Source organism: Polyangium sp. y55x31, assembly GCF_029946505.1.
Taxonomy (GTDB): Bacteria; Myxococcota_A; Polyangia; order Polyangiales; family Polyangiaceae; genus Polyangium.
This window is the reverse complement of sequence record NZ_JARZHG010000017.1, coordinates 1-115343: the sequence shown is the minus strand read 5'-3', so window position 1 is coordinate 115343 and position 115343 is coordinate 1. Positions and strand designations below refer to the sequence as shown.

The 115343-nt window shown below is 68.7% G+C and carries 87 protein-coding genes (1 of these 87 running past the window's edge); 41 read left to right on the top strand and 46 right to left on the bottom strand.

Features of this window, described 5'->3' with window-relative positions; all coding sequences use genetic code 11:
* Together QHF84_RS27275 and QHF84_RS27270 are read left to right on the top strand one after the other, a co-directional pair.
* Positions 1–439: the 3' portion of a TOMM system kinase/cyclase fusion protein gene (locus QHF84_RS27275; RefSeq protein WP_281316365.1), read on the top strand. The gene continues 3665 nt to the left of window position 1, outside the view; the window shows 439 of its 4104 coding nt (coding positions 3666–4104); its start codon lies beyond the left edge, outside the window; its stop codon occupies positions 437–439.
* Between the two features lie 161 nt (positions 440–600).
* The gene (locus QHF84_RS27270) at positions 601–1203 is read left to right on the top strand and encodes a hypothetical protein (RefSeq protein ID WP_281316364.1); all 603 of its coding nucleotides are present in this window, start codon (positions 601–603) and stop codon (positions 1201–1203) included.
* 3 nt (positions 1204–1206) lie between these two features.
* Here QHF84_RS27270 and QHF84_RS27265 read toward each other — a convergent pair whose 3' ends face one another.
* The 3 genes from QHF84_RS27265 to QHF84_RS27255 form a co-directional block, all read right to left on the bottom strand.
* The gene (locus QHF84_RS27265) at positions 1207–2298 is read right to left on the bottom strand and encodes an amidohydrolase family protein (RefSeq protein WP_281316363.1); all 1092 of its coding nucleotides are present in this window, start codon (positions 2296–2298) and stop codon (positions 1207–1209) included.
* A gap of 9 nt (positions 2299–2307) precedes the next feature.
* Positions 2308–4500: a TOMM precursor leader peptide-binding protein gene (locus QHF84_RS27260; RefSeq protein WP_281316362.1), complete on the bottom strand. Its 2193-nt coding sequence runs from the start codon at positions 4498–4500 to the stop codon at positions 2308–2310.
* A gap of 249 nt (positions 4501–4749) precedes the next feature.
* Positions 4750–6291 (bottom strand): protein kinase, encoded by a 1542-nt coding sequence (locus QHF84_RS27255; RefSeq protein ID WP_281316361.1) that lies wholly within the window; start codon positions 6289–6291, stop codon positions 4750–4752.
* Positions 6292–6713: 422 nt separating this feature from the next.
* On the opposite strand from QHF84_RS27255, the gene QHF84_RS27250 reads away from it, so the two are divergent.
* Positions 6714–7445 (top strand): hypothetical protein, encoded by a 732-nt coding sequence (locus QHF84_RS27250; RefSeq protein ID WP_281316360.1) that lies wholly within the window; start codon positions 6714–6716, stop codon positions 7443–7445.
* 50 nt (positions 7446–7495) lie between these two features.
* On the opposite strand, the gene QHF84_RS27245 is transcribed toward QHF84_RS27250, so the two are convergent.
* Positions 7496–7873, bottom strand: coding sequence for a hypothetical protein (locus QHF84_RS27245; RefSeq protein ID WP_281316359.1), 378 nt, complete (start codon positions 7871–7873; stop codon positions 7496–7498).
* A 248-nt stretch (positions 7874–8121) separates the two neighbouring features.
* Between QHF84_RS27245 and QHF84_RS27240 the strand changes: the two genes are divergently transcribed.
* Together QHF84_RS27240 and QHF84_RS27235 are read left to right on the top strand one after the other, a co-directional pair.
* Positions 8122–8598, top strand: coding sequence for a hypothetical protein (locus QHF84_RS27240; RefSeq protein WP_281316358.1), 477 nt, complete (start codon positions 8122–8124; stop codon positions 8596–8598).
* Between the two features lie 34 nt (positions 8599–8632).
* Positions 8633–9835 carry an FIST N-terminal domain-containing protein gene (locus QHF84_RS27235; protein WP_281316357.1) on the top strand — a complete coding sequence of 401 codons (1203 nt, stop codon included), beginning with the start codon at positions 8633–8635 and terminating at the stop codon, positions 9833–9835.
* 297 nt (positions 9836–10132) lie between these two features.
* Here the strand turns inward: QHF84_RS27235 and QHF84_RS27230 are convergent, their stop codons facing one another.
* From QHF84_RS27230 to QHF84_RS27205, 6 genes are all read right to left on the bottom strand, one after another.
* On the bottom strand, positions 10133–10795 hold the full coding sequence (locus tag QHF84_RS27230) for a lysoplasmalogenase (protein WP_281316356.1): 663 nt from the start codon (positions 10793–10795) through the stop codon (positions 10133–10135).
* 160 nt (positions 10796–10955) lie between these two features.
* Positions 10956–11888, bottom strand: a complete 933-nt coding sequence (locus QHF84_RS27225; RefSeq protein ID WP_281316355.1) for an aldo/keto reductase — start codon at positions 11886–11888, stop codon at positions 10956–10958.
* The gene (locus QHF84_RS27220) at positions 11885–12802 is read right to left on the bottom strand and encodes an AraC family transcriptional regulator (RefSeq protein ID WP_281316354.1); all 918 of its coding nucleotides are present in this window, start codon (positions 12800–12802) and stop codon (positions 11885–11887) included. Before QHF84_RS27220 ends, QHF84_RS27225 begins: the two co-directional genes overlap by 4 nt.
* 125 nt (positions 12803–12927) lie before the next feature.
* Positions 12928–13761: a hypothetical protein gene (locus QHF84_RS27215; RefSeq protein WP_281316353.1), complete on the bottom strand. Its 834-nt coding sequence runs from the start codon at positions 13759–13761 to the stop codon at positions 12928–12930.
* Between the two features lie 100 nt (positions 13762–13861).
* Positions 13862–15307, bottom strand: a complete 1446-nt coding sequence (locus QHF84_RS27210) for a hypothetical protein (RefSeq protein ID WP_281316352.1) — start codon at positions 15305–15307, stop codon at positions 13862–13864.
* 86 nt (positions 15308–15393) lie between these two features.
* The gene (locus QHF84_RS27205) at positions 15394–16365 is read right to left on the bottom strand and encodes a ferritin-like protein (protein WP_281316351.1); all 972 of its coding nucleotides are present in this window, start codon (positions 16363–16365) and stop codon (positions 15394–15396) included.
* Positions 16366–16765: 400 nt separating this feature from the next.
* Between QHF84_RS27205 and QHF84_RS27200 the strand changes: the two genes are divergently transcribed.
* On the top strand, positions 16766–18286 hold the full coding sequence (locus QHF84_RS27200; RefSeq protein WP_281316350.1) for a hypothetical protein: 1521 nt from the start codon (positions 16766–16768) through the stop codon (positions 18284–18286).
* Positions 18287–18306: 20 nt separating this feature from the next.
* On the opposite strand, the gene QHF84_RS27195 is transcribed toward QHF84_RS27200, so the two are convergent.
* The 5 genes from QHF84_RS27195 to QHF84_RS27175 all read right to left on the bottom strand — a co-directional run bounded on the left by QHF84_RS27195 (position 18307) and on the right by QHF84_RS27175 (position 26930).
* Positions 18307–19698: a hypothetical protein gene (locus QHF84_RS27195; protein WP_281316349.1), complete on the bottom strand. Its 1392-nt coding sequence runs from the start codon at positions 19696–19698 to the stop codon at positions 18307–18309.
* Between the two features lie 28 nt (positions 19699–19726).
* Positions 19727–20800: a hypothetical protein gene (locus tag QHF84_RS27190; RefSeq protein ID WP_281316348.1), complete on the bottom strand. Its 1074-nt coding sequence runs from the start codon at positions 20798–20800 to the stop codon at positions 19727–19729.
* A gap of 57 nt (positions 20801–20857) precedes the next feature.
* Positions 20858–21133: a hypothetical protein gene (locus tag QHF84_RS27185; protein ID WP_281316347.1), complete on the bottom strand. Its 276-nt coding sequence runs from the start codon at positions 21131–21133 to the stop codon at positions 20858–20860.
* A 10-nt stretch (positions 21134–21143) separates the two neighbouring features.
* Entirely contained in the window at positions 21144–25148 is a 4005-nt protein-coding gene (locus QHF84_RS27180) for a TOMM system kinase/cyclase fusion protein (protein ID WP_281316346.1), read from the bottom strand.
* An 87-nt stretch (positions 25149–25235) separates the two neighbouring features.
* Positions 25236–26930, bottom strand: coding sequence for a sigma 54-interacting transcriptional regulator (locus QHF84_RS27175; RefSeq protein ID WP_281316345.1), 1695 nt, complete (start codon positions 26928–26930; stop codon positions 25236–25238).
* 582 nt (positions 26931–27512) lie between these two features.
* Here QHF84_RS27175 and QHF84_RS27170 point away from each other — a divergent pair.
* Positions 27513–29216, top strand: coding sequence for an MYXO-CTERM sorting domain-containing protein (locus tag QHF84_RS27170; protein WP_281316344.1), 1704 nt, complete (start codon positions 27513–27515; stop codon positions 29214–29216).
* 55 nt (positions 29217–29271) lie between these two features.
* Here QHF84_RS27170 and QHF84_RS27165 read toward each other — a convergent pair whose 3' ends face one another.
* A complete protein-coding gene (locus QHF84_RS27165; RefSeq protein ID WP_281316343.1) occupies positions 29272–29871 on the bottom strand; it encodes a class I SAM-dependent methyltransferase in 600 nt (199 codons plus the stop codon).
* Between the two features lie 68 nt (positions 29872–29939).
* The gene (locus tag QHF84_RS27160; protein ID WP_281316342.1) at positions 29940–30506 is read right to left on the bottom strand and encodes a DUF488 domain-containing protein; all 567 of its coding nucleotides are present in this window, start codon (positions 30504–30506) and stop codon (positions 29940–29942) included.
* Between the two features lie 421 nt (positions 30507–30927).
* Between QHF84_RS27160 and QHF84_RS27155 the strand changes: the two genes are divergently transcribed.
* A complete protein-coding gene (locus QHF84_RS27155; protein ID WP_281316341.1) occupies positions 30928–31521 on the top strand; it encodes a hypothetical protein in 594 nt (197 codons plus the stop codon).
* A 549-nt stretch (positions 31522–32070) separates the two neighbouring features.
* On the opposite strand, the gene QHF84_RS27150 is transcribed toward QHF84_RS27155, so the two are convergent.
* Entirely contained in the window at positions 32071–33015 is a 945-nt protein-coding gene (locus tag QHF84_RS27150; RefSeq protein WP_281316340.1) for a LysR family transcriptional regulator, read from the bottom strand.
* Between the two features lie 226 nt (positions 33016–33241).
* Here QHF84_RS27150 and QHF84_RS27145 point away from each other — a divergent pair, with 226 nt between their 5' ends.
* The 6 genes from QHF84_RS27145 (at position 33242) to QHF84_RS27120 (ending at position 37683) form a co-directional block, all read left to right on the top strand.
* Positions 33242–33931 carry a type 1 glutamine amidotransferase domain-containing protein gene (locus QHF84_RS27145; protein ID WP_281316339.1) on the top strand — a complete coding sequence of 230 codons (690 nt, stop codon included), beginning with the start codon at positions 33242–33244 and terminating at the stop codon, positions 33929–33931.
* 94 nt (positions 33932–34025) lie between these two features.
* On the top strand, positions 34026–34691 hold the full coding sequence (locus QHF84_RS27140; RefSeq protein ID WP_281316338.1) for a glutathione S-transferase family protein: 666 nt from the start codon (positions 34026–34028) through the stop codon (positions 34689–34691).
* Positions 34692–34864: 173 nt separating this feature from the next.
* Positions 34865–35176 carry a helix-turn-helix transcriptional regulator gene (locus QHF84_RS27135; RefSeq protein ID WP_281316430.1) on the top strand — a complete coding sequence of 104 codons (312 nt, stop codon included), beginning with the start codon at positions 34865–34867 and terminating at the stop codon, positions 35174–35176.
* A gap of 139 nt (positions 35177–35315) precedes the next feature.
* Entirely contained in the window at positions 35316–36008 is a 693-nt protein-coding gene (locus QHF84_RS27130) for a TetR/AcrR family transcriptional regulator (RefSeq protein WP_281316337.1), read from the top strand.
* Positions 36009–36049: 41 nt separating this feature from the next.
* On the top strand, positions 36050–37237 hold the full coding sequence (locus QHF84_RS27125; RefSeq protein ID WP_281316336.1) for a cytochrome P450: 1188 nt from the start codon (positions 36050–36052) through the stop codon (positions 37235–37237).
* A 92-nt stretch (positions 37238–37329) separates the two neighbouring features.
* Positions 37330–37683, top strand: coding sequence for a hypothetical protein (locus QHF84_RS27120; protein WP_281316335.1), 354 nt, complete (start codon positions 37330–37332; stop codon positions 37681–37683).
* Positions 37684–37689: 6 nt separating this feature from the next.
* On the opposite strand, the gene QHF84_RS27115 is transcribed toward QHF84_RS27120, so the two are convergent.
* Positions 37690–38355 (bottom strand): hypothetical protein, encoded by a 666-nt coding sequence (locus tag QHF84_RS27115; protein WP_281316334.1) that lies wholly within the window; start codon positions 38353–38355, stop codon positions 37690–37692.
* Positions 38356–38575: 220 nt separating this feature from the next.
* Complete coding sequence (locus QHF84_RS27110) at positions 38576–39484, bottom strand: sigma-70 family RNA polymerase sigma factor (protein ID WP_281316333.1); 909 nt, start codon at positions 39482–39484, stop codon at positions 38576–38578.
* Positions 39485–39607: 123 nt separating this feature from the next.
* Here QHF84_RS27110 and QHF84_RS27105 point away from each other — a divergent pair, with 123 nt between their 5' ends.
* Positions 39608–42511 (top strand): tetratricopeptide repeat protein, encoded by a 2904-nt coding sequence (locus QHF84_RS27105; RefSeq protein ID WP_281316332.1) that lies wholly within the window; start codon positions 39608–39610, stop codon positions 42509–42511.
* Between the two features lie 5 nt (positions 42512–42516).
* Here the strand turns inward: QHF84_RS27105 and QHF84_RS27100 are convergent, their stop codons facing one another.
* A complete protein-coding gene (locus QHF84_RS27100) occupies positions 42517–43119 on the bottom strand; it encodes a TetR/AcrR family transcriptional regulator (protein WP_281316331.1) in 603 nt (200 codons plus the stop codon).
* Positions 43120–43191: 72 nt separating this feature from the next.
* On the opposite strand from QHF84_RS27100, the gene QHF84_RS27095 reads away from it, so the two are divergent.
* The 6 genes from QHF84_RS27095 to QHF84_RS27070 all read left to right on the top strand — a co-directional run bounded on the left by QHF84_RS27095 (position 43192) and on the right by QHF84_RS27070 (position 56451).
* Positions 43192–45645, top strand: a complete 2454-nt coding sequence (locus tag QHF84_RS27095; RefSeq protein WP_281316330.1) for a PEP/pyruvate-binding domain-containing protein — start codon at positions 43192–43194, stop codon at positions 45643–45645.
* Positions 45638–47020 (top strand): MFS transporter, encoded by a 1383-nt coding sequence (locus QHF84_RS27090; RefSeq protein WP_281316329.1) that lies wholly within the window; start codon positions 45638–45640, stop codon positions 47018–47020. The genes QHF84_RS27095 and QHF84_RS27090 overlap by 8 nt, the downstream gene beginning before the upstream one ends.
* A gap of 95 nt (positions 47021–47115) precedes the next feature.
* A complete protein-coding gene (locus tag QHF84_RS27085; protein WP_281316328.1) occupies positions 47116–48519 on the top strand; it encodes an FAD-binding oxidoreductase in 1404 nt (467 codons plus the stop codon).
* Positions 48520–48565: 46 nt separating this feature from the next.
* Positions 48566–49132 carry a hypothetical protein gene (locus QHF84_RS27080; RefSeq protein WP_281316327.1) on the top strand — a complete coding sequence of 189 codons (567 nt, stop codon included), beginning with the start codon at positions 48566–48568 and terminating at the stop codon, positions 49130–49132.
* Positions 49129–50580, top strand: coding sequence for an amidohydrolase family protein (locus QHF84_RS27075; RefSeq protein WP_281316326.1), 1452 nt, complete (start codon positions 49129–49131; stop codon positions 50578–50580). Before QHF84_RS27080 ends, QHF84_RS27075 begins: the two co-directional genes overlap by 4 nt.
* 234 nt (positions 50581–50814) lie before the next feature.
* Positions 50815–56451: an AAA family ATPase gene (locus QHF84_RS27070; protein ID WP_281316325.1), complete on the top strand. Its 5637-nt coding sequence runs from the start codon at positions 50815–50817 to the stop codon at positions 56449–56451.
* A 7-nt stretch (positions 56452–56458) separates the two neighbouring features.
* On the opposite strand, the gene QHF84_RS27065 is transcribed toward QHF84_RS27070, so the two are convergent.
* From QHF84_RS27065 to QHF84_RS27055, 3 genes are read right to left on the bottom strand one after another with little or no spacing between them, the layout of a single operon-like run.
* Positions 56459–57199 (bottom strand): sterol desaturase family protein, encoded by a 741-nt coding sequence (locus QHF84_RS27065; RefSeq protein WP_281316324.1) that lies wholly within the window; start codon positions 57197–57199, stop codon positions 56459–56461.
* 59 nt (positions 57200–57258) lie between these two features.
* Positions 57259–58317 (bottom strand): hypothetical protein, encoded by a 1059-nt coding sequence (locus QHF84_RS27060; RefSeq protein WP_281316323.1) that lies wholly within the window; start codon positions 58315–58317, stop codon positions 57259–57261.
* Positions 58318–58330: 13 nt separating this feature from the next.
* The gene (locus tag QHF84_RS27055) at positions 58331–59308 is read right to left on the bottom strand and encodes an NAD(P)H-binding protein (protein WP_281316322.1); all 978 of its coding nucleotides are present in this window, start codon (positions 59306–59308) and stop codon (positions 58331–58333) included.
* A gap of 89 nt (positions 59309–59397) precedes the next feature.
* Here QHF84_RS27055 and QHF84_RS27050 point away from each other — a divergent pair, with 89 nt between their 5' ends.
* Complete coding sequence (locus tag QHF84_RS27050) at positions 59398–60303, top strand: LysR family transcriptional regulator (protein ID WP_281316321.1); 906 nt, start codon at positions 59398–59400, stop codon at positions 60301–60303.
* 429 nt (positions 60304–60732) lie between these two features.
* Here the strand turns inward: QHF84_RS27050 and QHF84_RS27045 are convergent, their stop codons facing one another.
* Positions 60733–61419 (bottom strand): hypothetical protein, encoded by a 687-nt coding sequence (locus tag QHF84_RS27045; RefSeq protein ID WP_281316320.1) that lies wholly within the window; start codon positions 61417–61419, stop codon positions 60733–60735.
* Between the two features lie 246 nt (positions 61420–61665).
* Here QHF84_RS27045 and QHF84_RS27040 point away from each other — a divergent pair, with 246 nt between their 5' ends.
* Positions 61666–62115, top strand: coding sequence for a hypothetical protein (locus QHF84_RS27040; protein WP_281316319.1), 450 nt, complete (start codon positions 61666–61668; stop codon positions 62113–62115).
* Between the two features lie 148 nt (positions 62116–62263).
* On the opposite strand, the gene QHF84_RS27035 is transcribed toward QHF84_RS27040, so the two are convergent.
* Complete coding sequence (locus QHF84_RS27035) at positions 62264–66820, bottom strand: hypothetical protein (protein ID WP_281316318.1); 4557 nt, start codon at positions 66818–66820, stop codon at positions 62264–62266.
* Positions 66821–66912: 92 nt separating this feature from the next.
* Here QHF84_RS27035 and QHF84_RS27030 point away from each other — a divergent pair, with 92 nt between their 5' ends.
* Positions 66913–67689, top strand: coding sequence for a DUF72 domain-containing protein (locus QHF84_RS27030; protein WP_281316317.1), 777 nt, complete (start codon positions 66913–66915; stop codon positions 67687–67689).
* Between the two features lie 103 nt (positions 67690–67792).
* On the top strand, positions 67793–68806 hold the full coding sequence (locus QHF84_RS27025) for a zinc-binding alcohol dehydrogenase family protein (protein ID WP_281316316.1): 1014 nt from the start codon (positions 67793–67795) through the stop codon (positions 68804–68806).
* 2 nt (positions 68807–68808) lie between these two features.
* Here the strand turns inward: QHF84_RS27025 and QHF84_RS27020 are convergent, their stop codons facing one another.
* Positions 68809–69690 (bottom strand): LysR family transcriptional regulator, encoded by an 882-nt coding sequence (locus QHF84_RS27020; protein ID WP_281316315.1) that lies wholly within the window; start codon positions 69688–69690, stop codon positions 68809–68811.
* A gap of 33 nt (positions 69691–69723) precedes the next feature.
* On the opposite strand from QHF84_RS27020, the gene QHF84_RS27015 reads away from it, so the two are divergent.
* A complete protein-coding gene (locus QHF84_RS27015) occupies positions 69724–70203 on the top strand; it encodes a cupin domain-containing protein (RefSeq protein WP_281316314.1) in 480 nt (159 codons plus the stop codon).
* 27 nt (positions 70204–70230) lie between these two features.
* On the opposite strand, the gene QHF84_RS27010 is transcribed toward QHF84_RS27015, so the two are convergent.
* Positions 70231–73302, bottom strand: a complete 3072-nt coding sequence (locus QHF84_RS27010; RefSeq protein ID WP_281316313.1) for a PEP/pyruvate-binding domain-containing protein — start codon at positions 73300–73302, stop codon at positions 70231–70233.
* A gap of 221 nt (positions 73303–73523) precedes the next feature.
* On the opposite strand from QHF84_RS27010, the gene QHF84_RS27005 reads away from it, so the two are divergent.
* Positions 73524–74231 (top strand): hemerythrin domain-containing protein, encoded by a 708-nt coding sequence (locus tag QHF84_RS27005; RefSeq protein ID WP_281316312.1) that lies wholly within the window; start codon positions 73524–73526, stop codon positions 74229–74231.
* A 70-nt stretch (positions 74232–74301) separates the two neighbouring features.
* Here QHF84_RS27005 and QHF84_RS27000 read toward each other — a convergent pair whose 3' ends face one another.
* Genes QHF84_RS27000 through QHF84_RS26985 form a run of 4 tightly spaced genes read right to left on the bottom strand, consistent with a single transcriptional unit; the run spans position 74302 to position 80737 of the window.
* Entirely contained in the window at positions 74302–75063 is a 762-nt protein-coding gene (locus QHF84_RS27000) for a hypothetical protein (RefSeq protein ID WP_281316311.1), read from the bottom strand.
* A gap of 36 nt (positions 75064–75099) precedes the next feature.
* Positions 75100–78165 (bottom strand): efflux RND transporter permease subunit, encoded by a 3066-nt coding sequence (locus tag QHF84_RS26995; protein WP_281316310.1) that lies wholly within the window; start codon positions 78163–78165, stop codon positions 75100–75102.
* Positions 78162–79424 (bottom strand): efflux RND transporter periplasmic adaptor subunit, encoded by a 1263-nt coding sequence (locus QHF84_RS26990; protein WP_281316309.1) that lies wholly within the window; start codon positions 79422–79424, stop codon positions 78162–78164. Before QHF84_RS26990 ends, QHF84_RS26995 begins: the two co-directional genes overlap by 4 nt.
* Positions 79421–80737, bottom strand: coding sequence for a TolC family protein (locus QHF84_RS26985; RefSeq protein WP_281316308.1), 1317 nt, complete (start codon positions 80735–80737; stop codon positions 79421–79423). The genes QHF84_RS26990 and QHF84_RS26985 overlap by 4 nt, the downstream gene beginning before the upstream one ends.
* A 170-nt stretch (positions 80738–80907) precedes the next feature.
* Here QHF84_RS26985 and QHF84_RS26980 point away from each other — a divergent pair, with 170 nt between their 5' ends.
* A complete protein-coding gene (locus tag QHF84_RS26980) occupies positions 80908–82245 on the top strand; it encodes an ATP-binding protein (protein ID WP_281316307.1) in 1338 nt (445 codons plus the stop codon).
* A complete protein-coding gene (locus QHF84_RS26975; protein WP_281316306.1) occupies positions 82242–83507 on the top strand; it encodes a sigma-54 dependent transcriptional regulator in 1266 nt (421 codons plus the stop codon). The genes QHF84_RS26980 and QHF84_RS26975 overlap by 4 nt, the downstream gene beginning before the upstream one ends.
* Positions 83508–83513: 6 nt before the next feature.
* Here QHF84_RS26975 and QHF84_RS26970 read toward each other — a convergent pair whose 3' ends face one another.
* Positions 83514–84428, bottom strand: a complete 915-nt coding sequence (locus QHF84_RS26970) for an EamA family transporter (protein ID WP_281316305.1) — start codon at positions 84426–84428, stop codon at positions 83514–83516.
* A gap of 155 nt (positions 84429–84583) precedes the next feature.
* Here QHF84_RS26970 and QHF84_RS26965 point away from each other — a divergent pair, with 155 nt between their 5' ends.
* Positions 84584–85456 carry a radical SAM protein gene (locus QHF84_RS26965; RefSeq protein WP_281316304.1) on the top strand — a complete coding sequence of 291 codons (873 nt, stop codon included), beginning with the start codon at positions 84584–84586 and terminating at the stop codon, positions 85454–85456.
* A 5-nt stretch (positions 85457–85461) separates the two neighbouring features.
* Here the strand turns inward: QHF84_RS26965 and QHF84_RS26960 are convergent, their stop codons facing one another.
* Together QHF84_RS26960 and QHF84_RS26955 are read right to left on the bottom strand one after the other, a co-directional pair.
* On the bottom strand, positions 85462–85656 hold the full coding sequence (locus tag QHF84_RS26960) for a hypothetical protein (protein WP_281316303.1): 195 nt from the start codon (positions 85654–85656) through the stop codon (positions 85462–85464).
* A complete protein-coding gene (locus QHF84_RS26955; RefSeq protein ID WP_281316302.1) occupies positions 85653–86054 on the bottom strand; it encodes a hypothetical protein in 402 nt (133 codons plus the stop codon). The genes QHF84_RS26960 and QHF84_RS26955 overlap by 4 nt, the downstream gene beginning before the upstream one ends.
* A gap of 265 nt (positions 86055–86319) precedes the next feature.
* Between QHF84_RS26955 and QHF84_RS26950 the strand changes: the two genes are divergently transcribed.
* On the top strand, positions 86320–87108 hold the full coding sequence (locus tag QHF84_RS26950) for an endonuclease/exonuclease/phosphatase family protein (RefSeq protein ID WP_281316301.1): 789 nt from the start codon (positions 86320–86322) through the stop codon (positions 87106–87108).
* 25 nt (positions 87109–87133) lie between these two features.
* Here the strand turns inward: QHF84_RS26950 and QHF84_RS26945 are convergent, their stop codons facing one another.
* Positions 87134–88228, bottom strand: a complete 1095-nt coding sequence (locus tag QHF84_RS26945) for a LysM domain-containing protein (RefSeq protein WP_281316300.1) — start codon at positions 88226–88228, stop codon at positions 87134–87136.
* An 82-nt stretch (positions 88229–88310) separates the two neighbouring features.
* Here QHF84_RS26945 and QHF84_RS26940 point away from each other — a divergent pair, with 82 nt between their 5' ends.
* Positions 88311–88796, top strand: coding sequence for a hypothetical protein (locus QHF84_RS26940; protein WP_281316299.1), 486 nt, complete (start codon positions 88311–88313; stop codon positions 88794–88796).
* A 3-nt stretch (positions 88797–88799) separates the two neighbouring features.
* Here the strand turns inward: QHF84_RS26940 and QHF84_RS26935 are convergent, their stop codons facing one another.
* The 3 genes from QHF84_RS26935 to QHF84_RS26925 all read right to left on the bottom strand — a co-directional run bounded on the left by QHF84_RS26935 (position 88800) and on the right by QHF84_RS26925 (position 91070).
* The gene (locus QHF84_RS26935) at positions 88800–90002 is read right to left on the bottom strand and encodes an FAD-dependent oxidoreductase (RefSeq protein WP_281316298.1); all 1203 of its coding nucleotides are present in this window, start codon (positions 90000–90002) and stop codon (positions 88800–88802) included.
* A complete protein-coding gene (locus QHF84_RS26930) occupies positions 89999–90196 on the bottom strand; it encodes a ferredoxin (RefSeq protein WP_281316297.1) in 198 nt (65 codons plus the stop codon). Before QHF84_RS26930 ends, QHF84_RS26935 begins: the two co-directional genes overlap by 4 nt.
* A gap of 343 nt (positions 90197–90539) precedes the next feature.
* Positions 90540–91070 carry a hypothetical protein gene (locus QHF84_RS26925; protein ID WP_281316296.1) on the bottom strand — a complete coding sequence of 177 codons (531 nt, stop codon included), beginning with the start codon at positions 91068–91070 and terminating at the stop codon, positions 90540–90542.
* Between the two features lie 159 nt (positions 91071–91229).
* On the opposite strand from QHF84_RS26925, the gene QHF84_RS26920 reads away from it, so the two are divergent.
* From QHF84_RS26920 to QHF84_RS26900, 5 genes are all read left to right on the top strand, one after another.
* Positions 91230–92984, top strand: coding sequence for a thiamine pyrophosphate-dependent enzyme (locus tag QHF84_RS26920; RefSeq protein ID WP_281316295.1), 1755 nt, complete (start codon positions 91230–91232; stop codon positions 92982–92984).
* Positions 92985–92996: 12 nt separating this feature from the next.
* A complete protein-coding gene (locus QHF84_RS26915; RefSeq protein ID WP_281316294.1) occupies positions 92997–96059 on the top strand; it encodes an FAD-binding and (Fe-S)-binding domain-containing protein in 3063 nt (1020 codons plus the stop codon).
* 20 nt (positions 96060–96079) lie between these two features.
* Positions 96080–97189: an enolase C-terminal domain-like protein gene (locus QHF84_RS26910; protein WP_281316293.1), complete on the top strand. Its 1110-nt coding sequence runs from the start codon at positions 96080–96082 to the stop codon at positions 97187–97189.
* A 179-nt stretch (positions 97190–97368) separates the two neighbouring features.
* On the top strand, positions 97369–99702 hold the full coding sequence (locus tag QHF84_RS26905) for a glycogen debranching N-terminal domain-containing protein (protein WP_281316292.1): 2334 nt from the start codon (positions 97369–97371) through the stop codon (positions 99700–99702).
* A 124-nt stretch (positions 99703–99826) separates the two neighbouring features.
* Positions 99827–100864: an SDR family oxidoreductase gene (locus tag QHF84_RS26900; RefSeq protein ID WP_281316291.1), complete on the top strand. Its 1038-nt coding sequence runs from the start codon at positions 99827–99829 to the stop codon at positions 100862–100864.
* 40 nt (positions 100865–100904) lie between these two features.
* Here the strand turns inward: QHF84_RS26900 and QHF84_RS26895 are convergent, their stop codons facing one another.
* From QHF84_RS26895 to QHF84_RS26885, 3 genes are all read right to left on the bottom strand, one after another.
* Entirely contained in the window at positions 100905–101198 is a 294-nt protein-coding gene (locus QHF84_RS26895; RefSeq protein ID WP_281316290.1) for a hypothetical protein, read from the bottom strand.
* A gap of 280 nt (positions 101199–101478) precedes the next feature.
* The gene (locus QHF84_RS26890) at positions 101479–102537 is read right to left on the bottom strand and encodes a hypothetical protein (protein WP_281316289.1); all 1059 of its coding nucleotides are present in this window, start codon (positions 102535–102537) and stop codon (positions 101479–101481) included.
* A 41-nt stretch (positions 102538–102578) separates the two neighbouring features.
* Entirely contained in the window at positions 102579–104831 is a 2253-nt protein-coding gene (locus QHF84_RS26885; RefSeq protein ID WP_281316288.1) for a glycoside hydrolase family 3 N-terminal domain-containing protein, read from the bottom strand.
* 158 nt (positions 104832–104989) lie between these two features.
* Here QHF84_RS26885 and QHF84_RS26880 point away from each other — a divergent pair, with 158 nt between their 5' ends.
* Positions 104990–106279, top strand: coding sequence for a hypothetical protein (locus QHF84_RS26880; protein ID WP_281316287.1), 1290 nt, complete (start codon positions 104990–104992; stop codon positions 106277–106279).
* Positions 106276–109125 carry a PQQ-binding-like beta-propeller repeat protein gene (locus QHF84_RS26875; protein ID WP_281316286.1) on the top strand — a complete coding sequence of 950 codons (2850 nt, stop codon included), beginning with the start codon at positions 106276–106278 and terminating at the stop codon, positions 109123–109125. Before QHF84_RS26880 ends, QHF84_RS26875 begins: the two co-directional genes overlap by 4 nt.
* Before the next feature lie 14 nt (positions 109126–109139).
* Here the strand turns inward: QHF84_RS26875 and QHF84_RS26870 are convergent, their stop codons facing one another.
* A complete protein-coding gene (locus tag QHF84_RS26870; RefSeq protein ID WP_281316285.1) occupies positions 109140–109325 on the bottom strand; it encodes a hypothetical protein in 186 nt (61 codons plus the stop codon).
* Here QHF84_RS26870 and QHF84_RS26865 point away from each other — a divergent pair.
* Both QHF84_RS26865 and QHF84_RS26860 read left to right on the top strand, forming a co-directional pair.
* Positions 109300–109959 (top strand): hypothetical protein, encoded by a 660-nt coding sequence (locus tag QHF84_RS26865; protein WP_281316284.1) that lies wholly within the window; start codon positions 109300–109302, stop codon positions 109957–109959. The genes QHF84_RS26870 and QHF84_RS26865 overlap by 26 nt on opposite strands.
* Positions 109960–110022: 63 nt before the next feature.
* On the top strand, positions 110023–110691 hold the full coding sequence (locus QHF84_RS26860) for a hypothetical protein (RefSeq protein ID WP_281316283.1): 669 nt from the start codon (positions 110023–110025) through the stop codon (positions 110689–110691).
* Positions 110692–110722: 31 nt separating this feature from the next.
* Here QHF84_RS26860 and QHF84_RS26855 read toward each other — a convergent pair whose 3' ends face one another.
* The 3 genes from QHF84_RS26855 to QHF84_RS26845 form a co-directional block, all read right to left on the bottom strand.
* A complete protein-coding gene (locus tag QHF84_RS26855; protein WP_281316282.1) occupies positions 110723–111946 on the bottom strand; it encodes a hypothetical protein in 1224 nt (407 codons plus the stop codon).
* Positions 111943–114357: a DUF1566 domain-containing protein gene (locus QHF84_RS26850; RefSeq protein WP_281316281.1), complete on the bottom strand. Its 2415-nt coding sequence runs from the start codon at positions 114355–114357 to the stop codon at positions 111943–111945. Before QHF84_RS26850 ends, QHF84_RS26855 begins: the two co-directional genes overlap by 4 nt.
* Positions 114358–114602: 245 nt before the next feature.
* A complete protein-coding gene (locus tag QHF84_RS26845) occupies positions 114603–115106 on the bottom strand; it encodes a hypothetical protein (protein ID WP_281316280.1) in 504 nt (167 codons plus the stop codon).
* Between the last annotated feature and the right edge of the window lie 237 nt (positions 115107–115343).

Below are 115343 nucleotides of genomic sequence, written 5' to 3'. Positions count from 1 at the left end.
GCAGACGGCGCTGCCCTACTGGATCTCGCTCGTCGCGGAGTCCGAGGCCGCGCAGGGGCGGCTCGGAGACGCGATCGCGCGCCTGCGGCAGGACCTGGCGCTCGCGGCGGAGCTGCGCGAGCTCTACTACGTGGCCGAGCTGCATCGGCTCTTGGGCACGTATCTGCTCGCGCAGGGTGAGAGCGCAATGGGCGAGGCGGAGTATCATTTCCGCGAGGCGGTCGATGTCGCCCGCCGGCAGGACGCGCGGATGCCGGAGCTCCGCGCCACGATTTCGCTGTGCCGCATCCTGCGGGCCCGGGGCCGGATCGACGAGGCGCGGAGGATGCTGGAGGGGGTTTTTGGGTGGTTCACGGAGGGCTTCGAGACGCCGGAGCTGAAGGACGCCCAATCGCTCCTCGCGGAGCTCGGCAGCTCGTTCGGGGCCACCAGGGATTGAGCATCGCCCCTTTTTGATTCCTTTCGAGGTGCGAGGCGCGCCTCCCGGTCGCGCTTGACCGGTCGAGAAGCCGTCCAAGGTTCGCGCCTAGGCACACGGGCGGGGACACCGGGCGCTTCCGCGCGTGGCCGTGCGTGGGACGGAAAAAAGGAGAGCAAGTCATGAGGATGAAGAGTGAGCTCCTGGCGCTCGTGGCGGCGGCGTTCGCGATTTCCTGCGCTGGCTACGCGTCGGGGACGGATAAGGAAGGGGGACCGGTCACGGAGAGTGAGCTGAACATGAACAACAGCTTCTCCGAGTTATGGGTTCGCGTGGTCGTCAAGACGTGGGTCGACGAGCAATTCAAGCAGGAGCTGCTCGCAGACCCTGCGAAGGCGCTCGAGGAGCACTTCGACTACAAGGTTCCACCCGGCGAGAGACTGGAGATCGTGGAGGGACGACCGGAGGCGCCCGCCGAATACAAGTTCACGCTCCCGACGATGCATGACATCGCCGAGGCCAGGAGGGATTGGCTGGCATCGGACGTCTCCGATCCCTGGTTTCGCGTGACCGTCAAGGCGTGGACCGACGAGAAGTTCAAGCAGGAGCTGCTCACGACCCCCGCGAAGGCGCTCAAGGAGCACTTCGAATACGAGGTTCCACCGAATGTGCGTCTGCTGGTCGAGGAGCGAAAACCAGACCGGCCCGCAGAATACAAGCTCACGCTCCCGAAGAGGGGCGAAGAGATCCTTGGCCTGGACGGTGCGTTGGGCCTCTTCTGCTAGCCCCTACAGCCCGTAGAGCCGCGCCGGATTGTCCCACAGAATCTTCCCGAGCACGCCTCCGGGGAGCTCTCGCTCGAGCGGTGCGAGCTTTCCCGTGATATCGCTGTCGTGGTCGAGGTGCGGAAAGTCCGTCCCGAAGAGCAGGTTGTCCTCGCCGATGTGGCGAATCAGCTCCGGCAGGTAGGGCTCGTCGGGCTCGATGGCGACGAAGCACTGCCGCCGGAAATACTCGGAAGGTTTTCTCCGAACATTCTCCGCGACCTCGCCCGAGAGGTGACGGTATTCGACCTCGTCGAGCCGCCACAACCAATACGGCAGCCACCCGCAGCCGGCCTCCAGGAACGCGACGCGCAGCCCTGGATGGCGCTCCAGCACGCCCCCTTCCACCAGCGCGAGGAACGCCATCATTTGCTCCATCGGATGCGAGCAGGCGTGCAAGGCGAAGCGGGTCTCGAATCGATCCGCCCCCGCGGTGGGGACGCGCGCGTGCGCGCCCTCGTGGAGGGCGACCGCGACGCCGAGCCGCTCGCACGCGTCCCAGAAAGGCTCATGGGCGGGATCACTCAAAAGCCGCCCCTTCACCGGGTTCGGCCGCAGCACGACCGCCTTCCACCCCCACGCCGCGACGCGCTCGAGATCGTCGACCATGGCGGCCGGGTCGTGGACGTTCACCACCCCGACGCCCCGGAGCCGCGCCGGGTCGTACGCACAGAAATCGTGCAGCCATCGATTGTACGCCCGGGTGATGGCTCCGGCGAGCGCGGGATCGATCGTGTCGATCCCCAGCAGAAACAGCGTGTTCGTCGGATAAAGGAGGGCGATGTCGATGCGGGATCGATCCATCGCCCGAATTTGCAAGGCGGGGTCCCTGCCCGCCCAGAGCTCGTCGCCTCGCCGGGCTCCGACGGCGGCGAGCTCGCGCACGGCGCGCTCCGAGATCTTGTGAAAGACGGGCTCCCCATTCAGCATCAGCCTAGGCGTCTGCCGGCCCCCGACGCACGCGTAGTATGGCGCGTGCTCACGGAATGGCTCCTCCAGGTACTGCTTCCATAACTCGATCGGCTCGACGACGTGACGATCCGCGTCGATCAGCATGCTCCCTCCTCAAGTCAAGAATGGTACTGGATTGAGCTCCGCCTCGTCGAGAGCGCGGTCCCGAAAGCCCATGTGTACCGGCACATCATACAGGCGCCCTGGCCCGAAGCGAGGCCAGAAATGCCGCAGCCCCGGCACGGTCACCTTGACGACGCACAGGCCGAGGTCGGGCCGGGTCTGGTCGAGCACGAGCGTCTCGAGCCCCGCGCGGGCCGAAAGCTCCACGCAAGCCCGCACGTCCCCGGCGAGGTCGTCCCCCTCGGGGCGACGCGGGGCATCGACGACCGTCCGAGGGGACGCGTCCTCGGCGGGGGTCAAGAAGCTCCGGTCTTCGAGCTTTCGTACGTCCAGGAGCGGCGGCAAGCGGCCCGCGGGATCGTAGGCCTGGTTCAGCTCCGTGAGCGCGCGCTGGGCGGCCAGATGGCCGTCGAGATGACAGCCGAAGCCAGCATGGAACCGTCCTTCTTCCCGCGCCGCCGCCAGCGCGACGACGACCGGAATTCCGAGGTCACTCGTGATATCGAGGAGCCAGAGCGGCCGGCCCGACGAACGGTATGCGGCCTCGATCTCCTCGAAGAAGGGATCGCCGAAGCTCGAAACATCGAGCCCGGGTCGACGCAGCCGATTGTACCACCAGATGGCCACGGCGTCGCGCTCGACGAGCTCGAGGAAGCCGTGCAGGATGGCCTCCTCGAGGCAGTTGCCGGCGGCGTGACCATTGGAGCTGTACACGCAGAAGCGCTCTGCGGGGGCGACCGGGACCTGATCGTAACAATACGCTGCCGGCAGGTATCGTCGCCGCTGCGTCGTGAGGGACCAGACGGGCGTCCAGTCGATCTCGCGCCGCTCGTCGAAGCGCAGCGGGACATGCCATTTGCGGTTGCACGCGACGGTGTTCCAGGCGTCGCGCGTCCGGTACTGGGATTCGCTGAAGCACAGGAGATCATGCGGGTGGACGCCTTCGTCGCCGAGATCGGCCAGGCGGGCGCGGAGCGTGGGCTCGTCCCCCTGGAAAATGGCGCTCACCCGCTCGATCCCTTCGCACAGCGCGCTCGTCCGGGCCTGCGCGGCGCTGCGCCCCTTGCCGCCCGCCAGGGCATGGAAGTCTCGTGGATCCCGCGCGTCGGCCGCCGGCGCCACGGAATAACGCGCCCTGTGGACGAACCACGGCGGGCCATCACGCCCGGCGACGGGCTCCACGCTGGAAAGGATACCGGTCACGGGGCTGATCAAATGTCGATGTCGCGCGAACGTCTCCTCCGCGGAGATCACGCGGCTGCCCCCATCCTGGGTGGCCAAACGCACGCGGCGCTCGAGCGTCGGCGGCTGCGCGGCGCGCCGCTTCACGAGGCCCGGGTCTCCGCAGGTCGGGCATTGCGGGCGCCGCTGCACGGCGTGTTTTTCGAGCGTGATGCGCCCCAAATCGAGGACGCAGAGGTGATCCTCGATCTCGGCCCACGCGCCGCCGGCGATCCACCTGGCGATCACGAGTGCCGCGAGCCCGTGGGCCGCGGCCACAGCGGCGGGGTTCGTCGGGCGCGGGAGGGACGATGCGTCGAGCGCGCCGCCGCGCCGCAGGAACGTTTGGACGGGGCGATTGGCGCGGAGCCGGGAGGCAAGACACTCCCAGCAGGGGCCACCTGGGTGAAACATCGGCCCCATCCAGGGCGCTGTCCCGGACGGCTTCACGGGCATCCAGCAAGAGTTCTCGGCGAGGGCCTGCCGATTCATCTCCGCCAGCTCGGGCGCGAGGTAATCCCCGGTGAGGATGATCCGCAGCCGAGCCCCGGGCTCGACCCTCACCCCGGTCGCCCGCAGCGATTCACAGAATGACGGCGAATCCACGCCCGCGAGCGCCTCGACCGTCACGGGCGTCCCCGAGAGGCGCTCTGCCGCGGCATCCCCGGCGACTCCGAGCGCGTGCCAGAAGGTGTCCTCGTCGGGAGGCTTTAGCGAGGCAGGGGTGAGGTCGCCGCTCTGCTCGAGCAGCGCGATCGTATAATGGACCTCGGGCGCAGTGGCTTTCCCGCGGAGGGCCGCGACGATCTCCGCATTCGTGCGGATGCCGTCCACGAGGGGCGCGACGAGCGCGTAAAGGCGCCCCCGCAGGATCCGTTCGTCGTGCTCCCCGAGGAGCGCGAGGCAATCCGGGCCCAGAAGCTCCGGGCGAACGTGTGGCGCGAATCGCAACACTTTGTTCATGGCGCACATCCATCGCAGATGGCTGCTGACCAAAGGAAGTGGCCGGGGCGCACGGAGGCGCCCCGCGATCGGAATCGGGAGGCGCGGGAGCTTAACAGAAATCGGGGCCCCCGCGAGGGCGGGGCGCGTGTCCCTCGCAGAGAATGACCTTTCCTGTTCCGGACAGCCGGCCATCGTACGCGACGATCGACGCGTGGGCGTCCGGGCTGCCCATTCAGGGGCTTTACCGTGCGTCAGCGTTGCATGTACCTAGCTGGTCACCTGCTCGCCTCGCAGGAGGAATACTTCGACGGGGCGGTCGAGCCCCTCGACGGGCAACGTCCCGCCGTGCACGAGCGCGAAATGGGCTTCCAGGAGCCGGGAGGTCGTGCTGCTGAGGACGATGGTGTCGGGGGCCGCGAGCGCGCTCAGGCGCGCGGCAACCCCGGGCGTGGTCCCGAGCGCATACGCCGGGCCGCGCATGTCGCGGTTCCCCACGAGACCGGTATGCAGGCCGATTCGAACCTCGAGGCGGATCCCTTGCTCCGCCTGCAGCCGGGCGCTTCGGCTGCGCACCCTCGCCAGGATCTCCCACGCGGCGCGGCCTGCGTGCAGGGCGCTCTGCTCCGGTGGAGCCTCGCAGCCGAAGTAACTCAACACCTCCTCGCCGAGCGCACCGGCGAAGCGCCCGTGGTGGCGGCGCACGAGGTCCGCGCAGCTTGCCTGCTCTTCGCTGAGCAATTCCTCGACCTCCTCGACATCGATGGCCTCGGGGCCCGGGCCGAGCGCCGTCAGGCCATAACAGAGGGCGGTGAGCTGCCGCCGCTGGGCCTCGGGGGAGCGCCTCGACGGGACGAGCGCGAGGCCCGCCCGGGTCCGCAGCGGGCGCGTCGAATACGTCCGCTGCGCGCGCCCGGCAGCGGGCGTGAGGAACGACTCCCGCATTTCGTGGAGGTCGCAGGCCTGGAGCTTCCGGAAGAGCCCCTCAGCGTCGACGTTGCGCTTGCGGACGTCCTTCTCGAGCGCCTCCCGGAGGAGGTCGCCGAGGGGGAGACCCCGGAGCGGTCTGGGAATCGGGACCGGCGCGCTGCTCATCTGCTTGTAGAGGACCTCTTGCAAGGAGGCGGCGGTCATCACCGGCTTGCCCGTGAGGCATTCCAGGAACACGAGCCCCCAGGCATAGAGGTCGGAGCGAGCGGTGGGGCGCATCCCCTGGATCTGCTCGGGAGGGGCGTATCCGGGGGTGCACACGACCTCGTGCGTGGCGGCCGTCCTGTTCGGGATCGAGGCGGTGATCGCGTCGACGAGCGCGCCAATGCCGAAGTCGAGCACCATGGCGTTCCGCCGCGCGCCGGTCGGGACCACCATGATGTTCGCCGGCTTGATGTCCCGATGAACGACCCCTCGTGCGTGGGCGCAGCTCAGCGCATCCAGAACCTGGAGCATGAGGTGCTTGGCCTCGCGTGGAGGGAGCGGACCCTCCGTGGCGAGCAGATCGGCGAGATTCTCCCCCGGGACGAACTCGAAGACGGTGTAAAGCAGCCGCTCGGCCGTCCGGCCCGAATCGATGAGCCGGACGATGTTGGGATGGTGGAGCTCTGCGCAGAGCCGTATCTCGCGCAGGAAGCGCGCGACGCGCCGGTCCGGCGCGCCCGTCATGCCCGAGCCTCCCGGGCGCATGACCTTGATGGCGACGAGCTGACCGGTCGCAACCTGGCGCGCCTCGTAAACGGCCCCGCACCCTCCCTCGCCGAGCTTCGATACGATCTCGTACCCACCCTGGAACAGCGAGCCGGCCCCGAGTTCCGACACGGGGGCGCGCTCGAACGACGTGAGCGGTCGATGCGGGTACTCGACCTCGATCCGGCTAGCGCTTCCCCGCTTTGCATTCACATCCAAAGTATATGCCGCCGACGCGCGTGACGGAACGGGCCCACCGAAGGTGAGGCTGGTCCTCGCCTGGGGGGAAGCTGATTCGCCGTGAGCATACGGAGGGTCGAAGCGGGCCGCTCGCTCCAGGACCGCTTGCCGTCCAACGTCACGGCTCATCAGCTCGCTTCAGAGCTGGACGCACGCGTTCGACACGCCATCAGCTTCTCTGGGCGCCTGCTCGTCGCGAAGTGCGCGACGCGCAAGGGATGCGTGGCCACGCACCGATTGCATCACACGCCGCGAGGCGCGTCCCGCTTCCCCGTGCTTCATCGGGAGGAATGCGCCTTGCTATCCCTGCACGCATGCATCTCGCCAGCGCCACCGATACGCGCCGCGCGTTCGTCGCCACGTGGGTCGTCCGTAATGGCCTCGCCGAGCTTGGCGGCATCGCCCTCGCCGCGGCCGCCGCCATCGGCCTCGCGCGGGCCTTCGGCGAGCCCGATACGCTCGGCGAGCGGCTCCTCTCTTATGCGGCGATGCTCGCGGCCGGCGCGGTCGAAGGGTTGCTCCTCGGGCTCGCGCAGTCGACCCTCCTCCGGCGCCGCCTCCCCGGGCTCTCCGTCCGCCGCTTCACGCTGGCCACCGTCGCCGTGGCGACCCTCGCCTGGGCCGTGGGCATGGCGGCGCCCACCTTCGGCCCCGCCTCCGCGCCTTCCGCGGCCCCGCCGGAGGAGCCCTCCTTCCTCCTCGTGGCCGCAGTCAGCGCCGGCGGCGGCGCCCTCGGCGGGCTGCTCTTCGCCCTCGCCCAGCGGGTCGAGCTCCGCCGGCACGTCGCCTCGACCCGCGCGTGGATCGGCGCGAGCGTCCTCGGCTGGGCGCTCGCCCTTCCCCTCGACATGGTGGGCGCCACGTTGCCCGACGCGACCTCCAGCGCCGAGACCATCCTGCTCTCCGCCGCGCTCTTCGGTCTGCTGGCCGGCGCCGCCTACGCCCTGCCCACCGCCTTCGTCGCCTTCCGCATGGGCGCGCCCCAAAAGGCGCACGACACGACAGCCCTCGCGCATGACGAGCCGGAGGTCGGGGCGTTCGTGTAGTGCGCCGATGGCTCGCACGTTTCCCGACCGTGGAACCAGGTGTCCGCCCATCAGTCGGCTACGTTGCTGCCCTGGGCGACCGTCTGCCCATCGGACGCGACGAGGACCTCGAAGCTTCGCCCACCCTTGCTGATATGAGCCTCGAAGAAGACGCGACCGCCCGGCAGCGTATACATCTCGAGCTTGTCGAGCTTGCCGCCCGCCGCCCACCGCGAGATGGTGTCGCGCGCCTCCGGCGAGGCCGATCCGAGCGTGACTTCCCACTCCTTGCCTTGCGCGAGGAAATCCGCGAGCGACCTGCCGCCCGTATCCAGGGGCGACGGCGTCATCTTCGCGTCCTCTGGGCCCTGCGCGTGGGCCACGGCCGGCAAACCGACCAGAGCGAGCACGAACGAAGCGAAGAAGGCCCATCCTTTCTGCCCAGTCATGGCTCAATCCCTCCTTCCGGTGCACAGCATCGCCGGATCGCGCCGATGCGCATGCGAACGGGATGCCGCGCTGTCCGACGAACCACGCACGCCCAGCGGAAACGTGGCGCCGCGGTCTCCGAGGGCCCGGGCAGCGAGCGCCCGTTTTTCCGGCAGCCAGACGATTGGCGCACAGCGGCTGACGCGCAGAGAGGCACGATTGCAGTTCGTTGTGGACGTCGCACGCGATTTTGCGCGAGAGTATCTCCGTGACGAGCCCGCAACGCCCCTTGGATCGCGCCCCGTGGAACCAGGAGGCGGTTCCCGAGGGACCTCGCTCGGTTCGCCCCGGCCCGCCCACGCCGTCCGCGCCGTCCGCGCCCGTGAGCGCGTTCATGCCGAGCTTCGAGACCTCGCCGCCCCCGGCGCCCCTCGAGCGCATCCCGCCGCAAAGCGTCATCAACGCGGTGTACTCCCCCTCGTCTCCCCCCGGGGGCCCCGCCTCCTCCGGAGCCCCACGGCGCTCGCTCGGGGCCATCGCCGCGGTGGTGCGGCAGATCGACCGGAAGCACGGCGCCTTTTTCATCTCGCGTCTCATCCTGATGACGGGCATCAACCTGCGCACCTACGACGCCGCGACGCCCGACGATCCACACGCGGTCGCGAAGCTCGCCAGGGCGCTGCGCTCCCTCGTGCCCGCGACCGAGCTCGACGGGCTCTTGCAGCTCTTGCCAATCCAACGATAAAACGCTCCCAACGAAGGAAACAGGGAGGAGGACCATGAGCGATCTCGTCATGGGCGCTGGACACAGCGCCGCCCCGGATACCCGCGCCGCCGTGCGCGAGGCCGCATCCATCGCGCGCCGCGCGCTCGGGAGCCAGGAGCCGCGTCTCGCCATCGTGGCTGCCACGGTCGATCACGACGCGAGCGTGGTGCACGCAGCATTCCGCGAGGCCTTGCCCGGCGTGCCCCTCCACGGCGCGACCACGTCCCTCGGCGTGCTCACGGGCAGCGGCGTGGTCATGGGCACAAATGGCGGCGTGGGCGTGCTCCTCCTCGGAGCCGGCCAGGATGCGTCGTTCGCCGTGGGCAGCTCCGATCTCGCCGAGGGCGCGCGAGAGGCAGGCCGCAAGGCCGCGCAGGCGCTCGCATCGAGCGGCCCCGCGGGCGAGCCCCCGCGGCTCGTGTTCATCGCCGTCACGCCCGGCCGCGAGGAGGAAATCCTCGCCGGCATCGCCGATGTCCTGCCCGGCGTGCCCGTCTTCGGCGGCAGCGCCGCCGATCACACGATCGAGGGCATCTGGAGCATCTTCACGGACCGGACCGTGCTGCGCGAGGGCGTCACCCTCGCAGGGCTCTGGGGCGCATCGGTACGTATCGGCGCAGTCATCGAGGGCCCCTACGAGCCCACCGACAAGCGCGCGGTGATCACCGCATCGAACGGCCGCGCCATCGAGACGCTCGACGGCCGCCCGGCAACCGAGGTCCTCCACGGCTGGATCGGCGACTCGATCGCCGCCGAGGTGCGCGAAGGCGGCAACCTGCTCATGCAGACCGCAGTGACCCCGGTGGGCATCGCGCGCGGCGACGACGCGACGCAGCCGTTCTACCTGCTGCTCCACCCGGCGCACGCGCACCCCGAGGGCCGCATCGACGTCTTCGCCGAGGCGCCGCAAGGCGCCACGGTATGCCTGATGTCCGGCAGCGCGGATTCGCTGGTGGGCATCGTCGACCGTCTCGTCGACCGCTGTCTCGCCGTAGCGAACATCGAGCCGCGGGACGCGCGCGGCGCATTCTTGATTTACTGCGCAGGCTGCGCAGGCGCGGTGGGCGGGCGTATCGAGGAGGTGCTCTCGCGCCTCCAAGGTCGTCTCGGCGACATCCCGATCCTCGGCTTTTGCACCTTCGGCGAGCAAGGCCACGTCCCCGGCGTGGGCAACGTCCACTCGAATTTGTCGGTTTCGCTCGTTGTTGCAGGCTGAGAGGGGATGCGCGGGGCTTTGCCCCGCACCCCAGCAGGGGGCTGTCCGCCCCCTGCACCCCGGACCAGCGCAAGCGCTGGACTCGGGGTCGATGAACTGCGCGATGCGCAGTTCATCGAACGGGACAGGGTCGCCAGCCAAGACCGCAGCGCTGACGGTTCATCTGACCGCTGTCTTGCCACCGGCTGCTGGAAAAACTGCGCGCAGCGCAGTTTTTCCACCTGAGGTCCAGCGCTTGCGCTGGTCCGGGTCCAGGGGCGGACAGCCCCTGGTCGGGCCCGGGGTGAAACCCCGGCGCTACGCTGCCGAACGCGCAGATCCTCTAAAAATCAAGAATTGGCCCAGCCAATACGTCGAGAGGATCCAGACTGCCGCGAGAGGGAGAGGAAACAGCCAGCGGTTCACCCCGATGAGCGAGTCCGATATCACGAAGAAGACCGCGCCTGCGCAGAAGATGCGGGCGGCGTGGTCCTTCGGTTCGACGAGGGCTCGGCCGAGCGCCCGGCCGAGCATCGACGAGATGACGATTGCGTATGCCGTGATCGGCGCGTGCAGGGCCTCCGGCGCGCGGCCGGATCCGACGAGGATTCCCCACATGAGCCCGCCGAAGGCGAGTGCCGGCAGCATCGGGAGCCAGTCGGCCGCGCGTTTTGGCAAACCCATTCCGGCGAGATAAAAGAGGTGCGCGACCAGAAATACCCCGAGCCCGGCGACGAAGACGCTATCGATGACGACGTCGGCGACGAGCGATGCGAAGAGCCCGAGCCCGACGAGCTTCGCGAGCCGCCCTTGCCTCTCGCGCAGACGAGCGGCGCAAAGCAACAAAAGCGGGACGACCTTGACCAGGCGATAGGCGATCGAGCCCGGCGCGAGCACGACGAGCGAACACGAGGCCGCCGCGCTGGCGAGGTACGCCGCGAAAAAGGTCGCTTCGCGGCGCTGGAAGGAAGCTCGATCCATGGGGCGAGAGCTTACCACGATGCTACCGCCGGGCGCCCAGCGCGCTTTTCGACGAGGTCGCGGTGGTCGTCCACGAAGTCGCCGGCCGTTGTCGACGATCATGCCCGACGCGACATCGGTTCCACGGCCGCGGAACTTCCTTGCGCCCTGGGGCCGCCGTTCAACCGCCCGCCCGCGCCTCGCGTGCCATGGCCTCCACCTCGTCCCGCGTCAGCGCGATCTTGCGCGCTGCCCAGTTCTCCTCCAGGTGCGCGATCGAGCTGGTCCCCGGGATCGGCAGCATCACCGGCGAGCGCGCGAGCAGCCAGGCGAGCGCGATCTGCGCGGGCGTTGCGCCATGCCGCGCCGCCGCCCCGTCGAGCGCTGGATGCGCCTTGCCGAGGTTGCCGATCGCCAGCGGGAAGAACGGCAGGTATGCGATGCCGCGCGCCTCGCAAGCTTCGAGCACCGCGTCCGGCGACTCGACCTCCGCGTGTGTCGCGCGGGCCAGAGATCCGAGCCCGCCCGCCACGTTGTAGAGGTTTTGCACCGCCACGATCGGCGTCCGCTCGAGCGCATCCAGTAGCTCCGCCGTGCCCACGTTGCTCAGCGCGAGGTGCCGGATCTTGCCCTCCTTCTGCAGCTCGATCATCGCGTCGAGCGACTCGCGGAAAGGCACGCCCGTGCCGAGCATGTAGCGGAAATGCGTCACGTCGCATCGCTCCAGCCGCAGCGTGCGCAGGTCCTCCTCGCAGCCCTGCCGCAGCTCCTCGGGCCGCGCGAAGGGCGCCCAGGACTTGTCCGGCAAGCGTTTGCCGCCGAGCTTCGTGGCAATGACGAGATCCTTCGGATACGGATACAGCGCCTCGGAGATGAGTCGGTTGGCCACGTGCGGGCCGTAAAACCAGGAGGTATCGATGAGATTGATGCCCAGCTCGATCACCCGCCGCAGCACGCCGAGCGCGCGATGGGGATCCTCGGGCTCGCCCCAGACGTCCTTGCCGGGCAAGCGCATGGCGCCGTAGCCGAGGCGAAAGACCTCGAGATCGCCGAGGCGGATGGTGGCGGGCGAGGTGGCGAAATCGTGAGTTTTCTTCGAGAGGTCGTCGCTCATGCCCGGCAAGCTAGCCGCGACGCGGAGGCGCCACTTGGGCGATCTTGGCGCCGCATTGCGCGCGCGAACTTGCCGGGCGTCGTGCCGAGGATGCGGCGGAAATGGCGGTGGAGCTGACTCTCGTCGAAGAGGCCCACCGCGTGCGCGGCCTCGGCGCCCGTCATTCCAGCCGCGAGCAGCTCGGCCGCGCGCGCCACGCGCAGGTGTGTCAGGTATTCGTACGGCGGGATGCCGAGCTCGGCGCGGAAGGCGCGTATGAGGTGGAACTTGTCGGCGCCCGCGTGGGCGGCGAGCGCGTCGAGGGTGATGGGCTCGGAGACGTTCGCGCGCAGGTAATCGCGCGCCAGACGCACCGCCCGCGGGGCCCTCGCGTGCACGCGCACCTCGCCGCGCTCCGTGCACGTGGCGAGCACCTCTGTGAGCGTCTCGGTCACCAGCGCCGTGAGCTCCAGCGTGGCAGGCCCGCGCGCCGCGAGCGCCTCGTGCATGGCCATGGCGAGCGCCGTGGCCCGGGGCGCGCGCCCAGGCTCGACGGGCACGAAGCGCACCGGGCGAGGGATACCGAGCGTGCGCGCGGCCTCCTCCACCATGTCCGACGCGAACGCGGCGCCCTGGAGCGTGAAGGGTGCGTGCACGCGTACTTCGCGGTGCACTTCGCCGGGTTCCTTGAGCTTGAGACTGCCAGCCGTGAGCGTGCGAACGGCGCCTCGGTACCAGCCGTCGAATGCGCCCTCCAGGACCACCGCGACGCCGTAATGCTCCGCGTACGAGGAAAGCGGGCGCGAGACCCCCTCGACGCGGAACATGCTGAGCCCGTCGATGCCCTCGGGGCGCCAGCGCTCGATCCGCGGCCCGTCATCCCGCGAGCGCCGCCGCGCCTTCCCTTCGAGAGCCTGGGCAGAGCCATGTCCCATGGGCTCACCATAGCCGATATCGGGCCGGTCGACTTGGGCGATGTTGGCGAAAGGCGGAGAGGCCCGGCCGGCTCGCCGAGGGCCCCCCGGCCCCTTGCGCGCGCCGGGTTCGCCCCGCCGATCATTCAGCCGATCGAGAATCGCTTCCGAACGGGGCGCAGCTCACCCTCGGGGCTCTCCTCCATCACGTGCGTCATTCCCGGCTCCAGGGGATCCCCGATACCCGCGACCTGCCGATTCTGCTCGAGCGTCTCGTGAAACGCCTCGGCCTCCTCACGCGCGCCCGGCTCGATCAACGTCGCGACATCACCGTCCGGCGCGAGCTCGATCGTCACCGACATCGGCGAGAGCCCGTCCTCCCCTCCCCCCGTGGGTACGATTCCTGCGATGCGGATACGCCCGTGTCGACCTCGATCGATGGACTCGATATGCGACAGCGACAATCCGAATCGCTGCTCCAGCCGAAGGTTGAGGGCGGGCAGGAGCGACCGAGCATCGTGGCCCCCTTCAAGCTCGCGCAGGACGAGGAGCGGAAGAGCTTCCCATTCGTCGAATTGGCCACCAGGGCCGAACCGGAGGACGTGGATGCCGAGCGCGCGCGCTTGTTTCGCCATTTCCTCGCGGGCCGTGACGAGGACGATTGCCCCCCCTTCGGCGTCGGTGCCGACCCACGACCGGGCATCCTGGAAGACGTGACGACCCGGAATGGGCTCGGCATGGACGAGGACATGTTGCGCAGCCGGCTCGAAAAACCGCGACAAACCGAGCGCGCGCAGGCTCTCGGTGACCGGGAGGAGGGCATCCCTGCCCTGCGCGTCCTCCGCGCGCGCGAGCAGTCCGATGTGCACGTGCTCCGTGAGCACCACGAGCGCCTCGGATACGCCGGACCGCAGGCGACCTGCATGCATGACTGCGTCGCCGAGCTCGATCAGAAGCACACAGGGATGGAGATTCGCCATGGGGACTGTTCCTCGAGCGTAATGCTTGGCGTGGGAGCGAGCAGCGGGCGGCACGCCCGAGCCGCTCGCTCCCCGACTCTACCGCAACGAGCACGAACCGCTATCGGCGAACGTGCACGCAATCGAAGAAAGCCCGGCGCAGGAAGACGTCGCCCCCGACCTTCTCGAGGTAATGCGTCTTTGGCGCCGTCTGGGGGGCGATGCCGCGCTGCGGGGGAGCGAACTCTCGTCCGTCCAGGCAATCGCTGTGAATGAGGTCTGCCACGAACACGCTCTCTTCGCCGTCGTCGTCCAGCGCAGCCTCGGCCGCCTTGTACATGGCCCCGAAGCTCAGCGCTCGGAACTGCGACGTCTCCGCCGCCGCTTGCACCTTGATCTTGGGGACACTGAATCCGTAATCACTGAGGTCGACCTCCTTCAACGCCGGCTGGGGAGCCGCCACCGCTGCGGCGAAGGCCGCGCGCTTTTGCGGCCCCGCCGTGATCGCGAAGGCGCTCGCCGCCGAGAGGATGCCGCGCCGGCTCATCGCTCGCTGGATCGCCGCGCCGTAGGACTCGTTCTCCTCCATTGCGAGCGCCACGAGCTGCGCGGCGACCTGCGCGAAATAACGTGCGGTGATGGGGGCCGAGCGCACGGCCTCGACGAGCAGCTTCCCGAGGGTGACGCTCACCGCCCGCAGCGTCTCCTCGTTGCGGTTCCGCTCGGTCGCGAACATGCCCGCGAGTGCGTCCAGGAATGCGCCCGTGAACAGGCGCGAGTGCGAGTGCACCTCGCGCGACAACATGGAAGCGGGCCCGGACGCCGGCAACTGCAATGGCGGGATGTACGTGAATGCGTTGGCAGCGTTGCGCAGGCTGTCGGCGTCGACCGAATGGGGAGAGCGCTGGCGGATGGCCCACCCGAGCTGCTCGGCGAGCCGGGACAGCCGCGAATTGGCGTTCAGCCGTCCGTCGGTCTCGTGGAGGACCGTCATCCGCATTTCGGGCAGCCCGAGCGCCGTGAGGATGGCGCTCATGTCCCCGAACGACTCGTGGAAGGCGCTCGGCTCGTAGCTGGCCGTGCTCCAGAGCTGCGGGCGGATGGCGTCGAGCACCGCGTGACCGAATTCATGACAAACGATGTCGGGGCTCTCGGCCGAATACACGGTGCGCCCCTGCACGGTGTCCTTGAAGAACGAGAGCGTCCTCCGATTGTAATATGCATTCAGATCGACACCCTCCTCGAGGACGACGTTCAGCGTAGGGCCGACGTTCGTTTGCCACGTCCCGTTGGGGAGGATCTCGCCCCAGAAATCGGACGCACGACGCAGCGCGCTGGCCGCGACCCAGTAGCGAAACTCGGCGGAGCCGCGATCGTAACGCTTGGCGATCGGCGGCTTCCCCTGGATCTTCGTGGGGAACGGCCCCTTCTCGGTGTTCGGCGTCGGACGCGTGACGAGAGCCCCACCCACCGGATTGGCGCCGGCCCCGGGGTCGTCTTGCCAGGCGTCCACTTCGGCCACGGAAGCGTTACGGAACTCGGTAACCTGATCGTTCGGGATGGACATGGGCATTTTCCTTTCTCGCGCGGGATCGCGCCGTGGCCGCGCGCCACGTGACGTGCATGAACGAATGGGATATCGTCGCCCTCCGCTCAGGAGGGCCGGAAGCGGAAGCAAGGCCCGTAGGTACGGCTCGGGTTGGAAGGCAAAGGCGTCCTCATGAGGTCCAGCGCGAGGCTGGGCAGCTCGTGCATCAAGCCGACGGCGGGGCCGATGCTGCCCCCTTCTCGCTTCCACGCATTCTCGAGGGCCAGGAGCATCTTCGTGTAAAGCTCGTCGAATTGCCTCGCCGTGGGCAGGTCGTAGCCGCCCGGGGGCACGGTCGCCATGGGATGGACGTCCGGGAAGGGAATCGGCGCCCCCTTGAACACCCACTCTCCTCGCTCGTTTTTCTCGAGCTTGTTGCCGATGAGGATCTCCTTGAACGCGTAATAGTGCGCGAGCTTGCGGGGGTTCGTCGGGTCGGTATAAGGGGAATCGCTGGTCCCCTCGCCCTGGCGCTTGATCAGATCGATCGCGCGCCTGGCGTCGTCGTGGTTTTTGATCGCGAAGACGAAGCGGTCGATCTGCCGCTGCCCGGTGATCTGGCTGGGAGCGAGCTTGTCGAAGGCGGCCTGGATCGCGTCGTAGAATTTGCCGATCGTCGGGTACGTCTCGGCCAGTGCGAGTGGCCGCTCGGGCATCTCGATCTCCATGTAGACCTTCTCGATCTGAGGCCTGGAGAGCCCTGCGAGGGTGACCTCGAGGCCCGGTCGCACCCCGCCCGGCAATGGCCCTGGATACGTCGGGACGAAGCCCTCTTCATGAATGCGCGGCGTGCCGCCGAGGGTGGTGAGCAGGTTGCACGCGAGACCCATGTGACGCATCTCGTCCATCACGATGCCGCGAAGGATCGAATAGGAGGGATCGGTCTCGTCCTTGATCGACCACAGCGCGCACAGATACGGCGGCAACGTGGCGTGCTCGAGCTTGATGGCCGCCTGGAGGGCGCGCTCGAGCCACGGCAGATCGTGCTCGGTCTCGCGCATCAGCGAAAGGATCGCTTTGTCTTCGGACGTCTTCATGGTCCATCCTCGCGTCATGGGTCGATGGCGTATGCCCGACACCGCGCGACTCCGCGGCGTCGTCCGTCTTCGGCGCTAAAACAATGGGCGTGCCAGCCGACGATATGTGGCGCCCGCTACGCGAATGAGGCTTGGGCCCCACGCGCACCGGCTCCGCCGTACGCCCGCGGTGTCCCGCAGCGACGCACGCGCGTCCTCACGGGACACGGGCGGGCGCCGCGAGCCCGCGCGGAGCGTCGCGCCGCGTGCTCCCGCGCTGGCATGAGCATTGCCATCCGTCCACAGAATCGATGCTGGCCATCGAGCGAGGACGCCGCGCTGCGAGCGCCACGCTCTCCACCCATCGTCGCGCGCGGACCTCACGGGCGGTCCGCGCATCCCCTCGCCCCGGAGGTATCCAATGAAAGTATCGCCTCAACAAGATGCCGGCGTTCCGAAGATCCTGGTGCTCGTCGATGGCCCCATCTCGTATTCCATGGACGCCAACGCGCGATTCTCGGTGCACACGGCGCTCGAAGCGCTGGAGACCGACCTCACGGCGCCGGTGAAGATCACGCGCGCGCACCGCCAGACGGACCCCTATGCGGATCGTCGGGACCCGCCGCCGATCGCGAGATTCCGCTTCGACGATCCCGGCTTCGACATCGACGCGTACGATCAGGTGTGGTTCTTCGGGTTCCTCCGTCAGGCCGATGGTCCCCAGGCCAGCCTCTCCGACGCCGAGATCGAGATCCTGTTCGCGTGGATGGAGCGAGGCGGCGGCGTCCTGGCCATGGGCGACCACGAGAATCTGGGAGAGGCCCTTTGCGGCCGGATCCCGCGCGTGCGCAGCATGCGCAAATGGAAGTTCGACCCGGGCTCGGTTTCACCGGACAACGCCCCTCCGATCGATGGTCCGAATCGCCATGACACGCTGGTGAAGGGCAATTCATACATCGATGGCCGGGGGCGTGATCAAGGGCGGCTCTACACCTTCGACGACGAGTCCGACGACCAGCCGATGAAGCTCGAAGTGCCCGAGCCCCACCCGCTGCTCACGACGCGCGACGGGGGGACGATCGACCGGTTCCCGGATCACCCTCACGAGGGCGAGGTCGTCGTCCCGAAGGACCTGACGCAGCGGGCGGGGTTTGGCGGGAAAAGTTTGGAGTACCCCGAGCGAGATGGCGAGCGCGTGGCGCCCGTCATCGTCGCATGGGCGAGGGTGCTGGACGATCACACCGACGAGAGCGACATCAACAAGTATCGAGCCAATCCGAAGTCGTTCGGCGCGGTCGGGGCGTACGACGGCCACCTCGCGGGCGTGGGGCGCGTCGTGGTGGACTCGACGTGGCACCACTGGTTCGACATCAACCTCGTCGGCCTGCCCCGCAACCTCCCGCTCACCAGCGGAGACAAGCGCAAGCACAATGGGTTTCTCGACACCGAGAGCGGACGCGAACACCTCGACCGCATCAAGCAATATTTCCTCAACGTGGCGCATTGGCTCTCGCCCCCGAGGAAGCAGGCCGCGATGTCGGCGCGTGCCCTCTGGACCGCGCTCCGGAGTTATCCCCTCGTCGAGGAGCTCTCTCCGCGCATGACGGCCGAGGAAATGGGCCGGGCCACGCTCGCGGCGATGCCGTATCTGCCTGGTCGCTCGGGGGCAACCCGGTGGCTCACGGGCCTGATTCCGGAGCTGAAGATCTCAGCGCTGAAGGCGGCGCCGGGCCTGGACGACGAGGCCGCGCTCGTGGGCGCCGTCGTCAAGCAGATGCTGGGCGAGAGCCCCGAGCGCCGGTTTTCACGTGATGTACCGTCCGACGACCGACTTGCGGCGCTCGTCGCCGAAGGCGCCACGGCCGGCAGCGACGTCCTCGAAACGAAGAGCGCGAGCGGGCTCGCCGCCGCGGTGAAGGCCTGTCTCCCTCGGAAGAGCTGACATCGAACGGGCGCTGCGGCTCACTCGCAGAGGATGCCGAGGTTCTTGCAGCGCTCGTCGCCGATCCACCGGTTCCGCTTGTCTTTGCAGTTGCAAAGCGAGTTCTCGGTCATGAAAATGAAATCCTGCGCGCGAACGTGGCAGCCCATGCAGCTCGAATACCCCGGCTGAGGGCTCGGGCCACACGAGGGCCGTGAGGCATCGCCGGGGGGCGCGCTCGATCCCACCAGATAGGTCTCGATGACCGGGTTTCGCAGCGTCTTCGGCTCGGGATTCTCCCCTGCATAAGGCGTGTACTGCACGCCGATGAGCTGATAGAACTGGAGCACGGTGCCGTTTTCGGCCAACCACGTTCGGACGTCCGCGTTCAGCTTCTGTACGTCCTCAGGTATGGGATCGAGCCGCGTGATCTGCGTCCTGCACAGGTTGGAGCGGGGTTCTCGTTCGCTCGCGTTGGCGCGGCACATCGACGCGTCACAGGTGGGATCGTGGAACGAGGGCGCCCGCGCGCCATCGGGCGACGCGAGGTTGTCCACGTGCTCGAACGTGGCCCAGGTCCAGTCGGAATAGTGGTTCGACTTCTGTGCGATGTGAAGTCCGACCAGGCCGAGGGTGACTTCTGCGGTACCTGCGCCGTGCAACGAGGCGCTCCTCTGGAGGAATCGACCGCTCTTGCTCTCGGCGACGGAGAGCGTCTTCCATGCGAGCTTGATCGAGATGGCGCCGCCCTGATCGTAGCTGTCGCCGCTGGCTGGACCGCGGCGGCGGCACTGGCCATGTGTGAAATCGAAGGTGGTATCGAACTCCTTGTTTTCCGACTGGATCAAGTCGCGGAGCGTATCGTGAAAGCTCTCGTCGACCCTGGTTTCATAACGCAGGGCTCGGCCATTCTGATCGTAGACCACGTGCTTCGTGGCGTCCGCAGACCCCTGCGCGAAGCCTTGCCCCTCGAGCGTGAGCATCAGACAGCCGCCATCGCACCTCCAGACCGGTCGTTCGACGTCTTCGGCGACGGCCAGGTCGCCATTTTCGCGGAACTTTTGGTACAACTGCTCCGGCGTGTACCAGGTATTCCAGCGAGGGAACGTCGCGGGCGCGTTCAGCTCTTTGAGCTCGTCATCGGCTTTCCACTTGCCTCTCGTGTACTTGCCGGGCCAGTTGATCGCGATGAACAGGCGCCAGGCGAACGTCTCCATTCCTCGACGCTCCGGGCCGGACTCGGCGCTCCATGGGGAGACGCAGTACCATGTCGTCGGCAACGTGAACAACTCGTAGCCAGTCGCCCCGCCCCTCGAGCGCAAGGCTGAGGCATTCGTGGTGGGCTTCGTGGCGCCTTGGCACCCGCTCACCGTCAGGCAAGCACCCCCGGCGAGCACGGCGCAGATGGAAATCACGACCGCGTTCGTGCGCACGAAAAACTCCTTCTCTGCGAACGTTCCATCAGAAAAGGGAAAGGATCGGCGCAAAGCCAAGATATCCCTTGGCGCCCACGCCTTGCTCCGAGTGGATGGTTATCTTCGCGTCGAACCAGCGAGCGATACGGGCCTGGACCGAGGTCGAAGGGCGTGACTCGCGAGCGCTCCCAGGCCATGTGAGGAGCGCTTCCCGTTTCTCCGCGGTGCAGAGGCCATGCTCCTCGAGCAACCCGAGGAGCGCGTCCCGGCCGGGGGCCGAGCGTGCGGGCTCGCCGAGCTGGAGCTGGGAGAAGGCGATCGCCGCATACGGCAGCAGGGAATGGTGGAGCGCGAGGTCGAAGTAGACGGTGTCATCGGCTGTCTCGGGGGTATAGAAGGTTCTCTCGACCTGCTTCAAAAGCTCGAGTGGACCCGGCCACGCGAGATCTTTCAGGTACCCTTCGAGATGAGCCCTGGGAATGGCGCCGTAGATCTTGATGGCCACCGGTTCCCTGGCCAGCATGAGGGATGCGTGGATGATGCGCCCGCCGGGGGGGAGACGCTGAAAGCAAGCCGCCATGGCGCGCCGACCATGCCCGGAGAGCAGCCCTTCGACGGCAGGAGGGACGGCAGGCATGATGAAATCCAGGAAGACCTCGTAGGCATTTCGGGGATCCCAGGATGCCGAGGGAATGTGCGCGTTCGGGTATCCGGGGTCCACGCCGACCCAGATGGAGGGCGACGGCCACGCGGTCGAGCGCGTGTTCATGTGGTCGAACTCGAGCCATAAACAGGGAATCCTGCTGGGCCAGTCGTGATCGGGGCTCGCCCAGCGGTGCATGACGTCCCAAGCGAATCGCCAGGCCGGCGTATCGCCCGGGGGGCGCTCGGACGCGGCGTACATCTTGCGCCGATGCCGTTCGTCGCGAGGCATCGACATGCACGCGAGAAAGTCGACCTGCTCCTGCTCTGCCGAGAGGCGACACTCGAGGTAATACGAAGAGAACACGTCGGGGAGCTGCGCCGAAAGCTCCCCGACGTGCGAGATGACGGCGGACCCGACGCACGCGCTCGGGATCCTGGGCGCGATCAGCTCGACAATGTCATGGCTGGGCCACATGACGATCCGGGTCGGGTTTGCGGGGATGCGGGGATGCGGGGCGACGTCGCGAGATCGTCACCAGAAATCACGGCCTTCCTCCATGAGCTCCTGCACCAGATGTTTTTCGCAGAGCTCGATGAGCAGAGGCCGGACCTTCTCCGGTTCGCTGTGTTCCCTGCTGATCTTCAGCATCTGCTTGGCGACGTAACTGTCGGGAGGAATGCCGAAATGGTCCCGCATCGTGACGGTCATGTTCTTGTGAAATGCAGCGTTGAAGTCCTCGCTGTTCTTCACCCAGTACAGCAGCGAGAGCAGGCCATGCGGCACCTTGGGGAGTTTGGTGGTTGCCATGAAAATCTCCTTACGACCGAATCGCGTTGACCCGGACGGGAAGCTCTCGGGAGAGCTCGTCGAGCATCGCTTTTGCCGACTTCAGATGGGGGGCGCCAAACCCCTCCGTGAACCATGCGTACGTGTCGTGCAAGAGCCCGCGTGACGCCGTGCGCTTGGATTCGTGGCATCGCTCATGCCATAACCGTGCCAAGCTCGTCGCGGCCCGCAGCTCCCACGATCGGGCGCCATCACGCCGGGCGGCCTCGAGGGCCTTGCGCAAAGACGCTTCGGCGCGCTCCGCGCCGGCGTCGCTCGGATCGTGTTTTCGGTGCAGCTCGCCGCGGAGCCGGTGGAGCTCGGCTTCGTGAAGACGCCCCCCCGTCACCGCGACGGCCTCGAGCGCTTTCGTGACGACCTCCAGCGCTTCTTCGATCTCGCCGAGCTCTCCGAGGGCCTCGGCCAGACCGATCATGAATTCCGGATAGATGATCTCGGCGCCCGTCTCCAGCGTTCGCCGGAGCCCCTCGCGGATGTCCTCGATCCCGCGAGCCGTCTGCCCTTCCAGGCAAAGCGCCCGACCTCGGAGGTAAATGCCCGCGGAATGCCAGACCGGAAACCCCTTGTCTTCGGCGACCGCGAGGAGCTCCGTGATCGCTTCGAGCGCGACCCCGCCTTCGCCGCGCAGCAGGATGACCTGGATGGCGCGGACGAGGCTATGAACGAAGCTGTGCGCGTGCCCGGCCGCGCGCGTCTGGGCGACCGCCGCGCGCGCCTTTTCGATCGCCTGATCCGGATGACCCAGAAACCAGAGGGCCATCGCGAGGTACGAGAGGCACGCCGTCCCCGGATCGTACGAATAAAGCGCGGCGAGGGGGCCGTGCATGGCGGCGTCGTAGAAGGACAGGCCGCGCTCGAGGTGCTCCCGCGCGCTCTGGAGTTCACCCAGCCACAGGTGGCTTCCTCCGTGCAGCAAATGGGCCGGCACGAGCAGGGCGGCATCGTTCTCCCGCTCGGCGATGACCTGCGCGCGCATCGAGAGCTGGAACGCAGTGTCGAGCTGCGCCCGCACCACGTGAAACGCGCCGAGGCCCCAGATCGGCAAGAAGAGTTGCTTGGAGTCGCCGAGCCGATCGCAGAGGTTTCGCGCCCGCTCGTAGGCGTCGCCCACCGCCGGCGCCGAATAACCCTGGACCCCGATGAGCCCGACCGACAACGAGAGCTGCAAAATGAGCTCCTGGGCCGCACGCGCCGGCAGGTCCGGCTGCGTCGCGAGCAGATCGAGCGCTCGCTGGAAGTGTTGCGTCGCCTCCAGGCTGGCGGATTGCCCGAGCGCCCGCTGCCCTGCCTGTTGCCAGTAAGGAATGGCTCGCTCGGCCATGGCGGCTTCGGTGTAATGGTGCGCGAGCAGGTCCGGCCGCGCCTCGACGATGGCCATGAACCGCTCCTCGAGTGTCGCCGCGATGCGCGCATGCACGTTCCTCCGCGCCTCGCTTGCCAGCGACTCGTACGCCGCGTCCCGCACGAGGGCGTGCTTGAACACGCCCCCCGGCTCCTTCGCGCGCCGCTTGCGGAACACGAGCCCCGCGCTCGACAATCGGTCGAGGTCCTCTTGCAGATCCGCCGCATCCAGCGGGCTCACGGCGGCGAGCACGTCGACGCGGAACGCGCGCCCCAGCGCCGCCGCGAGCTGCGCCGTCTCCTTCGCGCGCCCGAGCCGATCGAGGCGCGCCGTGAGCAGCGCCCGCAGCGTGATCGGGATCTCCAGGTCCGACAGCGCGCCGGCCAGATCGTACCGATCCTCTCGCTCCACGAGCGCCCCGGACTCCACCATCATGCGGAGCAGCTCTTCCACGAAGAGCGGAATACCGTCCGTGCGCTCGGCGATTCGTTCGAGCACCGCCGAAGGCAGCGCTTTTTTGCCCATCAGGCCGCCGACCATGGATTCGATCTCCGGCCGCTCCAGCCGGTTCAACTGGAGCTGGAGCACGCCGGTCGTCGAAAACGCGGGCGAGAAATCGGCCCGGGCCGTCAAGAGCAGGCATATCGGGGCCGAGGGCGCCTCGCGCACGAGCTGTCCGAGCAGCTCGAGCGTCGTCGGATCGGCCCAATGCAGATCCTCGAACACGAGGAGCAGCGGCCGCGCCTCGGCCATCGCGAAGAGCAACGCGAGGATGGCGGCATGCGTCAGCTCTTTCTGCTTTTGCGGCGAGACGTCGAGCGGCGTCCAAGGCGCGCCGATGGGCAGCGAAAAAAGCGGCAGGAAGAGCGGCATCACGTCCGCCGGCGCGAGCCCATGCCGGGTCAGCTCCGCCCCGAGCCGCTGCGCCTTGCCCGCGGGCAAAGGCTCGGCGTCGAGGCCAAGCGCCCGAGCGAGCAGGTCGACGACCGGATGAAGCGCGTTGCTCCTCGTGTCGAGCGAGCAGCGTCCTTCGACGAAGGTATACGTTTCGTTCCCCAGCCGCGCGCGAAATTCGCGCAAGAGGCGGCTCTTGCCGATGCCAGGCTCGCCAGTCACCAGGCTCGACTGGCCCCCTCCGGCGCGCGCGCGCTGCCACCGGTCGAGCAGGAGGTCGATCTCTCGATCACGCCCCACGAGCGGCGCCGGGTCGCCTTCCGGAGCCTGCCTCGTCGCGGGAGCCACGCCGAGGAGGCGGTAGACCTCGATGGCGCCGCCCGTGGTGTCGAGCGGCCGTGCGCCCTCGGCCGCGAGCGCGAACGAGCCTCGAAGGAGCTTGTACGCCTCGGCCGTGGCCAGCGCGGCGCCGGGGGGCGCGCTCCGCGCGAGCCGTGACGCGAGGCGTGGCGTGATGCCCGCTGCGAAACCGTGCTCGTCCGCGACCACGAGGCCCGTGTGCACGCCGACGCGCGCCTCCGTTCCATCGCCCCTGGTCTTCAGGGCGCCGAGCATCGCGAGCGCTGCGCGGGCGGCCCGGGCCGCGTCGTCCTCCCCCGCGCGTGGAAAACCGAAATACACGAGCAGTTCGTCCCCGAACATCGCCGCGACATGCCCGCCGTGGCGGCGCGCGACCTCGGCCGAGCCTGCGAGGGCCGCGCGGAGCCCTTCGTCGTCGACGGCTGTCGCGTGCGTGTCCACGGTGCAACACACGGCCGTCACCTGTCGACGTTCGCCCGCGCCGGGCGCTGCAATCGAGCGCGCAGCGCGCGTCGCGGTCGAGGCACGCTCGCGCGGCTCGCGCACCCCACGCGCCAGATCGCTCATGTCACAGGCTTCGAGCGCCGCGAAGAGGCCGGCGGCGGTCACATCGCGCGCAGACACGTCCTTGCGGGTGGCGGCGCGCAGGATCGCGCCGAGCGGGTGGTGCTCGAGCAAGGGAGGCAGCGGGACGGGTTCGGCGCTCAACGATTGCTGGATGATCTCTCCCGTCGAGCTCCCGCGAATTACCGGCTCGCCCGTGAGGCACTCGAGGAAGACGAGCCCCCACGCGAAGAGGTCCGCGCGCGGCGTGGGTTCGAGGCCGCGGAGCTGCTCGGGCGCGGCGTATCCCGGCGTGCCGAGAATCTCGCCGGCCTCGGCTTCGGCCTCGCCCACGAGCGCGCCCACGCCGAAGTCGAGGACGAGCGCGTTTCGCCGCGCGCCCGTGGGGATCACCATGATGTTCTTCGGCTTGAGATCGCGGTGCACCACACCCGCGGCGTGCGCGCACGCGAGCGCGTCGAGCACCTCCAGCATCAGATGCCTCGCCTCGAGCGGTTCGAGCGCGCCCTCCCGGGCGATCAGGTCGGCGAGGTCGTGGCCTGGGGCGAAAGAAAAGACCGTGTAAAACCCGCCGTCCGAGGTTTGTCCCGCGTCGACGAGCTGCACGATGTTGGGGTGATGCAGCCCGGCGGAGAGCTGTGCTTCCCGCAAAAAACGCGCGATGCGCTGCTGCCGCGGCGCCGCGTCGTCGTTCGCCGGCGGGCGCATGACCTTGAGCGCCACCACCTGGCCCGTGGCGCGCTGTCGGGCCTTGTAGACGGCGCCGAAGCCCCCCTTACCGAGATCCCCCAATATCTCGTAACGCCCCTCGAACATGACCCCTGCTTCGGATGGAGAAGAGACCAGTATTGTTCGGAGATGAACAGACATGTCGCACACATGTCAAGTGCGTCGTGGCCAGGCTCATGTTTTTTCGTCCATCTCTTCGAGCGAATCGAGCAGCGCGAGCAGATCCTGGTCGGCCTCGCCGCCGATGGCGCGCACCAGCTCACGCGCGCGCTCGAGCTCGCGCCGGAGCGCGCGGTGGTGGTTTCGATTCTTGACGAGATGATGCTGGCCGAGCAGCGCGAAGGCCTCATCACGGCCCCCTCGCCTGCGCACGGCAGCGCCGAGCACCATCCCGCGGAATGCGTCGCACGCGTCGAGCGACAGCGGGGCGCCGCGCTGCGCGCATCGCTCGGCCTCTTCCACGAACCCCTGCGCCACGCGCCACATCTCCCGCACGAGCGATTGGCTCTCGGCGGTGCCCTCGTAGGCGAGCGCGCGCTCGACGTGGCGCGGCTCGATCACGAGCGGGCCCGCGCCGCGATCGACGAGCGCCAGCGCGTAGGCACGGCGGACGATGTTATCGAGCTGCCGGAGGTTGCCCGGCCACGGGGTCGACGCGAGCAGCTCGACCGCGCCAGGGGCGAGGCGCGCCGTATCGTCCCCGCCGTGGCGCCGACGCAACATGTACTCGGCCCACGCAGGCAGCTCATCGAGCCGCTCGGCGAGCGGAGGCAGCCGGACGGGCAAGACGTTGATCCGGTAATAGAGATCCTCGCGAAAACGGCCTGCGCGCATGGCGGCGCGAAGGTCGGCGTTGGTGCCGACGATGAAGCGCACGTCGGCACGCTGCTCGCGCGACTCGTCGCCGAGCGGGCGGAAGCGGCGCTCTTCGAGGACGCGGAGCATCCCGGATTGCGCCTTGAGCGAGAGTTTGTCGATCTCGTCGATGAAGAGCGTGCCCCCTGCGGCGCGGGAGATCGCGCCGGCCGCGTCCTTGACGGCGCCGGTGAACGCGCCGCGCTTCCAGCCGAACAACTCGGCCATTTGCAGGTCCTCCGGCACGCTCAAGAGATCCACCGTCTCGAACGGCTGCTCGTTTCGCGGAGACCTCGCGTGGCACCAGCGCGCGAGCCGCGATTTCCCCGCGCCCGTGGGGCCGCGGATCAATATCGTTTCTTCTTGCTGGGCGAAGACGCGGAGCATGTCGATGAGGCTCGCGGTCGACGCCCCGACCACGGGGAGCAGCTCGTCGGTGGGCGCGCGCATCGGGCGGGGCGGTAATACGGTGAGGTAGGCGGCCGCGACGCCGGCGAGGAGCCCGAGCGATTCGTGGGCCTCGTCCCATACGAACTCGAGGCCCGTCGCGGCTTTGCAGCTCACCTCGAGCGCGATCATGCCCTCGACCTCGCCGCCCGGCGCCAGCAGCGGCACGACGTGCACGTGCGTGGCGTCCCTGACGAGCATGCGCTCTCGCGTCGCGTCGCCGGGCACGCCGTCCGGCTCCGTCGGCTCTCGCCGCAAGACGGGGCCTGCCGGGAGCCAGGGCTGGATGGTGCCGGCCTGGACGTCGATGGACACGGAGCAGCGATGCTCCATGACCCAGCGCCACACGCTCGCCGAGGTGAGGTGGCCGGTCCCCGTGACGCGCGCGCCGCTCGGGTGTTCGATGCCGAAGAGGCGCTGGTAGCCGCCTTCCGGCCGGAGATGAACGACGCCGCGCACGAGCCGCGCGGAAGCGGCGTATTCGCTGTCGGAGAGGAGGGCCTGGGTGTGCCCGAGCATGGCGGAGAGCACCGCCGTGGCGGCGTCCTCGAAGCAAGTCGCAGCCATGAGGCGGGGGACCATCGAGGCGAGTGCGTCGTCGCGAAACATGGATCGCAGCGAGCGAACATACACCGATTGTGTCGGAACATGGCCACAGATCGGCGTGTGAGCGGTTGGTCGGAGCCGGCCGCGCGAAGGAGGTCGGCGTCGACGTGCCGGTGCGGAAGGTTCTCTCGGACCGATCTCGGGTGGTTCGGGGCGGCGGCGCAGCCCCGGCAGTTGCCGTCCGTCTTTGGGAGCATCAGCCTGAGGGAATGCGTTCCGTATGCCTGGGCCACGCGGTCGCTCGCGTTGTGAGGGTGGCCGAGGCATTGCCCCGATTGTCGCTCACCAGATAAGCTTCTGCCGAAGGCACGATGATTTCCGCTGGGCTCGGTCGTTCCTGGCGGGAAGATGCCACTCCTTGCGCGACGAACGTGATTGGAATGACGATCCCCCCGCCCCCGCCTCCCTGATCCGCGCCGCGCGCTCCGGTGCCATCCGAGGCCCATCCCCGGGCGCTCCCGTGGTACCATGCACGGAGCATTCTTCGCCTTGGCTGCGGTGGCCGCGCCGGAAAGGATCTCCATGCTCGGATCGAGCTCTCCCATGTTTCCCGTCGTCGTCTCCTCTTTGATCGGCGCCGCGTTCCTCTGCACGAGCGGGGCGGCGTTTGCGGTCGTCACGCAGCCGAACGGCACCGTCATCCCCGTCGGAGGGGGCGCTGCTTTGAGCGGCTACCTCAACGGATCGGCCAACAACGACAACATCAACGAGGGGATCGACGTCGTGCAGAGCGCCGCCGTGGAGCCCCAGATTTTTTCGCCGCTGTGTGACTTCAGCGGCAAGTACATCGCCAAGGGCGGCGGCGCCAATTTCGCCGTCGGCTGGTACAACGTCGACGACAACATCCCGAGCAACAACCCGCCCAAGTACGTCCCCGTGGACCTCGGGGCGAACCTCAACATCGCGGCGCCGAACAGCGACATCCAGATCCTGTTCCCCTTCTCGGGCGCCCTGCCGCCTGCCGATCAGCTCAACCTGACCGCCGTCTCGATCCGCGAGAACCCGGCCTACAAGGGGGGCTACATCGGCTTCGTGTTGATCCCCAACCCGAACGGCACCGGCAACGGGAACGCGACGCAGTATCACTACACCGAGCACCGGTTCAACGTCGCGTGCACGCTGTGCTCGACCCCGGGACCCTGGTACTCGGATCTCCTCTACAAATCGAACATGCTCGCCAACACGTTCTACCTCGGCTTCGAGGATCTCGACTTCAAGGACGCACCGGGCTCCGACGGCGTCAACGGGAACGACCTCGACTACGAGGACTTCCTCTTCCGTTTCACCGGTGTCGCCTGTCCCGGCGCCGGCCAGCCCTGCGACGTACCCAATGCGGAGGGGGCGTGCGCCAAAGGCATCTCCGACTGCGATGCGCAGGGAACGCTCATCTGCAAGCCTGTCCTCCAGCCCGGTATCCAGGCCGAGGCGTGTGACGCCATCGACAACGACTGCGACGGCCTGATCGACGACGACGCGACGTGCCCGCCGGACATGGTGTGCAGCAGCGGCACCTGCGTCGCATCCTGCGAGTCGGGCGAGTTTCCCTGCCTCCCGTCGTTCGTGTGCAAAGGGAGCGTGTGCGTCGAGGAGGCCTGCGCGAACGTGGCGTGCCCGGTGGGCGAGGTTTGTCACGGCGGCGAGTGCCGCGCTCCCTGCGCCGGTGTCGTTTGTCCCGCGGGCCAGGTTTGCAGCGGTGATCACTGCGTGGATCCGTGCGTGGGCGTCACCTGCGGAGAAGGCCAGGTGTGCGTGAGCGGCGTCTGCATCCCCGGGTGCGCCTGCCGGACGTGCGCCTCGGGCGAGAGCTGCCATGTCGACAGCGGCCAGTGCGTCGAGACCGCGTGCCTCGGTGTGTCGTGCCAAGCCGGCACCCATTGCAAGGCCGGGAACTGCGTCGACCTCTGTGATGGCGTCACGTGCCCGCCGGGCGAGGCTTGCGAGGGCGGTCAGTGCGCCGCGGTCGTGCCCTCCGCGACGAGCTCGTCGTCCACCGGCAACTTCGTCGGGTCCGGCGGCGCGGGCGAAGGCGGCGCGGGCGGCATGGGCGGCATGGGCGGCGCCATGGCCGGCGGCGCGGGCGGCGTGGGCGGCGCGCCGTCCGGGAGCGGCGAATCCGGGAGCTGCGGCTGCCGCATCGAGTCCGCGACGTCGTCCGCCGGCGGCACGGGCCTCACCGCGCTGCTCGCGGCTCTCCTCCTCGCTCGCCGCCGCTCGGGCGGTCGCGAACGCGGACCGCGCGCGCGCTGAGCGAGCCCCCCATCGACGGCCGCGCGGCGGTCGGGCCGTAAGCTGACGAGCCGCGCTATTCTCGGCTCGCGCCCTGCATGTGGCCCCCGCCGTCGGCCGATCGTCGCGCCAAACACCTCGCCTCGTGCCGACCTTGTTCGGTCCACCCTTCTTCGTAGCGGACCATCGAGAGCCCCGCGCAGAGGGACGGCAGCTCGCCGTCGTCGAGCAAGTATGCAGCCCCCGGTTTGGCATGGCGTAACAGGTTCGACCGCGTCGGATGCTCCACCACGAGGAGCCCGTTCGGCGCGAGCAGGCGCGGATATTGCCGAAAAAGCGGGCGTTCGAGGTAATGGCTTTGCAGGATCACGTCCCATGGGCCCTCGGGCAAGGGCTCCTCGTCGAGATCGCGCCGGAGCGTCTCGATCGTGACGCCCGCCTCCCGCGCGCGCCTCTCCGCGACCAAAAGGCCCACGGGCGAGACGTCCACGAGCGTCACCCGCAGACCCCGCTTGGCCAGCCAAACCGCGTTTCGCCCCGCCCCACCCGCGACGTCGAGCGCGCGCCCTTCCCGAGGCAAATGCCCGTCGAGCGACGTGAGCCACGCGGAGGGCTCCTCCGGCGCCCCCTCGGCCGCATACCGCGCATCCCATTTCCGTCGATCCGTGTCTGCCACGTGCTCCCTCCGCCGCGCATTCGATCCGATTCGCGTCGCCGCGTCAATCCTTCGCCGTTCCACGGGGCTCACCGGGAAAATAGCTCCGCCGTTTGGCCCACGTCGTACACCGGCCTCCCGTGCTCGTCCGCGCGCACCCCGTGCGTGAGGCGGTGAGGCTCGCGGCGCGTCGGCGAGAGCAGATGCTCGACATGGACGCCGCGCAGGACGAGCGCGTCCGCGATGAGGCGCCGGTGGCAATGTTGCCAGGCCGTCTCTGCGCACATCACGGCGAGCGGCCCGCCACGCTGCGCCTCGCCCACGAGGCGCTCGAGCGCGTCCTCGAATGCGGGTTCGTCCATGTAATCGGCGTACGCCCGGAACCCCTCGTCCTCGAGCGCCGGGTGTCGGGAGGGCCGCTTCGGCCGCCGCCGGCCGCCGAGCTCCTCGCCCCGGAAAACGTATTCGACGCCGAGGCGGGGCAGCGACGCCGCGAGGGCGTCCCGGCCAAACTGCGGGTTGCGGCGTGAGCCGGGGTATCGACGGACATCGAACAAACGGGCGACCGAGGCGCCGCCGAGCGTCTCGACGAGCTCCTCCAGGCTGCGCGTGCCGTGGCCGATCGTGTAGATGGTGGGGCTCGTCGTGGGGGGCACCTCGGAAGCATGGCGTGGAGGGGCCCCGTGTCAATGCCGCGATCATCGAGGATGATCGCGGAAGTGCCCGGGCACACTCCAGTACGTTTTGCAATTCATGCCACCCGACCAAGGAACGGCGCTCCACGAACGTAAATCGTCCTGCGGCACCACGGCCCGCACCTCGCAGAGGCCAGTATCACACACGGACGCGAAGCGTTGCCTTTCGATCACGAAGATCGCCCCGAAGAGCGACAGGTAATGGCAGCGGCTGCGACATCGTGAAGGCTGTGAAGGACGAGCGGTTCAAGGAGGTCAAGGCAGGAGGACACAACAAGAGGTGCGAACAGGACAGGGCACGCTCTACGTTCGTTCGTCCTTCGGTTTTATCCGGGCCCGTCAGGGTCCGTACTTGCATGGCAATATCTTGCCCCGGGAGCCCATGGCCGTGTACATCCGGGAAATGGCATCTCGTCGTGTTCACGGGCTCGGCTTGCGGCTGCTGCTCGTTTGCGGATTGGCGGCATCTTGCACGGCCAACGCTGCGCCGCCCGCTTCGCCGGCCCCCTCCGGCAAGCATGCGGATGCCGACGACGAGCATCGGCTCGCGGCCGCCGCGGCCCTGCTCGAGCACGAGGCCATTGGGGGCGTGCGCATGGGCATGACCCAGGCGGACGTCGTCGCGCTGCTCGGCGAGCCTTCGTGGCAGGGAAAACGCAACGCGGAATCGAGTGGCGGCTTCTCGTTGGAGTGGTACTGGAAGCACCTGGAGACCGCGATTCTGTTCTTCGGCGCCGATGCAATGGCACCGATGACCGTGCGCGGCGTCAAGGTCGTCGGCCCGTCGCCACTCGAGACCGCAAAGGGCGTGGGCATCGGCAGCAGCAGGCGCGAGGTCGAAGCTGCTTATGCGGCGGGACACGCGCGAGGGCGGGAGGATTACGTGGTCGGCGGGGACGAAGGATTGACCTTCAGCTTCACGCTCGACACCGGCACCGTAGACGCCATCTACTGGGGTCTGGACTTCGGTTCGTAGGACGAGTCGCCGCGACTTCACCGCTGTCCGCATTGCCTTCGCGTGTGCCCTGCTCGCACCGCCGCATCATCTCCCGCTCGACGTTCAGCGAGCTCTGCGGGCGGCATCGGCCGTGTTGAGCGTAAAACTTGTGCCTCGCTCGAGGGCCGTGATGAAGTGCATGCCGGAGTTCACACGCTCTAGAAAGCAGTACTCATGTCAATTCTTCGTGTTGTTCCCGCGTACATCATTGCAGTATCGATGGCTGCCACGGCTTGCACGTCCGTATCACCGGACGGCACAGATTGGGTGCCCACTCCCGAAGACGACACCGCGGAAGCGTCTCAAAACCTCACGGGTGCACACAAGATGTGTAGCGCCTTCGATCCCGGCAGGTTCCGCGATACCATCATCGTCGACGACGGCTGGAGCCCCACCACGTGCCAGGGATGGGCCGCAAGCGTCAGTACGCCTGCGTGGCAAATGGGATGTCTGACCAACAACGGCTTTTCATGGGGTACAGCCAACGGTGGGCTGCCATCCCCGAACTGTGGCTGGTGATGTAATTGATTATGCCGTGATCGACGCTCGAGACGCGCGCGGCGCTTGCCGCTCCCGAGCATCGGACAGGACGAACTCCCGAAGAGCGCGCGCGGCCGGGGACAGAACGGTCCCTCGCGGGTAAATCAACGAAAAGGGCCGGCTCGCCCCGCGGAATGGCGCGAGGACCTCGACCAGGCTCCCGCGCGCCACGTCGTCTTCCACCAGGAAATCGTAGATCTGCACGAGGCCGACGCCCGCGCGCGCGAGCCCGATCACGCCGAGCACGTCGTCCGAGCACGTGTACGGCGCATCCGGAACGAAGCTACGCGGCGCAGGTTGGAAGGTCCACGGCAAGACCCGGCCCGAGCTCGGCATCAGGAACGCGACGCAGGTGTATTGCGACAAGTCCTCGGGCGAGCGGGGCGCGCCGTGCCGCGAGAGGTACGACGGGCTCGCATAGACGCCGAGCGGGAAATCGCCGAGCTTGCGCGCGACGAGCGTCTTGTCCTGAATCGTGCCCATTCGAATGGCGAGGTCGTGGCCGTCTCGCACGAAGTCGACGTTGCGGTTCGTGACGTTGACCTCGACGCGGACGCCAGGATATTGGTCGCGAAATGCCCCGAGGATCGGCAGGAGGCGATGATGCCCGTACGTCGTGGGGGCGCTGATGCGCACGCGCCCCTCGACGAGCGCGCGTCCGCTCGCGAGGTCCCGCTCGCCGGCCGCGAGCAGGGAGAGGGCTTGCACGCATAACGCGTAATATCGGCGCCCGTGCTCGGTCGGGGCGAGGCTGCGCGTGGTGCGGCGAAAGAGGGTGACGCCGAGGGCGCGCTCGAGGCGGGCGACGCTGCGGCTCGTGGCTTGTGGCGTGACGGCGAGGGCGCGGGCCGCGGCGGTGAAGCTCCCGGCCTCGTACGTGCGACAAAACGCTTCGATGCTGGGCAAGCTGCCGGCGAGCGTGGGGGCGATCATTTGAAACACGGTAGCACAAATGCTTGCACATTCCGTCCTCTACCGGACGGCCGCTCTCGCGGCTAACCTCCAGGCCATGACGAACCGAACTTCCGGCGCAGGCACGGCGACAGGGCGTCGCGTCCTGCTGCTCACGCTGCTCGCCGGAGCGGGGCTCATCGCTTGCGGCGGTGCCCCGTCGACCCATCATCCAGACGTCTCCACATCCAAGAGGGAGGAGAAAACCATGACGAAGCGTGTCCTCATCGCGATGACCAGCCACGACAAAAAAGGCGACACGGGCGAGAGCACCGGCGCTTACCTGCCCGAGATTGCGCACCCGTATGCGGTCTTCAAGCAGGCGGGGTATACGATTGATTTCGCCTCGGTGAAGGGGGGCCAGGTGCCGCTCGACGGCGTGGACCGCAAGGACCCGGTGCAGGCGGCGTTCCTCGACGACGCCGCGGTCGTCGCTCGGCTGCACGCGAGCGCGCCTGCCGAGAAGGTCGATCCCACGGCGTACGACGCCATCTTCTTCGCGGGCGGTCACGGCGCGATGTGGGATTTGCCGGACAACGTGGCCTTCGCGAGCGCCTCGGCGAAGATCTACGAGCGAGGCGGCGTGGTGGCGGCGGTTTGTCATGGCCCGGCCGCGCTCGTGAACATCCGGCTCTCGACGGGGGAATACCTCGTGGCAGGCAAGCAGGTCAGCGGATTCACGAACGAGGAGGAGCGCGCGGTCAAGCTCGAGAAGGTGGTGCCGTTCCTGCTGGAGGACAAACTCGTGGAGCGCGGGGCGCGATTCGTGCCGGCGCCGAACTGGAAAAAACAGGTGGTCGTGAGCGAGCGGCTCGTGACCGGGCAGAACCCGGCGTCGGCGGCGGGCGTGGCCGAGGCGATTGTGGGGGTGTTGCAGGGGGCGTCTCCCTCGAAATAGGGGGAGGTTCGTCCGAGGGGCTCGCACGGCTGTTTGTCCTGGGCACGAGGCCACATGCTGCTATGCTGCGCCAGCAGACCAGCAGGAGAGAGCCATGCCCCTGACGCTCTATTACCATCCCTTCGCCTCCTTCTGTCAGAAGGTGCTGATTGCCCTTTACGAGAACGGGACGCCGTTCGAGCCTCGGCGGATCGACCTTGGTGATCCCGCCTCGCGCGCAGAGCTCGCGGCGGTGTGGCCGCTGGCGAAGTTCCCGGTGCTGCGGGACGCGGAGCGCAACGTCGTCATTCCAGAATCCAGCCTCATCATCGACTATCTCGGGCGCCATTACCCGGGGCCCCACGCGCTGATCCCCGCGGATCCAGAGGAGGCGATGCGGGTGCACCTCTGGGATCGCCTGTTCGACAACTATGTCGCGCCCCACGTCACCAAGATCGTGACGGACCATTTCCGTCCAGAAGGACGGCACGACCCGGAAGGCGTGGAGCAGGCGAAGGCGCTGATTGCCCAGACCTATGCGCTGATCGAGCGGGACCTGCCCCCGGGGGGCTGGGCATGCGGCGATACGTTCACCCTGGCGGACTGCGCGGCGGCGCCCGCGCTTTTTTACGCCAACATCGCCGTTCCCTTCGCACAGCATCCCAAGATCACGGCTTATTACGAGCGGCTTTGTGCACGCCCGTCTTTTGCCCGCGTGATCGACGAAGCACGGCCTTACCGTCGCAACTTTCCGCTGGCGTGGCCTGCCTCCTACGCCTGAACGCCGAAGATCGCGAGATACCTCGCCACGCCCCACGCGAACATTCGAATCGCCGGTGCGCGGCGTCGCGCAGCGCAGCGCGGTTTTCCTAGCGGTAGACCCCTGACGGCGTCGCCGGTTTTCCGTGCAGCCGCGAGACGTGCGCGCGTTCGAGCCGCGCGCGGCGATCGTGGCTGCGCGCGTGCGCGCGAGCCTGCCCGAGGGCGCGGGGGGTCGAGGCGGTCGCCGGCGCGCTTCGCATGAGCCCTCGCACGCTCCAGCGGCGGCTCGATGCGGAGGGCGTGCGCTTCTCCGAGCTGCTCGACGGCGCGCGCGAAGAGATGGCGCGGCGATGGGTCACGGAGCCTTCCACGACCCTCGCGGACGTCGCCGCGCGGCTCGGCTTCTCGGACGTGGCCACGTTCGGGCGCGCGTTCAAGCGGTGGACGGGGATGCCGCCGGGCACCTATCGCAAGCTCACGCTCGCGCGTGGCGACGGCGCCTAGAGCAGACGAACCAGAGCCCCCAGCGCGAAGCGTCATGCGTTTTCCCTTGCCGCCGAGGCGGGGGCTGCTACCTTCGCGCTGACCCGTTGACCATTTTTCGAATCTGGTCATCAGGTCAGATGGTAAGCAAGGAGCGCACGTGTCCCAACGCCCGCAACAGGCCAGCAGCCGCGCCGACCGGATCCTCGACGCCGCGGGCACGCTGCTGCTTCGCATGGGCTACCGGAAGGTGACCATCGAGGACATCGCCAAGCAGGCGGACATCGGCAAGGGCACGGTGTACCTGCACTGGCGGTCCAAGGAACAACTGTTCCAGGCGCTCCTGCGGCGCGAATCCATCGTCCTCGTCGAGCAGATGCTGAGCTGGTTGCGGGAGGACCCGGCCGAGATCCGGCCCCACCGCTTCATCCGGAGCTCGTTTCTCGCCACCCATCAAAGGCCGCTCACGATGGCGCTGGTGGCGGGAAACGTCGAATTGCTCGGCAAGCTGAGGGAGGGCGCGGTCGGAAGCAAGGAGCAGCTCGTCACAGGCCGGTTCTTCGAGGTGCTGACCCGCCATGGCCTGCTTCGCGCGGACGTACCGAACGTCATCTATGCGATGCGGGCCACGTCGGCCGGGTTTTACCTGCTCGGCACCGTGGATGCCGCGCCCACCGGCCTCGACGTGGAGGCCAGGGCCGACGCCCTCGCCCACACCATCCGGCATGCCTTCGAGCCGGCCGGCGAACCACGAAAGGAGGACATCGCGCAAGCCGCCGCCGAGCTCAGCGCCGTCTTCGAAGATCTCATCACCTGCTACCGCAATTGGATCTACGCCGCCGAGCCCGGCTGATCCCGGACCCGGAGAGCGCGCTGAAAGAAAGGGGAACCGCCATGACGAACCTGGCAGACACCTGGGGAATTCACAAAGCGCAGTTCTGGCTACGCGGACAAGTCCCGGACGACCCCGTCCGATTCGCTCCCGAGCTCGGGATGTGGAACGTCTACGGATACCCGGAGACGCTGCGGATCCTCGGCGATCCCGGCATTTTCTCGTCCAACACCCTCCGCCTGGTCCCGGAGATCCAGCAAAACACCGAAGGCAATCTGGTGCAGATGGATCCGCCGGAACACAAAAAACTCCGGAGTCTCGTCAGCCACGCCTTCACGCCGAAGGTCGTCGCGGACCTCGAGCCGCGAATCGCGCGTCTGACCCACGAGCTGCTCGACGTGGTGAGCGGGCGGGAAAGGCTCGAGCTCGTGGCCGATCTCGCGTATCCGCTCCCGGTCATCGTGATCGCCGAGCTTCTCGGGGTGCCCAGCAGCGACCGCGACATGTTCAAGCAATGGGTCGACAAGATGCTGGAGAGCTCCACACAGTTCTCCCTCGTCAATCGCACCGAGGAGCAGGATCGCCAGGTGAAGGTGGCGCTCGAGCAGAGCAAGCTCCTACTCGACTACCTCGGTAAACACGCCGCCGAGCGCAGGCGGAAACCACGCGAGGACCTGCTCACCAAGCTCGTCGAGGCCGAAGTGGACGGAGATCGCCTCACCGAGACCGAGGTCGCCAATTTCGCGAACATCCTCTTGATCGCGGGGCACATCACCACGACCATGCTGCTCGGCAATACGGTGCTCTGCCTGGACGCGTACGCGGAAGAGGGGGCGAAGGTGCGCGCGGACCGGTCGCTGGTGCCCACGGCAATCGAGGAATCGCTACGCTTCTTCAGCCCGTTCGCGGCCGTCGCCCGGTCCACGACGAGCGCGGTCGAGCTCGGCGGCAAGACGATCCCTGCGGACCAATTGATCATGGTGTGGATCGCGGCGGCCAACCGAGATCCGAGGCAGTTCACGAATCCAAACGAGTTCGACGCGTCCCGTGATCCGAACCCGCACGTCGCCTTCGGACGAGGCATCCATTTCTGCCTCGGCGCTCCGCTGGCACGGCTGGAAGGTCGGATCGCGTTGAACATCCTGATGGATCGGTTCCCGCATCTGCGCACGGATCCCGCGGCGCCGCCGGAGTTCATCGCCAGCCCGAACATGACCGGGGTGCGCAAGCTGCCGCTGCAGGTCCGCTGAACGTTCCCGGCGCGGCCCGAGGCTTGGCAGGGCGAGGGCCCCATGCGATAGAGGCAGTCATGCCACGCGAGCGGAGCGGTGGGGTCCTACTCGTGGTCGCTCTTGCGATCGTCTCGGTCGGCCTTTCGGGCTGCCCCTGGGCCAGCGACGACGCTCTGCTCGCCCGAGCGCCGAGTGATCTCTCGTGCCCAAAAGAGAACCTGACGAGGCGCGTCACGACCGATTCGCTCGGTCATGGCAAGACCGTGGTCGTGGAAGGCTGTGGTCGTCGCCAGACCTACGTGTCGGTATGCAACGGGAGTGATATCGGGTCGACGTGCACGTGGCTACGCGATGGCGCGATGACGAACGTGTCCGATGCGCCGGCCGCGGGTGGAAGCGCGCAGCCCGCCGCGAGCCCGAGCCCGCCGCCCAGCGGGACGAACAGCACCCCTCCTGGCGGGTGAGCGCCTTCAGTTCTTCGTCTTCGGACGTCGCTGCCGGACCTTCTTGTCCGGAGCACGAGTGCTGCGTACCGCAGGCCGAACGTGGAGAGGATACGCGCGGGTGAAGCCAGGGGGCACGCCGACCGAAACCTCGAAGCGCCACGCAATGCCGCGTTTGTGAGACGTACACGGGGCCTCGCCGGGCAGCTCGATCGAGGCGTCGTACCGGACGGTTTCTCCGGCCCCCACGTTTCGTCCGTGATCGAGAACGTATTCGGCGGAGAAGACCGGCGGCTTCCTCCCTCCGGCCTCTTCCGCGACGAACCGCACGAGGAGCGGGTCGAGGGCGAGCGTGTTTCTCGGATTCAGCACGACCCGAAGGGAAAAGGTGCGACCCAAGGTCACCGACAGCCCCTCGTCGTCGTGCTCGTCGATGCGGACGACCGTAGGCACCATGACGCGTGGATTCGCCCACGACCAGAATGCGTAGGCGAGCAGGGCGACGGCGCCAGCGCCGAGCGCAACGCTCGCCAGGTCCGCGTACCCCTGGAAGATGCGCTGCGCGAGAGGTATGCCCCAGCGCAGCAGAACCAGAGCCGTGATGACCATGCCGGCGACGCGGCTGCGCTCGCGAGATTGCAGGCGAGCAAGGGAACGTCGATCCTCCGGCGCAGGTTCGCCCCGCTCGCCCATCGGCTCGGGTCGGGGAGATCCCTCCGGCGGTATCCGATACGCGGTCGCTGTGTGATCAGCCGGAGTCCCCTTCACAACCATGGGGCGCGTATCTCACGAGTCGCGGCCGTTCGCAAGGCTGACATCGTGAGGCCGAAAACAGGGAGCACGACGGCTCCTTGCGTCGCTGCTCGCCATTTCGACGGGCCGTCCGGCGTCGGCGCAGCGTTCGCAGCCGGGATTATCCCCCCGGCTTCTGCCGGCGGCCTTCGAGCAGGTTGGTGGAGAGCTCGAACTGGCTCTGGATCAAGCGGACGAGGCTGTCGACCTCCTCGCCGGTGAGGCGCATGCGCAGCATGAGGGTGACGCGGACGCGGCCGAAGAGCGTGGCGCGCGTCTTGGCGAGGCTCCGGCTGATGGTGGACGGGACGACGCGGTAGAGGGCGCCGAGCTCTTCCAGGCTGTTGCCATCGATGTGGTACTGGAGGAGCAAGCTGCGCTCGCGATCCGGCAGGGCATTCAAGGCGTCACGGAAAGCCGCCTTGAATTCGGCGCGCGAGGTGTCCTTGAGGTGCGCGATCTCGGGGTGATCACCGCCGAGCTCGATGGCGTCGAGGAGGGCTTCCTCGGTGGGCGTCTCTTTTTCGGAGCGGAGCGCGTCGATGCCGGAGCGGACGGCGACGGCGTGCACCCATCGGCGGAGGTCGCCTCGGCCGGCGTAATCGGCGATCTTCGGAGGGCGGCCGGGCTCGGCCACGAGGAGCTTCTGCCGCAAGATCTGTTTGATGTCGTCGGGCGAGACGCCCCCCCGGGTCATGCGCTGGAGCGCGCGATCGAGGGTGGCGATGTAACGAGTGTCGAATGCGGCGAGCGCTGCGCGGTGGCCCTCTGCGCAAGCGCACGCGAGGTAGAGATCGGCGATGTGGAGCGAGGCGAGCGCGTCGGCGGGCGCGGCCGCGGTTTGCAGGCGGGCGGCGATCTGCGGGACGAAGACGGCGTCGGGGAGATCGATCCCGGGCCACGCGTCCTTCGCGGCGCGGAGGCGCTCTTCGAGGAGGGGCTCGATGGCCGCGGGGGAACCGAGTTTTTCGCGAGCGGGCGGCGCGAGGTGATGCCAGAGGAGAGCCGCGGGTCGGCGCGCGTCGTTCACGGAGCCACTTTGCCTCAAGACGGGCGGTCGTGGGTAGCACGGCGGCGGCAGGAACGAGGGCGATGCCCTGGACAATCGCGCCCGCGCGGTGCTCTAGTCTCGCGCGCGGAGCCTCACGCGCCGATGTCCTGCCTCAACGAAAACACGGTGCTCGCGTTCGTGGAAGGGCTCCTCGCGCCGGAGGCCGCCCGTCGGCTGGAGGCGCACGCCGCGTCGTGCCCCGCGTGCAGGAGGCTGCTCTCCGAGCTCGCGAAGGGCCTCTCGCGGGTCGATCCGGAGCTCTTCGGAGATACGTCGTCGCTCGGTCGTGAGGCATCCGGCGACGACGGCGAGGCGCAGGAGGAGCTCACGCGCGGAGCGCTCGTGGGGCGCTACATCGTGCTCGAGACGCTGGGTTCGGGCGGGATGGGGGTGGTGTACGCGGCCTACGATCCGGAGCTCGATCGGAAGGTGGCGCTGAAGCTCTTGCGACCCGAGCTCATCGGGCGATCGCAGGATCTACGGTCGCGGATGATGCGGGAAGCGCAGGCGCTCGCGCGGCTCTCGCACCCGAACGTGGTCGCGGTGCACGACGCGGGGACGTTCCGCGAGAGCGTGTTCCTCGCGATGGAGTTCATCGACGGAGTGACGCTGGGGCGGTGGCTCTCGCAGCGGGCGCGGCCATGGCGCGAGGTGGTGGAGACGTTCGCGAAGGCGGGGCGAGGGCTCGCGGCGGCGCACGCGGCCGGCTTCGTTCACCGGGATTTCAAGCCTGCGAACGTGCTCGTGAGTGAAGATGGGCGGGTGCGCGTCGTGGACTTCGGCCTCGTGCGCGCGGGTTCGTCGGAGAAGGAAGGTGATCCGGGGGCGCTCGCGGCGGGCGGCGAAGGCGCAAGTCGCGCGAGCGGAGCGGCGCACGCGCTGACGCAGACGGGGGCGGTGCTCGGGACGCCCGCGTACATGGCGCCGGAGCAGTTCGAGCGCGAGACGGTGGACGCGCGCGCGGATCAGTGGAGCTTTTGCGCCGCGTTGTTCGAGGCGCTCTACGGGCAACGACCGTTCACCGCAAACACACGCGAGACGGTGCTGGAAGAGGCTCCCAAAGGGAAGCTCGCGCTGCCGCCGCGCGCGCCTGCGGCGCCGGCGTTCCTGCTGCGGGCGCTCGAGCGTGGGTTACGGCTGTCGCCGGAGGATCGGTTTCCCTCGATGGAAGCGCTGCTCGCGGCGCTCACGATGGATCCGCAGCGCGTGTGGCAGAACCGGGCGCTCGTCGCGGCCGGGGCGCTCGTGGTGGGGCTCGGGGTCTTCGGGGCGACGCGGCTCCGCCCTCCTCCAGCGCCGCCTCTTTGCCAGGGCGCGCCGGCGAAGCTCGCGGAGGCGTGGAGTGAGGAGAAGAAGCAGGCGCTCCGCGATCGGTTCGCCGCGACGGGACTCGCGTTTGCCGAGGACACGTGGGTCGAAGCGTCACGCGCGCTCGACGCGTACGGGCGCGGCTGGGTCGCGATGCACACGGAGGCCTGCGAGGCGACGCGGGTGCGAGGGGAGCAATCGGACGAGGTGCTCTCGCTGCGGATGCTCTGTCTGGATCGGCGGCTCGCGGAGCTCCGCGCGATGACGGACGTCCTTTCGTCGGCCGACGCGAAGGGCGTGACGAAGGCGGTCGAGGCGACGGCCGGTTTGACGAGCCTCTCCAACTGCGCGGACGTGGAAGCGCTCCGCAGGCCGGTGCGCGCGCCCGAGGGGAAGGAGGAAGCGGCGGCGGCGCGCGAGATCGAGGAGGCGCTCGCGCAGGCGCGCGCGCGTTCGCAGCTCGGGCAGTACCCGGAGGCGCTCGAGATCGCGTCGAAGGCGGCGGAGCGCGCGAGCACGCTGCGGCACCTTCCGACGGAGGCGGAGGCGCAGGAGATGCTCGGGTCGGTGCGGCTCTCGGCGGTGGATCCCAAGGCGGCGGAGCAGTCGCTGCGGGCGGCGTTCGCGGCGGCGGTGGCGGGGCGGCACGATCGGATCGCGGCGCGGGCGTCGATCGAGCTCGTCTTCGTGGTGGGATCGCAGCTCTTCCGCTTCGAGGACGCGGGCGAGTGGGCGTATCACGCCGAGGCGGCGCTGCGGCGCGCGGGCGGGGATCCCGAGCTCGACGCGCAGCTCCACGCGAACGTCGGGAGCTTGCTCTACAACAAGGGCGATTTCGCGGGCGCGAGGCGTGAATTCGAGCAGTCGCTCGCGACGCGGGAGAAGGTGTACGGGCCGGAGCACAGGCAGGTGGTGCAATCGCTCGACCTCGTCGCGATGACGGCCACCGCGCTGGGGGATTTCGCCGAGTCGGGGCGGCTCACGCGCCGATCGGTCGAGCTGTCGAGGAAGCTCTTCGGGACGCGGCACCCGGCCTATGGCGAGAGCCTGAGCCGGATGGGCAAAGGGCTGCTCCAGCAGGGCCGCGACGCCGAGGCGCTGACCGTGCTGGAAGAGGCGCTCTCGGTGATCGAGGCGGCGCGCGGGCCCGATCATCCGCACGTGGGGACGGTGCTGGTGCCGCTCGGGGACGTGAAGCAAAAGCTCCGGCGATATGCGGAGGCGCTCGCGGCCTTCAAGAGAGCGCGTGTGATCTTCGAGGCCGTCGACTCGGCCCGCCCGTTCGTGGCGGACTGCGCGGCCGGGATGGGCGACACGCAGAAGGAAATGGGGAAGCTCGAGGAAGCGCTCGTGCTGCACCAGGAGGCGCTCGCGATCCGGGAGGAAGTGTTCGGCGCGGAGCACGAGCAGGTGGCGGCCTCGCTTTCGAGCATCGGGGAGGTGCTCTTGCTGCGGGGCCAGGCGAAAGAGGCGCTCTCGCGGTTCACGCGGGCCCTCGAGCTGTGGGAGAAGGCGAACGGGCCCGATTTCATCGACAACGCGGGCGCGCTCGTCGGGATGGGCGAGGCACTGCTCTCGCTTCACGAGGGAAAAAAGGCCATCGTGCACCTCGAGCGCGCGGTGGCCTTGCTCCAGAAGCACGCGGGGAACCGCGAGCTGCTCGCGCGGGCCCAGAACGCGCTCGCCCGCGCGCGGTAAACGCGTCAGGCCAGTTCTGGTGTCGGCGCGAGCGTTCGGCAGATCACGTCGACAGCGAAGGCGACGTAGGCGCGGTTTTCGGACCGGTCGAAGCCCTGGTTCGAAAGGTGCTGGTGGAAGGGCCGGAACTGCAGCGAGCCGAGGAACAGGTCGGCCGCGTGTTCGGGGGGGACCGGGCGCAGGAGACCTCGCGCGATCGCCCGCGAAAACCAGGCCGCGATCTCGCGGCGCGCGCGGACGGGCGGCAGATCCTCCCGCCGCTCGGCCGCGGACTCCGCGTGCATGCCGGCCGAGCGGAGCACCGCGAGGCACGGCACGATGCGCTCGAGGTACACGAAAATTTCCTCGGCGAGCTCGTGGAGCTGCGTCCGCGCGTCGCGATCGTCCGGGCCCGAACGCACCTGGTCGAGCCACGGCGGCTCCGGCGGCGGTAGCAGCGCGGCGCGCAGGAGCTGCTCCTTCGTGCGGAAGCGCTGGAACAGCACCCCGTGCGAGATGCCGAGCCGCTCCGCGATGAGGGTCGTCGGGACGCTGGCGCCGTGCTCCAGAAAACACGCGCGCGCCTCTTCGAGGATCTGTGTGTCGGTGATGTTGCGCGGTCGTGCCATTTCTGTGACTATCTATCTTGTCACTTATTAATCGGGTGGGGCAAGTCCAGGACGTTAGGAAGGCAACGCACCATGACGATCCATCGCTTGAACGAGTTGTCGCGAGCGCATCTCCCCACGGCCGGCGGCAAAGGCGCGAACCTCGGAGAACTCACGCGGCTCGGGCTCTCCGTGCCGCCCGGGTTCGTGGTGAGCGCCGACGCGTATGGCGAGCATGCGCGCGCGTGGGGGCTCGCCGAGCGCCTCGCGCCGCACCTCGCCGCGGAGAGCTGGGACGCGGCGGCCGCGGAGGCGGCCGAGCTCTTCGAGAAGGGCGCGCTCCTGCCCGGGCTCGTGCACGCGGTTCGCGAGGCGCATCGTGAGCTCGGCGCGCCGCTCGTCGCGGTTCGATCGTCGGCCACGGCGGAAGACCTCGCCGACGCCTCGTTCGCGGGGCAACACGAGACCTACCTGAACGTCGCGGGCGAAGACGAGCTGCTCTCCGCGCTGCGGCGATGCTGGGCGTCGCTCTGGAGCGCGCGCGCCCTCCGCTACCGGGCGGCGCGTGGCGTGGATCACCTCGGGGTCCACATCGCGGTCGTGGTGCAGCGCATGGTGTCGGCCGATTTCGCCGGCGTCCTGTTCACGGTCGACCCGGTGGCCCAGCGCGCCGACCGCATGCTCGTGGAAGTCGCGCCGGGGCTCGGCGAGGCCGTGGTCTCGGGACACACGACCGGCGACATCTACCGCCTGCAGCGCGAGCCCCTGGCGATCGCCGAACGGGAGCAACGCGTGGCCGGCCGCCCGACGCCGAGCGACACCCTGGTGCTCCAGCTCGGCCGCCTCGCGCTCGACCTGGAGGCCCATTTCGGTTGCCCGCAGGACGTGGAGTTCGCCTTCGAAGGGGGCTCCGTCCACCTCCTCCAGTCGCGCCCCATCACCACGCTCGGCGCGGCCGAGATCGAGCCGCTCCCGCCGCCCGCGGAGCTCACGCGCATCCAGCGGAAGATGCTCGAAGCGAACGACAACGACCGATTCCCGGTCGCCCCGAAGCCGCTCGATCAATGGAGCTTCCGGATGGTGATCCCCGCGCTCGCCAACGCGGTGCGCGTCCTCGGGCTCGACATCGACGACGCTGCCGTGCACGCGACGATGGCCGAGGTGTGGCGGGAGTTCATCGTCCTGCCGGCGCCGCGACCCACCTTCCGCCTGCTGGGTTTGCCCCAGAGGGTCGCGGCGGCCCTGCGCCACGACTGGATGGCGTGGTGGGAGGCCGAGGCGTTCGTGCGGATCGTGGAGGTCTGCGCGCCGGTGGACCTCCGCGCCCTCGACGACGCCGCGCTCTTCCGCCGCGCCGATCGGATCGAGGAGACCACGCGCGAAATCCTGTTCAAGCGGTTCGAGGGGATCCTCAGCCAGATGGCCGTGGTCGCCCTGCGACTGCCGGTCACCGTCGCCGTGGGGCGGAAGCGGGCCGATACCGTCCTCGGCGACCTCGTCTCGGGCCTGCACACGCGGACCTCGGAGGTCAACCTCGCGCTCTACCACCTCGCGCGCAAAGCCGTGAGCGCGGGGCCGGAGGTATTTCTCGCGATTCGCGAGGGGCGCCCCGAGGACCTGCGTGCGTCGGAGGTGGGCCGGGCCTTCCTCGCCGAGGTCGAAGCCTTCCTCGACGAGCACGGGCATCGGGAGACCACGGGCTTGTACCTCTCGGCGCCGACCTGGCGGCAGGATCCCGCGCCCATGTGGGGGCTTTTGCGTGGCCTGCTCGACGCGACCGAGCCGCCGTCCGAGGAGGCCGGGTACAAGCGTTACGAAGCGGCGGTCGAGGAGGTCACCCGCGCCATTCGTTTCGTGCCGGGGCTGTCCGACACGTTCCGCAGCACCCTCGAGCGGCTGCGGAAGGCGATCGTCTTCCGGGAGCGCTCACATTACGACCTCGCCCGCGTGTTCTCGGCGATGCAGGCGATCGTGGCCGAAATCGCGCGCCGCCTGCACGAGCGCGGGCAGCTCCCGAGCCCCGACGACATTTTCTACCTGACGGAGGCCGAGATCCGGGCGTGGATCCACGAGGGCGTGCCGCCGCTCGGCGAGGTGAAAAAGCTCGTGCAGCGCAGGCGCGCGACGTACGGGGTGGTCAACGGGAAATGGCAGAAGCGGGCGTTCGGCGCGGGCGCAGAGGGCGCCGCGGGCGGCGACGAGCTACGCGGCACGGGCGCGTCGTCCGGCGTGGTCCGCGGCAGGGCGCGCGTCATCCGCGACGAACGTGAATTCGGGCGCCTCTTGCCCGGCGAGATCCTCGTCTGCCGGTACACGAACCCCGCGTGGACGCCGCTCTTCACGCTCGCCGCGGGCGTCGTGACGGACACCGGCGGCGCGGCCTCGCACGCGGCCATCGTCGCGCGCGAGTACGGGATCCCCGCGGTGCTCGGGGCTTCTGGCGCGACGACGCGCATCACGGATGGCCAGGAGATCCTCGTCGACGGGACGGAAGGCCGCGTGCTGCTGTTGCGCCTCGGCGTCACGGGCGAGGTCGCCTATGCCTGAGCCTTCGTCCCGCGTGCCGGTGCGGCTCCTCGTCGCCATCGCCTTGTCGGCGGCGCTCGCGCCGCTCAACTCCACGATGGTCGCCGTGGCGCTGCCGGAGATGGCGCGCACCCTGCCGGCCGACTCCGCCACGCTCCGGCAGGCGCTCGTGACGAGTTATCTCCTCACGAACATCGTCCTGCAAAGCCCCGGCGGAAAGCTCGGGGATCGCCTCGGCCACCGGCGCGCGCTCGGGCTCGGTCAGCTCCTCCTGGCCGTCGGCGCCGCGCTCGCCTACGTCTGGCCCGTGCTCCCGGTGCTCGCGGTCTCACGCATCGTGATGGCCGCGGGCGGCGCGATCCTGGTCCCGAGCTCGACGGCCCTGCTGCGCACGGAGCTTCCGCCCGAGGTACGTGGACGCGCCTTTGGCGCGTTCGGCGCGGTGATGGGGCTCTCGGCGGGCACCGGCCCGATGGTCGGGGCGCTGCTCGTCGGGCGCTTCGGGTGGACCTCGATTTTCCTCGCGAACGTCCCGGTGCTGCTCCTCTCCGCGGCGCTCGCGCACCTCGGCGCGCCGGCGCGCCCTCGGGCCACGACGCCTGCCGCGCCACGCCCGCGTTTCGACATCCTGGGCTCTGTGCTGCTCGGGGCCTCGCTCGTGGGGCTCGTCCTCGGCCTCGAATCCGCCCACCTCCGCTGGGCGGCCGTGCTCGGAGCGCTCGGCCTCGTGCCTTTCGTGTTCTGGGAGCGTCGCGCCGCGGACCCCATCATCGACTTCTCTCTGTTCAAATGCCGCGCTTTCGTGGGGGGCAGCCTGATCATCGCCGTCCAGAACTTTGCCATGTACGCGACGATCTTCGAATTGCCGCAGGTGGCGGGGAGGCTTTTCGGCATCGCGCCGCGTGACGTCGGGCATACGCTACTCGGCATGATGGGGACGATGGTGGTCGTCGCGCCGTTCGCGGGGCGCAGCTCGGATCGGTTCGGGGCGCGCGTGGTGGCGCTCGCCGGCTGCTTGCTCGGCATTGCCGGCATGTTTTTCCTCGCGGTTCGGCCCTTGGGCGCGATCACGGACGCGATCCCGGGCCTCGTGATCCTCGGCGCCGGCCTCGGCCTCTCGTCCGCGCCGTCGCAGTCCGCGGCGATGAGCGACGTCCCTCGGGAAAAAAGCGGCATGGCCGCGGGCCTCACCTCGACGATGCGTTATCTCGGGGGCATCGCGGGCCTCACCGTGCTCGGCCTCGTGCTCACGGATCGCCCGGATTTCGAGGTGGTGAGGCACGAGCACACCACGGCCATATCCATCTACTGCGCGTCGCTGCTCGTGACGATCGGCTGCGCCTTCCTCCTCCCCGGCCGCGCCGCTGCGCCCGTGCCCGCCGCCGGCGCGCGGTAGCCCAGCCAGAATCGAGCCTTCCTGGTAGACGCCGTCCCCTCGGTCGTCGAACATCCCCCGGCCGATCCCCCACGGTATCCCGGAGGCCCTTCACGATGGCTCGAGACCGCGCCCGCTTCCCCCAAGCTGCCCTCGACTCGCTCCGCTCGAATTTCCGCGGCGAGCTCATCGATCCCGACCACGCCCGGTACGACGCGGCCCGCGTCGTCTGGAATGCCCGCGTCGACAAGAGGCCTGCGCTCATCACGCGTTGCGCCGGGGTCGCGGACGTCCTCGCCGCCGTGCGGTTCGCCCGGGAGCAAGACGCCCGCGTCGCGGTGCGCGGCGGCGGGCACGACATCGCGGGCAACGGCGTATGCGACAGCGGGATCGTGATCGACCTGTCTCCCATGAAGGGCGTCCGCGTCGATCCTGCGCGGCGCACCGTGCGCGCCCAGGCGGGGCTCACCTGGCGCGAGCTCGATCACGAGACGCAGGCGTTTGGCCTGGCCACGACCGGCGGCCAGTGCTCCGCCACCGGGATCGCCGGGGTCACGCTCGGCGGAGGCATCGGCTGGCTCATGCGGCAACATGGCCTCACCATCGACAACCTCCTCTCGGTGGATCTCGTGACCGCCGACGGCCGGCTCGTCACGGCGAGCGCCGACGAAAACGCCGAGCTCTTCTGGGGGCTCCGCGGCGGCGGCGGCAATTTCGGGATCGTCACCGAGCTCGAATTGCGCCTCCACCCCGTCGAGCAGGTCATGGTCGCGATGCTGTTCCACCCGGCCGAGCGATTCGCGGATGCGCTGCGTTTCTACCAGACGTTTGCCCGGACCGAGCCGGAGCGCATGAGCAGCACGCTGATCCATATCGAGCTCCCGCCGATGCCTGAGCTCCCGGAGCGAATGCATGGCACGCCCGGGCTGATCCTCGCGGCCTGTTACAACGGCCCGAGCGTGGATGCGGAGGCGGCCTTCGCGCCGCTCCGCGCGTTCGGCCCCCCGTCCGCGGAGATCGTGAGCCCGATGCCTTATACCGTCCTGCAAAGCATGTTCGATGCAGCGCCGGCGGGAGCTTACGGCTACGGCCAATGCATTCGCGGGCATTATGCCTCCACGCTCGGCGACGACGGCATCGAGGCCATCGCCGCAGAGCTTCGCGCGGCTCCGTCTGCGGGATGCCTCTTCGAGATCGCCCACCTGGAGGGCGCGATCGCGCGGGTCGACGAGGACGAGACCGCGTTCCCGAGGCGCAAGTCTCCCTTCTTTTCGATGTTCCAATCGACCTGGAAGGACCCGGCCGACGCCGAGCGCCACATCCGCTGGACGCAGGACGCCTGGAAAGCCATGAAGCCGTTCGCCGCCGAGGGCGTCTATTTGAACTTCATCGACGCCGACGAACCCGCCGGGCGGGTGCAGGAGACCTACGGTGAGGCCAAGATGAAGCGCCTCGCGGCCCTCAAGCGCGCCTACGACCCGACGAACTTCTTCCGGTTGAACAAGAACATCACGCCGTAAAGCGCTGCGACGCCCCTCCGTCCTCGCGCGTGGTACGGTGCCCTCGATGAACGCCAACGTCGCCCTCGGAATCCTCGCGCTTCTGGCGGGCGCCCTCTGGCGCCTGGAGGTCGAGTGGCGCGGCTGGGAGGGGCTCGCCTGGACGGGCTACTTCCACCTCGCGGTGCCGGCCGCCGTCGCCTCGTTCCTCGTCTGGACCTGGCTCTTCCTCGACGCTCCCTCGCCCCGACGGCGTGCCGCCATCGTCGCCGTGCTCGCGCTCTTCGCGGCGCTCGCGGTGCCTCTCACCGAGGGCTCCCTCCGCACCGCATTCAGCCGTTTCTTTTTCGCGAGCAGCCTGCCCTGGCCCCTGCTCTTCTGGTGGCTCCTCACCCCTTCCCTCGTCGTCGGCATTCTCCGGGCGTTCCGCGTCCCCGTGGAGGCTCGGCGCTGGGTCCTCGGTCAGGCCCTCTTCGTGGCGGCCTGGCCCCTGGCCGCCACCGTCATCCAGGTCTTTCCCCAGCACGGGCACACCGACGCGATACACGCATTCAAGAGCGGCCTCGTCGTGCCCTTTTTCGTGATCGCGCTCGGCATCACCATTCCCACACGAAACGACCGACGAAACGCATGAAAACCGCTGGTGCCATCGGGGCCTTGCTCCCTGCAATCATGTTCCTCTCGGGCTGCGGCGGCGCGGCCGAGACGGTCCCCAGCGCGCCGCCACGCGCCTCCACGGCGAACAGCGCCCCTCCAGCGGCGAGCGCTACCGCTTCGGCAGCGTCGATTCCCGCGCCGGGAAGCACGGGGCCGGCTTCCCTCCCCGCTCCCCTCCCCCTCCCCGCGCCCACGTTCACGGGGACAGCGGGAAAAGGCCTCTTCCTGCTCAAGCCGGCGCGTGTCTTCGACGGCGATACCGCGCGACCACACGAGGGATGGGTGGTCCTCGTGCGTGGCAATCGTATCGAGGCGGCGGGGCCCGAAGCGAAGGTGCAGACGCCGGGCGACGTGGTGATCGTCGAGCTGCCGAACACCACGCTCCTGCCCGGGCTCATCGAGGGGCATTCGCATTTTCTATTGCACCCGTACGACGAAGCCTCCTGGGACGCGCAGGTGGCCCGCGAGCCGCTCGCCCTCCGCGTCGCCCGCGCGACGAATCACGCGCGCAGCACCCTCCTCGCCGGCTTCACCACGGCCCGTGATCTCGGGACGGAGGGCGCGGGATATGCCGACGTCGGGCTCAAGCAAGCCATCGACCAGGGGATCATTCCTGGCCCGCGGATGATCGTCACGACGCGCGCCATCGTCGCCACGGGCAGTTATGGTCCGAAGGGCTTCGATCCCGGCTTCCACGTGCCACAAGGCGCCGAAGAGGCCGACGGGCACGATGCGCTCCTGCGCGTCGTGCGTGACCAGATCGGGCACGGCGCCGATTGGATCAAGGTCTACGCGGACTACTACTGGGGCCCCGGCGGCGACGTGCGGCCGACGTTTTCGGTCGAGGAGCTCCGGCTCATCGTGGAGACGGCGCATTCGAGCGGCCGGAGCGTCGCGGCGCACGCCTCGTCGGCCGAAGGAATGCAGCGCGCGGCCCTCGCCGGTGTCGACACCATCGAGCATGGAGATGGGGGGACGCCGGAGGTCTTCCGGCTCATGGCCAAAAATCACGTCGCGTTTTGCCCGACGCTCGCGGCGAGTGAGGCCATCGCGCGGTATCGGGGCTGGAAGAAGGGCAGCACGCCCGAGCCCGAGAGCCTCACGAAGAAGCGCAAGGCCTTCAAGGCGGCCCTCGAGGCGGGGGTGAGCCTCGTGAACGGCAGCGACGCCGGCGTGTTCGCGCACGGAGACAACGTCCGCGAAATCGAGCTGCTCGTGGACTACGGCACGAGCCCGGTCGATGCGCTGCGCGCGGCGACCTCCGGCGGGGCGAAGGTGCTGCACCTCGAAGCGGCGATCGGCGCGGTCGCGGCCGGCAAGCTGGCCGATCTGATCGCGGTCGAAGGGGATCCCACGCGGGAGATCGCGGCGCTCCGGAACGTCCGGTTCGTCATGAAGGGAGGGGCCGTCTACAAGCGCCCGTGATGGCCACCCGCCGTGGCCGCGCGCGGGCGCTCGCAAAGCCGCGCGCCCGCTTCTCCGAACGAACGATCCCGACCCCGAAACACGTGGGAATGCGGCGGTAGCGGAAGTGGAGGCGGAGGCCTATGGATTCGGCCGCGGGCGCTCTCGCCCTTTTCCCACCGGGCGCGTCGGTTGGTGGCGTCGATAAAGAGAAAGTTGGAGAGGGGCCCGGAGGACGAGGAGCCGGTGCCTTTCATGTACACGCTGACAGAGACGCTCTCCGAACATGACGGAGTCGCCGTTTATCGTGGACGCAGGGACGCCGATCAACGTCCGGTGGTCATCAAAAAGCTCGATCCGCGGCGGTGCCGGCCCAGGGATCTCGAGCGCCTGAAGAACGAGTACGAGATCGGCAGGACGCTCGACACCTCCGCGGTCGCGAAGCCGCTCGCGCTCGAGTCGCTGGAGGGGTCGCCGGCCCTGGTCACCGAGGACGCGGGCAGCGTCTCGCTTCTCCACCTTCTCGGGGCGCCGATGGGCCTTTCCAGGTTTCTCCCTCTCGCGGTGGCCATCGCCCAGGCCGTCGCGGAGATTCACGCCGAGAGCGTCATCCACAAGGACCTCAAGCCGGCGAACATCCTCGTCCATCCCGCGACCGGCGCCGTCCAGATCGCCGATCTGGGGATCGCCACCCGGCTCCCCCGCGAGCTGCGCGCCGCGCAGCCCCTTCGCCTCATCGAAGGCTCCTTGCCGTACCTGTCGCCGGAGCAGACGGGGCGGATGAACCGCGCCATCGACAATCGCTCCGATCTCTATTCCCTCGGCGTCACGTTCTACGAAATGTTGACGGGCCGGCTGCCCTTCCAGGCGACGGATTCCCTGGAGTGGGTGCATTGCCACATCGCTCGGTCGCCCACCGCACCCGCGGACCTCGTGCCGGACGTGCCGGACGTGCTCTCTCGCATCGTCGTCAAGCTGCTCGCCAAGGGAGCGGAGGAGCGATACCAGAGCGCTGCCGGTCTCCGGCACGACCTCGCGCGTTGCCTCGCGTCGTGGCAATCGACGCGCCGGCTCGATCCCTTTCCCTTGGGCGAGCGAGACGTCGCGGATCGATTTCAGGTCCCCGAGAAGCTTTATGGTCGTGACGAGGAGCTCGCCGCGCTCCTCGGGGCGTTCAGGCGGGTCGTCGCCCAAGGGACCCCCGAGCTCGTGCTCGTCTCCGGCTACTCCGGCGTCGGCAAATCATCGCTGGTGCACGAGCTCTGCAAGCCGATCTTCCGGGAGCAGGGCCTGCTCGTCTCGGGGAAATTCGAGCAATACAAGCGCGACATCCCCTACGCCACGATCGCGCAGGCCTTCCGCAACCTCGTGAGCGAGCTCTTCGCCCAGACCGACGAGCGGATCGAGGCCTTTCGGCAGCGGCTCCGGGCCGCGCTCGGGGTGAATGCGCAGCTCATCGTCGATGTGATCCCCCAGATCGAGCTCGTGATCGGCCGGCAGCCGCCCGTCCCGGAGCTGCCCCTCGCCGAGGCGCAGAACCGCTTCCACATGGTGTTCCGGCAGCTCGTCTCCGTGTTCGCGCGCGCCGAGCACCCCGTGGTGGTCTTTCTGGACGATCTCCAGTGGGCGGACTCCGCCAGCCTCGACCTCCTCGCGCACCTCGTCACGCACCCCGACACGAGGCATTTTTTTCTGATTGGCGCGTACCGCGACAACGAGGTCGACCCGTCGCACCCGCTCCTGCGCATGCGCGACGAGGTGCAGAAGTGCATCGTGGTCCGTGACATCGTCCTCGCGCCCCTCTCGCCCGCGCACGTGGCCGAGCTCGTCTCCGACATCGTCCACCGCCGCCCCGAGGAGGTCGCCTCGCTCGCGCGGCTCGTGCACGACAAGACCGCCGGCAATCCCTTTTTCGCCATACAGTTTCTCACGATGCTGCACCAGGAGCACCTGATCACGTTCGATCCGCGATCGGCGTCCTGGTGCTGGGACATCGACAAAATCCAGGCGAAGAATTTCTCCGACCACGTCGTCGACTTGATGGTGGGAAAATTGAGGCGCCTCGCGGCGACCACGCAGGACGCCTTGAAGCTCGCCGCCTGCGTCGGGAACATCGCGGAGACCCGTGTCCTTTCGATGATCGACGGCCGCTCCGAAAGCGAACTCCACGGCGCGCTCTGGGAGGCGGTCCACGAGGGGCTCGTCCTGCGCCGCGACGACACGTACGAGTTCCTTCACGACCGGGTGCAGGAGGCGGCGTATTCGCTCATCCCCGAGGAAGAGCGGCCTCTCGTGCACCTCCGGATCGGAAAGCTGCTCGTCGCGCACGTATCGAAAGAGGAGCTCGAAGAGCGCATCTTCGACATCGCCAACCAGTTGAACCTCGGCGCGTCCCTGCTCGCGTCCCGCGACGAAAAAGAACGGGTCGCGGAGCTCAATCTGATCGCTGGAAGGAAGGCGAAGGCCTCCACGGCCTACCTCTCGGCCATCAAATACTTCTCGGCGGGCATGGCGCTGCTCGCGCCCGATGGCTGGGAACACCACTACGACCTCACCTTCCATCTGCACCTCGAGCGTGCCGAGAGCGAGTTCGTGAGCGGCGGGTACGCCGCGGCGGAGGGCTTGCTCTCGGGCATCCTCCGCCACGCCAGGACGAACGTGGACCGCGCGCGGGCGACGTCCGTCAAGGTGTACCTGCACGCGATCCAGGATCAGTACGACCAGGCCGTGGCGGCGGCGATCGCCGGCCTCGCCCCGTTCGGAATCGTCCTTTCGCCGCATCCCAGCCGGGACGAGGTCGATCGGGCGTACGCGAGGATCTGGCGAATGCTCGGCGAACGGCGCATCGAGGACCTCATCGATCTGCCACCCATGACCGACCCCGACGGGAAGGCGGCCCTCGACATCCTGGTGGCCATCAATTCGCCGGCGCTCTACACCGACAACAACCTCGTCTGCTTGACGACGTGCCACAGCGTGAACTTGAGCCTCCAGCACGGCAACGCCGCGGGTTCGAGCTTCGCTTATGTGTTCTTCGGCATGCTCCTCGGGCCCGAGTTCGGCCAGTATCGCCTCGGCTTTCGTTTCGGGAAGCTCGGTTATGATCTGGTCGAGAAGCGCGGCTTTTCCGGCTACAAGGCGAAGGTCTTCCTCGAATTTTTTCTCCTCTCGCACTGGGCGCGGCCGGCCTCGAGCCGCCGGGCCCTCTGCGACAGCGCCTTCGCCGCGGCGCTGGAGGTCGGTGACCAGACGTTCGCCTGTTATGCCGGCAATAACCTCGTCACGTACCTCATCGTCAAGGGCGAGCGATTGGACGAGGTCCAGCGCGAATCCGAGCGGGCGCTCTCGTTCGCGCGCAAGGCGAAGTTCGGCATGTTCGAGAGCGTCATTGTCGTCCAGCAGCGCCTCATCCAGAACCTCCGCGGCCTCACGGCGCATTTCGGATCGTTCGACGGCGCGGGCTTCGACGAGGCGGAGCACGAGGCCTTCCTGGCCGAGCGCCAGGCGAGCATGGCGATCGCCGTCTGCTGGTACTACGTCTGGAAGACCCAGGCGCGCTTCATGTCCGGCAAGTACGAGGAGGCCGTCTCCGCGGCGCGCAAGGCTCGTTCCCTCCTCTGGTCGTGCCCCTCGTTCGACGAGGTCTCGGAGTGCCATTACTACGGCGCGCTCTCCCTCGCGGCCCGCCATTCCAAGGCGCCGCCCGAGGAGCAGGCGGACGCCATGGCGCCCCTTCGCGCCGACCAGGAGCAATTCCGCGTGTGGGCGGACAACTGCCCCGAGAGCTTCTTCAACAAGTATGCGCTCCTCTCGGCCGAGATCGCCCGCATCGAGGGCCGTGATCAAGACGCCATGCGGCTCTACGAGCAGGCCATCCGCTCGGCGCGCGAAAACGATTTCGTTCAGAACGAGGGGATCTCGTGGGAGCTCGCTGCCCGGTTCTATCGTGACCGTGGATTCGTCGTGATCGCCGACACCTACCTCCGCGAAGCCCGCGCGTGTTACGTCCGCTGGGGGGCCGAGGGGAAGGTGCGAAGCCTCGACCGATCGTATCCGCACCTGCTCGAAGAGAGGTCCGCCGCGCCGACGGCCACATGGGCCATGCCGGCCGAGCAGCTCGACCTCCTCGCGGTGGTCAAGGCATCGCAGACCATCTCGGGCGAGATCGTGCAGGAAAAGCTCATCCACACGCTGCTCCGGGTCGTCCTCGAGCTCGGCGGGGCAGAGAAGGCATACCTGCTCATCGCCCGAGGCGGCGCCTTGTGGATCGAGGCGGACGCCACGCTCGACGCCGAAGGTTCACGCGCGAGGATGTCATCCCCCCTCCTCGCCGAATCCTCGGGGCTCGTCCCCGCTTCCATCGTGCATTACGTGCGTCGCACGAAGGAGCGCCGGATCTTCGACGACGCCAGCGCCGAGGCGGGCAGGTTCTCCTCGGACGAATACATCGTGCGGCGCGCGCCGAGGTCGGTCCTGTGTTTGCCCATTCTCCGGGGGGCCGAGGTGTTCGGCCTGCTCTATCTCGAGAACAACCTCGTCCCGGGGGCCTTCACGGCGGAGCGGCTCTGCGCCCTCGAGCTCGTCGCTGCGCAGGCCACCATCTCCCTGGAAAACGCCCGGTTGCTCTCCAGCGAGCAAGCCGCGCGGCAAGCGGCCGAGCAACACGAGCGCCGCTCGGCCTTCCTGGCGGAGGCGAGCGAGAGCCTCGGCGATTCGCTCGAGTACGAGCAGGTCCTCCGCTGCCTCGCGGAGCTCTGCGTCCACGGCCTCGCCGATTGGTGCGTGATCGACGTCGTCGAGAACGGACGAATGCGACGTGTCTCGGGCGTCCACCGAGATCCGGCGAAGCAGCCGCTGCTCGACGAGCTTCAGCGGCGCTACCCGCCATCTCCTGGTTCGCCGCACCCCGCGGCGCGGGTGATACAAAGCGGCTCGCCGCTCCTCATGCCAGAGATCACCGAGGAGATCTTAGGCGCGACCTCCGTGGATGCGGAGCATTGCAGGATCCTCCGCGAGCTCGGGTCCACGACGGCAATGTACGTGCCGCTCATGGCGAGGGGGCAGATCTCCGGCGCCGTGACCCTCGTCTCTGCCGATCTCGTCCCGCCCTACGGGCCCGCGGATCTCGACGTGGCCGAGGAGCTTTCCCACCGTGCCGCGATCGCCATGGACAACGCGCGGCTCTACCGCGCGACGCAGGAGGCCGTTCGTATGCGCGACGAGTTCATCGCGGTCGCCTCCCACGAGCTACGCACGCCCATGACGTCGCTCGGGCTCTCCCTCCAATCCCTCCTCCGGGCGAGCCGGTCGCAGCCGCCCACCGCTCACAAGCCAAACGAGGACATCATCCGGCGCGCCTGTCGCCAGAGCGATCGGATGAACAGGCTCATCGACGAGCTCCTCGACGTCTCGCGGTTCGATTCCGGGCACATCGCGCTCGAGACCACGGACGTCGATCTCTGCGCCCTCGTCCACGAGGTCGTCGCGCGGTTCGATCTCGATCTGAAGCGCTCCCGATGTCCGGTCCGAATCCACGGCGAGGCGCCCGTCATCGGCGTCTGGGATCGGTCGCGCCTCGAGCAGGTCGTCACGAACCTCCTCGGCAATGCCATCAAGTTCGGAGGCGGCAAACCCATCACGATCGCCGTCCGCAAGGAGGCGGGCAGCGCGAGGCTCGTGGTCTCGGACGAGGGGATCGGGATCGCGCCGGACCAGCAAGCCCGTATCTTCGAGCGCTTCGGGCGCGCCGTCTCGGTGCGCCATTATGGAGGGCTCGGCCTCGGCCTGTACATCTGCCGCAGGATCGCCGAGGCGCACGGCGGCTCGATCCGGGTCGAGAGCGGACAGGGCATCGGAGCCACGTTCGAGGTCGAGCTCCCCGGTGCCACGTAGCTAGCCCTCAGGCAGGGTCGTGATAAACGTCCCGGAAGACGAGCATCTCGCCGAGCTTGCGCTCGTTGTCGCGAGGAAAGCCGCACGCCGGGGCGAACTCGTCCGCGTCCTTGTACGTGCCGAAGAGCCGGTCCCACAGCGGCAGATCCGAGAAGTTGTACCGGTGCACGTCGAGCTGATGGTGCACCGAATGTAGCTCGGGCGTCTGGATGAACCATTTCAGCCAGCGCGGGCTCTTGAAATTGCCGTGGTAGAAATACTCCCCGGTCGCGGCGAAGAAGTTGAACCAGAACGCGCCTTCGAGCGAGATGCCGAGCAGGAGATACGCGATCGCCGCGCTGAGCAGCGCGTCGGAGAACATCTCGACGGGGTGCTTGTAGAAGGACGTGAGGATCTCGATGCGCGCGGGCGAGTGGTGGATCTGGTGGAAGATGCGCCAGAAGCCGTCAGCGTGGCGTAGGCGGTGCCACCAGTAATAGAAGAACGTGCCCACGAACCACGCCACGAGCCCCTCGAGCCACGGGCGTTCGAGCGCGGAGAGCGTGAAGAGCGAGGCGCCCTCGAACAGCCTCGCCCAGACGCGATTGAGCGCGAGCGTGATGCCGAGCTGCGCGAGGTTCAAGAAGAGCGCGCGCACGTGCCAGCCGGTGACGTGCGGGAGCGCGCGGCCTGGCCGCACACGTTCGAGCACGAGGAACGCGAGCGTCGAACCGATGGTGAAGAGCGTGGGGAGCGTGAGATGGGGCATGCGTCGCGCCGCGGAACATACCAGCAGAACGAGCGGCGGCGAAAGCGGGCACGACGTCCTCAGTCCACCTCGACGACCGTCTGCGCGACGACCTCGCCGACGCGCGCTTCCACGCGGCAGGTGCCACGCGAGGCCGCGCGAAGCTCCCACGCCGACCGCTGATATCCACGCGAATGCGGGAGGTGGAAGTCGAGGACCTCGAGCGCGCGCTCCGGCACCGGCGCGGGCGCGAGGGTGCAGACCTCCGGCGTCGTCGAGCGCGGCGCCTCGATGATCCCGGCCATCGCACGGCCGTCGGCGGCACGCAGCCGCACGAACAGGAAATGCCGCGCGCCTTGGTGCAGGTAGCTCACTGGCTGGTCGAAGCGCGGCGCCGGGGGAATGCAGCCGTATCCCACGTTGGTGTCGTCCGCCTGGAGGTCGAGGTCGATCGACACGACCACGCTCGGCTCGACCGACTCCGTCCGGATCGCCGCGCCGAGCAGCGAAAGTCGACCCTCGCCGGCGCGCTCGGCGCGCACACGTAGCCCTGTCTCCGTGCCCGGCAGCAACGTCACCGCCCCCTCGGCGCGCGTGGCCTCGAGGGCCCGATCGCCGACCACCTCCCGCCCCTGCGCGTCGCGGACGCGAACCGGCAGCCGCACGTCGGCGCCGACCAGAAACAAGACGGGTTCTTCCGCGGTCGCACCGGCAAGGGGAGGCACGAACTCTGCGCGGACCGCGGGCGCGACGACCACGGAGACACGTGCGTGCTCGCCGTGGCCATCGAGGAGCAGCGCCGTCGAGCCGGGCGCATGGCCGCGCACCACGAGCCGACCGGGGCGCTGCTCGACGACTTCGAGCGTCGTGGGATCTTCGCTCCGCACCTGCAGCGGGAAGTACGCGCTGGAGCTCAACGAACCGTCGCAGCCGAGGCGGCGCAGCCCCTGCAGATGCAGCTCGGTGGTCGCCCCGGGCGCGATCGCGGGGCTCGGAACACCTGCCGCCGTGTGCTGCACCTCGAGCAGCGTGTCGTGACACACCTGGGGACCACAACCCGAAAGCGTCCCGACGAGCGTGGACACGAGGAACACGTACGACGGCACGCTCGGGCCGTGCCTCTCCGCGTTGCGCGCCATGGTGCGGAGCCTATCACACGCCGATGCACCCAAGCCCCATCAACGTCGCCCTCACCGCCTCCTCCAGCGGCGTATACGGCTCGCTGCCGAGCACTGCGACGAGCTTCCGGTTCTCCATGCGAATCGGCGCCTGCCACAGATAACGCATCTCCTTTAGCTCGCGAAACAGCGGCACGAACGGCGAGGCGATCCCGAGCGCCCACCACGGAAACGCTCGCACCTTCGGCTCCGCGCCGCCCGTCGCTCCGGCCACCACGCGGCGGATCGCATTCACCATCCGCGTGCCGTCCTCGTCCCAGTGGCCGGCCATGTGGAATGCGGCGAAGTCCGGGAGCGCCTCTTCGCGCTCGATGAGCTTTACCATCGTCGTTGCCACGTCGGGCAAATACGACCATTGATGGCCGACGCCGGGGCGGCCGGGATTGCTGATCGTCCGGACGGGCTGCCCGGGTTTGACGAGGCCCTGCGAGAACCAGTTGTTGCCTGCGCGCGGGCCGAAGTAATCGCCGGCGCGCACAACCAGGCTGCGCACGCCGGAGGAGGCGGCGGCGGCGCGCAGCCGGCGCTCCAGCTCGACGCGGATCGAGCCTTTGCGCGAGAGCGGATTCTGGGGCGAATCCTCGTGCAGCACCGGGAAGGCATCCGGCCCGTAGTTGTAGACGGTGCCTGGCAGCACGATCCGCGCGCCGGCGGCGCGGGCCGCGGCGATGCTGTTTTCCACCATCGGCAGCACGAGCTTCCCCCAGTTCCGGTAGCCCGGCGGGTTGACCGCGTGCACGAGGATCGACGCGCCCTCTGCCGCCCTCCGCACGTCATCGCCGTTCATCGCGTCGCCTTGCACCCAGGAGAAACCATCGTTCTGCGCCGTCACGCGGCCCGCATCCCGATGCAGCGCCCGCACCAGAAAGCCCGCGTCGCGCAGTTGCCGCGCCACTTCGCCGCCGATGCCGCCCGTCGCGCCCAGAACGAGGACCGTCTTCTTGCTCGCCATCACCTTGCTCCTTGCTCGTGGCAGGAGTGTGGGCTCGGCCTGGTAGAATTGAAATTGCACAAGAAATTGCACCCGCTATACGGTTCTGTATGGCGGACGCGGAACCCGGCTGGGAGCTCTATCGCTCGTTTCTCGGCGTCTTGAAGGAAGGCAGCTTGTCCGGCGCGGCGCGCGCGCTCGGGCTGACGCAGCCGACGGTGGGCCGGCACGTGGAGGCGCTGGAGCAGGCGCTCGGCCTCTCCTTGTTCACGCGCTCGCAGCTCGGCCTCGCGCCCACCGAGGCTGCGCTCGCGCTCGCGCCTTACGCCGAGACCCTGGCCGCGACGGCGGCCGCCCTGCTCCGCGTGGCCGAGAGCCAGGGCGACGGGGTGCGCGGCACGGTGCGCATCACGGCCAGCGAGGTGATCGGCGTCGAGGTGCTGCCGCCCATCCTGGCCGCGCTGCGCGAGCAGCATCCCGCGCTGAAAATCGAGCTCGGGCTGACGAACCGGGTGGAGGACCTCCTGAAGCGCGAGGCCGACATCGCGGTGCGCATGGTGCGCCCGAGCCAGGACGTGCTCTGGGCCCGGCGCGTGGGCGCCGTCGAGCTCGGCCTGCACGCGCGCGAGGACTATCTCGCCCGTCACGGCACGCCGCGCAGCTTCGGCGAGCTTTTGAATGGGCACGCGATCATCGGATTCGACCGCGAGACGGCGTTTCTCCGTGGCGCGCGCAAAGCGCTCGGTCCGCTGCGGCGCGACGCGTTTTCTTTGAGGGCCGACAGCGACCTCGCCCAGCTCGCCGCGATCCGCGCCGGTTATGGCATCGGGGTTTGCCAGGTCGGGCTCGCCCGGCGCGACGCGCGCCTGGTCCGCGTGCTGCCGAAGGCCTTCTCGTTGCCGCTCGAAACCTGGGTGACGATGCACATGGACCTGCGGGACAACCCGCGTTGCCGCGTCGCCTTCGAGGCGGTGGCGGAGGGGCTCCAGGGGTACATCGAGGGAGAAGCGCGGTGATCCCACCCTCCCCGCGTGTCACTCGCCCTGCCCGCCCTCCGTGCGCGCCTGTTCTGCGTGTCACCCGCGCTCCCTGACCGGGATCGGCATCCTCTCCACGTGTCACCTCCCCGAGCCGCACCCGCGCGGCGCCTGTGACACGTGTCACCTGCCCTTTCCGCGCGCCGGGACGTGCTGACACGCGTGTCGATGCAGCGAGGAGCACGGATTCGCCCGCTGCCACGCGGGTCATCTTGCGAGCCCGAACAGCCGTCGCGATTGGCACACGTGCCAGGCACCGTGCCGGCACAGGACCACCACCTGACACGTGTGGAACCCCCGAAACGAGCACGAAATCGGCAATGGAAACAAAAAACCCCCTCTCCGGGGAGAGGGGGCTTCGGGGTGGGGGCGTCTCAGCCCCGCGGGTGCGTGCGGCTCAGGTCAGCTTCAACTCACGGGCGCAGCCGGCTCCGCCGCCTTTTTCGCCGACGCCCGGCTCCGGGTGGGAATCACCTCGTGGATGTCGACCTCGCGCAGCCCGTGACCCTTGTAGAGCCGCTTCAAATTCGCGAGCTCCATCTGCGCGGCCCGTGCGAGCGCGGTCCTCACCCGTTCGAGCATGTCGAGCTGGGTCTTCGCGGCCGTCGCCGGCTCCACCTTCGCTCGTAGCGATGCCGCCGCCGCCTCGACGGCGTCCGCGGCCGTGTCCCGCGCGTCCGCGGGCAGATGCGGGTGCACGCCGCTCCGGAGCAGCGAGACCAGGAGCTCCATGCGCCGCGGCTGCGTGGCGACGTCGCCGTCCGTGTAGAGCGCGGTTCCTCCGGGGAACAAGAGGCTCAGGTGCGCGTCCACCGCCGGGCGCCCGAGCGCGTTCCAGACGTCGTCCGACACCTTGCCGAGCAGCTTGTCGGCCTTGATGTTCTCCGCGGCCAGCGCTGCGACGGCCGGCCCTGCCTTGGCTTCTGCCTCGGCGATCTGGGCCTTCACGTGGGTCACCACGGCGAGCACGGGCCCGATTCGTTGCTCGGCGAGCGCCTGAAACGTCCCGCCCCGCGCGACGGCGCGTTCGTACGTCGTGCCGACGTCCGCGAAAATGTCCTCGACCGAAGCCTGCTTGCGAATGACCTTACCCATGAGAAACCTCCCTATGTTGGGGGGCGACGAGCGCCTCGGACGGGAGAGGGAGCAAAGGGCGGACCAGGGGCGCGACACGGGGACGTGGAGCGCTCATGTCCCCACCTTGTCCTACCTTTATGGTCATGCTGTTCCGATTTTTTTAAACGAACGGGCCCCTCGACACATGGAGACAAGCGAGGGGACGTGTACCCGGCGCAGGGCTGGGTCGTCCTCCCGGGGCCCGCTCGGGCCGGGTGGATGTGCATGCGCGATCAGAAGATTTACTTCGCCACGAAAGAGCAAGCGCAGGCGAGGAGCAATGGTTCGTCGCGGCCGCGATGGCCGGAGGAAACGGAGCAGGACGAATGGACGACGAGCCTCTTGGAGGTGCGCCTGGGACGAGGGCTCAGCGTTTTCGTGCAGGTTCGGCTCGAAGAGATCCGGCAGGCCGCGCCCGCGGAGGTCTGGCTCGATCTCGTCGATGCTGACGACGAGATCCTCGCGAGTAGCTCGGTCGAGCTTGCGGCGAACGACGCCGCCGCGTCGTCGTTCCGCGTTCGGGCCGATCCGCGCGTCGTGCGAAAACACACGGTGTGGGGCGTGCTCTTGTCGCTTTACGAGACGGTGCACTTGCGCTGGCAGGTGCAGCTCCTCGACAAGGCGGGGCGGGTGCTCGGGCGGCGATCGGTCGAATGCGAGATGAATGGAACATGACGCCAAACACAAATCTCCCTGGCCCGTTCGATGAACTGCGCGTTGCGCAGTTCATCGACCCCGAGTCCAGCGCTTGCGCTGGTCCGGGTCCAGGGGCGGACAGCCCCGGTGGGGCCTGGGGCAAAGCCCCAGCGAAGCGCCGCCGCGCTCATCCCGATGCTGAGCCCACGCTTTTGCTCCGGATCTCGTCGATCACGGCGTCGATTGCTGCGCGGCGATCGGGCCGCAGACGAGGCCGCGCGCGCAGCAGCGGCGACACGGCGGCTTCCCCGAGCACGAGGAGCCCGGCCCGCGCCGCCCGTGAGACGCCGGCATTCGTGTGAACCAGACGATCCGCGATCGCCGCGACGGATTCCACGTCGCCGCCGAATGCGAGGACGCGGATCGCCAGCCGGACGGTCGTGGGGTCGGGATCGTCGAGCAGCGCGCGGGTGGCGTGGAGATAACGGTCGCGTGGGGCCAGGGTGCGGAGCAGGCGGTGGGCGTGGAGGCTCACGCGGCGCGAGGGGGAGCGCACGTGGCGCTCCAGCAAGGCGAGGACACGCTCGCGCTCGGAGGGGCGCTCGGCGCGGCTTGCGAAATAGGTGAGGAGTCGGCGCGCATTCTCCGGATCGGCCGAATCGAGCGCCGTGTCGAGGGCGCGCTCCGCCGCGGCGCGCAAGGTGCGGTCGAGGAGATCGAGGAGGCCGGGGGATCGCGCTTCGGCTTCGGCGAGGAGCTGCAGGGCCGCCGTATCGGTGGGACGTACCAGGGTCGGGAGCACCCGCGCGACGAGCGCGGGAGGTTGATCGCGGAGCGCGTCGAGGAGGGCGCCGAGCACGGCGTCGCGATGCGCGCCGGAGAGCGCGGGATCGAGGGCGCGGCAGAGCTCGCGCGCACGGCGTTCGTCGTACCAATCGGTGAGGCGCGCGAGGAGCGAGAGTGCTGCGGGAGATGGGGAGGAAGAGGCCCACGCCGCGATTGAGGGGCCGAGGCCGGCTGCATGAAGAACGCCTGTGCCCGCGGCGCGTAGACAGAAACGAATCCACGCTGCGGGGTCCTCCGATGTGTGCGCGAGCTCTGCGAGGAGCCTGGGGACGGCGCCTGCGACGCCGATGATATCGAGCGCGGCCAGATCCCCGGCGCGGAGACGGGCTTCGATGTGCGGCAGGACGTCGGCCGCGGGGAGCGAGCGCAAAGCATCACGCGCGGTCCCGGCGACGCGGGGATGCGACGATGCATGGAGCGCGAGCAACAGAGGAATGCGGGATGCCGGGGGCAAGGAGACGACGGCGCCGAAGAGGTGGAGCTCTGCGGCTTCGGTCGTCGCGTTCGCGACGGCCTTTGCAACGGCTTTCGTGTCCTGCTCGTCGAGCGTCATCACGAATGAGCTGCGGAAGGCCCCCGCGAGCCATGCGCCGAGCACGTACGCGCGGTCGTCACGATCACCCGCGCGAAGCAGCGCCGCGGCCGCGGCCTCGCGGACGCCGGTGTGCGCATCTGCGAGCAAGGGGCGCAGGAATGCCGGATCTGCATGACGCCTGCGGGATAACTCCGTGATGGCGCGCTGACGCACCTCGCTGCGCATCTCGCCCTGCGCGAGCTCTCGGAGCGGTTGCGTTCCGAGCTCCCCCAAGAACGCGAGATCCACGAGGGCCTGCGCTCGCTCTGCCGGACGCTCGGCCACCCATCGCTGCGCGAGCGCCCACGCTGCAGCAGCTCCCTCGCGCTCGGCCACGAGCGCCGCGACCTCCGCGAGCGGAAGCGCGTCCCGACCTTCCAGCGCTGCGAGGAGGTCGTCTTCCCGTCCCCCGTCGAGCCAGGCGCGGAGCAATGCGGGACGCTCGCTTGGAGGCGTGAATGCAAGGGTCCCCTCCCCTGCGAGCCGGAGCACGAGCGCGGCCTGCGCCCGCACGTCGGGGCGCGGATCGCGGCTCCGAGAGCGCGCGGCCTCGGGCCCCCTCTGGCGGATGGCCGCGGGTAAGAGCGGCGCATGGCGTGGGTCGATCGCGCCGTCGATTTCGATGAAGGGAAGCACGCGGCTCGATACGAATGGATCCGTCGTGCGGGCGAGCAGCGCGATCGCGTCGTTGCGGGCCGCAGGGGCGAGCTGCGAGAGGAGCGTCGAGAGAACGCGCTGCTCGGGCACGGTGAGCTGGGAGCTGACCGAGCCTGCCCGTTCGGCCGCCGCGCGAAGGCTCGCGATGAGCGCGGGCGAAGGCTCGGGGAGGAAGGGCGCTTCGCGGATTCGCCTTCGAAGCTCCACGACGTGTCGCTGTGCGTTGGCGCGCGCGAGACCGGTGCGCAGGGGGCTCTCCGGCGCGACATCGATTTCGTGCGGAATGCGAGCGCGAGCGCCGCGGCGCCCGAGCGCGGCGTCGAGGTCGGCGAGGTTCTCGGCATGCGCGGCATACACATGCACGAGGAGGGCGCTCGGAACGTCGGGCCGACACGTCACGAGCGCGGCGAGCTCGTCCGGCGAGAGGTCGCCCGCGATCGTGGACGCGAGCAGATCTTCGTGGCGTCGATCCTTCGCCGAGGCGAGCCTGTCGACGAGCAGCGAGCGGAAGAAGGGCCCCGCGATTCCCATCAGCGCATCCTTCGCGAGCTCTCGGAGCCCAGGCTGATCCTGCACCGCGAGCACCTCGACGAGCGCCGGAATCACGTCGAGATCGCGACTCCGGGCGAGCACCTCGGCGGCTCCTTTTTTTAAATTCATGTTCGGATGGAAGAGCCACGCGGCGATCACCTTGCCGAGGCCAGGCACGGCCGCATTTCCGAGGGCGAGCAAGGCCTGACGCGCGACGGGGAGCGGCAGCTCTCTGCTCAGATATGGCAGGAGCCAGGCTGCACAAGCGGGCCCCGCGGCCGCGAGGCAGGCGATTGCGCGTTTGCGTATCTCGGGGTTTTCCCGGCGCAAAAGTGGACGCACCACCCGCACGAGGTGCGGATGGTCGCACCCGATCACCGCGTCGAGCAGCAGCGTCGTTTCGGCCACGGATTCGGCCCGCAGGCGGAGCCTCCGCAGCGCGGCCTCCGCCACGAGCGCGGCGCCTGGATCCGCCGCACCTTCCAGGCACGCGAGCGGCGGATCGGGCGTGGCGAGGCGCTGTCCCAGCGTGCGCAGCGCGGCTCTGGCGAGATCGCGGACGTCTTCGTCGGCGTCCGTCAAGAGCACGGCGAGCGGATCGATCGCGATCGGCCCGCCCGTGCGACCGAGCGCGCCGATCGCCGAGGCGCGGAAGGGGTGCCCGGGCGCCTTTGCAATGGCGGCGAGCGCGTCGATTTGCTCGGCGCTCGCGTGGGCCTGCAAGGCATCGAGCGTCTCGGGGGCAATCGCGCCATGCTCGGCCGCCGCGGCGAGCACGCTGGGGGAAGGATCCAGCCGGAAGAGCACACGCAGCCCCGCCGAGAGCCAGGGCGGCGGGGCTGCGTCGAGCAGCCTTCGCAATCGTTGCGCCGTGGCCGCCCCGCCGAGCCGACCGAGGGCGAACAGGCACGCGTCCGGCTCGGTGTCGAGCCTCGCGAGGACGACGGGCTCCGCCGAGCGCTCCTCCAGCCGGCCGAGCTCGCGGATCGCGCACCGCGACAGGATGGGATCCGCGGATTGCTCCGCCATTTCGAGGAGGCGTGTGATGGTTCGTCGCGTACCGAAGGAGGCGAGCAATCGCGCGGCTCTGGCCTTCGACGCGCCGCGGGTGATGCATGCGTCGATCGCCGCGACGAGCGTATCGGCGCGGCTGCTCGCGCTCTCCGCGATCGCCTCGATCGAGAGCGCCTCGAAGCGGAGCACGAGCTCGATGGCGCGGCGCGCCTGCTCTTCGTCCGGCGAGGTTCCGCGACGCTTGAGGCCACGGAGCGCCTCGATCGCCTCCGGGCCCGCGCCTGCAGGATCTTCCTCCGCCAGCGCGAGCACCATCTCCACATCGTCGGCCTCGCCGAGGGCGCCGAGCATCAGGAGGGCCTCGCGCCGAACGCTGCGAGCGACGTCTTCACACGTCGCGAATCGCCGGACCCACGCGACATCCCTGCGCGCGGCCGCGAGGCGCAGCGCCGCGAGCGCGACGGCCTCCCCTTTCATCCATGCGGCGAGGGATGGACAGGACAACCCTTGTGCCCAGGGCTCGGCGAGGAGCCCGAGTGCGCGCGACGCCACGGCCTCGGACGAGCGGCGCGTGATGTCGAGCAGCACCTCGGCCGCTTCCGCCGGCGCGAGGAGCGCACGCGAAACCCCTGCGCGCGCGAGATGGATCGCTTGATCGTGCATCGCAGGTCGCGCATGGGCCGCCACGCGTCGAAAGAGGCCCGATGCGAGGGCCCGTTCGACGGGCGCGAGCGCGACGGCGCGCAGATCCATCGGCGAAGCCTCCTCCAGCGGCAGGAGCTCGGGCGACGCGAGGAGCGCGGAGCATCGATAGCGGCACGCGAGCTCCGGCGGGAGGTCTTGCGGGGGCCTCGGAATCGGGATCGGCAGGCCGGCGATTGCGAGCTCGGCGAGGGCCATCTGCGTATCGTAGGGCAGCGCGAAGAGGTCCGCCGGTATGCAGGCTGCGAGCGCCTTGGGGTCGTCGTCCCCTTCGTTCACGCGCTCCGCGAGCGCCTTTGCGGCGGCGAGTGACACGGCCGGGTCCGCCGAGGCCAGGCTCTCCGCGAGGATCACGAGCGGAGGCCGGTATGTCGCGAGCATCCAGACGGAGGCTTCCGCGCGCATCAAATCGCTGATCACGAGGCCTCGTACCCCAGCGTGATGCCCGAAGCCAGCGCCTTCGCCGGCTTGCCGCGCTCCCCCGCGGCCCCACGTGTCCCCGGAGACCCCGCATGACCCTGTTCATCGGAACGAGCGGCTGGCAATACGCGCACTGGCGCGGGACCTTCTACCCGCAATCGCTGCCGAGCGCGCGCTGGCTCGACCATTACGCCGAGCGGTTCCAGGTGGTCGAGGTCAACAATACGTTTTACCGCCTCCCCGAGGCGAACGTCTTCCGGAGCTGGGCCGAGCGTACGCCGGCCGATTTCGTGTTCGCCGTGAAGATGAGCCGTTTCTTCACGCATCTGAAGCGCCTGCGCGACCCCGACGAGCCGATCGCGCGCTTCTTCGATCGAGCCTCCGCGCTCGGCCGCAAGCTCGGCCCCGTGCTCGTGCAGCTCCCGCCCGGCATGAAGCGCAACGCGGGCAGGCTCGACGCCGCGCTCGAACGTTTTCCGACGAGCGCACGCGTGGCCGTCGAGTTCCGCGACGAATCGTGGTTCGTCCCCGAGATCGAATCGCTGCTCGGCCGCCACCACGCCGCGCTCTGCGTGTGGGATCGAGGCGGTTTGCGCACGCCGCTCTGGCGCACCGCGGACTTCGGATACGTTCGTTTCCACGAAGGCAACGCAATCCCGGCGCCCTGTTACGGCGCGCGCGCCATGGGCGTGTGGGCGCGACGTATCGCCGAGGTTTGGCGCGAGCCGTGCGACGTGTTCGCGTTCTTCAACAACGACGCGAACACCTGCGCCGTCCAGGATGCCGTCCTCCTCGCGCGGGCTGCGGATCGCCTCGGGATCACGAGGACGCGGGTCCTTTCGGGGGAACCGCGACGGCTCGTCGCTTGAGCGCCATGCGCTGGTGCATGGCCGTCATGCGAAGACGCTCCTCGCGCGCCGGGCCGAGATGTCCAAGATTCTCCGCACCTCCACGAACCAAGGAGTCGTCCTCATGAAGGCCGTCGGCACCTACGAACCCCTCCCCGTCACCGCGGACAATGCCCTCGTCGACATCGAGCTCCCGGAGCCGAAAGCAACCGGGCACGACCTGCTCGTCCGTGTTCGGGCGATCTCCGTGAACCCCGTCGACGTGAAGGTTCGCGCGAGCTTCAAGTCCACGGACGGAAGTCCCCGCGTGCTCGGCTGGGACGCGGCGGGCGTCGTCGAAGCGGTCGGGCCGGACGTCACGTTGTTCCGCCCGGGCGACGAGGTCTTTTATGCAGGCGCGATCGGCCGGCCCGGCACGAATGCCGAATTGCACCTCGTCGACGAACGGATCGTGGGCCATAAACCGAAGTCCCTCGATTTCGTCGAAGCCGCGGCGCTCCCGCTGACCGCGATCACCGCGTGGGAGCTGCTCTTCGATCGGCTCGGCGTTCCGTATGGCCAGAAGACGCGAGGAGGCTCGCTCCTCGTGATCAACGGCGCGGGCGGCGTGGGCTCGATCCTCATCCAGATCGCGCGGCGCCTCACGGGGCTCACGGTCATCGCGACGGCGTCACGGCCCGAAACGAGGAAATGGGTCCTCGACATGGGCGCCCATCACGTCATCGATCACACGCAGCCGCTCGACGCAGAATTGGCCGCGCTTGGTATTCCGAACGTCGAATACGTCGCGGGACTCACGGCGAGCGATAAACATCACGAGGCGATGGCCAAGGCCGTCGCGCCGCAGGGGCGCGTGGCGCTGATCGACGATCCGAAGTCGTTCGACATCGTGCCGTTCAAGCGCAAGAGCGTGATGGTCGGCTGGGAGCTCATGTTCACGCGGTCGATCTTCCAGACGAACGACATGATCGAGCAACATCGCCTGCTCGAAGAGGTCTCGGCGCTCGTCGACGCGGGCGTTCTCCGCACGACGCTGACCGAGCGCGAAGGCCGCATCGACGCGGCGACCCTGCGGAGGGTTCACGCCAAGATCGAGAGCGGAAAGGCGATGGGAAAGATCGTGCTCGCCGGCTTCTGAAATCAGAGCGTCTTCGGAACGGAAGCGTGCACGTGATCGGCGAGCGCGCGAAGGCGAGCGAGGCTCTTCAAATCGCGATGGTAGCCGAGCCATATGGTGCGGCCCGGCGGCTCTTCGCCGACGTCGAGGCGCACGAGCGGGAGCCCGTCGCCGATGACCCTCGGCAAGACCGCGAGGCCGGCGCCGTGCACGCACGCAGCCGCCTGCACGTCGCGGCTGTTGCTCCGCACGGTGGAAAACGCGCCGGGGAAACGCGCGCGGAGCCAGGCGACGTCGGCGAGCGCATCGAACGCGCGATCCATCGTGACGATCGCGTGCCCGTCGCCGCCGTGCGCGTCGGGCACGCCGCGCGCATCGAGGTAGGTCTGCGAGGCGTAGAGGCCATAACGGATCTGCGTGAGGCGACGCTGCACGATGTCGGCGCGGTCGAACGCGACGAAACGAAAGACGAGGTCGGCCTCTTGTCGATCCAGGTCGAGGAGGCGTGACTCGGCCACGATCTCGACCGTCACGCGCGGATGCTCGCGGGTGAACGCGGCGAGCACCGGGCCGAGGACGTGCCGCGCGAACCACTCGCTCGTGGAGATACGAAGCACGCCGCCCGCTTCGCGCGTCTCGCCGAAGAGGCGTCGTTCGAGGGCCACGGCCTCGTGCTCCATGCGTTCGGCGTGACGGAACATCGCCTCGCCCGCTTCGGTGAGGCGAAACCCGCGCGGCGTGCGCTGAAAGAGCGTGACGCCGACGGACGCTTCGAGCGCGCGTAGCCTGCGGCCTGCCGTGGGCTGCGTGAGGCCGAGCCGCGGGCCGGCGGCGCTCAGCGTGCCGGCCCGCGCGACGGCGAGGAACAAGTGAACGTCGTCCCAGGCGACCCGCGGGTCTGTCACGGGGCGCCTTCGATACGGGAGAAGGTCATGCGCATGAAAACGAGTGCCATCGGTGCGGTTCTGACCGGGATCATGATGACGGCGTGCGGCAGCGCCACGATCGCGCCTGCCACGCCCGCGAGCAAGGACGAAGATGCGATCGTGGCGAGCCGCACGGCGCGTGTCGTCGACATCGGGAAGATGCCGCGCCAATCCATGGCGGAAGGCCTCACGCGGCGATACCTCGTCGGGGAGAAGACCACGCTCGCGATCTTCGATTTCGTCAAAGGCGCGGTCGTCCCGGAGCATTCACACCCGAACGAGCAAGTGACGTACATCGTAGAGGGGCACGTGCGGGTCGTCGCGGGCGGCGAGACCTTCGACGTGACGTCGGGACAGGTCATCGTCATTCCCCCCGGCGTGCGTCACAGCTTCGAGGCGCTCGAGGACACCGTCGACGTGGACTTCTTCACGCCGGAGCGGAGAGACTGGATCGAGGGCAAAGCGACGTATTTCGCCGCGCCCGCGCGCTGAAGGCAGCGGGCGCGCGAAAAACCGTCTTCAGAGCTGCTTGATCTGCCCGGACGGGTCGATCGTGCCGACCGTGACTGTATTGAGCACGTAGATCTGCCGGATGCCCTTGGCCGTGAGCTCGGCCAGCACCTCCGCGGGCAAACCCTCCTCGAGGGCCGGCTCGAAGAGGAAATCCTCGGCGAAGTTGTGGTGCTGCGGCCGGTACGTCTGTGAATAACGCCCCTTGAGCACGATGGGCGCCGCCGTGAGGCCCTCGATGCGTGTCTCCTCCCAGCGAAGCAGCGGGGCGGTATATCCGGCGACGACGCCGGTGGGCGGCGCGGGCCAGTAGAACTTCGTCACGATCTTCACGCCGCCCGCCTCGATCGTCCGTGTCTGCATCGACGCGCCCACCGGGAGCGGCCCCTCGTCCGTGCATTCGGTGAGGCGAACGGCCTCGTCCCGCGTGCGTTTCGCCGGATTGCCGTCCCAGTCGATGTGCGGGACCGGCGTCGCATACTCCGCCGCGAGATGGACCTCCATGTCACGGAGCGCGAGGATCGGGCCATCCGATGGCGAGAGCAGCGTGGGCACGGGGGTCGTCATGATCTCGAAGGTCCGCGCGTCCGCGCCGCTGCCCGACGTGAAGGAATCGAGCGTCTGGTCGGTCATGAATGTATGCGCCGCGGAGGGCCACGTCCCGGGGTTCCCCGTGATGGTTTCCACGCCATTGGCCGAGAGGTGCGCGAGCGTCACGCCGTCATAAAAGGTCTCGGCCGCGAGGCTTGCCGCGTCGACGAACCCCGTGCGCGCCCCGAGCGACGCGCGCGCCTTCAGCCGATGGAGGGCGAAGACGTCGCTCTGTTCACCTTGGTACGTGCAGAGCATGCGTGCCTCGGGGACGAGGAAGGGCGTGAGCGTGGCATTGTCGTCCGGCAGCGGCAGCTCGCGCACCTGCTTGATGAGCAGCGCCCCGCTCGGCTTCATCTTCTTGTACTCGTAATCGAGCGCGAACGTCTGCTTGCCGGGATGGACCTCGGCGAACCGATCCGCCACCTTGCCGAGGAGCGTGCCGAGCGCCTCGTAATCACTCTTCCACTCCATCACGTGGCCGCCGAGCGGCAAGAGGCTCGATCCGGAGACGGTATCGAACGAGGTGCCCCACGAGAACCGGAAGCCGTGGACGACCTCGGGCAGCGCGCCGCCCTCGGGGTTCGTCACGCTGAGCGCCCCGATCTGCGAGACGATTTTCATGTCGTCGATCGGGTCGGCGCGGCGCACGTTCGTGGCCACCCCGTTCGCGATCTCGTCGTCGTCCGGGTAGGAGTAATGGACGAGCACGGCCATGCCGACGTCGCTCTCGTTCACGCCGTAGAGCAGGCGCGCGATGAAGGCGTTGTCGTTGTAGAAGCTCGCGTACACCTTCTGGAGCGCGCGGAACACGCCGCGCTCGCTGCTCTGGCTCGCGTCGCATTGGCTCGGGCCGGTTGCGTCCGCGTCGGTGTCGTCGGCGAGGCAGCCGCTCGCGCTGTCGTAGAGGCCCGCGCCCGTGAACGCGTCGCTGTCCTCGACGTTGGTCGAGCTGCGAAAGCGGATCTTGCGCGCCGGATCAAACGGGGCGAGCGCGGCGATGACCGCTTGCCGCTGGGCATCCGAGAAGGTCGCGTCCTTCTCGATCCGGGCGCGAATGGCGGCGAGATCGGCCTTGAGGGCGGCGAGGTTCGGCGGGTACTGGTAACTCGCGAGCCGCTCGCCGATCTCCTGGCGCAGCGTTTTGCCGCCCGGCATGGTCTGATCGAGGAAGCCGTCCCATAGATCGAACGAGAAGGCGAGGGCCTCTTGCGAATCGTTCGGGATCACGTCGCGGAGGAGGCCATAATTGGACGCTTTGCCGCCGAAATGAACGATGTCGGCCGGGCCGAGATCGTCGGTATTCGCGACGATGGCGCCGAGCGTCTGCTTTGGCGAAAACGCGAGGGGATCCGGCTTCTTCTGCGCGAGCAGCGCGTCGCGATCGGCGGCCGTGAGCGCGCCGTCCACGTCGAAGAGCCCGGCGTCGCAGCGGACGTACCGGTTCTTCACGCGCAGGATGATCTCCTTGCCGTCGAGGGCCTTGGCGTGTTCGCGCTCCGCCTCGGTCCCGAGGTACACGAACGGGATGCCGAACGAGGTCGCGAGGATGGCGGTGTGCGCATTGGGCGTCGACGGCGAGAGGGAGACGACCCCCGCGAGATAAGGCAGCTCCGCGGGGATTGCATCGGTGAGGAGGATGTCCTCCGATTTCAACGTCCCGTTCGTGTAGGCGGTCTCGATCTGATCGGCGGGCACGTAGCGGAGCTTGCCGAGCGCCCAGCCCGCGGAATAACATTGACTGCCCCCGGTCCACCGCTCGACGCTGCTCACGGGGAAGCCCGCATTGGCGAAGAAGCCCTGGTTCTCCTGCGCCGAGGCGTTCTGCTCGTACGTGGGGAAATAAAACGGCTGAACGGCCGTCTCCGCCACGACGTTCTTTTTCACGAGATCGAGGACGACACGCGCCATCTCGGGGTCGTACGCATCCTGCCGGACGAGCTGGATACCGTACTCCGGGAAGCGCACCGGATCGGGCGGGATGAGCACGGCGCCGAGGATGGCCTTCTGGCCCTCGGCGTGCAGCGAGACGTCGTTGTATTCGGCGATCGACATGCCGAAGAACGGATCGAGGCGCTCGACCGCGAACGGCGCGTGGAAGGGGTACTTGAAGCTGTCCTGGAAATACACCTTCGTCGGGTCGTGCATCAGGACGGTGAACTTGACCCACCGGACGCCGCCGTCGATGGAGTTGTAATTGGGCTCCGAGAGGAAAGGCTCGTAGGGGTACGAGATCTGGTTTTTCCAGGTATCGGACGGGGTGATCGGAATGGGATAGGTATCGACGGGCCACTCGAACCCGCCGGTCCCGCCCTGGCCGCCGCCGCCCTGATCTCCGCCGCCCTGGCCGCCCTGGCCACCGCCGCCCTGGTCTCCGCCACCGGGGCCGGGGCCCGGTTGTCCACCATTGTCGCCACAAGCCCAGAGTGCCGAAGTGCTCGAGAGCGCGAGGAGCAAGACTGCGGCGCGCCGCAAAACGCTACGTTTCATGCCGGGCGGACGAGCAACGGCCGTGCCCCGGGGAATCCCCGACGCGCGGGGGCGATACGCGTCGGGAGGCGCGGCATGGGCGCCAGGCGTGGCACAGATTGGATCAACGTGGAAATCCTGCTCGGACGCCGTAGCCCCCGCTGGCCTTGACCGTGCCTCGCCGCGGCCGCATCTCGATATCGATCGGATTCGCGGGCACACGAAAGCAGGAGGTGTCGGTCATGGATCGTGGAAATCGCCTGCGCCGGACGTTTCTTCGATCCGCCGGAGCTCTGGGCGCGGGCCTGCTCGTCGGGGCGTCCGCCTCGATCGCAGCTCAGCACGCCGGGGGGCGGAAAGAGGTCAAAGAGGAGCCGGACATATCCCCGGCGGAGGACCTGATGCGCGAGCACGGCGTCCTGAACCGGGTCTTGCTCGTGTACGACGAATCCGCGCGCCGCCTCGAATCGAAGGAGGAGATGCCGATGGACGTCCTCGCGAGCGCGGCCGGGCTCCTGCGGCGCTTCATCGAGGAGTATCACGAGAAGCTCGAAGAGGAGCACCTCTTCCCCCGATTCGTGCAGGCGGGCAAGCTCGTCGAGCTCGTGAGCGTGCTTCGGAGCCAGCACGAGGCGGGGCGCCGCCTGACGGACGAGGTCCGGCGGCTCACCGCGTCGAAAGAGGCCGATCGCGTGAGGCTCGTGACGGTGCTGCGGCAGTTCGTCCGGATGTACCGGCCGCACGAGGCGCGCGAGGACACCGTGCTGTTTCCCGCATTCCGAACGATCGTCACGAAGGACGAATACGAAGCGCTCGGCGAGGTATTCGAGGACCGCGAGCACGCGCTCTTCGGCGAACATGGATTCGAGGACACCGTCGCCGACGTGGCCAGGATGGAGCAAGCCCTCGGCATTTACGATCTGGCCATCTTCACGCCGCGACTGCCGTGAGCCCTGCGCTCCGGCAAACCGGCTCGAGGAAGGCCGTGGCGGGCGCGCTCTCGGACGAGCGCGAGGCGTGTCAGCGCGCGCGGCGCGACGCCCTCGAGCGCCCGGTAGCTGGAGATTCCAGGACAGAGACCTTGTTTTCTCGGCAGAACATGCGCTGATAGGCGTACGACCGGAACAGGATCAAAAACTCCGTCGGGCCGCCGAGGGCGAGGCTCGCGCCGTCGTCGTGCTTGCCGCAATGAGGCACCGCCAGCGCGACCACGGTCCCCGAATCCGCGATGACCCCGAAGCCGACGACGCTCGCCATGGCCATGCCGATCGCGGTGTTCACGGCCGTCTCCGCCACGTCGCGCTTCCTGATGTGAATCGGCAAGTGCTGGGTGACCGGCTCGCCGCAGACGACGCAGCCCGCAGGCCACCTGAACCTCTTCGGCAGCGCGGCTCCGAAGAGCGGGGTGTCGGCGATGGCGTGCTCGTCCGTCAGCCACACGCGACCGCCCTTGCCCTCGACGAACTGGCCGCACTGTCGGCAAAGGATGCCCTCGAAGCGTGCGCGGCAATCGAGGCCGTGGAGCGCGGCCCCGCACGAGGGACAGGGCGCCGCTCCCACGCCGCCGAGCACGTTCCCGAACAGGAGGTTCATCGCCGCCGCGCCGCTCCCCACCGCGGCCAGCCCCACGATGAACGAGTCCCCCGCGAGATCGAGCACCGCGATCACGCCGAGCATCACGCTGGCCACGAAGAGCAAGGCGACCAGCGCGAGCCACGGGCGGACCTTGTGGTCGGGGCGAGACACCTCGGTGTGCCGGGGAGGAGGGGTTCGGTAAGGCATCGCGGTGCCCATGTCACCACAGTTGGGCAGGAGCGTTCAACCTGACGTCTGCCCCACCCGGGCCGGCGCGGCTTTCGGACGCAGCTTCTCCTTGATGTCGTCCGCGACCCGATAAAACGCCGGCACCACGAGCAAGCTGAGCAGCGTCGACACCGTGAGCCCGCCGAGCACCACCACCGCCATCGGGCTCCGCGTCTCCGTCCCCGGCCCGATGCCGAGGACGGCCGGAACCGCGGCCATCATCGTCGCGATCGTGGTCATCAGGATCGGCCGCAGCCGGAGCGGCCCCGCCTTGCGCATCGCCTCGTGCGCGGATAGCCCCTCGTGCTCGCGCACTTGATTGGCGTATTCCACGAGCAGGATCGAGTTTTTCTTGACGATCCCCATCAGCAAGAGCACGCCGATCATGCTGAAGATGTTCAGCGTTTTCCCCGTGACGAGCAGGCCGAGCGCCGCGCCCGAGAGCGCGAGCGGTAGAATCGTCAGCACCGTGACGGGGTGCAGGAAGGAATTGAACTGGCTCGCGAGCACCATGTACGCGACGAGGATCCCGATGATGAGCGCGAAGACGAGGCCGCCCGTGGTCTCGTCGAACTGCGACGCCTGCCCGCCGGCCACCGTCCGGTAGCCGAGCGGCAGCGATTTCGAGAGATCCTTCACCATGTTCATCGCTTCGATCTGCGAATGCCCCGGCGCCGCGTTTCCGGAGATCCGGATCGCCCGCTCCCGATCGACGCGGTTGATCGATTGCAGGACGGCCGTCTCATTTTGAGAAACGACGAGCGAGAGCGGGATCGTGGTCCCATTTTGCGCCCGCACCCGGATCTCGCCGAGGTCCTCGGGGCGTGAGCGTTGCGTGGCGAGGAGGCGCACGCGGATGTCGACGCGGCGGCCGCCGGTGGAAAACTTGCCGACGATGTTGCCGCCGACGAGCGCGCTCACCGTGTTCGCCAGGTCGCTCACCGGGACGCCGAGATCCGTGGCGCGGCGGCGATCCGGCACGATCTGCACCTCGGGCGCGCCGATCTGGTAGTCGGTCGTCAGGTCCGTCACGACGCCGCTCTTTTCGAGGTCGTTCTTGAGCTGCATCGCCGCCGTGACGAGCGTGTCCCAGTCCGCGCCGCGCACCGTGAAGTCCACCGGATACCCGCGCTGCGCGCCGAAGCTCTGCTGCGAGGGATCCTGCACGGACGCGCGGATGCCGGCGATCCCGCGCAAATCGCGCCGGATCTCGGCCGCGAGCTCCTGCGCCGAGAGCTTGCGTTCGCTCGGCGGGACGAGGGTCAAGCTCATCACGCCGCGCGAAGCGGAGAGCGTCGTGAGGACACGCGTGACCTCGGGCCGCGCCGCGAGCTTTTGCTCGGCTGTTTGCAGGAGCGGCGCCGCGGCCTGGACGCTGGTCCCGGTCTCCGTCTGGATGCGGACGTCGAGGCGGCTCTGATCCTGCGCGGGGACGAACTCGGTGCCGAGCCGCGGGACGACGAACGCCGTGACGCCGAAGAGGACTGCGGCGCCGAGGAGCACCTTCCAGGGGTTGTCGAGCGCCTTGCCGAGCACGCGGCCATAGGCGTGTTCGAGCGCGGAGAAGCCGCGATCCATGGCCTTGCCGACGGCGCTCCGGCCCTCGCGCGAGGTGTCGAGGATCTGCGCGCAGCGGGCAGGCGCGAGCGTGATCGCCTCGAAGTACGAGAGCATCACGGCGACCGAGAGCGTCACGCCGAACTGAAAAAAGAACCGGCCGATGACGCCGTCCATGAACACGACCGGCAGGAAGATCGCGATGACGGCGACCGTGGCCGCGAGCGCGGCGAACGTGATCTCCTTGGTGCCGTCGGCCGCGGCCTTTTCGCGTGCCTTGCCCATCTCGGCGTGCCGGTAGATGTTCTCCATGACCATCACGGCGTCGTCGACGACGAGCCCGACGGCGAGCGAGAGGCCGAGCAGGGTGAACGTGTTCAGCGTGAAGCCGAGGAAGTAGACGACCGCCACGGTGCCGAGCAACGACATCGGGATCGCCAGGATCACGTTGACGGTGCTGGAGAGCGAGCCGAGGAAGAGCCAGCAGACGAGCGCCGTGAGCACGAGCGCGAGGCCGAGCTCGATCTCGATCTCGTGCACGGACTCCTCGATGAACGTCGTCGTGTCGAAGAGGACCTCGACCTTCATCCCCTCGGGCAAGCTGCGCTGGATCTCCGCGACCTTTTCGCGCACCGCGCTCGCCACGGCGACGGCGTTCGTGCCGCGTTGCTTGAGCACGCCGAGCGCCTGAAGCGGGATGCCGTCGAGCCGCGCGACGGAGTTGACGTCCTCGAAGCCGTCCTCCACGACGGCGACGTCTTCGAGGTAGACGGGCGTGCCGTTCACGTGCCGCACCACGAGCTTGCGCAGCGCCTCGACGTCGAGCGCCTCGCCGAGGAGGCGGACGTTGAGCTGACGGCCGCCCGCTTCGAGCTGGCCGCCGGGGACCTCGACGTGCTCGCGGCGAATGCCGTCGATGACGTCGCTCGCGACGACGCCCTTCTCCGCGAGGCGGCTCGTGTCGAGCCAGATGCGGATGTTGCGATCGAGGTAGCCGTTCAGCGTGATCTGACCGACGCCCGGCACGGTCTGGAGTTTTTCCTGGACCTGGTAACGCGCGACGTCGGCGAGGAGCTGGCGCGAGAACGGGCCGGAGACGCCCACGGTGACGATCGGCGTGTCGTCGGGGTTCGACTTGGAGACGGTGGCCGCAGGCACGTCGCGCGGGAGCTGCCGCTGGGCCTGCGCGACCTTGGCCTGCACGTCCTGGAGCGCGAGGTCGACGTTGCGCGAGATGTCGAAGCTCGCCGTGATCCGCGCCGATCCCTGGCGCGACTGCGACGAGATCTCCTTCACGCCCTCGACCTGCGCGAGGGCCTGTTCGAGCGGCTCGATGATCTCGCGCTCGACGGCGGAGGGCGACGCGCCGGGCCAGGAGAGGTTGACGCTGATGTTGGGGTAGTCGACGTCCGGGTACTGGCTGATGCCGATGCGCGTGGCCGCGACGATGCCGAAGAGGATCGTGCACGCCATGAGCATCCAGGCGAAGACCGGGTTCTTGATGGAGACGTCGGTGAGGTTCACGGTCGCACCCCCGCGCTGGCCGATCCCGTCGGCGTCGGAGGCGGGCTCGGCAGAGGATCCCCCGAGGCAGGATCGGCCGGGGGCGGCGCGCTCGAAGCCTTTGGCTTGGCGCTCGGGGCGGTGGCCGTGAGGAGCGCTTCGGGCGTGATGGTCGTGGGCTTGACCTTGGCGCCGTCGGTCAGCGCTTCGGCGCCGCGCACGACGAGGATGTCGCCCGCGGCGAGGCCGGAGCGGACCTCGACCCAGCCGTCCTGCGTGCTCATCCCGAGCGCGAGCACGCGCTCCTTGGCGACGCCGTTTTCCACGACGTACGCGACGTAGCCGTGATCCGTGGCGCGCGCGGCGAGCCGCGGGATCGTGACGGCCTCGCGTTGCGCGCCGATGTCGACGGCGACGTCGCAGAACGAGCCGGGGCGCAGCCAGTACTTGTGCCCGTCGTCGACGACCTCGCCCGTGACCGGGACCATGTGCGTCGTCGGGTCCGCGGCCGCGGCGATGAGCGTGATCTTCGCGGAGAACTTCCGCAGCGTCTCGCGCATCGTGAACGTCGCGGTCATGCCGACCTTCAGGCGCGGCGCTTCGAGCGGCTCGACCTCGAAGCGCAGAAGGAGCGGCTCGCTCTGGAGGAGCGTGGCCATCACGTACCCGGCCTGCACGTATTGCCCCGTCTCGACGGTGCGCGTCTGGATCGCGCCGGCCATGGGCGCGCGCACGGACGAGTCGCGGAGGTTGAGCTGCGCGGTGCGGAGCGCCTGGAACGCGATGTCGCGATCGGCCTTGGCGGTGAGGACCTTGCTCTTGTAGCTCTCGAGCTCTTCGCCCGGGATGAGGCCGGGGTTCATGCCGCTCGCGCCCTCGCGCCGCGCCACCATGGCCTCCATGTCCCGGACCGCGGCCTCCGTCTTCGCGAGCGCCGCCTTCGCGCCGTTCACCGCGAGCTGGTAACGCTCCGAGTCGATGACCACGAGGACGTCGCCCTTTTTGACCTCCTGGCCCTCGGTGAAGGCCACGCGATCGACGACGCCGGCCACGCGCGCCGTGACCTGGACCCGCTCGAAGGCCTCGATCGTGCCCGGCGCGTTCACCGTGTAAGTGACCTTCTTGGCCTCGACGGGCATGACGTCGGCGGCGAACGCGAGGCCGCCACCGCTCTCGCGGCCGGGCTTGGCTCCGCCGGCGGCGCCGCCTTCGGTCGGTTTGCCTTTGCAGGCCACGGCGAGCGGCAGGCAAAGGATCAGGAGCACACGCGGAAGCTTCATGGCTCACCTCCGTTCGTCGCGGCGGTGCGTTCGGTGTCTTCGTCGGTGGGCCCGAGGCCCCGCGCGAAGCGCAGCTCCAGGTAGGCCTGTTCCATCGCGAGTTTTGCCGTGGCGAGGGAGACCTCGGCGTCGAAGCGGCGGGCGTTCGCGTCGACGAGCTCGATCGCCCGCGCGAGCCCCTGCTGGTAGAGGATCTCCGTCTCGGCCGTGTTTTTCCGCGCGGCCGCGACGGCCTCCTCGGCGATGCGGTAGCTCTCGCGCGCGGCCTCGAGCGTGGCCCGCGCGATGCCGATGTCGGTCGCCACGGACCGCCGGAGTTGCCGCTCGTCGAGGGCCTGGCTCTCGGCCTGCGCGACGCGCGTCTTGCGATCGCCGTAACGAGCGCCCGCGTCGAAGATGGGCCACGTGAGGTTCAGTTGCAGCGTCTCGTCGTGGGTCGTGTCGGGCGGGGCGGGCGCGGGGTTGAAGCGCACCTGCGCCGAGAGCGTGAGCGTGGGCGCGAGGCGATAGAGCGGCTCCTGGGCCGACGCGCGAAGGGCCGCGGTGCGCTCCTCGGCGGCGCGGAGATCGGGCCTTCGCGCCTCGGCTTGCCGGACCTCGTCCTCGGCCCGCACGCCGCCGCTCTCCGCGGCGCGTGTCGTGCGATCCGGCGCCGAGAGCGGCCCCGTGACGGGGGTCCCCACGAGAAACCCGAGCTCCAGATAAGCCGTGGCGACGTTGCCCTCGGCCTGCGCCACTTCCCGCGCGGCCGCGGCGGTCTCCAGGAGCGCGCGCGTCACGTCGTTCGTGCTCGCGAGCCCCGCCTGCGCGCGCGCATCGGCGTTTTGCTGGTTGGCGCGGGCCCGTTCGAGCCTGCGCGTCGCGGCTTCGAGCACGCGCTCGCGCGTGAGCACGACGAGGAACGCGCGCGCCGTGTCGAAGGCGAGGCTGCGCCGATCCTCGACCGCGCCCCAGCGCTCGGCCGCGAGCTGGCGCCGCGTTTGCGTGTACTGCGGGATCGCGGACGGGTTCAGGATGGGCTGCGTCAACGTGACGGTGCCCGTGCCGAAGAGCTGGCGGCCGATTCGATCCTCGGTCCCGCGGAGCGTGGCGTTCGCGCCCGCGGAGAGGCTCGGCAGGAACGCCGAGCGCGCGCGATCGAGCTGGCCTTCGGCGGCCTTCACACGGAGAGGCGCCTTGCCGGCGCGCTCGTGGTTCGAAAGCGCCTGCCGGACGGCCTGTTCGAGCGTGAGCGATCCGGCGCGCGCGTCGTGGGGAAAGAGCAAGAGAAGCGAGACGAGTAGCGTGGGGAAAAACGACCTTCGGACCGTCATCGAGCGTCTCCTCGCCCTCCCCCTCTACCGCCTCTCCGAGGGCCGAGGCTCGGCCCGATCGAGGCCGCGGCCTGCTTCGTCACGGGCGATGACACCTGTCAGGATTCGGGACATCCTTCGCGGGCCAGATGAGGCTCCCGCGTGTTTCGTTGAGGTGGCTGCTCGGAGCGGTGACGATCCTCGCCTCGCTCGTGTTCGGGGTCTCGGTGGTGTCGGTGAACCGGCTCATCCGCATGTCGAGCGAGCAGCGCCTCGAGCGGGGCCGCGACCTCGTGCAACGCGAGCTCGCGCGCTGGGCCGAGGAGCCCGACGAAGCCGGCGGCCCCGCGCGCTTCACCGTGCTCGGGCTACGCGGCGGCACGGCCGTGGATCCGGCCGTTCCGGGAGGGCCGATCCCGATCCGCTCGGGCATCTCCAGCGAGGCCGATCGCGCGCTCTCCACGCTCGCGGCGGTCGCAAAGCTGGATCGGGCCGAGGTCGGATCACTCGACGTCGACGAGGGCACGCTTTTCCTCGGGGCGCGGCGGCGCGCGGACGGCCGCTTGCTCTGGGCCGCGTACACCGTGTCGATGTCGAAGCTCGTCGCCACCTGGCGCCTCATCGCGGGCCTGCTCACGGCGGCGACCGTGCTGCTCGGCGTGATCGCGCTCGGCACCGTGATCGCCGCGACACGCGGGGCGCGCGGGCTCAAGCGTTCGCTCGCGGCGCTGGAGGAGGATCTCACGGCCGAGGTGCCACGTCCCGCGATCGCCGAGCTGTCGAGCGTGGCCGAGGGCGTGGCGAGCCTCGCAGCGAGCCTCGCGGCGACCGAACGCGAGCGCGAGCGGCTCGCCGAGGAGCTCGGCCGCAAGGAGCGGCTGGCCGCGCTCGGCCGCGTCGTCGCCGGCGTCGCGCACGAAGTCAAAAACCCGCTCGCGTCGATCAAGCTGCGCGTCGACATGGCGCGCACCTCCGAGGGCGTGCCGACCGACGTCGCTCTGGAGCTCGACGCGGTGGACGAGGAGATCACGCGGCTCGATCGCCTCCTCACGGATTTCCTCGTCGTCAGCGGTCGCCGGATCGGCCGGCGCGTGGACACGGAGCTCCGGGACGTGGTCGAAAGGCGGCTCGGGCTCCTCGCGACCTGGGCGAAGGAGCGCGGCGTCACCCTTGCCGTGACCGGCCGCGCGCGCGCCGTCGTCGACCCCGACGCCTGCGCGCGCGCCGTGGACAACCTCGTCAAGAACGGGGTCGAGGCGTCGCCCCCGGGCGCCGAGGTGCGCGTGCGGATCGAGCGGCGCGAGGGCCTGTCGGTGCTGACGGTCGAGGACGACGGACCCGGCGTCCCCGAGGATCGTGTCTCCGAGCTTTTCGAGCCGTTTTTCACGACCAAACCCGAGGGCACGGGGCTCGGCCTCGCGGTGTCGCGGGCCATCGCGGTCGCGAGCGGCGGGCGGCTCTCGTACCAGCGCGAGGGTGGCGTCACGCGGTTCGAGCTCTCGGTTCCGGCCGAAGGAGGCGCTGCATGAGCACCGTGCTCATCGTGGACGATGAAAAAGGCATCCGGCTCGGGCTCGCGACGGCCCTCGCGCGCGTGGGTCACACGACCGTGGCCGCCGCGAGCCTGGCCGAGGCGCGGACACGGCTCGAGGAGCCGAACACGTTCGACTGCGCCCTGGTCGACATCCGCCTGAAAGACGGCAGCGGCCTGGAGCTACTCCGCGAGCTTCGGACGGGCAAACACCGTGATCTGCCGGTGATCGTGGCCACGGCGTACGACGACGGCGAACGCACCATCGAGGCGATGCGCGATGGCGCCTTCGATTACCTGACGAAACCCTTCGATCTGCAGCGGCTCGTCGCCACCGTGGCGCGCGCGATCAAGCAACGGCACACGCCTCCGGCGGCCGCTGCCGCGCACGCGGAGAGCACCCCGCTCGTGGGGCGGAGCGCGGCCATGCACGCGGTCTGGAAGCTCATCGGCCGCGCCGCCGGCTCGCAGGCCCCGGTGCTCGTCAAGGGCGAGCCCGGTGCCGGCAAGGAGCTCGTGGCCCGCGCGATCCACGAGTATTCGAGCCGCGCCGGCGAACCGCTCGTCGTGGTGCGTGTCGATCCGTCGACGGACGCCGCCGAGCTGCGAGGCCTCTTCGCGGGCGCGCGCGCGGGCGGGACCCTCCTCGTCGACGGCGCGGGGGAACTCACGCCGGCGGCGCAAGGCGCGTTTGCCACGTGGCTCTCCGAATCTCCGCCGGTCCGGGTCATCACGCTGGTGCGACTCGCGCCGGGCTCGCTCGAGGTCCCTCTGATTGCCGAGCTTTATTATCAGCTCGCGGTCCTCGAAATCGCGGTTCCCCCGCTCCGCGAGCGCCGGAGCGACGTGCCGCTGCTCGTCTCGCGGGCGATCATGGGGACGCGGGCGCGCGCGATCTCCGAGGAGGCGATGGCCGCGCTCGTGCGCCACGACTGGCCGGGCAACGTACGCGAGCTTTTCCTCGTGGTCCGTCGCGCGGCGGAGATGTGCCACGGCGAGGTCATCGACGAAGGCGCGCTCCCGCCCGAGCTCGCGACGCCGGCCTCCCCGACCGAGCCGACGAACCGTTACCTCGGCCTACCGCTGCGCGAGGCCGTGGCGCGCCTGGAGCGCGATCTGCTCGCGTCCGCGCTCCAGCGCGCCGACGGCAACCGCACCCTGGCGGCCAAGCTCCTCGGCATTCCACGCCCGCAGCTTTATGCGAAGCTCGAGGAGCACGGTTTTTCGGAAAAACGATCGGGGACGCCGTCGGGAAAGTAGGCTGCTCTACGGGGTGATGGGATTCGCGTCCGTGCCCTTCCCGCTCTCGTCTGGATCGGGGCGCTTCGTCCCGATCGTCGCGACCAGCGCGCCCGCGACGATCAGCCCGCAGGAGACGGCGAGCGTGACGCTCGGCTCCGCATGGCCGGCGAGGACGAGGATCGCGGTCGACAAGACCGGCGCGGCATACGAAGCCACCCCGAGCAGCCGGATGTCCCCGCGCTTCACGCCGATATCCCACACATAAAACGCGATCCCGACCGGACCGATGCCGAGCGAAAGGAGCGCGAGCCATTGTGTGGTGTTTTCGGGCCAAACGGTCGTTTCGAATGCGAGATGACCGAGGAAGCTCAGGGCGGAGGTCGCGAGGCAAAAGCCCGCCACGGCGTCGGTCGGGACCTCGCCGAAGCGCCGCGAGAGGACGGAATAACCTGCCCAGACGAAGGCTGCCGCGAACGCGCAGGCATACCCCGGCAGGTGCTCGGCGCGGGCGTCGAGGGCGCCGCGGCCCAGGAAAAGCACGAGGATCCCCCCGAAGCCGAGCAGCGCCCCGCCGACATGAGCCGCGCGTAATCGCTCGCCGGGCAAAAATGACGAGAAGAGCACGATGAGCAGGGGCCAGAGGTAATTGATGAGGCCGGACTCGGCGGGCGGCGACCAGCGCAAAGCCGCGAAATAGAGGGCGTGATACCCGAAGAGGCCGCCCGTGCCGAGGGCCCAGACGATGGGCGGTTGCCGGAGCGATCGAATCGCGTGCGGCCGCGGGATCCAGGTCGCGACGCCCGCGAGGCCGCCCACGAGAAACGTCATGGCGGCGAGCTGGAATGGGGGAACTTTGCCCGACGCCGCGGTGAAGAGGGCGAGCAAAGACCAGAGGAGGATGGCCGAGAAGCCGGTCGCGGTGGCGTTGCGGGAGGACATCGTCTCCGTTCGCGGCCCGCGGCGCAGATGGTTGGTGCTGCAAGGGATCGCCGCCGCGGGGCGTGAGGCATCGGGCGGACGATATCACGTTCGCGGCGGGTCGGTAGGCCGTCCGCTGGCCTCCCCCTCGCGGCTCGTGTAGGCTCCGCGCGACGATGCGCTACGAAGGCAAGCTCTACCGTCCGCCCAGCGAGGCGCACTCGTACATCTTGCAGGCCACGATCGGCTGCTCCTGGAACAAGTGCACGTACTGCGACATGTACCGGGACAAGACGTTTCGCATCCGCGACCTCGCCGAGACCTTGCAAGACATCACCTCCGCGGGGGCGGCCTTCGGCGACCACGTGGAAAAAGTCTTCGTCGCCGACGGGGATGCGCTCGTCATGCCCCTCGACCATTGGCTCCCCCTTCTCGACTCTTGCCGCCGCGCCTTTCCGAACCTCCGGCAGGTGAGCTGCTACGCGATGGCGACCAATCTGCTGGAGAAAACCACGGACGAGCTCCGCACCTTGCGCGAGCGTGGCCTCGCCCTGCTTTACATCGGCCCCGAATCCGGCGACGACCTCGTGCTCAAGCGAATCGCCAAGGGCTCCTCGTTCGACGAGCACGTGGAGGCCGCGCGCCGCGCCCGCGCTGCGGGCATGAAGACCTCGGCGATCTTCCTCCTCGGCGCGGGCGGCACCGAACGCACGGTCGAGCACGCGAGCGCGTCGGCCCGCCTCGCGACCGCGATGGATCCCGAATACCTCGCGGCGCTCACGCTGACGGTCGTCCCCGACACACCCCTCGCCACCTTGGAACGCCGAGGCCGCTTCGTTTTACCGGACGTACATGGCCTGCTCCGCGAGCTGCGCACCTTCGTCGCCGAGGCCGCGCCCACGAATGCGCTTTTCCGGACGAACCACGCCTCGAACTACCTGCCCATCGGAGGACGCCTCCCGCAGGATCGCGCGCGGATCCTCGACGTCATCGACGCCGCGCTCTCGGGCCGGATCCAGCTCCGGCCCGAGCATACGCGCGGGCTTTGAACATTTCATCGGCGACGCCCGAGCCGCCGCAACACGACGGCTTGCCATGCCACGATCGCGACCAGCACGACCGTCACAGCGGGCCAGAGCACGAAGAACATGAACGCATTCGCGTCGCGGTACGTCGCCCCGGCGAGCGCGGCCGCGCGGATCATGAAGTCCACGCAGGCGGCGTAAATGGCGATCCCGATCTCCATCACGACGCACCTCGCCGGAGCGCGAGGATCTTGCGCCGCTGCCAAAGCGCCCCGAGATAAAGCGCGTACATGATCCCGGGCCACACGACGCAAAACACCACGAGGTTCACGACGCCGTAGCCCACGTGAGGCGCGCCGGGCACGACAGCCTTCCCCGCGGCTTTGAGCCCGGCAATCGTATCGCCGTACAAGCCGTCATCGCCCGCGAGCGCTCGCGGGAGCTTGGGCGCGTGGGAGCAACCGTGGTTGTGGCAATACCACGTGCAGTGATCCCTTGCGTGCGCCTCGATCGGAATCGCGGCGCGGAAAACGGGCGATCCCGTGGCGAGGACCGCGGTGAACGCCGCGGGGACCACGACGAGGGGAGCCATCGCCAGGAGAAACCATGCAAGCCGCTTCATCGTCGTCACACCCGAGTGCCGAAGCGTCGCACGAGTCGCGCCGCGCGTCGAACCCTCGGCGTCGCTCGCGAAAGTCGACGCGGACGTACACGATCGGCATACTACGCGCATGCAAGAACGGCCCGACGGCGTGTTACTCGAGATCGATCTGGTCTGACGGCCGGCGTGGCCCGACGACAGCACGACCTCGGGCCCGCCCCCCCGCGGGCCATGTCCGGAATCGTGTCCTGGCGACGCCGCGCGGGAGATTTTACGGTGTCGCTCGATGACGACGACCTTTTCCGCCACGACCTACAACGTACTCGCCCAGTGTTACGTGCGGCGCGATCGCTACCGGGACTCGCCGCCCGATGCGCTCGAGCCCACCTCCCGCCGCGCACGGCTCCTCGCGCGCATCGATGCGCTCGGCTCCGACCTCCTGTGCCTGCAGGAGGTCGAGCCCGATCAGTACGAGGCGCTCTGCGCCCGCCTCGACCCGACCCACGCGAGCGCCTACGCGCAGCGGGAGGGCCGCCGTGAGGGTTCGGCCCTGTTCGCGCGTCGCACGGTCTTCACGTGGCACGGCCACGACGTCCTGCACTTCGCCGCGCACCGGCCCGGTGACGACGATCTCGCGCTGATCGCGTGCCTCACCGTCGATGCCCGTCCGCTCCACGTCGCGACGACCCACCTGACCTGGCAGCCCGACAGCACGCCGATCGACGAGCACCTCGGGCGCCGCCAGATGCTCGAATTGCTCGCCCATCGCGCCGCGGCCCCCGCCGATGTCACTTGGCTCGTCGCCGGGGACTTCAATGCGACCTCGCAGAGCCCGGTGCTCGCCGCGGCCTACGAGCGTGGCCTCGCCGAGAGCTGCCGCGCGCAACGCCCGTGGGACACGACCGCGATCAACGGCCGCCCGCGCAAAATCGACTACCTCCTCCATTCCGCAGGCCGGCTCGATCCGCGCCCCGGCGTCCTGCCAAGGCTCGGCCGCGATACCGTGATGCCGTCCGCGAGCGAGCCGTCGGACCACCTACCATTGACGGTCGACTTCACGCCCATCGCCGATTGAGGAACGACCAAGAGACGGCCTGACGTTACTTCGAACCCTGCAGCCACACGATGTCGGTATCGTGCGAGCGCCCGAAGAGCACCTTCCCCTTCCCCACCGAGGCCTTGCTCGGAAGGAAGCCATAGGGGAGCACGCGCCCCGTACTCGCATCGCCAAAGCGGGCGTCCGGCAAGGTCTTCTTCCCCGAGGCCGTGCGAATCGTGATGGTCGTGCCGACGTCGACGCGCGAGACCGCGACCACCGTGCCGGACTGCGTGGGCAGGGTGCGTGGGGCGAGCGGGTCGAACGGAAGCTCGTACATCTGGCCTTCGCCGGCGCGAATGCCCACGATCTCGCGATCGACACGAAGGTTCGTCGGGTCGAACGTGCGCTCCACGAGGTAAAGCGCCGGGCCCTTCAAGGGATGGGTCACTTCTTCCCAGTGGGCCGAAGCGAGGTGGCACTCCTTCCCCACACGAACGAGCGCCGTTTTCGCGGTGAACATGCCGCTGTCGTAGCGGAACCATTCCCTGCCGTCGCGGACGACGATGAATTCACGATATTCCTCGCCGAGCCCGTTCGACACGGCCCCCAGCGTCGAGAGCATCACCTCGGGCGAGCCGTCGCCGTCGAGGTCGGCGGACGTCACGTCCACGAAGCTCGATCCCCACGGATTCCACATGGAAATGCTCGCGGGCAAGCGGAGGGTTTTCCCGTTCGTGGCGAGAGAAATCGTCGTCTCCGCCTGGTCGTCCCGGCACAGGCACATGCGCCCACCTCCGGGGCCCGTTCCGCAATAGGCCTCCGTGCAGCCCTTTTCCTGGGCCGCGACGAGCTTCCACGACGTGACCGGACAGCCCACGCGTTGCCGCGCCGGCGTCCAGGGCACGTAACGCGGGAGCTTCCGTGTCGAGGGGACGTCCGGCAGGACGAGGCCGTACCGATGGAAATGGTCCTTGTCCTTGATGCCGTTCAGGCGCGCGATCTCGTCGACCGGAATCCCGAACTTCGCGGCCACGTGGGAGAGCGTGCGCGGGCTCCCGTAATAGGCGAGCCCCGCTTTGGGCTCCTTCGGCGCGGCGGCGGCCGTGGCCAGCGGCACGAGCGCGAGGGCGAGCATCGAAACGAAAAATCGCCGCATCGGATCCGTTGCCTAGCACGGCGGCGGGCGCGCGCACAAACATGTGGCCGTCCGTTTGGTTCTGGGTAACATCGGCCGCACGATGACAGCCTTCGCCAATCGTTTTCCCCTCGGGTTCGTCACAGCGGCCCTGCTCGCGGCCCTCGGCAGCGGCTGCGAGGAGCCCAAGCCCGGCACGCCCGTCACGTTCGAGAACGTCTGCAGCGCCGAGTTCGACCCCACCATGGAAAAGGGCCTGAACGTCACCAAGAAAGTGGCGATCGAGGGCTACGTCGGCGCGCCTCGGAGCATGCTCAAGGTCTGCAGCGACACGTGTGACTTCGACCTCTTCTCGGAGCCCGGCAACAAGGGGAAACGCGTGAACGCCGACGTGCCCGTCGGTGATGGCAAGAATAAGATCGAGCGGCTGCCGAAGAACTTCACGGACAAGGATCTCAAGCTGCACACGAGTGACGGCAAGGTCGTCGGCGTGGGCGCGAAGGTGCGGATCACCGGCGGACGCGCGCCGGCCGGCGGCAAACGCGAGTCCTGCGCGCTCTGGCAGGTGAGCCTCATCGAGGCGCTTTGACGCTCATTGCGGGACGGCGAGCGCCCGCACGGCGTCCCACGCCGTCCCATCCACCACGTGCTGCCGGTGCTGCCGGGTTTGCTTCACCATGTTCCACCCGAGGACACCGGTGACCTTCCCGCGGCTCCCATAAAGCGCGACGAACTGCCGAAGCGCAGGATCGCCTTCCACGATCGCCACCTCCGCGTCGGCAGGCACGAAGCCGTGCACCTGGATCTTGGCATCGTATTGATCGGTCCAGAAATACGGCACCGGCGTGTAGGGCCGATCCTTTCCGAGGATGTTGGCCGCCACCGCCATGGCCTGCTCGACGGCATTGGTCCGGTTCTCCAGCCGCACCCCCGTTCCGAGCCCCTCGTGGTGCCACCACGCCACGTCGCCGACGGCGTAAATGCCCGCCGCCGCCTGACACCGCGAATCACAGACGATCCCATCGGCCAGCGTGAGCCCACTGCCCGCGAGCCATCCAATCGCCGGGCGTGAGCCAATCGCGACCACGACCACGTCCGCGGGCAACACCTCGCCGTTCGCCAGACGCACGCCGGTGACCCGTCCCTCTGCGCCGCAGAGTTCCTGCACGCCGATGCCAAGACGAAGCGCGACGCCCTGATCCGTGTGCAATTTCGCCAGATACCCGCCGACCTGCAATCCGAGCTGGCTCGCGAGCGGCGCCGATTGCGGGCCGACCACCGTGACCTCGAGCCCCATGCCACGCGCGGTCGCGGCGATCTCCGTGCCGAGCACGCCGTCGCCCGCGACGACCACGCGTGGCCCCGTGAGCAAATCCGCGCGCAGCGCGAGCGTATCGTCCACGGTGCGCAGCACGTGCACGCCCGCCCATGCCTCCTGTCCCGGCAGCCGACGCACCTCGAGGCCCGTGGCCAGCACGATGACGTCCGCGCGCAAGCTGCGTCCCGAGGCGGTCGTGACCTCACGCGCGGCGGCATCGAGGCGAATGGCGGGGTCACCGAGGACGAACTCGACATCGAGCTTCGCGAGCGCGCTCTCGGGGCGGAGAAGCGTTTGCTCGGGTTTGAAGGCGCCGGACAGCACCTTTTTCGAAAGCGGCGGTCGATCGTAAGGCAAGTGCCGCTCGGCGCCGAGCAGCGTCACCCGGCCCGCGAATCCCTCGCGCCGCAGCGCCTCCGCGACGGACAGGCCGGCAGCCGAGGCGCCGACGACGAGCACGCTCGACGGGGTCGTCATTGGCCTTCTTCCAGCGTAATGGCGGCGCCGGGGCACACGGTCGCGGCTTCGCGCACGGCAGCGTGGAGCTCCTTCGGCGGCGATGCGTCGAGCAGGATCACGATTCCGTCGTCCCGCTGGTCGAACACCTTCGGCGCGAGCAGCACGCACTGCCCTGCCCCGCAGCACTTTTCGAGATCCACGACCACGCGCATGTCATTCTCCTCTCCTGAATAAGCTCTTGCTATCTACCCGGCACGGAGACCGGCGCGAGCCATAACCCGACAATCGCATCCACGAGCCCCTCGCGCGTCTCGTTTCCGTGCGTCTGCCTGATCCTCGGGCCGCCCATGATCCATCACCAAGATACCAGAAAATTCGGCCACCCGCCGCTGACCAGCCCAACACCTGCCCGCGGACGTCCGTGCACATCAAGACCTGCACACGAGGGTTTAAGGCACATGACTGAAGAAGTCAAGCGACTCGAGCCGAGCGAGGGCTTGGACCCGTCCCGCGCGCCCCTCGTCGCTCACATCACCCTTTCTCGAGGAATGGGATTCAACCCGCGAGCCGCCGCAAAACGCGCTTCCAGCCCGGCTCCGCTTTTCGGTCCAGGAGGAAAATCGGGGCGGCGGCGACGATTCCGAACACCACGTGCCCGAGGACCGACACGGCGACATGACGCGCCCCCTGCCGGCCGAGCGGCGGCGTCAGCTTGGTCGCCGGCAACCAGCCGGCATAACCGACGGCCCAGATCGCCGTTCCCATCGTGGCCCCCGCGAGCAACGCGGACGGGAGGGTCGGAATGTGACGCCTGCTCGTCGCGAGCCCGAGCACGACCCCGCCTGTCACGCCATAACCCCAGTGCAGTCCTTGCGCGACGACGTCGCGAAGCGCGCGCGGCAGAGGTCGGCCGCGGAGCTCTTCGAGCTTCGAGACCATGAATTCGCCCGGGTCTTTGCGCACCGCCGGCGGCCGGAGGCGCTCCGGGAGCCTTTGGCTCGCCTTCATGCCTCTTTGCATCAGCGCCGTCCCGACGGCGCCGCCCACCACACCCGCCGTCACGTGGGAGATCGCATCGTCTCGCATGTCGCCTCCTCCCTCGCGAGCCCCTCCGTGCAGCGCCCGTGCCGTGACCGGAGGTATGTGGATTGCAGCGGCAGGACGCGCCTCGCACGCCACGAACGAGAGCGCCGGACGCACCGGCGCGTCTGCGGGCGGCGCAAACGAACGAACGGGAGCCACGCCATGGCGAAGACCGCCGCGCAAATCCTGATCGACCGACTCCTCGAATGGGGTGTGGACACGGTTTTCGGCTTGCCCGGCGACGGGATCAACGGGCTGATGGAGGCGCTGCGGGTGCGGCAGGAGCGAATCCGCTTCCTCCAGGTGCGGCACGAGGAGGCGGCCGCATTCATGGCCTGCGCCCACGCGAAGTTCACGGGGAAGCTCGGCGTCTGCCTCGCGACCAGCGGGCCCGGCGCCATCCACCTCTTGAATGGTCTCTACGACGCGAAGCTCGACCGGGCGTCCGTCCTCGCAATCACCGGACAAACCTACCACGACCTCATGGGCACCCAGTATCAGCAAGAGGTCGATTTGCTCTCGCTCTTCAAGGACGTCGCGGTGTACAACCAGATGGTCACCGGCGCAGGTCAGGTCCGCGCGCTCGTGGATACGGGGTGCCGGACCGCGCTCGCGGAGCGGGGCGTCGCGCACATCAATTTCCCGGTCGACCTGCAGGAAGAGAAATGCGACGAGGACCCGAGGTCGTCGCGAAAGGTCCCGGGACACACGTCCTCGATATGGACGCCGCCGATCCGCGTCCCGACGCAGGAGCTGCTCGGCAAGGCGGCGGATCTGCTGAACCACGGGAAAAAGACCGTGATCCTCGCGGGGCGGGGCGCGCTCGGCGCCGGGGAGGAGCTCGAGGTGCTCGCGGATCGACTCGGCGCGCCCATCGTCAAAGCGCTGCTCGGCAAGGCGGTCGTGCCCGACGAATCTCCGTTCACGACCGGCGGCCTCGGTCTGCTCGGCACGCGCCCCTCCGAGATGGCCATGAGCGAATGCGACAGCCTGCTCCTCGTCGGGACCAATTTCCCGTACCTCGAATACCTACCCGACCCGGGACAGGCCCGCGCCGTGCAGATCGACATGGATCCGAGCCGCATCGGCCTGCGTTACCCGGTCGAGGTCGGGCTCGCCGGCGACGCGAAGGCCACGCTCCGGGCGCTGCTCCCGCTGCTGCGCCCGCGCGAGGATCGCTCGTTCCTCGAGTTCGCGCAGTTCCGCATGCGAGAATGGTGGGAGCTCATCCGGGATCGCGAGGGACGCACGGACGTGCCGATGAAGCCCCAGGTCGTGGCGGGCAAGCTGAACGAATACCTCGCCGACGACGCGATCCTCACGACGGACAGCGGCACGATCACCACGTGGGCCGCGCGCAACATCCGGATTCGCCGCGGCCAGATGTTCTCCTGCTCGGGCCTGCTCGCGACGATGGCGCCGGGCCTCCCGTACGCGATCGCCGCGCAGGCGGCCTATCCCAAACGCCAGGTCGTGGCGTTCGTCGGAGACGGGGGTTTTTCCATGCTGATGGCCGAGTTCGTCACGGCCGTGAAGCACAAGCTCCCGATCCGCGTCATCGTCATCAAGAACAACACCCTCGGGCAGATCAAATGGGAGCAGATGGTCTTCCTCGGCAACCCCGAATACGGCTGCGAGCTTCAGCCCATCGATTTCGTGAAGTTCGCCGAAGCGTGTGGTGGTCTCGGCGTGCGATGCGAAAGGCCGGAGGAAGTCGACCGTGCGCTCGCCGCGGCATTCCGTGCCGAGGGGCCCGCGCTCGTCGAGGCGATCGTGGATCCCTTCGAGCCGCCCATGCCGCCGAGCATCAAGCCCAAGCAGGCCGTACACGTGGCCGAATCTCTGGCGCGCGGGCAGCCGAACCGGATGCGTATCGCCCTCACGTTGTTCCGCAGCAAGATCCGGCACCTGTTCTGAAGAGGTGAGGCCATGGCTACGCTCGTACCTCTGCGGAAAAACCGCGACGATCATGGGTCGGAATCGAAGAACGAGCACGCCGCGCTCGAGGCGAGGCTCCGCGCGACGGTGGGCGGCGAGGTGCGCTTCGACGGCGGCTCCCGCGCGATTTATTCGACCGACGCTTCGAATTATCGTCAGGTCCCGATCGGCGTCGTCGTCCCGCGGGACGCGGACGACGTGGAGGCCACGGTCACCGCTTGCCGCGAGCACGGAGCGCCGATCGTGCCGCGCGGCGGGGGCACGAGCTTGGCCGGACAGACCTGCAACGTCGCGGTCGTGCTCGATTTCTCGAAGTACATGAACCGCGTGGTGGAGATCGACCCGGAGGGCCGCTTCGCGCGGGTGCAGCCCGGCGTGGCGCTCGACGATCTGCGCAGGCAGGCCGAGGAGCACCACCTCACGTTCCCGCCGGATCCGGCGACACACGCGTGGTGCACGCTCGGCGGGATGATCGGAAACGACTCGTGCGGCATTCACTCGGTGATGGGCGGCCCGCACGCGGCGCGGACGGCCGATTACGTCGAAGAGCTCGACGTGCTCACGTACGAGGGGGACTGGCTGCGCCTCGAAAAACTCGGGGGCGACGCGCTCGAGCACGTCATCCGCGCGGGCGGCCCGCGAGGTCGAATCTTCGCGAAGCTCATCGCGCTGCGGAATCGGTATGCGGATCGGATACGGGCGCGTTATCCCGACATCCCGCGCCGGGTCTCCGGGTACAACCTGGACGAGCTCCTCCCCGAGAAGGGATTTCACGTGGCCCGCGCGCTCGTCGGCTCCGAGGGCACGTGCGCGATCGTGCTCGAAGCGCGGGTCCGGCTCATCCCGAGCCCGCGAGAGCGCGTCCTCGTCGTGCTCGGGTATCCCGACGTCTTCACGGCTGCGGATCACGTGCCGGAGATCCTCGAGGCGAGGCCGACGGGGCTCGAAGCGATCGATCGGAACCTCATCGACTATCTGCGCCGAAAGCACCTCCGCCAGGAGGACGTCGCCCTCTTGCCCGAAGGCCAAGGGTTTTTGCTCGTCGAGCTCGGCGGCGACGTGCGTCGCGAGGTGCAAGGCCGGGCGCATGAGCTCGCGGCGCGCATCACAAAAGGGAATGGCGCCCCGAGCGTGAGGATCTACGAGCGAGCGGAGGACGCGCACAAGATCTGGGTGATCCGCGAGTCGGGGCTCTCCGCCACGGCCCACGTGCCGGGCATGCGCGAATCCTGGCCAGGGTGGGAAGACTCGGCCGTCGCGCCGGAGAAGGTGGGGAGTTACCTGCGCGAGCTGCGCGGCCTCCTGGATCGGTTCGGGTACGAATGTGCGCTGTACGGCCACTTCGGTCAGGGATGCGTGCATTGCCGCATCGACTTCGACCTGAGGACGCGGCCCGGGATCGACAAATGGCTCGATTTCCTGAACCAGGCCGCCGATCTGGTCGTCCGGTACGGCGGCTCGATCTCCGGCGAGCACGGCGACGGGCAGGCGCGCGCGGCCTTGCTCGGAAAGATGTTCGGGCCGGAGCTCGTGCAGGCGTTCCGCGAATTCAAATCGATCTGGGATCCACGGGGGAAGATGAATCCGGGGAAGGTCGTCGACCCCTACCCGATCGACGCGAACTTGCGGCTCGGGGCGAAGTATGCGCCGCTCGCCGTCCAGACCCATTTCCAGTTCCCCGAGGACGGCGGGAGCTTCGCGGAGGCGACGCTCCGCTGCGTGGGCGTCGGCCAATGCCGCAGGGTCGACACGGGCACGATGTGCCCGAGCTACATGGTGACGCGCGAGGAGAAGCATACGACCCGGGGGCGAGCGCGCTTGCTCTTCGAGATGCTGAACGGGGACGAGACCCCGCGCGGCTGGGACAATGCCGACGTGAAGGAGGCGCTCGATCTCTGCCTGTCCTGCAAGGGCTGCAAGGGCGAGTGCCCCGTCCACGTGGACATGGCGACCTACAAGGCCGAGTTCCTCTCGCACTATTACGAGCGAAACCTTCGGCCGATGTCGGCCCATGCGATGGGGCGCATCCGGACCTGGGCGCGGCTCTCCTCGTTCGTGCCGAGCCTCGTGAATGCGATCTTCCGCATCCCCGTCCTCGGCACTCTCCTGAAGCGCCTCGGCGGAATCGCGACGGCGCGTGACGTGCCACGTTTTGCCCGCCGGACGTTCAAGCGCTGGTTCTTCGCCCGGCGCACGCGCCCCGATGGCGGCAAGCCCGTGATCCTCTGGGCGGACACATTCAACGACCATTTTCACCCCGAGGTGGCGATCGCCGCCGTTCGGGTGCTCGAAGACGCAGGACACGAGGTGCTCGTGCCGCGGGCCTCCGTGTGCTGCGGTCGACCTCTTTACGATTATGGAATGCTCGATCGGGCCAAACGCGCGCTCGCTTCGATTCTCGAAACGCTCCGCCCGCTGATCCGCGCGGGCATCCCCGTCGTGGGCCTCGAACCGAGCTGCGTGGCCGTGTTCCGGGACGAGCTCGTGAGCCTGTTTCCGCACGACGAGGACGCCCGCCGCCTCTCTGCGCAGACGTTCCTGCTCTCGGAGCTCCTCGCGGACGAGGGCTACGCGCCGCCGCGCCTCGAACGAAAGGCGCTCGTCCACGGGCATTGCCATCAAAAATCCGTGCTCCGGTTCGACGCGGCGGTATCGCTCCTGAAGAACACGGGGATCGATTGCGAGGTCCTCGACTCGGGTTGCTGCGGCATGGCCGGATCGTTCGGGTTCGAGGCGGATCATTACGACGTCTCGCGCGCCATCGGCGAGAGGGCGCTCCTGCCCGCTGTGAGAAAGGCCGAGGAGGACACGCTCGTCGTCACCGATGGCTTCAGTTGCCGGCAGCAGATCGAGCATTTCACGGGGCGACGCTCGCTCCACGTGGCCGAGGTGCTCGAAATGGCGATTCGACAAAAACAGGAGGCCCTCGTGAAAGCCCCGCGCCCCGAGCTCGGGAAGGAACGGCCGCGGGCGCGATTGCTGCCGGCGGCGGCGTTCGCCGCGGCGGGGGTCATGCTCGGGCTCGCCTGGGGGAGCCGCGCGCTTCGGGTCTGAGCCTGCCTCGGAGGGTCATCGTGCAAGCCAGGAGCGGCGCGGCCATCGAGCAGGTCTCCGTCTCGGCCTATCGGATCCCGACCGATCGACCGGAGTCGGATGGGACGCTGGAATGGGATCATACGATCCTTGTCGTCGTGGAGGTGCAAGGGGGCGGGCGCTCCGGCCTCGGATACACCTATGCGGACACCGCGACCGCTCGTCTGATCCACGACAAACTCGCCCCCTTGGTCACGGGTATGGATGCGTTCGCCGTCACCGCTGCGCACGACACGATGGTGCACGCCGTGCGCAATCTGGGCTCGCGCGGAATCGCGTCGATGGCGATCTCGGCAGTGGACGTCGCGCTCTGGGATTTGAAGGCGCGCCTCTGCGATCTCTCGCTCGTCCGCCTCCTCGGCGCGGTCCGTGACGCGGTGCCCATCTACGGGAGTGGTGGATTCACTTCCTATTCGACGGACGAGCTCCAGCAGCAGCTCGTAGGGTACCGGCGCGACGGCATGACGATGGTGAAGATGAAGGTCGGACGGGATCCGGCGGCCGATCCGGCGCGCGTGCGGTCCGCCCGAGAGGCCATCGGCCCGGACGTGGCGCTCTTCGTGGACGCAAACGGCGCTTATGATCGCAAACAAGCCCTCGCCATGGCCGAGGTGTTCGCCGAATTCGGCGTGCGTTGGTTCGAGGAGCCCGTGTCCTCCGACGATCTCCGTGGGCTGCGTCTCTTGCGGGATCGCGCGCCGGCCATCATGGACATCGCCGCCGGCGAGTATGGCTACGACACGTTCTACTTCCGGCACATGCTCGCGTCGGGCAGCGTCGACGTGCTCCAGGCGGACGCGACGCGTTGCCGCGGGATCACCGGCTTGATGCGCGCCGCCGCGCTCTGCGACGCGTTTTCGATTCCCCTCTCGACCCACACCGCGCCTGCGCTCCACGTACACCCCTCGTGCGCGCTCTCGCCGATCCGGCACCTCGAATATTTTCACGACCACGTCCGCATCGAGTCGATGCTTTTCGACGGGTGCCCTGTGCCTCGGCAAGGAGAGCTCCGGCCCGATCCCGAGAGGCCCGGGCTCGGGCTCGAGCTTCGGCGCGCGGATGCGGCGCGGTTCGCCGTGGGCGGCGGATAGGGACCCTTCTCAGCGCTCGTCGGGATCGGGATAGGCGATCGTCGTCATCAACCCGTTTTCTGCTTGCCTCGAAGCCTGCTGCCTTCGCCTGGGCCGTGCGGCGCGTGTGCCGCGGAGGCGCGCCCCCGAGGCATGGCGGGTGCAATGTCCCTCCGCATCCTGCCCGCGAGGGGGCTCGCGTGAACCGACCTGCGACGAAAGAACCGAGCGGTGAGACCCGTGGCGTGCCCGAGAGCGGCGTGGTCCCGGCGAGCGAGACGAAGGGGGATCTCCCTGCGGAGCCGACCCGGCCGCGCGAATGGCGCGAGCGCAAGGAGGAGGTCCTCACCCACGGCTCCCCCTCCCACGCGCAGAGCATCGCCCGCGCGGTCGTCCTGAAAGACGAGGGCGTCTTCCTGGTCACGCAAGACGACGGGTCGATCCCATTGCAAGGCGATCATGGGTACGGCCTGTATTATCGCGATTGTCGGTTCCTGAACGGTTACGAGCTCGACATCGAAGGAGCGGCGCCGGAAGTGCTGGCGTCGACCACGCGCTCCCGCTACGAGGGCATCATCGAGCTGACGAACCCCGATCTGTGCACGCTCGGCGGGCACCACCTCCGGCGGAACCTGATCGGCATTCGTCGCGAGCGGCACGTCGACGGCATGTCGTGCACGGTGCACGACGTCCTCCACATTCGCAATTATTCGAACGTAGTGGTCGAGATCGAGCTCGGAATCGCCTTTCGCGCGGAGTTCGAGGACGTCTTCGTGGTCCGCGGCCTCGTGACCGGGACCCAGGGCCAGGTCCGCGCTCCGTCATGGGAGCGGAACGAGCTGTACCTCGCCTACGATGGCCAGGATGGGCTCGTTCGGACCACGACGATCCGCTTCTCGCAACCGCCGGACCACGACGGCGGCGCATCGGTGCGCTTCCGTGTCCGATTGCCCGAGGGGGGCAGCGAGACGCTCGGCCTGGTGATGGGACTCTCGGTTTCCCCCGGCGAAACGCGCTCGACCGCATTGACGGTCGACGTCGACGAGGTGGAGCGGCGCCTGCAACAGGAAACGTCGGCGCTCCGGGCCAGGGCTGCGCGGATCGACACCGACAGCCTGCTCGTCAACCAGGTCCTCGACCGCTCGTTCGCCGACCTGCTCCTGCTCCGAACCTCGCTCGACGACCACTCGTATTACGCGGCAGGTGTTCCCTGGTTCGTGACGCTCTTCGGCCGTGACAGCCTGATTTCGGCGCTCGAAGAGCTGCCCTACAACACGCGCATCTCGGAGGACACGATCGAGCTCCTCGCGAGGTATCAGGGGCGCGACGACAATCCGTGGCGCGACGAGCAGCCGGGGAAAATCCTGCACGAGCTCAGGGTCGGCGAGCTGGCCACGCTCAACCAGATCCCGCACACGCCCTATTACGGGTCGGTGGACGCCACTGCGCTCTTTTTGATCCTCCTCGCGCGCCACGCGAAATGGACCGGCTGCCTGGACGTGTTCCGGCAGCTCCGGCCGAACGTCCTCGCCGCGCTCGACTGGATCTCGACGTACGGCGAGCGGAGCGGCATCGACGGCTACGTCGCATATCAATCCGACACCCGGAGCGGGCTCGTCAACCAGGGCTGGAAGGACTCGGGCGATGCCATCGTCGATGAGCGAGGCTGCATCGTGCAGCCGCCCGTCGCGCTCGTCGAGGTGCAGGCCTACACGTACCTCGCCAAGACCTCGATCGCGGAGATCTTCGAGCGCGCCGGCGAGGCAACGCGCGGAGCGCAGCTCCGGCGCGAGGCGGCCGAGCTGAAGGAGCGTTTCAATCGTGACTTCTGGCTGCCGGACCGAGGCTATTACGCGCTGGCGCTGACGGGGAGTGGACCCGCGCGGGTCCGCTCCTCGAACCCTGGGCACGCGCTCTGGGCGGGGATCGCGGACGAGGACAAGGCTCGAAAAACCGCCGAAATGCTCATGTCCGATGGTATGTTCTCGGGCTGGGGCGTCCGCACGCTGGCCGACGACGAGCGGGGCTACAACCCGATCTCGTATCACCGCGGCACCGTCTGGCCCCATGACAACGCCCTCCTCGCCGCGGGGCTCCGCCGTTACGGTTTCCACACCGAAGCATGCCGCATCTTCGAGGGCATCCTGAGCGCCGCCATGCATTTTTCGCGGTACCGCTTGCCCGAAGTCTGGAGCGGCTTTCCGCGCGCCGATTATGGGGTTCCCGTCCGTTATCCCGTGGCGTGCCACCCGCAGGCCTGGGCCGCGGGGTCGATCCCGTACATGCTCGCGGTCCTGCTCGGCTTCGAGGTCGATGGGTTCGAGCGCCGTGTCCACGTCACCCGCCCCCTCCTGCCCCTGCCGCTGCGCAGCGTCGAGCTGCGTGGCCTCGCCGTGGCGGATGGCTACGCCGACCTCGCGTTCCGCCGAACGGGCACCGGGCACATCGACGTCGAGGTGCTGGGGACCCAGGGGGATGTCGAGGTGATCGTTCAGAACGCCGAGGACCCGGGTGCACACGAGGTCCCTTCGTGACGACGAGCCAAACGCCGCCGCTCTCGGCATCCTCGCATGCTTCGAAGTCACGCGCCCCGTGCGCTGGGTTCGCCACTTCGCTCGGGCGTCGCGCCCGGCACGCGCGCTGCACGGCTCCGCGGCCATGGGAATGCGCAATCACGAAGTCGTCGTGGTGACGGGGGCGTCGGCCGGGGTCGGGCGCGCCATCGTGCGGGAGTTTGCCAAGACGAACGCGCGGATCGGGCTCCTCGCGCGGGGCGTGGACGGGCTCGAGGCGGCGCGTCGGGAGGTCGAAGCGGCGGGCGGGCAGGCGCTCGTGTTGCCCACGGATGTATCCGACGCGGACGCCGTCGAACGCGCGGCGTCGGCGGTCGAGGAGGCCTTCGGGCCCATCGACATCTGGGTGAACAACGCCATGGTGAGCGTGTTTTCGCCGGCGCACCTGATGACGCCTGCCGAATTCAAGCGGGTCACGGAGGTGACCTATCTCGGATACGTCTACGGCACGCTCGCGGCTCTCCGCAGGATGCGGCCGCGGGATCGCGGCGTCATCGTCCAGGTCGGCTCGGCCCTCGCGTACCGGAGCATCCCGCTGCAATCCGCGTATTGCGCTGCAAAGCACGCCGTCATGGGGTTCTCGGAGGCCCTGTTCACGGAGCTCTTGCACGACGGGAGCAACGTGCGGCTCTGCATCGTGCAGCTCCCGGCGGTGAACACGCCCCAGTTCGACTGGGTCCTCTCGCGGCTCCCGAGGCGCCCGCAGCCGGTGCCGCCGATCTTTCAGCCGGAGGTGGCCGCCGAGGCCGTGGTGTTTGCCGCGCACCAGGACAGACGGGAGCTTTATCTGGGGTTTTCGACGGTGAAGGCGATCGCGGCCGAGCGTATTGCGCCGCGCCTCGCGGACAGGTACGTCGCGCACATGGGGTACGATGCGCAGCAGACGGACGAGCCTGCGCACCCGGATCGAAAAAACAACCTGTGGGCGCCCGTTCCGGGGGATCACGGCGCGCATGGCGCGTTCGACGCGCGGGCGCGCCCGTGGAGCGCGCAGTTCTGGCTCTCGAAACACCGCGAGCTCGTCGCGGCGGGGGTCGTGGTCGCCGGCTCCTTGCTCGGCCTCTCCATCGCCCAACGCAAGAGATCCGCGCGGCGCTCCGTGTTTCGAGCGGTCTTTCATTGACCGCGCAGTCGCGGCGGCGCGCCCCTCGAAGCCTCTTCGATCAACGAGGCGATTGCGACTCGCGCCGAATCCCGCGGACGAGCGGCGCGGCGAGGAGAATCGTGAGCAGCACCGAGGCGAAAATCACGACCGCATCGATGCTCTCGCGTCCCTCCTTGGCCCAGTACACATCCTCCAGGTTCAACCACAGCGCGAACTCGTCGAGGGTCAAGGCCGCGCAAGCTCCATAAAGCAGCGACAGGAAGCGCGCGGCGAGCACCGACCGCGCGCTCCCGCCTTCGCCGACGCCCAGCACCCAGCAGAGGCCGATCGCCAAGAGGCCAGGATTCCCCATACGAGATGGTGGATGTGCCTGCCGCCGATGTACACGTTGCCGAACGGGCCGACGTGGTGATTGATCGCCCAGGCCAGCGCGCGCGTGACCACGAACGTCGCCGCAAAGCTCACCGTGGCGAGCAGCAGCCGCCGCCGGCTCGGCTCGGCGATGTATCGGTGCAGCCACATGCCGAGCGACGTCGCATGGAGCACGAGCATCGCGACGCCGATGCCGATGCCGACGAGAAGTCCGAGCAACCAGGTGAAATGCTGGAGCAGATGCACCTGACCACGCCTCCCTATCCGATCCTCCCGTACCCCTCGCCATTTTCGTCCACGCCGGTCCCGAGCCCCGCATTCGGGTCCGTCGACCCCACGACCCGGTCCGCGCCCTGGAGGTTCGTCTGGTGCCACGGGATGTGGAGCGGCGCTGGGTGCTCCTTCTTCGTCACCGCCGCTTCCAGCCCATCCTCCGGCTCGGGGAGCGTCGACTTTTCGAAAGCCATCCCCACGGCGAGCAGCATCATCACGCCGGCGGCGACGGCAATCACGCCGTACGCCCAATCCAGGAGGGGAAATTGCAGCACGATCTGCGCGAGCGCGCCGATCACCGCGACAAACCAGAACCCGACACCGACATCGTGCACGCGCCGTCGCTCCAGAGCGCCCGGGATCGGCCGGCGGAAAGGCTGCCGCGCGATCAGCATGGGCTTTCCCTCGCGCGGCCCGAGGATCCACATCGAAGGGACGACCTCCGGCGGGACGACCTCCCGCGGAGCCGCCGCACGATACCCGCCGCCGCCCTTCTTCTCCGGCTCCGGCGCAGGCTCCGGCGCGGGCTCCGGCTCGAAGCGCGAGAGCGTGCCCTCGATGAACACCTCGTCCCCCGCGCGCAGCCGGGCCTCGAAGCTGCGGAACAGCTCCGTGTGCTCCACGCAAACATCCATCTTGCCGCGGAATTTCACGTTCGCGGGCGGCTCGACCCGAACACGCTCGCCGTCCGCGCAACGCACGAAAAAAGGACGCGCCTCGACCTTTTCGTTCAACGTCTCCCAGTTCGTATAGTGAACCGTTTTGATGTCCCGCACGTTTTGCGGCATCGAGTAGAACACCTTCTTCGGCGTCCCCGTCTGGGCGATCGTCACCTCGAGCGGGACCGGCGCGTCGGGCGCGAGCTCGACCTTACCGCCGATGCATGCGGGGCCTCGCCGGAGCGCGCCGCGGCCCGCGATGACCTCGTCCACGCGCCGAACGGGCCTCCGCGCGAGGAGCCACGCGACGACGAGCACGAGCGAAAGCACGAGCCAGAGCGCCCCGACGCACAGCGCCGACAAGGGGAGAGCGAGAAGGCGATCCACGACGCCGAGCCTACACGAGCGGGCGCCGCGTGGGGGAAGCGTCATTCGACGATCCACGACGCGGAAAGGCCGCCGATCGACACCTCGAACCGTCCCGGCTCCACGACCCCCTCCCCCCGGGGGTCATGAAGCGAAAGCACCTCGAACGGGATCCGGAAGTGGACGACCCGGCTTTCCCCCGGGGAAAGATGCACCCGCTGAAATCCGCCGAGCTGCCGCACCGGCTGGGTCACGCTGGAGACGACGTCGCGCACGAACATGAGCACCACCTCGTCGGCCTCGCGGGTGCCGGCGTTGCGGACGACGACGGAGGCCCAGGCCGCCTCCCCTCGCCGGATTCGCTCGGGGACCCGGAGGTTCGAATAGGCGAACCGGGTGTAGCTCAATCCATGGCCAAAGGCGTAAAGCGGCGTCGCGCTCTCGTCGACGTACGACCCCTCCGCCGACGGCGGGTGATTGTAATGGACGGGCAATTGCCCCACGGAGCGCGGAATGGAGATCGGCAGCCGGCCGCTCGGGCTCACGTCGCCGAAGAGCACCTCCGCGACGGCCCGGCCCCCGACGAGGCCCGGCTCGAAGGCTTCGAGCACGGCGGGGACGTTCCTGGCGATCCACGGAATCGCGAGGGGTCGGCCGTTCACGAGCACCACGACCGTCGGCGTGCCCGTCTCGACGACCGCACGGACGAGCTCCATTTGCCGGCCAACGAGCGTCAGATCGGCGCGATCGGCGCCCTCGCCGCCGGTTCGCTCGCGCCGGTGCCGGTCGAGGACGCCGGCCTCGTCGTAACGTGTCTCGTTCTCGCCGAGCACCACGATGGCCACGTCGGCGTCGCGGGCTTGTTCGGTTGCGAGCGCGAGGGCCTCGCTCGTCTCCTCGAACACCCGGCCGGAATCCACGAATCGAACCTCGGTCGCCGGAGACACCGCCGCGCGAATGCCCTCCAGCACCGTGATCACGTTCTCTGCGGGCTGCGGCGCGGTCCAGTCCCCGAGCAAGGCCGTATTGTCCGCATTGGGCCCGGTGACGAGGACCTTCTTCAGGTTCTTGCGCAAGGGCAAGAGGTCTCCCTCGTTCCGCAAGAGCACGAGGGATTTCCTCGCCGCTTCGAGGGCCACCGTGAGGTGCTCCGGCGCCGCGAGCACCGAGGAGACACGCGACGTATCCACGTACCGCTGCTCGAACAGGCCGAGCGCGTGCTTCACCCGCAGGATGCGCCACGCGGCCTCGTCGATACGAGCGGCGGGGACCACGCCCTCCTGCACGAGCTCGAGCAGCGGCTTCGTAAATCCCTCGCCGTGCATGTGCATGTCCACGCCGGCGAGCACCGCCTGCCGGATCGCGTCCTTCTGCGTCTCCGCCACGTGGTGCGTCGTGTGGAGCATCTCGATGCCCTCCCAGTCGCTCACGACGAACCCACGAAAGCCCCATTCACCCCGGAGGATGCCCGTGAGCAGCTCGCCCGAGACGTGGCTCGGCACCCCGTTGACCTCGTTGTACGCCGCCATCACCGACAGCGCCCCCGCCTCCACGCCGGCCTGGAACGGCGGGAGAAACGCCCCGCGCAAGGTCCGCTCCGAGACGTCCACGGGCCCCATGTTCCGGCCGCCGAGGGGCAAGCCCGGGCCGAGGAAATGCTTGAGGCAAGCGAGAGCGCGGAGATGCGAGCGGTCCGGGCCCTGCAAGCCGCGGACGGTGGCGCGGCCCATCGACGCGACGACGAATGGCTCCTCGCCGAACGTCTCCGCCGTCCGGCCCCACCTCGGATCACGCGCCACGTCGAGGACCGGATAAAACGCCCAATGCATGCCCGTGGCCCGCATCTCGCGCGCCGTGACCTCCGCGCTGCGCTCCACGAGATCGTCGTCGAACGAGGCGGCCATGCCGATCGGCGTGGGGAAGATCGTCGCGCCGCGCACGGGGGCGAGGCCGTGCACCGCGTCGATCCCGAAGATCAACGGAATGCCGAGCCGAGCGCGCGAGGCCTTCTCCTGGAGCGCGTTCGCCTCCGCGGCATCCGTCACGAACAGGAAAGAGCCGACGAGCCCCCGCGCGAGGAGATCGTCGAGTTTTTCTGCGAGATCGGGCGAATCGATGCTTCGGGCGTAGATCGGCGCGATGTACTGGTTCATCTGGCCGACTTTTTCTTCGAGCGTCATGCGATCGAGCAGCGCCCGCACCTCCCGATCTCCGAGGGAGCCCGACGGAGGCACCGTGGTCTCCGATCGGCCCCTGCATCCGAGCAGCGAAGCGAGGAGCGCGAGCCCGATTCCCCCGAACTTCCGGTGCCGCATCTCTCCCCCCTTTGCCCGTTCTGCCGAGCCGCGCCCCTGAGCCTCCACGCTTGGTCATGGCTCGCGATCCGCCTCTCGTAAATGCCTCGCGCCGCCTTCACGCGCGCCAGAACCGCATTGACGAAACTCCCCAGATCGTCGACCTTCCCTCTTCGCTCATGGCGAATTCCCACGGTCCGACGCGCGCGGCGCGCGCCCTGCCCTCCTTCGCACTGATCACGCTTTTTGCGTGCAGCGGCCCGCCGCTCCCCCCGCCCCCAACCCCCGCGGCGTCGCCCGCGCCCACGGAGGCGGCCAAGAGCCCCGCGGAGCCGCCGAAGCTGAGCCTCCTCCAGATGGACGAACCTCCCGTCCAGACGCTCGCCGCGGGCCCGGTGGCCACGTTCGCGGGCCGCTTCGAGCCGGTGCCGCTGCCGCCGCAGATGCCCACGATCGTCAGCGTGGACGCGCGGAGCGAGCGCGACGTGTGGATGGTCGCGGCCGACGGCCACGTGCTGCGCTGGGACGGCGCGCGTGTCGTCGATCGCGGCACGCCCCAGTGCTTCACCGATAGCTGCTGCGGCACGCTCGTCGATTGCGCGAAACAGCCCGCCATGTGCGCCAAGAAGGCGGTCGAGGACTGTCAACCCTTCGGCCCGAGCTGCGCCCTTCCGGTGTCGTGGAGCTCGATCCGGATCGACGGCGACGACGTGATCGTCCGTGCCCTCGTGGAGACGGGCGGCATGCGCGCGAGCGTGGTCGAATCGCGGCTCGGCAAGAAGGGCCGCTGGGCGTGCGAGCAAGGCGCGGAGGACTACGTCTACCCCGGTTCGGCCGGGCGTGGCGATGGCGCGCATGCCGTCGAGCTCTCGGTCGACGGCGCCTCGCTCCACCTGGAGGGCTCCGCCGTGCTCGTCAATGCTTATGGCGGCAATCTGCTCCTCCTCGACGGCCGGCGCGTGCCCCTGCCGAACGACCTGGCATACGGGCCCGACGCGCAAATCGCGGCGCGCGCGCCCGACGATCTCTGGCTCTGGGTGTCCGGCGAGAGCGCGTGGCGCGGCAATGGCCTCTCCTGGACGCCGCTCTCGCTCGGGCTCGAAGCGGTGAACGACATCTGGTTCGACGCGAAAGAAGCCGCGTGGATCCTCGGCGCCGAGGTCGAGGGAAAAGAGCAGCTCGTCCGCTGGGACGTCGGCAAGGGCGGCGGGCAGCGATTCGAAACGCCCGGCGCGACGTACAGGAAGGGCGACGGGAAGGATTTTTGGCTGCTCGGCGAGAAGGCGCTTTATCGCTGGGACGGCGCCACGCTCCGCCGCGCCGCGCCTCCGCTTTTGATTGCGCACGCATGGCGGAGCCCCTCGGGCGAGCTCTGGCTCGTGGGCAGCGATCCGGCGGCCAAGACGACCCAAGGCGACGAGGAAATCCGCATGGGCGCCGTGTTCCGCGTGCCGGGAGGGAAGCCGTGAGGCGCGCGCTCGTCCCCCTTCTCCTCGCCAGCGCGTGCAGCGCCGCGCCGCCGCCGCCGCCCCCCGCGCACGTCCCGGCGCCCTCGGCTTCGGCCAAGGCTCCCGCGGCCGCCCCCGCGCCTGCGCCTCGGTTGCCGCACGTCGAGCTCTCCGGCTTGGACGCGAAGACGGTGCTCACGGCATACGGCCCCGACGGCGACGAACTTTACGAGGTGCCGATCGGGTGGGCGCTCGCGGTGGTTGGCGCGCCCGACGGTGGTGCCTACGCCGTCGTGATGGAGCGCGAGCCGAAGAACCCCTACACGCCGTACGTCCTCCGCATCGATGGAAGCGGCCGCGAGACCTTTCGGACGTCGCTCCAAAAAGGAGGTTTTACCTGGCGCCTCTTCCGCAGCGCCCCCGCGGGGACGGCCCCCAAACCCGAAGGCGATCGCCTCTTCGTGTTCGAGTTCTCCGGCCCGAACCCCCAGGGCAAGAGGCGCATGCACGTGCTCGACGCCGCGAGCGGCAAACCTTTGCGCGAGGTCTTTCTCGCCTTCTCCGACATCGACGCCCGCGGCGGCGTGATGGCCGTCTCCGATGGGAGCAAAGTCTCCCGCATCGGACCGGACGGCGAGCCCGTGTGGAGCGTGCACGTCAGCCGCTTCCCTTCGCTCGATCCGAGCCTGCCCGAGGGCCCGCGGAAGGTCGCCGTCGGAACCGACGGCACGGTGCTCACGGGCACCTCCGACGGCTCGCTCGTCGCGCTCGATGCCGAGGGCAAACCGCTCTATCAGCTCGGCGTGCGTGGCTCCGTCTCCCGCATCGACGCGCGCGCCGGCGGAGCCTTCCTCGTGGATACGGATGACGGGCCGGTGCTCGTGGATCACGGCACCGTTCGGGAGACCGCGGAATCTCGCCCGGTGGAGGGCGTGCGCGTCGTCGACAAGCGGAAAGGCAAGTGGACCGAGGAAAGCCCCACCACCCCGGCCGTGCCCTGGAAGCCCACGATCGCCCATCGCGTCCAGCGGGAAGGTCTCTCCCCGGAAAAACCTTTTCAGCACGTACAATCCGTGGTCGCGGCGGCGCCGAACGACGTCTGGGTGCTCGGCAAGCGCGAGCAGGCCCCGGGCGAGGACGCCGATCGGCTCTTCCATTACGACGGCCGGACCTGGTCCGACCTCGGCGTGCCGTCGATGAGTTTTCCCAAGGAGGTGTTTGCCGAAGGCGTGCCGGCGCGCGTGAGCAGGTTCGTCCCCTTGAACCTCTCGCGCAGCCCGTCGGGCGCGCTGCTCGTGCTCGGCGTACGTGTCGGGGGCGCCGTGCGCCCGTGCGTGCTCGAACGCGCGGGTTCGGCCTATCGCGAGCGGCGGGAGCTACGCGCCGCCTTCTCGAAGGTCGAGATCGAATACGGAACGAAGCTGTCCCACACGGCGAGCGCCGGTGGTCGCGAAGTCCTGTGCAGCAGCGATCCTGCCGTCTGCGTCGAATTCGGCCGCGGGGTCACGCCGAAGATCCTCCCGGACGGCGAGGGGCCCGAGATCCCCGATCTCCTCGGCGACCACGAGAGCCCGGTCCCGCTCAAGTCCACCTGGGCGAGCGGCCGTGACGATGTTTGGGCCACGGGCATCACCGGCGGCGTCGCGCGTTTCGACGGCCAGCGCTGGTGGCGCATCCTGGGGATCGAGCCAGTCAGCGGCCTCTCCGTCACTGGGAGCGGCCGCGGCGACGTGTGGATCTATGGCGACGCCGGCCTCTGGCACGTCACGCCCGAGCCTCGGGCCGAGGCCGATCTCGAAGGCACGACCTCGCCTCCGCCGCCGCCGGCCGCGCCGAGCGCCGCGCTCTCCATCGTCGGCGCCGATGCGTCTTACCGCCTGGAACGCGTGGTGCTCGACGTCGACGGCCAGAAGCCGCTCCGCGCCGCCCTCCACGTCGCCGAGGGCCCGGGCGGCGTCGTCTGGCTGCACGACGGCGCCCGCGTCGTCGAATACGACGGCGCCCACGCGCGGCTGCTCTACCAATTGCCCAAGCCGGAGCCGTTTTTCTGCTGGTATGCTCCCGAGCCGGATTGCAACCTCTGCGCGCAATGCACCGAGCGAAAACCGAAATCGCTCTCCTGCCAGCGGTGCGCCGCGCCGACGGCCGCGGGCGAGGGCGCGCTGCTCGCGCCGGAGGGATGGCTGCCGGTCCGCGGCGGACGCGCGACGCCCGAGCCCGCGCCGCTCTCCGATCTGCTCTCCGTCACGGTCGCGCCCTCGGGCGCGATCTGGGCCGTCTCCGCGGCCGGCGACGACACCCCGCACGCCGTGATCCACGGCCCGCGCGGCGTCCGCCTCGTCACGGGCCTCCCGCCCGCGGCCTATGCCGACCTGGCCGTCCGCGCCGACGACGACGCCTGGTTCGCCGGCGGCCTCACGGGCGCCTCCACGTCCGACGGCCGCGTCTTGCCCGAAGGCGAAGGCACGCTCGTTCGATTCGACGGCCGCACCTTCACGCGCCACCGCGCGCCCGACGGCGCGCTGCTCTCCGTGGCGGCGGCGGGTCCCGGCGAGGCTTGGGCGGTGGGCCTCGCCGGCGCGGTGCTCCATGCAAAAGGCACCACGGTCGAGGCGTTTCACCTCGAACGCGACGGCGGCAAGCGGCTCCCGGTGATTCTCCGCAGCGTGGCGGCGACGGGGCCGAACGACGTGTGGATCGTGGGAGACGGCTCGACGCTCCTGCGCTGGGATGGCAAGGCGCTGCGCCGCGTGGACGCGAGCCAGGCCGGAAACGAGGCGGCGTTCTCGGCGGTGATCGCGCCGGGGGCGAAGCCTGGATGGGTGGTGGGTCCGGGCGGGATCTTTCGGATCGTGCCGGTGCGGTAGGCGTTGGTCCTGGATCAGCCTTCCTGCACCGGCTCCTCGGCCTTCTTCTTCGCATAACGCTTATGCAGGGTCGACAGCTCGAACGCCGTCGCGAGGGCCGGCTCGCCGAGCTCCCGCGCCGCCGCGTCTGCGGCTTCCCTCGCCGTGCGCGTGAGGCTCACGATGATCCCGTCGATGAGGTCCAGCGTCTCGGTCTCCACGGGCGTCCCCGAAGGCCGGACGGTCCCGGCGGCGACGGTCTCCGAGCTCGAGGCGTGCGCCGAGCATGGCGCCGGTCGGCTGAAGGGCACCCACTACGCCATCGTCTTCGACGTCGACGTGGCGGAGAGCGGAGAGGTCCGCGAGGCCAAGATGCGGGAGTCGGAGCTCGACGATCGGGAGATCGAGGCCTGTATGGAGCACGCGCTCAGCGGCATGTCGTTGCCCGGCGTCGTCACGCCGCTGCGATCGTCGGCGTCCGAGAGCATGATGGTGTCACCGCACGCGCGCGGCCTGATGGGGAACGTCGTGGTCCTGGGGGGCGCCGTGAGCCTCGTGCCGGTGCTGATCGTTGCTGCGGGGGATACGATCGTCGTGGTGGTCACCGTGCATGCGGTGCAGGAGACGGCCGAGGCGATCCACAGGCGGCCGAGGAGCGTGGAGAAGAAGTGTAGAGCGCTCTTGGATGAGTGTCTGGAAGATCGAAGACAGCCGGATTGGAACAAGGATTTCGGCGAATTCAAGCAGTGCGGCGAATGTTTTGGCTACTGCATCAACCACGAGGGCGAGTGGCTTCGCAGAAATTGTCCGCGTCCTGGCGATCCCCCTCCGAACCGAGTCCGCATGAAGGAGTAAAACATCATGCAAGATCCCGGTGAGCCCTCGCAGACTTGTTCTGTTTGCAAAAAGCATCCTGCCATGCAGAGGTACACCCGCGGCAAGATGGATGAAATGCTCTGTGCGAGCTGCCTCGACCGTATGGCCGTACAGGACGCGATCGAAGACAAATTCATCTACATGTACGAGCTGGCGACGAGCGAACGATCGGATCAGGCTCTCGATTGCCTGAATGCCATCTGGGAAGCGAATCGCCATCGGGATCACACGGGGTGGCTGGCTCGGAGCGTCGCGTCGACGCGCGCGTTCATCCTCCACCAAGCTGGTAGATACACGGAGGCGCTGCAAGCGTCGGAAGCGGTGGCACAGCTTGGATTCGAGAACGTCACAGCTCGATGGGCATACGGCGATGCAAGAGCGCGGAACCTGCGGGCGCTCGGAAGGCATCGAGAAGCCTTGGAGACCTTCGAAGAGGCATTCAGCCATCAAGATTCGATGTACGTATCGTCCGCGCCATATTATTTTGATACACTGGTCGAGCTTTCAAAAAACCTCGGACAGCCGGTCCATGAAAAGTGGCGGAGCGTCGCGGAGGCGGTGGCAGAGGAATTTGCCGTCGAGATGCCAGTCCGGAACTCGCTCGGAGAAAGCATGCGCGCGCTCGCAGAGATGACCCGAGACATGCCATCGAAGGCGCAGAGGGAGTGGCAAGCCACCCACGGCGGCGGCACCGGCGAAGACGCGCCGTGAGGACGGTATCCCTCGCCCGCGCCGTCCTTCGTTACTGCGACTTCGTCTCCACGAGCTCCCGCACCACGACCGTTTTCCCGTCCTGCGTCACCGCCGACTCGAACCAGCCGCGCGGCGCCTCGAACGACGCCACGTCGTGCATCTCCTCCCCGTCGAACCATTGAATCCCGTTGCGAATCACGATCGCCCGATGGTCCGGCAGGATGTGCACATGGGGTTCGTCGGTCTCCCAGGAGGGCACGAGACGAAAGGACACGACCTTGCCCGTGCGTGGATCCACGCGCCGCTGCAGCAACGCCGTCTCGGCGCGTATCCCTCGCGCGGCCGCGAGGATGGTCAGGTTCGTCTCGGAAAGCCCCTCCTCGAGGTCCCGCACGTCGTCCGGTTCGAGCTCTTGCAGGGCTTGCAGGTCGACGAACGATAGCACGTCGAAGAGCCCATCTCGGGTCGGGACGAACCGCGCGCGGAACACCGTTTCGTACTGGAGATCCTCGTTTTGCCGATACAAGCGCGGTAGCGGAAATCCTTCGCTCTTCGCCTCGGTCCCTCGCGTCCAGGGCCGCGCATCGTAGAGCCGCACCTCGTACGGCGCGGCCCAGACGCAACCGAAGGCGAGCAGGCGCTCGCCGTCCGCGGACAGCTCGTAGTTGGTGTGGCAAAAGTCCCAGCTCTCCGTGGCCTCGTACGATTGCAACGTGCGCCCGCTCGCTGCGTCGAGGAGCCGCACGTCCATGTAGCTCGTCGCCGACAAAAACAGGACCTCCGCGCCGTCGAGCCACGAAAACGAGGCCCGCGCCGAGAGATGACGCTCGTGAACCGCAAGCACCTCGCCCCGCGTCGCGTCCATCAGCACGACCCGACAGCCTTTCACCCCGGGCGCGGGCATCAGCTCGAAGCATAAAAAACGCCCGGAAGGCGAGAGCACGAGGTGCGTGGGCCACGGCGCGGGCCGCTCCGGAAAGACGAACCGCGACGCCTCCACGAAGCGCTCCCCCTCGCGGACGAACCGACGAAAGCCGCGCGCCTCGTCGTACGTCACGAGGGTATTCGAGGCGAACGCGTGGTTGCCCGTGTCTTCGAGGACGAGGAGCGGCTCGGCGCCGTCGCCTCGTTCGAGGTCGAGGACGTGGAGATCGGGGCCGTGGACGTTCGCCACGAAGCGGTCGTCCACGAGCGAAAGGGCGCGATAAATGGGCGGGCCCGCGGGGCTCTTGGGGCACGTCAGGCGAAGGAACCGCACGTGCATCGCCGTCACCGGACACGCTCGAAATCACGCACTTCGACCCCGCGCTCGTAGAACCGACGCACGACGGGCTTGCCCGCGTGGTAGTCGGTCCACGTCCCATGGTACAGCCCGGCCTGGAATTCGCCTTCCTCGGCGATCTTGCCGTCCTCGTCCCAGCGCCGATAAGGGCCGACCTTCTGGCCATGCGCGTACGTGCCCTCCTCGGACTTCTGTCCATTCGGGTGAAACCGCACGTACAGCCCGTGCTCCCGGCCTTTCACGAAATGCCGTTCGAACGTCAATTTCCCGTTCCGATCGTACTCGCGCCAAGGGCCGTCGAGGAGATCGCGCGAGAAGCCGATCTCGTAGTCCTTCGATCCGTCGTCTCGGAAAGACACGCTCAGCCCCTCGCGGAGCCCTCCCACGATCGGCTGCTCGTGCCGTAGCTTGCCGTTCTCCTGGAATGCGCGCAATGTCCCCGTGCCTCGCTGGAAATCGCCCTCCTCCATGCGCTTGCCCGAGGGATACAGCGCAATCCAGGGTCCATCGCGCAGGCCATCATGGTACGTGCCTTTCTCGTGGGGCTTGCCGTCCGGGTGAAAGGATTCGTACGGGCCGTCGAGCTCGCCCTCGCGGAACGAAAAGACGGCGGCGCGCGCGCCGTTCGGATGGAAACGCGTGAAGGTGCCGGTGGGCCTATCCTGCTGATATTGGCCGCTCATGGCGCGGCTGCCGCTCGGGTGAAACGTCTCGACGGCGCCTTCGCGAAGGCCGGCTGCGTAGTGCGTCACGCTCACCTTCTTCCCCGTCTCCTCGTCGTGAGCGACGACCGGCCCGTGCCGCAGGCCCGCGGCCCAGGTCTCTTCGCGGAGCAGCTTCGATCCATCGGGCGTGTACGTCGTCGATCGCCCGGAGCGCAAGCCCCGTTCGTAGGGCACGACGAATTCACGCCGCCCGAGCACATCGAAATGCGTCCACGTCCCCGTCGGCGCGCCGGCGGCGAACGCGCCCTCGGCGAGGCGCTCGCCGCTGTCGTGAAAAATCGAAACAGCCCCCTCGAGCACGCCGTCCCGATATTCGAGGCGCATCCACGGGGGGCCCTGATCGTGGTGGTACGTCCACGTGCCGTGCCTCTTGCCATGACGCAACGCGCCCTCGGCGAAGACGTGGCCGCTCGGGTAACGGCTCTGAACCAGGGCCCCGGCTTTGGGGAGCGGCGGGAGGTCACGCACGCACAGGGCCCGGAAACGCGCGTGATCCTCGCCCTCGTTCGCGAGTTCGGGCGGCCCGACCGTCCGTTCGGACCAGTACTGCGCCGAGCAGAGGTTTCGCACCTGGAATGCGCGGCCCTTGTCGCTGGGATCGAGCGTCGACGTCCACAGCCCCTGCTCGCCCTGCGAATCGTCCTGCCAGAGCTCCTCGCAAAGGCTCGCCTCGGACAAAGTCATGAGCTCGCGCACGGTGGGGAGCCGAAAATCGTCGTGGCCGGCCTCGACCTTCGCCGCGCAGAACGCCTGCGCCTCGGCCCAGCGCATGGGTTCGGCGATTGCGCCTGAAAACCCGAGCCGCTGGAGCGTGTCCTCGACGAGCCCGCCGGCCTTTCGATAACGCGCGGTGGGCAGCGCGGCGCGCAGCGAGGGGCCCTCGGCGGAGCGCACGCAGCGGACGTTGTACTGGCCGTACGGGCTCGGATCGTCGTAATGGGTCGAATGAAGGTTTCCGTCGGAGGAGTCGAGGACCCAGGGGGAGCCGGCGTCGTCGGTGCTGGACCACAAGAGGCCGTCGGCTGGGCCGCGAAAGACGGAAGGGTCGAGCGCGGGGCTCCCGCGGCCGTGGTCGACGATGGAGAGGAGCTCGAAGTAGCGAGGCAAGCGCCAATCGTCGTGACCGCCGAGCACGAGGCTCTCGCAATGGCGCGTGGCGGAGACGATCTGGAGCTCTCGTTTCGCGACGTCCCGCTGCCACGCGAGGCCGGTCGCCGTGTCGATCGCGACATCGCCCTCGACGCGCAGCGAGGGTTTTCCGGCGAGGGGCGAGAGCTGCACGTCGGTGACGAGCGGCCCGCGCAGGCGCACGACGGCGGGGATCTCGTCGACGTCCGCGATGGCGAGCAGATCCTCGCCGAGGACGCTGTAATCGTGGAGAAGATGCTGGTCCCAGCGCGGCGCGAGGCGCGCGGCATTCCGCTCCACCTCATGGCGCCCGCCCACGAAAAAGACGAGGCGTTGCCCGACGGCGAGGCGCGACGGGGCGGGGGCGCCGCGATATCCGAGCGGTATGCGCTCGCAGCCTTTGCTCGCGTCCGCGGCGCGCGGAAAAGCCACGAGCAAGGGGCCCCCCCGCGGCGCACGGCCGCCGAGGACCATTTCGGTGCGCATTTCGAGGACGAGGTCGACCTCGCAGGGGCGCGCGAAGGCGTGAATCTCGGAGATCGTGCCCACGGCAATGGTCTGGCTCGCCCGGACGGCGTCGGCGAGCGAAGCGGACGGGCCTTCGGCGGGCGGGAGGTCAAATGTCGGTCGCGGGAGGAGCGAAGCTGGCGAGGTGGCGCCGGGGGCGGATGGCGTGGAGGCTGGGGCGGAGGGGTGCTGCGGGGCGGAAGGCGAGGCGGGGGCGCCGCCGCAGGCTGCGAGGAGGGCGAGGAGGAGGAGAAGGGAGCGTTTCATGGGATGAAGAGCGCCTCGGCTTACGAGTGGTCGCTCGTCCTTGGGCCGGAGGCCGTTTCGATGGCGGCGCGAATTTCGACGTCGAGGGCTTCGATGTCCTCGCCTCGGTCGGCGAGGAACTGGCGGAGAGGGGAAAATTCGGGATCCTGGAGGAGCGACGCGAGGGGCGGCACGGTGAAGATTTCGCTGCGGGTGGTGGCCACCTGGCGATGGAAGGGCAAGGCCTGGAGTGAGCCCTGCAGGTCAACGCCGGTCGCGAGGTCGTACGCAAACCCCGCGAGCCAGTGCTTGGCAGCCTCCGTTCCTCGGCCGGTTTTCTGGAGATAGATGGAAAGATTATGGTGCGAGCCCGAGCGATCTTGTGGATCGGAGTGTGTATTTCGCACGTCGAGCGCCATCCATGCTTGTTGGATGGCCTGTGCTGAGTCGCCGAGCTCATGCCAAACATCGGCCAGCGCGGAGCGCGCTCCGGCTTCACGGATGGCGTCTCTCGCATTCCGGAAGATATCGAGGCACCCCTCCATGAGCCGCTTGGCCTCCTCGCGCAGACGTTGGGCCTCGGCTGCGTTTCCGCTCGCAGACGCCTCGTTGGCAAGGTGAAGAAGCGGCCAGCACCGATTGAACTGGGTGCATGCTAGAACTCATCTCATAAACCGTCGAGTAGGTCCATCGGCTCCAACATCCCACTTTGTAGGATCAATCGAACGAGGCTCGGTCCAGTCGTCGGTACATTTTTGATTGCTGACGACATATGCAGGTGT

Excerpts from the sequence above, each read along its gene's own strand:
- QHF84_RS26930 (WP_281316297.1), bottom strand. The coding sequence starts at position 90,196 with ATGCGCGTGGTCGTGGATCTCGAAAAGTGCTGCGGGGCAGGGCAGTGC.
- QHF84_RS26915 (WP_281316294.1), top strand. The coding sequence starts at position 92,997 with ATGGCTACGCTCGTACCTCTGCGGAAAAACCGCGACGATCATGGGTCG.
- QHF84_RS26925 (WP_281316296.1), bottom strand. The coding sequence starts at position 91,070 with ATGCGAGACGATGCGATCTCCCACGTGACGGCGGGTGTGGTGGGCGGC.
- QHF84_RS27005 (WP_281316312.1), top strand. The coding sequence starts at position 73,524 with ATGGATCGTGGAAATCGCCTGCGCCGGACGTTTCTTCGATCCGCCGGA.
- QHF84_RS27270 (WP_281316364.1), top strand. The coding sequence starts at position 601 with ATGAGGATGAAGAGTGAGCTCCTGGCGCTCGTGGCGGCGGCGTTCGCG.
- QHF84_RS26935 (WP_281316298.1), bottom strand. The coding sequence starts at position 90,002 with ATGACGACCCCGTCGAGCGTGCTCGTCGTCGGCGCCTCGGCTGCCGGC.
- QHF84_RS27115 (WP_281316334.1), bottom strand. The coding sequence starts at position 38,355 with ATGGGCGAGCGGGGCGAACCTGCGCCGGAGGATCGACGTTCCCTTGCT.
- QHF84_RS26975 (WP_281316306.1), top strand. The coding sequence starts at position 82,242 with ATGAGCACCGTGCTCATCGTGGACGATGAAAAAGGCATCCGGCTCGGG.
- QHF84_RS26970 (WP_281316305.1), bottom strand. The coding sequence starts at position 84,428 with ATGTCCTCCCGCAACGCCACCGCGACCGGCTTCTCGGCCATCCTCCTC.
- QHF84_RS26950 (WP_281316301.1), top strand. The coding sequence starts at position 86,320 with ATGACGACGACCTTTTCCGCCACGACCTACAACGTACTCGCCCAGTGT.
- QHF84_RS27070 (WP_281316325.1), top strand. The coding sequence starts at position 50,815 with ATGTACACGCTGACAGAGACGCTCTCCGAACATGACGGAGTCGCCGTT.
- QHF84_RS27140 (WP_281316338.1), top strand. The coding sequence starts at position 34,026 with ATGCCCCTGACGCTCTATTACCATCCCTTCGCCTCCTTCTGTCAGAAG.
- QHF84_RS27175 (WP_281316345.1), bottom strand. The coding sequence starts at position 26,930 with ATGGCTGCGACTTGCTTCGAGGACGCCGCCACGGCGGTGCTCTCCGCC.
- QHF84_RS27220 (WP_281316354.1), bottom strand. The coding sequence starts at position 12,802 with ATGGGACATGGCTCTGCCCAGGCTCTCGAAGGGAAGGCGCGGCGGCGC.
- QHF84_RS26900 (WP_281316291.1), top strand. The coding sequence starts at position 99,827 with ATGGGAATGCGCAATCACGAAGTCGTCGTGGTGACGGGGGCGTCGGCC.
- QHF84_RS26895 (WP_281316290.1), bottom strand. The coding sequence starts at position 101,198 with ATGGGGAATCCTGGCCTCTTGGCGATCGGCCTCTGCTGGGTGCTGGGC.
- QHF84_RS27000 (WP_281316311.1), bottom strand. The coding sequence starts at position 75,063 with ATGCCTTACCGAACCCCTCCTCCCCGGCACACCGAGGTGTCTCGCCCC.
- QHF84_RS26865 (WP_281316284.1), top strand. The coding sequence starts at position 109,300 with ATGAGGTCCAGCGTCTCGGTCTCCACGGGCGTCCCCGAAGGCCGGACG.
- QHF84_RS27200 (WP_281316350.1), top strand. The coding sequence starts at position 16,766 with ATGAAAGTATCGCCTCAACAAGATGCCGGCGTTCCGAAGATCCTGGTG.
- QHF84_RS27045 (WP_281316320.1), bottom strand. The coding sequence starts at position 61,419 with ATGGGTAAGGTCATTCGCAAGCAGGCTTCGGTCGAGGACATTTTCGCG.
- QHF84_RS27085 (WP_281316328.1), top strand. The coding sequence starts at position 47,116 with ATGGCTCGAGACCGCGCCCGCTTCCCCCAAGCTGCCCTCGACTCGCTC.
- QHF84_RS26845 (WP_281316280.1), bottom strand. The coding sequence starts at position 115,106 with ATGGAGGGGTGCCTCGATATCTTCCGGAATGCGAGAGACGCCATCCGT.
- QHF84_RS27030 (WP_281316317.1), top strand. The coding sequence starts at position 66,913 with ATGACCCTGTTCATCGGAACGAGCGGCTGGCAATACGCGCACTGGCGC.
- QHF84_RS27040 (WP_281316319.1), top strand. The coding sequence starts at position 61,666 with ATGCGCGATCAGAAGATTTACTTCGCCACGAAAGAGCAAGCGCAGGCG.
- QHF84_RS27150 (WP_281316340.1), bottom strand. The coding sequence starts at position 33,015 with ATGATCGCCCCCACGCTCGCCGGCAGCTTGCCCAGCATCGAAGCGTTT.
- QHF84_RS27190 (WP_281316348.1), bottom strand. The coding sequence starts at position 20,800 with ATGTGGCCCAGCCATGACATTGTCGAGCTGATCGCGCCCAGGATCCCG.
- QHF84_RS26955 (WP_281316302.1), bottom strand. The coding sequence starts at position 86,054 with ATGAAGCGGCTTGCATGGTTTCTCCTGGCGATGGCTCCCCTCGTCGTG.
- QHF84_RS26940 (WP_281316299.1), top strand. The coding sequence starts at position 88,311 with ATGACAGCCTTCGCCAATCGTTTTCCCCTCGGGTTCGTCACAGCGGCC.
- QHF84_RS26885 (WP_281316288.1), bottom strand. The coding sequence starts at position 104,831 with ATGCGGCACCGGAAGTTCGGGGGAATCGGGCTCGCGCTCCTCGCTTCG.
- QHF84_RS27010 (WP_281316313.1), bottom strand. The coding sequence starts at position 73,302 with ATGAAACGTAGCGTTTTGCGGCGCGCCGCAGTCTTGCTCCTCGCGCTC.
- QHF84_RS27125 (WP_281316336.1), top strand. The coding sequence starts at position 36,050 with ATGACGAACCTGGCAGACACCTGGGGAATTCACAAAGCGCAGTTCTGG.
- QHF84_RS27260 (WP_281316362.1), bottom strand. The coding sequence starts at position 4,500 with ATGAACAAAGTGTTGCGATTCGCGCCACACGTTCGCCCGGAGCTTCTG.
- QHF84_RS27055 (WP_281316322.1), bottom strand. The coding sequence starts at position 59,308 with ATGGCGAGCAAGAAGACGGTCCTCGTTCTGGGCGCGACGGGCGGCATC.
- QHF84_RS26860 (WP_281316283.1), top strand. The coding sequence starts at position 110,023 with ATGCAGAGGTACACCCGCGGCAAGATGGATGAAATGCTCTGTGCGAGC.
- QHF84_RS27155 (WP_281316341.1), top strand. The coding sequence starts at position 30,928 with ATGGCCGTGTACATCCGGGAAATGGCATCTCGTCGTGTTCACGGGCTC.
- QHF84_RS27145 (WP_281316339.1), top strand. The coding sequence starts at position 33,242 with ATGACGAAGCGTGTCCTCATCGCGATGACCAGCCACGACAAAAAAGGC.
- QHF84_RS27230 (WP_281316356.1), bottom strand. The coding sequence starts at position 10,795 with ATGGATCGAGCTTCCTTCCAGCGCCGCGAAGCGACCTTTTTCGCGGCG.
- QHF84_RS27080 (WP_281316327.1), top strand. The coding sequence starts at position 48,566 with ATGAACGCCAACGTCGCCCTCGGAATCCTCGCGCTTCTGGCGGGCGCC.
- QHF84_RS27235 (WP_281316357.1), top strand. The coding sequence starts at position 8,633 with ATGAGCGATCTCGTCATGGGCGCTGGACACAGCGCCGCCCCGGATACC.
- QHF84_RS26965 (WP_281316304.1), top strand. The coding sequence starts at position 84,584 with ATGCGCTACGAAGGCAAGCTCTACCGTCCGCCCAGCGAGGCGCACTCG.
- QHF84_RS27025 (WP_281316316.1), top strand. The coding sequence starts at position 67,793 with ATGAAGGCCGTCGGCACCTACGAACCCCTCCCCGTCACCGCGGACAAT.
- QHF84_RS27050 (WP_281316321.1), top strand. The coding sequence starts at position 59,398 with ATGGCGGACGCGGAACCCGGCTGGGAGCTCTATCGCTCGTTTCTCGGC.
- QHF84_RS27215 (WP_281316353.1), bottom strand. The coding sequence starts at position 13,761 with ATGGCGAATCTCCATCCCTGTGTGCTTCTGATCGAGCTCGGCGACGCA.
- QHF84_RS27075 (WP_281316326.1), top strand. The coding sequence starts at position 49,129 with ATGAAAACCGCTGGTGCCATCGGGGCCTTGCTCCCTGCAATCATGTTC.
- QHF84_RS27265 (WP_281316363.1), bottom strand. The coding sequence starts at position 2,298 with ATGCTGATCGACGCGGATCGTCACGTCGTCGAGCCGATCGAGTTATGG.
- QHF84_RS26920 (WP_281316295.1), top strand. The coding sequence starts at position 91,230 with ATGGCGAAGACCGCCGCGCAAATCCTGATCGACCGACTCCTCGAATGG.
- QHF84_RS26880 (WP_281316287.1), top strand. The coding sequence starts at position 104,990 with ATGGCGAATTCCCACGGTCCGACGCGCGCGGCGCGCGCCCTGCCCTCC.
- QHF84_RS27170 (WP_281316344.1), top strand. The coding sequence starts at position 27,513 with ATGTTTCCCGTCGTCGTCTCCTCTTTGATCGGCGCCGCGTTCCTCTGC.
- QHF84_RS27205 (WP_281316351.1), bottom strand. The coding sequence starts at position 16,365 with ATGAAGACGTCCGAAGACAAAGCGATCCTTTCGCTGATGCGCGAGACC.
- QHF84_RS27060 (WP_281316323.1), bottom strand. The coding sequence starts at position 58,317 with ATGGCGCGCAACGCGGAGAGGCACGGCCCGAGCGTGCCGTCGTACGTG.
- QHF84_RS27095 (WP_281316330.1), top strand. The coding sequence starts at position 43,192 with ATGACGATCCATCGCTTGAACGAGTTGTCGCGAGCGCATCTCCCCACG.
- QHF84_RS27100 (WP_281316331.1), bottom strand. The coding sequence starts at position 43,119 with ATGGCACGACCGCGCAACATCACCGACACACAGATCCTCGAAGAGGCG.
- QHF84_RS27225 (WP_281316355.1), bottom strand. The coding sequence starts at position 11,888 with ATGAGCGACGACCTCTCGAAGAAAACTCACGATTTCGCCACCTCGCCC.
- QHF84_RS27065 (WP_281316324.1), bottom strand. The coding sequence starts at position 57,199 with ATGCCCCATCTCACGCTCCCCACGCTCTTCACCATCGGTTCGACGCTC.
- QHF84_RS27185 (WP_281316347.1), bottom strand. The coding sequence starts at position 21,133 with ATGGCAACCACCAAACTCCCCAAGGTGCCGCATGGCCTGCTCTCGCTG.
- QHF84_RS26945 (WP_281316300.1), bottom strand. The coding sequence starts at position 88,228 with ATGCGGCGATTTTTCGTTTCGATGCTCGCCCTCGCGCTCGTGCCGCTG.
- QHF84_RS26985 (WP_281316308.1), bottom strand. The coding sequence starts at position 80,737 with ATGACGGTCCGAAGGTCGTTTTTCCCCACGCTACTCGTCTCGCTTCTC.
- QHF84_RS27090 (WP_281316329.1), top strand. The coding sequence starts at position 45,638 with ATGCCTGAGCCTTCGTCCCGCGTGCCGGTGCGGCTCCTCGTCGCCATC.
- QHF84_RS26990 (WP_281316309.1), bottom strand. The coding sequence starts at position 79,424 with ATGAAGCTTCCGCGTGTGCTCCTGATCCTTTGCCTGCCGCTCGCCGTG.
- QHF84_RS27180 (WP_281316346.1), bottom strand. The coding sequence starts at position 25,148 with ATGTTCGAGGGGCGTTACGAGATATTGGGGGATCTCGGTAAGGGGGGC.
- QHF84_RS27210 (WP_281316352.1), bottom strand. The coding sequence starts at position 15,307 with ATGTCCATCCCGAACGATCAGGTTACCGAGTTCCGTAACGCTTCCGTG.
- QHF84_RS27015 (WP_281316314.1), top strand. The coding sequence starts at position 69,724 with ATGAAAACGAGTGCCATCGGTGCGGTTCTGACCGGGATCATGATGACG.
- QHF84_RS27250 (WP_281316360.1), top strand. The coding sequence starts at position 6,714 with ATGCATCTCGCCAGCGCCACCGATACGCGCCGCGCGTTCGTCGCCACG.
- QHF84_RS27105 (WP_281316332.1), top strand. The coding sequence starts at position 39,608 with ATGTCCTGCCTCAACGAAAACACGGTGCTCGCGTTCGTGGAAGGGCTC.
- QHF84_RS27245 (WP_281316359.1), bottom strand. The coding sequence starts at position 7,873 with ATGACTGGGCAGAAAGGATGGGCCTTCTTCGCTTCGTTCGTGCTCGCT.